The organism is Agrobacterium vitis, assembly GCF_013337045.2.
In the GTDB taxonomy this organism is placed as follows: domain Bacteria; phylum Pseudomonadota; class Alphaproteobacteria; order Rhizobiales; family Rhizobiaceae; genus Allorhizobium; species Allorhizobium vitis_B.
Window position 1 is genome coordinate 461,372 of the sequence record NZ_CP118261.1, and the last position, 115,343, is coordinate 576,714.

Genomic DNA, 115,343 nt, shown 5'->3' on the forward strand with positions numbered 1-115,343 from the left:
GCTGGATGACGAGCCTTTGGCCATCCTTGAGCTGATGGATTTTGCCAAAGCGGGTGGCAAGACCGTGGTAGAGCCAACCTGTCAGGGCATTGGCCGTAATCCTATGGCGCTGCGCCGTATTGCCAAGGCGTCCGGGCTGAATATTGTTATGGGCGCTGGCTATTATCTGGCTTCATCCCATCCCGCCAAGGTGGCAGAGATGACGGTGGAGGCCATTGCCGATGAAATTGTGCAGGAAGCGCTGGTTGGCGTTGATGGTACCGATGTCAAAATCGGCCTGATTGGGGAAATTGGCGTCTCCTCTGATTTCACCGCTGAGGAGGAAAAGTCACTGCGGGCCGCAGCCCAGGCGCAGTTACGCACCGGCCTGCCGCTGATGGTGCATCTGCCGGGCTGGTATCGGCTGGGTCACAAAGTGCTGGATATTGCCGCAGAAGAAGGGGCAGACCTGCGCCACACGGTGCTGTGCCACATGAACCCATCCCATGATGATCTGACCTATCAAGGCGAACTGGCCAGCCGGGGTGCGTTTATTGAATATGACATGATCGGCATGGATTTTTTCTACGCCGATCAGCAGGTGCAATGCCCCAGCGATGAGGATGCCGCCCGCGCCATCGTCAAGCTGGTGGAGATGGGCCATTTCGACCGCATCCTGCTCTCCCATGATGTGTTTTTGAAGATGATGCTCAGCCGCTATGGCGGCAATGGCTATGCCTATATTTTGCGGCATTTCTTGCCGCGCCTCCAGCGTCATGGCCTCGGTGCTGACGCTCTCACCACCCTCATGCGGGGCAATCCCCGTTCGGTCTTTCAGGCTGCCGCCTGAGACCTGTTGCATCAGATAAGGACAAAGAACATGACAAAGAAAATTCTTCTCGTGGGTGAAAGCTGGGTCAGCTCCGCCACGCATTACAAAGGTTTTGATCAGTTTGGCAGCGTCACCTTTCATCTGGGCGCGGAGCCGCTGGTGAAAGCATTGGAAGGCAGCGAATTTGAGCTGACCTATATGCCTGCCCATGAAGCAGTGGAAAAATTCCCCTTCGAGATGGCCGGTCTCGATGCCTATGATGCCATTATCCTCTCCGACATCGGGGCGAATTCCCTGCTGCTGCCACCTGCCGTGTGGCTGCATTCCAAAACCGTTCCCAACCGCCTGAAGCTGATCAAGGCCTGGGTGGAAAAGGGCGGCAACCTGCTGATGGTCGGTGGCTATTTCTCGTTCCAGGGCATTGATGGCAAGGCCCGCTGGCGTCGCACGCCGGTGGAAGACGTGCTGCCCGTCACCTGCCTGCCCTATGATGACCGGGTGGAAATCCCTGAAGGCTCAACCGCCGATGTGATCAAGCCCAACCACCCAACCGTTGCTGGCCTCACCGGTGAATGGCCTTTGCTGCTCGGCGTCAACGAGGTTGAGGTGCGCGAGGGTGATGATGTCGAGGTGATTGTACGTCTGCCCAAGGATCAGGGCAGCCATCCGCTGCTGGTCACCGGCACGTTTGGCAAGGGCCGTACCGTGGCCTGGACGTCTGATATCGGACCCCATTGGCTCTCGCCTGCGTTTTGCGAGTGGGAAGGCTATGGCAAGCTGTGGAAGAACATTCTGGGCTGGATGACGCAAGCGCGGTGATGTTCTCACGTGGCGAGGATAGCTGCCAACTCGGTCTGTGATGGAAACGCAGACCGGGTTCCCCGGCGACTGACGGTGATGCTGGCGGCCTGTGCTGCATGGCGCAGCGCCAGGCCATCGGGCATGACATGGCGCAAACTGCTGGACGCCAGCGCAACCGCCATGAACGTGTCGCCAGCACCAGTGGTGTCAACAGCAACGGATGGAACGGCTGGGATTGTGGTGGTGCCGGTGCGATCCGCCAAGATCGCTCCCTTGCCGCCAAGGGTGATGATGACGGTACCAACACCGGCATCACGCAAGCATTGGGTGGCGGCTTCGCCGCTTTCACCTGTCAGCTTATCGGCTTCGCCCTGGTTCAAAAAGGCAATGTCGATCAGCGACCAAAGGGCAGCAAAGCCGGGCCGCAACGGTGATGGGTTAAAGGCGGTGATCATACCACGGCGTTTGGCCTCGTGTAGGAGGGCAGCCGTGGTATCATCGGTGAGATTGCCTTGGAGAATGGCCAGATCGCCGGGTTTTGCCGCCTGTAAGACGCTGGTAACATGCTCGGGCCGGACGCTGGCGGCGCAGTCTGTTGTGGTGATGATGGCATTTTCGCCATCCGGTATGGTGAAGATCATCGAGACGTCGCTGGCTTTATCGACAAGTTCGATCAAGCGGGTATCGATCGGCTCCAGAGACAGGCTCTGCCGGATCATCGAGGCGCGAAAGTCGTTGCCGACAGCGGCAATCAGCGTGGTGCCCAAACCGGCGCGGCCCAGAACAATCGCCTGGTTGGCGCCTTTGCCACCCAGATCCGTGCTTTGCTGCTGGCCAAAAATCGACGCGCCAGCCTCTGGCATGGTCGGTACGGACATGATTTCATCGATTGCGACATTGCCGATTACCCAGGCACGCATCACAGACTTTCAACACGCATGGCAGGCTTTCAAAAGGAAATGAGAAATGCTGGATATATCCGACAACACATCAAGCGCCATACGGGAAATTTTCGGGCGCGACAAGGCGCTGATCGGCATGATCCATTGCCCGGCCTTTCCCGGTGCGCCGCGCTATCGCGGCGCGAGCATGACAGAGATTTACGATGCCTGCATGCTTGATGCCGAAGCGCTGATTGAGGGCGGCATGCATGGGCTGATGATTGAAAACCACGGCGACATTCCTTTTTCCAAGCCGGATGACATCGGGCCGGAAACATCCGCCTTCATGAGTGTGGTGACTGACCGCATTTGCCGTGCGGTTGGTGTGCCACTGGGTATCAATGTCCTGGCCAATGCGCCCATTCCGGCCTTTGCCATTGCCATGGCGGGCGGGGCAAAATTCGTGCGGGTCAACCAATGGGCCAATGCCTATGTCGCGAATGAAGGCTTCATGGAGGGACGGGCGGCGGAGGCCATGCGCTACCGTTCCATGCTACGGGCCGAACATATCAAGGTGTTTGCCGATAGCCATGTCAAGCACGGCGCCCACGCCATCACTGCCGACCGCACCATTCAGGAATTGACCCGTGACCTTGCGTTTTTCGATGCCGATGCGGTGATTGCCACCGGCCAACGCACCGGCAATTCCGCGACGATGGAGGAGATTGAAGAGATTGGAGCGGCGACGCATCTGCCTCTTTTGGTTGGTTCGGGTGTTTCCAAGGACAATATCGTCGAGATCCTGAAACGCACCAACGGGGTTATCGTTGCTTCATCACTCAAACATGGCGATGTCTGGTGGAATCCCGTGGATATTGAGCGCGTTAAGGCTTTTGTGGCGGCGGCCCAGCCGGGCTTGAAGGCGTAAATACCATGGCACAAGCGGGTAAAGGACTGTTAGAGGTCAATGGCGAGCGGCTTTTGGCCCGATTGGACCAATTTGCCGCGATTGGTGCTACGTCCAAAGGTGGTGTTAATCGGCAGGCCCTGACGGCGCTTGATCGTCAGGCGCGGCAATTGCTGGCCGATCTTGGTCGGGCGCGTGGATTTTCTGTCTATCAGGACCCGATCGCCAACCTGTTCCTGCGCCGCGAGGGACTAAATCCGGATTTACCGCCGCTGCTGATTGGCAGTCATCTCGACAGTCAGCCCTCTGGCGGGCGGTTTGATGGTGCGCTAGGCACACTCTGCGCGTTCGAAGTGCTCGAAACATTGGAAGATCACGGCATAGAGACAGAGCGCGCCGTGGAAGTCGTTGCCTTCACCAATGAAGAAGGCTGCCGTTTTGCCCCCGGATGCATGGGGTCCATGGCCTTTTCGAAGGGTGCCATTTCCCCCGCATGGCCTATGGCGCGGGCAACGGATGGCGCGCTGTTTTCCGATGATTTGGCAGCAACGCTTGCTGACTTGCAAGGCGCTGCCATGAGGCCGCTGGGCTTTCCGGTGTTTGCTTATCTTGAAGTGCATATCGAGCAAGGCCCATCCTTGGAAAAAGAGGGTCTGCCCATCGGCATCGTCACGGGGATTCAAGGCACCCGCTGGCTTCAGGTGACCATTTCGGGCCAGACTGCCCATGCAGGCACCACAGCACTGTCCTACCGCAAAGACCCCATGCGCGCCGCCGTCTCCGGCTTGAACGTGCTTTATCATGACATCATGCCGCAAGATGCCCAATCACGTCTGACAGTCGGCCGGTTTTCGCTGGAACCGGGGGCCATCAATGCCATTCCGGCAGCCGTGACGTTTTCGCTGGATATCCGCCACCCCAATTTTGAGCAACTGGATCTGATCGAAGCGAAGATACGCAAGGTCCTGCAGGATCATGCTGGCGAGAATGGATGTGATCTCGAAATTGAACTGCTCTTCGACATGGCTCCAGCGCGTTTCACGGATCATCTGGTTACCATACTGGAGAGCGCCGCGATTGATGCCGGTTTTGCCCATAAATCCATGGTGTCCGGTGCTTTTCACGATGCACTTTTCATCAATCGTGTCGCACCCTCTGCGATGATTTTTACTCCATGTCGAGATGGATTGAGCCATAACGAAGAAGAGTATGTCAAACCTGCGGATTCTGTCGCAGGGGCGCAAGTGCTGCTGACTGCAAGCTTGCAACTCCTGTCGAACTTGGCGACACCAGCATCTGTAGTTGTCGCTCACCTACGTTAGAGTGCCAGGAGACAGCCAATCAACTTAATCGAAACCATCAGCCGCTTGCGGATTCCCCATCAGGGATATCCTTTTGACTTTTTATGAAAGGCCTTTTGACAAGGTCCAGCAGGTCATCAACAAAGGTGAAAATGACGGGGATCACCAATAAGCTCAGGACGGTGGACGTGAGCAAGCCGCCAATCACAACGATAGCCATCGGTTGACGGAAACTCGTATCGCCGCCGCTGAGGCTGAGGGCAACAGGTGCCATGCCAGCGCCCATGGCGATTGTCGTCATCACGATTGGCCGGGCGCGTTTGTGGCAGGCATCAACCAGCGCCTCATAGCGGCTCATGCCATTGCGTCGCGCCATGATGGCATATTCCACCAGCAGGATTGAATTCTTGCTGACAATGCCCATCAGCATCAAAAGGCCGATGACTGCGGGCATCGAGAAACTCGTGCCCGTCACAATCAACGGAAAGAGCGCGCCGCCAAGCGAGAGCGGAAGTGCCATCAGGATCGTCGCCGGTTGCATGAAATCGTGGAACAACAAGACCAGCACCGCATAAATACAGAAGATGCCGATGCCCATCGCCAAGGCAAAACTGGTGAACAATTCCGACATGCGCTCAAGCTCGCCTTGCTGGACGATATGCACTCCTGGTGGGAGATGATTGAGGCCCGGTAACGCCATCGCTTCCTTGTTGACATCTCCCAAGGCACGACCGTTCAACTGGATGGTGAAGGTAATGTTGCGGGATCGGTCGATCCGATCAATCTCCGAGGGGCTGCCCCCGATTCGGATTCCGGCAATTGCGCCAAGTGACACTTTTCCGTTCGTCCCAGAAAGTTGCAGTTGCGAGATGGCATCAAGGTTGTGAATATATTTGGGATCGAGCCGGACACGGATATCGATCTGCCGCTGAGGAAGATTCAGTTTGGAACGGGATGTGGAATAGTCGCCGTCAGTTGCGACACGCACAACGTCCGCAATCGTATCCGAGGTGATGCCCAAAGCCGCCGCGCGGGCGAAATTCGGCGTGATTTGAATTTCGGGGGCCTGTCTGGCCGCGCTGGACGTGATGCCACCAATCCCTTTCAAGCCATGCAACTGCTCTCCAACGGCAGCGGCTGTCTGATCGAGAAGCGTCGGATCATCGCTTGCCAGCGTTAGCTGGAGCTCGGTGCCATTGCCCCCGTTGCCGACTTCGACACGAACGCCAGTAAGCTGCTGCAAGGCATCACGCATCTGCTGCTCGATTTCCGATTGCTTCAGCTTTCGATCATCGATTGGGGTAAGATCAACCACCAATGTCGCGGTTGTAACGTCACTGGTTGTGCTGCTATCAGCACCGGCCCCACTTGTGGAGGAGCCGACGACAGTGAACACGCGCTTTATATTCTCAAGTCCGGAAATCAGTTTCACGGCTTTAAGCGACATGGCTTCTGTGTCGGAAAGCTCTGTTCCAGGGGGCATTGTCAACGTCACCTGGGTCTGAGCGTTGTCAGAGGCCGGAAAGAAGCCGGTCTTCAGCAGAGACACTGCCGAAAGTGAGACGACAAGGAAAACGATAATGCCAAGACTGGTCAGAAAGCGGTGGCGCAGACATGCGCGCACAATGGAGAGATAGGTCTTCATGATGACCCCATCCACTTCCACTTTCGGCGTCGCCTTCATCATATACGCAGCCATCATCGGCGTCAGAAAACGGGCAACCATCAGTGACGCCAGCACGGCGACGGCGGCGGTCACACCGAATTGCTTGAAGATCAACCCGGGAATACCGGCCATAAACGCGGTGGGCAGGAAAACCGCAACCAGCGTGAATGTTGTTGCAATCACGGCAAGGCCGATCTCATCTGCCGCTTCCATGGCTGCATCATAGGTTTTTTTGCCCATGCGCAGATGTCGCTCGATATTTTCAACCTCGACGATTGCATCGTCAACGAGAATCCCCACCACCAGCGAAATCGACAGAAGAGAAATCGTATTGAGGCTGAAATTCGCGAGATAGATCACAAGGAATGTCGGAATAATCGAGAGTGGCAAAGCAACGGCAGAGAGGATGGTTGCTCGAAAATCGCGCAAGAAAAGAAAGACCACGACAATTGCCAGGGCCGCTCCCTCATACAGCATGTGCATCGAAGCGTCATAATTGTCGATTGTTGGCTGAACCGTTGTGTAGGCCTGCACAATTTCGACTTCGGGATGCTCGGCTGCAAATGTTGCCATCACCCGCGCCAGATCGGTGGCGACACCCGTATCGGAATAACCGTTGCTGCGCTTGACCTCAACGGCAATCACCGGCGTCTGCCCCAGATAAGCAAGGGAAGACCTTTGGGAATAGTTATCGCTCACCTTGGCGATCTGGTCGAGGCGCACGCTCTTGCCATTGGAGAACGGAATTGTAATTGCTGCAACCTCCTGTACGGAGTTGACAGCACCCAATGTCCGCACCGTCTGATGCAGTCCGTTCAAATCTCCACGCCCGCCGGACGCATTTTCCTGCACCAATTTGAGCTGCGACGACACATCTGCCGCTGTGACACCAAATGCTGTCAACAATGCCGGGTTGATATCGACATGAACTTCTCGATCCACACCGCCAAAACGATCAACCTCTCCGACACCTTGGGCTGTCAGCAAAGCCTTGGTCATGTCATTGTCAACGAACCAGGACAGTTCCGTTTCATTCAGCTTCTTTGATCGCACAGCATAGGTCTGCAACACGGACGATTGCACCGTGACCCGTGAGACGCTTGGTGTCTGCATCGCGGATGGCAGATCGGTAACGCTGTCCACAGCGTTGCGAACTTCGTTCAGCGCTTGCTCGCCGTCTTTTTCAAGGCTGAAGGAAACGCTGATCGACACCGAGCCGTCGGTAATTGTCGTGGTGATGTGATCCAGCTTGTTGAGGGTCGCGAGCTTGTCCTCAATCTTGCGAGCGACTTCGGTTTCAAGTTGCGATGGTGCCGCACCATCCAGCGTTGCGCTAATCTTGATCGTCGGCAGATCCATGTCGGGAAACTGCTGAACCCTGAGCTTCTCGAAGGCAATCAAGCCACACACGGTCATGAGTGCAAACAGGAGAATAGCTGGAACCGGATTGCGGATGGAAAAAGCTGAAATGTTCATTTGGTTGCAGCCTTCACAAGCACGAGATCATTGTCGGACAGGAAGGCTCCCCCTGCTTCCACAATTTGCGCCGAAGCATCAATCCCGGAAAGGATCTCGACCCGGCCGTCATTTCGTCGGCCAATGTCCACCCGCACACGCGAAACCCGGCTATCGGCGTTAACCTTGAAGACGTAATTGATGCCGTCACTGTAAACCAAAGCGGTTTCGGGCAAGGTGAGAGCTGGCGTGACGGCCAGCTCAATGGTGCCGGATTCGTAGAGACCAACCCGGATATCGGGATCATCAGGAAGGGTCACATAGATTGTGCCCCGTCCTGTGTCATCGCTCACAATCGGGCTTACAAGGCGGACGGTTCCCTCAAAACTCTTGCCCGATTGATCATGGCCCGATTGATCATGAATGGTGGCCTTGGCCCCGGGATGGATGCGCGGCAACTGGTAGGACGGAACTTCAGCCTGCCACTCAACGCGCCCTTGGCGCACGAGGCGAAACAGCTCCGTTCCGGCCGAGACGACATTGCCGAGATCGGCAGAACGCGTTGAGACGATTCCGCTGTCCGGTGCCGTTATCGTTGTCTGCGCAAGCGTTATTCTGCTTGATTCAAGCGAGGCTTCATCGGAAGCGAGGTCGGCGGCGTCTGTCTGTTCGGTGATGTAATAGCCAAGGGTGTCCTGATCGGACAGCGCACCGGAACCGGTGACCTTTTTTGCCCGCGCGCTATCTGCTTTTGCTTTGGCGAGAGTGGCCTTGGCAGATGCAACAGCCGCTTCCTGTTTGTGAACATCGGCGATGGCGCTCTCATCTGACAGCCTCGCCATCACATCGCCCTTCTTCACCACAGAGCCGACATCAACCAGGACATCCGTGATTTTTAAAGAGCCCGTTTCCGCAGCAACAATGGCTTCCTGCCAAGCAGCCAACCAGCCGCTGACTGCGATCGTGTCTGCCCATTGCAATGTTTGTGGTGTGGTAACTGAGACGGTCAGCGTCGCTGACTGTGTGGTTTGTGTTTGCTCGGTCTTGGAAAAGACCATGGATGGGACGCCAAGACACGCCACCGATACAACAACCAACCCCGTACGGCGGAAAACTGAAGTCACTGTTTTACTCCTTTGGCACTTACGTCGCTTGGCATCACGCCGCCGGAGGCATTCGGGGTCCATCCGCCGCCCATCGCCTTGTACAGAGTGATCCAATCGCGCACGGCATCCCGTTGATTTTCCACAAGGGTCAGTTCGGCAGCCTGCAATTCGCGACGTGCATCCTCGCGATCGAGCACACTTGCTCCGCCCGCCTTCCAATTTGTGTCTATCGCTTTGAAATACGTGCGGTAGTTCTTTGCCGCGACAACAGCGTCACCAATCTGACGCTCGGTGCTATTGACATTCACCATCGCGGTTTCCACCGCATTGATGGCGCTCAGGACACCTGACTTGTAACTGGCAACTGCCGCCTTGTAGGCCGCTTCCTTGTATTTGACGGTCGCGCGAAGCGATCCCCCGTCAAAAATCGGGATCGAAACCGACGGCCCAAAGGACCACGGCAAGCTCGTGCCGGTCGATGTCGAATGGCTCGCCGTCAGGGTCCCGCTGAGAGAAAAGCTCGGATAAAGATCGGCTTTGGCCGTCCCGATATCCGCGAGCGAGGCGGCCACTTCTTTTTCCAACGCATTCACATCCGGTCTTTGCCGGATAACGTTGGCCGGTATTGCATCAACTGAAAGCTTTGCGGGGCGCGGTATTCGTGACGAGCTTTTCTTGAGGATATCCCGCACCTTGCCTTCATCGACGGCAACAAGTTCGGTAATCGACTTGATCAGAACTTCGCAGTCCGCTTCCTGCGACTTCAGGGAAGACGATGTGCTCGCAGCACTTGCCCTGATCAGGGCAAGATCAGAGGTCGATTTCAGCCCGGATGCGGCAGAGGCCTCCGTCGCTTTGACCGTATCGCGTTGAGAAACAAGCTCGGCCGCGTAAATGCCCTGCAATTGCCGACATGCCCTGTATTGCACGTAGTCATCGGCCACCTCAGCCGCAAGCGTGACACGCGCATCATACCAATCCGCCGTTTCCTCGGCGACGCGCTGGCGGGCAGCCTCGACGGTGTTGCGTGTCTTGCCGAAGAAATCGAGCTCCCAGGATGCATCCAGCTCTCCGGTGCCCGTGGTGGAGGGTGACACGCGGTTGGCTCTCGATCCTCGCGTTCCAGAACGGTCATCGGATCCAGAACCCGTCAGGGATGGGAAATAGTCCGCCTTTGATGAGGCCATCGTGGCGCGGGCTTCTTCGATCTCGGCGACTGCGGATTCGAGGGTCGGGCTGTTGGCTTCGGCGGTGCGCAATAGCTCTGAGAGAGCAGGATCGTCAAAGCTGCTCCACCAATCGACAAGCTGAGCGGTACTGCCTGAATGTGGCAACGTCGCATGCCACCGGCTTGCCAATTTGGAAATGTCCACATTGGACTGGGTAGCCGCCACGCAGGCCGACAACGGTACGACAATCAGGCTTAGCCACCATCTGCCATGCCGTCGTCTATTGTCCGTTTGAAGTGCATTGTCATGTGCTGGCGTCATCAGATCCGGCCCTGGTTTCCCAATCGTCCGGACCGATCTTTAAAGATGTGAATGTTAAGTGCCGTCAGGGATGTGTAAAATTGGGTAAAATAACACTTGCTAACCGTGCGCCCGGTTTATCCTGTCCTTTATAAGTTCAATGGCAGACCAGATCGATGACCAATGTACTCTTGATTGACGACGATACGGAGTTGACCACGATTCTGAGTGAGTACCTGACGGAAGAAGGCTTCACGGTATTTTCAGCGATCAATGGCAAGCAGGGACTGGCCGAGATCGCAGCCCGCAAGATCGATATGGTCGTGCTTGATATTATGATGCCGCAAATGAACGGAATTGATGTTCTGCAACGGATACGCCGTGTCAGCGAGGTCCCCGTCCTCATGCTCACAGCCCGTGGCGATGACGTAGACCGCATTTCCGGCCTCAATCTGGGTGCCGATGATTATGTGGCGAAACCCTGCTCATCCGGTGAGCTTGTTGCCCGGCTGCGCGCCATCCTCAGACGCATTGGACCAGACAAGGATGTCGAGACAGAGCAATTACGATCCGGCGATCTGGTTTTGAACCCGGCCAACAGAACTGCGGAATGGCGAGGCCTGCCGTTTGAACTCACAGGCACGGAATTCATCCTGCTTGAAGTCCTGGTGCGCAATGCGGGACAGCTGCTGTCAAGGCAGTTTATCTCAAAGCAGGCATTTGGCCGTCCGCTCGTCGCCTTTGATCGGCGTATCGATGTCCACATCAGCAGCGTGCGGCAGAAACTGGGCCGACGGGAGGACGGGCAATCCTGGATCCAGTCCGTTCGCGGACAAGGCTATCAACTCATCCAGGATGTTTGATGACAAGGCTCTTCCGCAGGTTCTTCATTTTCGTCTGGCTGGCGATGACTGTATCCATCATGGGTATCGTTTCTCTGGATAGGGTCTTCCATCTGTTTCCGCTGAAAAGCCAAAGGCAGCAAGAACGCATCTCGCTTGCGGTTCAAACCATGGGGGAGGTTCTCGAGCAAAGAGGCTTGGTCGAGGCCGGTAAGCTTGCAGAGGTTTGGGCCAGTCTCGCAAATCCGGTGGTCGTTAACATTTCGCCTGTTGCGAACATTCAATGCGCAATGGGAACCGGAAACGACGAGGCCTTAAGTATCTACCGCCATCACGACGGCGCTTGTTTTCGCCTTTCCAGTCAACTCAAACACTATAATTTCATTGAGGAGGCACTTCCCGACTCTCTACCCTGGATCGCCACAGTTATTGCCAGTACGTTATCGGCCCTTTGGATCACACGCTATCTGGTCGGTCCTGTGGCCAAACTCAGAAACGGGCTCAGTGCCTTGGCGAAAGGCGATTTTCACACCAGAATCGGCGGCAATTTCGGAAAAGGCCAGGATGAAATCACGGCGCTGGCTATGGATTTCGATGTGACAGCCGCACGTTTGCAGGAATTGCAGGAAGCGCAACAGCGGCTCTTTCATGATGTCTCCCATGAACTCCGCTCGCCACTCTCGAGATTACAGGCCGTTTTGGGCGTGCTGGACAAGAATCCGAGGCGCGTCGATATGATCGCCTCGCGTATGGGGCGGGAAGTCATGCGGCTTGACGCCCTTGTCGACGAGATCCTAACGTTGGCCCGCATAAGCTCGCCCCAACATGCACCGCCAGAACGCCAGACCATTGATCTCATTGATCTGATAATCCGGATTGTCGAAGATGCCTGCTTTGAAGGGCAGGACCGCGGAATCAATGTGACCTATGCCGGATGTGACAGCTTTATCGCAACATTGAACGGAGAACTCATCTACCGGGCGATAGAGAACGTTGTTCGAAATGCGGTCAAGTTTACAACTAACAATTCGACCGTTACCGTGACGGCGCAGGCATTTCAGGATGTCTTGTCGATCAGTGTCTCTGACAATGGCCCCGGCGTTCCCGCTTGCGATCTAGACAGGATTTTCCTGCCATTCTCCCGATCCGAAATGGGCGAGACCGCGAAGGGTCACGGGCTTGGCCTTGCCATTACGCGCAAAGCCCTGGAACTACATCATGGCAGCGCCGTCGCCAGCCTTACGCCAGAAGGTCACCTTTTGATGACGCTGAAAGTGCCAGCTTCACCTGGCTCAAAATAGGGCGGCACGTCAGCAGGGATATCGAACTGTGAACTGCGCTAATATTGACAGATACGATTAGAACATTTAGTGAACGTCATATGAAAAAGTCACTCAAAGAACGCCTCGCCATCCTCTCGGATGCCGCAAAATACGATGCGTCTTGCGCCTCCAGCGGAACGACAAAGCGGAACGCAGCAGCCGCGGGCGGGCTGGGATCGACGGAGGGCTCCGGGATCTGCCACGCCTATGCGCCGGACGGGCGATGCATCTCTCTCCTTAAAATCCTGATGACGAATTTCTGTATTTACGACTGTGCGTATTGTATCAACCGATCGTCCAGCAATGTTGAGCGGGCGCGGTTTTCGGTCGAGGAGGTCATCTGGCTGACGCTCGAATTCTATCGCCGCAATTACATCGAGGGTCTCTTTCTGTCCTCTGGCATCATCCGCTCTTCCGATTACACAATGGAGGAGATGGTCCGCATCGCTCGCGAATTGCGCACGACACATAATTTCCATGGCTACATTCATCTCAAATCTATTCCCGAGGCGTCCGCGCAACTGATTGAGGAGGCCGGGCTCTACGCTGATCGCCTTTCGATCAATATCGAATTGCCTACCGATGCCGGCATCGGCAAATTCGCCCCGGAAAAGCGGCCCGACAACATTCGCCAGTCGATGGGCAATTTGCGCTTGAAGATCGAAGAAATGGCCGACCCGACCCTACAGACCAAACGGCGAAAGAGGTTCGCACCCGCCGGGCAGAGCACACAGATGATCGTCGGCGCCGACGCTGCCGACGATGCGACCATCCTTGGCACCAGTGCAAGGCTCTATGGGAGCTACGGCTTGAAGCGTGTCTACTATTCCGCCTTCAGCCCGATCCCGGATTCGTCAAAAAACCTTCCGCTGATCAAGCCGCCGCTGATGCGGGAGCATCGATTGTATCAGGCAGACTGGCTTTACCGTTTCTACGGGTTCGACATCGCAGAGATCACGGCGGCACGGCCAGACGGCATGCTCGATCTCGACCTCGATCCGAAACTGGCCTGGGCGCTTGGTCATCGCGATCGATTTCCTGTCGACATCAATCTCGCCGACAAGGAAGCGCTTCTGCGTGTGCCTGGCTTCGGCACAAAGACCGTTACATCCATTCTCTCAACACGGCGGTTCAAGCGGCTGCGGCTCGAGGATATCGGGCGTCTCAGCGTGTCACTCAAAAAAGTCCAGCCGTTCATCATTGCTGAGGGCTGGACGCCGCATCGCTTGATCGATCGCGCCGACTTGCGGGCGATGTTCATGCCAAAGCCGGAGCAATTATCGTTATTATGACTGAAACCTGCTTTCTCGAAGGTCGCGGTGATCTGTCTGAATGGCGCGAGGCCGCGCGACGGTGCCTACAGGCCGGGATCGAACCAAAAGCTATCGACTGGCGGCTTATCGGTGATGAACAGGGGCTGTTTGGTGCTGATGCAAGCCAATCCAAAGAAAGCAGCACGCCAAGCCCGGCAGAACACACAGGTGGAATGGCGCATATGTCCGTCCCGGCAGCCTTCCTTCAGCTTGGAGAAGCCGTTGTGTGTCATTCCGATCCCGGCCGCTTCGCCTTGCTGTATCGCCTTCTCTTTCGGTTGAGGCAGGAAAGGCACCTTCTTGAGGTGAAGACGGATGCCGATGTGGCGCTGGCGTACCGGATGCAGAAATCGGTGGGGCGCGATTATCATAAGATGACGGCCTTCTTGCGCTTCAAGGAAGTGCCATTGCCTGTTGGTGTTGCAGGCCGACGGCGCTTTGTCGCCTGGTTTGAGCCTGACCACTTTATCATCGCGCGCGTCGCGCCGTTTTTCCAACGTCGGTTCAATGACATGGATTGGATTATCCTGACGCCCCACGGGTCCGCGTCATGGGATGGCCAGACACTTATGACCTCGACAGACCCGGCGATAAAGCCCGATATACGCGATCAAACCGACGATCTCTGGCGCATATATTATGCATCCATCTTCAATCCCGCCCGCTTGAAGGTGAAGATGATGATGACGGAGATGCCGAAGAAATATTGGAAGAACCTGCCGGAGGCAGAGCTTATTCCTAGCTTGATCGCCGGGGCGGAAGCCAAGCTGATCGATATGGCCCGTCGACAAGCCAGTGAGCCGCTGCCTTTTCATCATCGCCTCCAGGAGGCTGCCGCGCGTGTGCCGGCAGCGCCAGCGGCCGAAGCGGACACGATAGACGCGCTACGCCAGGAAGCGCGACGCTGCAATCGATGTGATCTCTCCTGCCGGGCAACACAGACCGTGTTCGGCGAAGGGCCTGTCGATGCAATGATCATGATCGTTGGAGAGCAGCCGGGGGACCAGGAGGATCTCGCAGGCAGGCCGTTCGTCGGACCGGCGGGCCGAGTGTTCGACGAGGCTCTGGCGCAGGCCGGCCTGGACCGGCGTATGCTCTACGTCACCAACGCGGTGAAGCACTTCAAGTATGAACCACGGGGAAAGCGCCGTATCCATCAACGCCCGAATATCGCAGAGGTGCAGCAATGCAGGTGGTGGCTCACCCAAGAGATCGATATGGTGAAACCGAAGCTGATTGTCGCCATGGGCGCAATTGCGCTGTTTTCGCTCACCGATCGAAAGGACCGGTTGGAGGATGTCCGCAGCCGGCCAATTGTCATGGACGAAACGCGACATCTATTCGTCACCGTTCATCCGTCCTACCTGCTTCGTATTCCAGACGAGATCAAGAGAAACGAAGAACTCGCGCGCTTTCGAGACGACATAAGCCAGATCGGTAGACTTGTTGCGTAAGGAGAAAAGCTGGCGATTTGTCCATGCTTTGGCAAAGCGCGACCTCGATGCCTCCGGCGGGAAGCGGCGACTGCGGTCTTTAAGTGACGGGTGGGTGAAGCGGGCGCCTTGTTCTAGCAGAGTTGTGTAACAGATGCCTTAGTCAGCCGAAACCGAACAACGTTACTACGCCCATCCATGGCAGCATAACTTAAATCAAACAGTCTCCAGCAAAGCCGGAGCAGTTTACAGGCAGCCAGACAGCTTCGCTGGGCGGGGTTGGTTTGCAGATCATTCGAGACTAGGGCGAGCGTTTCAATCGGGACGGCCCAGACGGTCTGAGAGCCGGAAAGGCCAAGGGCCGTGAGCCGTGGGCTGAACGACAAGCAGCGCAAGGTGCTTGTCGCTGCGGTCGAGAAAGGTCCCGTTCCTTATCTCGGCGGTGTGGTACGTTGGAGGCTGGTTGGTCTGGTGCAATGGCTTTGGCAGGAGCATCGCATTTCACTGAGCCGCCAGCAGCTTGGGCGTGAACTGAATGCGATGAGCTATAGCAAACTCACCGCTTGCCCCAACCATCACGCGTAAGACCCTCAAACCATTGAGAATTTTTAAAAAAACTTCCCGGCCGCAGTAGCAGAGATCGCCGCCTGGGCCGCACGAGGAACGCGACCTTCAGCGCCTCGCGATCAACCCACCAGATCGGCCTACATCTTCGGTGCTATCGGTCCGGGACTTGGCAAGGCGGCAACTCTGATCATGCCTTGGTGCTATACCTATGCCATGACACAGCATCTGGCCGAAATCGCTCGTCATATTGCCGACGATGCACACGCCATTCTCATCATGGATCAGGCAGGATGGCATATGTCCAACAATCTCGTCGTGCCAGGAAACATAACGATCTAGCCGTGATTGCTCGACGGGAGAAAGCAATGTTTATACATTTTATGGCTGAATAATGGTGGTGCCTCTCACCCGCCCCGATCCGATCTTGCAGCTGGGATCAGCCGCTGAGACCGGGGCTGGCCGTGGTGCCGGATTGGATCCGCCGGACATTTCTACTTTGCGAACTGGCGCACATTCAACCTTGACGCCACAGACCGCTGCCGGAAAAAACATAATGCTGCTGATAAAAACCGAGGCGCCAGATGACGACCTTTGCGACTATCAATGATCCAATCACCGGCCTTCTGGAGGCTTTCAAATCCCACGATGTGGTTGCGCTTTGCGACGGCGGGCACGGTTGTGAGCAGGCATATGCGTTGAGACGTGCGCTCATCCGCGACCCAGGGTTTTCCGCCCTCGTGAACGACATAGTGGTGGAGAGCGGTAACTCTCTCTACCAAAGCATCATGGACCGTTTTATTTCAGGAGAAGATATCCCTGATAGAGAAATCTGCAAAGCTTGGCAGAATACGACGCAACCCCACGATGTGTGGGATTGCCCCGTCTTTGAGGGACTATTTCGAGACGTTCGCGATTTGAATGCAACGCTGCCCAAAGAGCGGCAGATTCGTGTTTTGTTGGGTGACCCGCCAATAGATTGGTCTAGGGTCAACAGCGCCGCTGAACTCCAAGAAACATGGAATACACTTGAAGACCGTGACAGCTGTGCGGCACGAATTATTCAAAGTGAAGTGCTGGCGAAGCAGCGCCGCGCTTTAGTCATCTACGGCGGTATGCACCTTCTACGCAAGAGACTCTTCTGGCAATCGGAAGAGGGACAGGCCATGGAATTAGAGTCCATCCCGCTACAAAATTCAATCGTGTCGTTGCTTGAGGCACAAGGAGCCAATGTCTATTCTGTCTGGACGCCCGTGTTTGTCGATCTAACGACTTTGCAGTCCGATATGTGCTCATGGCACACACCGAGTCTTGTTCCCATTCGAGGCACTCCGCTGGGAGAGGCAAGCTTTCGATCATATTACCCGCACGCTATGTTGACCAAGCAACGCGATGCGATTGTAAAGATTCATGTCGATCCCGAGCGCTCTCCTTTAATGGAGGAGCAGTTCGACGCTATCCTTTACCTCGGACCGCCATCGGATTTAAGTTGGAGTGAAGTCTCTCCCGCGTTAGCCGCTGATCCGGAATATATCAAGATGCGGTCAGAGAGATGTGCATGGGTCGGCATGCCTCTCTGATTGTCAACGGCGAAACGAACCAGCCCCTCCCCGCTGCGTTTAAGGGCGCGGGCATAGTGCTCGGCACCCTGCCGGAAAACGGAATCCCGATTGGCACCCTTTTGGCGCCGCAGGATCTGCGTATTTTCAAGCGGCACGGCAGCCGGCACAGGCCGGCCTTCACCGGCTTGCCATCTGCGGGCAACATCATCGATGCGAGGAATGTGTCATGGCGACGGTTGCGGCTGGCATTGGCACCAGCTTTGTGGCGACCCCATTGGGTCAAAAGCGGGAAGCTGGGTCCCCTGCTACCTGTCTTTGCAGTAGAGCGAGATAACATCACGGCACTCTGGCCTGTAAGCCGTCGCGCCAGCTCCGCGGTCACTATGAAGGAGCGGATACCCCTCGCTTTCAGGACTTGGCTTAATCCATTGGCTGACTGGAATGAGTGAGGGCGCGACGATGGGAAGCACACTTGAATTCATAAATCTTCGTGCTTGCGCAGCAGACGTTTGGTGCATAAATTAGCGTAATGTCTGATCATTCGTCTCAACGATTGTCGCCGTCAAATATCCCAATGGATGCGCTAAGCGAAGTTCTACAGGACTTTCGTTTGAGTGGAGTAAACTATGGGCGCTGCGAACTGCGGCATCCGTGGAGCATCGCTCTGCCGCACCAACAGCTGCTTCGTTTCCATTTTATCAGCCAAGGTCCATGCTGGATTCATACCGAAGCCCAGGGATGGCAGGAATTGCACGATGGGGATCTGGTCCTACTGCCGCAAGGTATCGCACATCGATTGGCCAGCGCGCCGGATGTTGAAGGCGACTCGCTCAAAAGCTGTCAGATAAAAAGGTTGAGCAGCAAGGTTTGCGAATTGGTGCGGGAAGGAACGGGGGCGACCAGCACGCTTTTTTGCGGCTCCATGGCGCTGAGCGCCTATGCCCTTGATCCTTTGATCGCCCTGATGCCGCCAATCATCAAGGGCTGCGATGTCGCTGGCAATGACCCGATCATTGGCCCTCTGCTGACGGCTATGACGACAGAGGCTTCACAACCCCAGATGGGCAGCGCAACGATCCTGACGCGTATGGCTGACTTGCTCGTCGCGCGGCTTATCCGCTGTTGGGTCAATTGCAGCGGAGCGGCAACCACCGGCTGGCTCGCCGCCATCCGCGACCCCCATCTTGGTCGTGTGTTGGCAGCCATGCACCGCGATCCCGGCCATAACTGGACGCTTGAAAGCCTTGCCGGTGTGGCAGGCCAGTCGCGCTCGATCTTTGCCGAACGCTTCAGTGCTGTTTTAGGGGAAGGCGCGGCACGCTATCTCGCTCGCCTGCGCATGCAGCTTGCCCGTGAGTTGTTGGGGCAAGGTGGCATGTCGGTTGCCGAGGTTGCATCTCGCCTGGGCTATGAATCCGAAGCGTCGTTCGCGCGCGCTTTCAAACGCATTACCACGGTCTCACCCGGCGTTGTGCGCCGCACAGTTTCCGGACGAACGGACATGGTTTTCGGATTTTAAGCTACATATAATCCCAAATCTTTCGTCTATGAAGTGCTTCCGGATTCAGGAGATACGTCAATGACGGACAGAACATCACAATTTAACAGCGCGGATATAGACCTCGATACCGCTGAGCCGGTCGCGTGGAGCTCTGCCACCTGGCTCGCCGTCCTTTCGATGGCGGCCACCAGTTTTGCGCTGGTCTCGGCTGAGTTCCTGCCGGCAGGCCTGCTGACGCCAATGGCTCGTGATCTTGGGATCAGTGAGGGAACAGCCGGGCAGGTTGTGACTGCCACCGCTTTCGTGGGCGCCATCACGGCCCTGTTGAGCAATGTCCTGATCGGCAGATTAAACCGCAAGACAGTGCTGGTCGGCCTCAGTGCGTTGGCAATCGGCTCCAATATTCTTGCGGCGGTGGCGACGGATTTTTGGCTATTGATGCTCGGTCGAGCAGGCCTCGGCATTGCCCTCAGCGGCTTCTGGGCACTTTCGGTTGCCGTCGTCTCCAGGTTGGTTGGGACCAACGCAACAGGACGGGGCATGGCGATCGTTACGCTCGGCGTTTCACTCGCGACGATCGCGGCGCCATCGATAGGCGCTTTGATCAGTGACTGGTTGGGCTGGCGCAGCGCCATGTCTATGACTGCGGGGCTAGCTGCACTTGCCATGCTGCTGCAGATAATCTGCTTGCCAACATTGCCTTCAAGCACAAGCAACAGTCTCTCTGATGTATTCCGGCTGACGCGGCGGCGTGGGGTTCAACTTGGAATGTTGGCCATCCTTTTGCTGATGACGGGGCATTTTGCCGGCTCGGTTTATGTGCGCCCTTTCCTGGAACAGGTGACGCTGCTTGAAACTGGCCCGATTGCCCTGGCACTTCTCGGATTTGGCGTCGCGTCGGTAATCGGTAACGTTGCGGGTGGCCGGATGGCTGACGCCAGTATTCATATGGCACTCGCTGTCACCGCCGTGTTGATGGCGTCTGCAGCGCTCGCCTTGGTGCTTTGGGGTAGCTATGTCGGCGTTGCCTTCAGCCTTGTTACGCTTTGGGGCTTTGCCTTCGGCATGGCACCCGTGGTGCTGCCGACCAACCTGTCACGCAGTGCACCTGACGCCCTGGAGGCAGCGGGCAGCCTGATGGTCGTCTCTTTCCAGGTCGCGATCACGATTGGCGCGGTTGTCGGCGGTTATGTCGTCGATCATTATGGCGCTGCGGGACCCTTGACCCTGACCGCCGCCCTGGCCGCGTTGACGGTCGCCTTGGCACTGACGCAACCGCGCACCTGATCTTCGCTTCGGGTCAGCCACCTTTGCCACTTTGAGCCTCAATGTGAACATCAACAACCTGTTGAGGCTCCACAACGAGAGCAGCGGAGCTGCTGCCTTATGGGGGCAGTCGTCAAAACGGCAGACAGCATGAACGTCAAGATATCCGAGCAACTGCGATAATCGTCAGATGGCTGAATCCGGGCAGTCGGTCAGTTCAGAGGTAAGGGTTGATTTCCGCCTCCACCTTTGCTTGTCCAGCGAATAACGGCGGCACCTCAATGAAGGTATTCTGTGATATTCCCGTGTCGATAATCTCAAAAACCGCCTTGAGCATGCCGTCCACATCCTGACGCACCATTTCGATGTCGCCACCCAAAAGCGCCACAAAGGGATCCCAGTCGAAACAGCCCATTGCTGGTAGCCGCTCCGCGACATAGCCGGAGGTCTTGAGCCACTGCATGACGCCTTCAAGAGAGATGGTGGAGTTTACAAACATTCCGCCTGGAATTTCGCCTTCAACCATCGCCAGTGTTTGTAAAGCTTTTTCCGCTTTTTCAGGGGCGTATCCGCAAGCCAGTATGTGGCGTTCATCGATCGGAACGCCCATATCCTGATGGGCTGCCCGAAAACCGCGCACCCGCTCCAAGGTGTTGTGATCAGTGGCGCGCCCGCCAACAAACAGCAACGGTGCGGCCTTGCCGGTTTTTCTGTGACAATTTTTTAGAATACGACGGGTCAATTCCCGCGCCCCTGCAAAATTATCCGAAATAACCGAAGGTGCTGCCGTTCCCGGCAGGTCGAGATTAATGCTGCGCGCCCCGGCAGACGTGCATATTTCGGTGATCCGGTCAGGGTTGGTCGCTCCGGTCGAAACCAGCCATTCCACTTGATAGGACAGCAGAGTGCGTGCAGCCTCCACTTCAAGCTCTGGGTCACGTCGCGTGCAGGTGATGATCGGGAAAAGGCCCCTCGCCCGCGCCATATCCTCGAAGGTTTCGACGATCGAGCCAAAATAACGGTTGTCATACTTAGGGACGATCATGCCGATGATCTGTGATTTTTCCCGGCGCAACAGACTGGCCTGCATGTTGAGCGCGTAGCCTTGCTCTTCAGCAATCCGTCTGATTTTTTCCGCCAATTGCGTGCTGATCCGGCGCTTCTTCCAATTGCCGTTCAAAACAGCACTCACAGCACTGGCCGATGTGCCAGCAAGCTCGGCCAGATCGTAGATCGTGGTCTTCTTGGCGGTTTTTTTCTGATTCACAAGCGCCTCCCGTTGAAACCCAACTTGACATCAAAGTCAGAAGATGGCAATTCTTGCGTCATCGATTGAGCAGTGTTGCTCAATCGATGAAGTTGGTTGGCTTTGGAGGGTTGACCGGGAGGCACTCAAGCAATTCAGGATTGTTGTCGCATCATCGTGCGCTCGTTGAGTCGTGATCACTGTCTTCTGTTGCATGCGTCTCTCACTGCTGGTTTTGGGTTCTAGAGGAGGAAGCTATGAAATTTCATTCCATGATGATGGTGTCGGTTGCTGCCGCTGCCATGTTTGCAGGCTCTGCCTTGGCGCAAGAGAAGGCAACCGTTGCGTTTCTGATGCCGGATCAGGCATCGACACGCTATGAAAACCACGATTATCCGGGCTTCAAGGCCGAGATGGCCAAGCTGTGCGCCGGATGCACGGTGATTTATCAAAACGCCAATGGCGATACCGCGCTTCAGCAGCAGCAATTCAACTCGGTGATTGCGCAAGGCGCAAAGGTGATTGTACTGGACCCGGTGGATTCGTCTGCTGCCGCAGCACTGGTCGAATTGGCGCAGTCGCAGGATGTGAAGGTCATTGCCTATGATCGTCCGATTCCAAAGAAAGCGGCGGATTATTATGTGTCCTTCGATAATGCTGGTATTGGCGAGGCCATTGCCAAGTCTTTGGTGCAGCACCTGAAGGCCAAGGGCGTGCCACAGGGTGCGGGTATTCTTGAAATCAACGGCTCGCCCACCGATGCCGCCGCTGGCCTGATCCGCGATGGTGTTCATAAAGGCCTGAAGGATTCAGGTTACAAGACGCTGGCCGAATTTGATACGCCAGAATGGGCGCCGCCAAAAGCGCAGGAATGGGCCGCTGGCCAAATCACCCGCTTTGGCGCAGACATCAAGGGCGTTGTTGCCGCCAATGACGGCACGGGCGGCGGTGCGATTGCAGCGTTTAAGGCGGCTGGTGTTAATCCGGTTCCACCTGTTACGGGCAATGATGCGACCATCGCAGCGCTTCAGCTGATCATTTCCGGCGACCAGTACAACACGATTTCCAAGCCATCGGAAATTGTTGCGGCGGCGGCTGCTAAAGTCACCGTCCAGTTTCTGAAGGGTGAAAAGCCGGAAGCCAAGACGACGCTTTATGACACCCCCTCGCAGCTGTTCATTCCGGCTGTGGTGACGGCAGAAAACATCAAGGCTGAAATCTTTGATAAGAAGATTCAGACGCCTGCCGAAGTCTGCACGGGTGAATATGCCGCTGGCTGCAAAAAGCTGGGCATCACCCAGTAATTGTTCTGATCTGTGTTCGGTCCGGCACTGCCGGATCGGACATGCCCCGAACCTGAAAAGAGCGTTTCGCCATGGTGCAAAATGACCAAGCGGCCCCGAAAACGGGTGGCCCTATTCTGAAATTGCGCAATATTTCGAAGAATTTTGGTGCTGTCTCGGCGCTTACGGATATTGATCTGGAAGTCTGGCCCGGCGAAGTGGTTGCCCTTGTGGGTGATAACGGCGCTGGCAAATCCACCTTGATCAAGGTGCTGGCAGGCGTGCATCAGCCAACCTCCGGCACCATTGAATTTTGCGGCGAAAACGTCTCGCTCGATAGCCCCAGCCGTGCGCTGGAACTGGGCATTGCCACGGTGTTTCAAGACCTCGCCCTATGCGAAAATCTGGATGTGGTGGCCAATCTTTTCCTTGGTCACGAGCTTGCGCCATGGAACCTCGATGAAGTGGCCATGGAAGTGCGTGCTTGGACGCTTTTGAAGGAGCTGGCAGCGCGGATTCCCTCCGTTCGAGAGCCGATTGCCTCGCTATCAGGTGGTCAACGCCAGACGGTTGCCATTGCAAGATCACTACTTCTGGACCCGAAAATCATCATGCTGGATGAGCCAACGGCGGCCCTTGGTGTTGCCCAGACAGCCGAAGTTTTGAACCTGATTGAGCGGGTGCGCGAACGCGGACTGGGCGTCATCATCATCAGCCACAATATGGAAGATGTGCGCGCCGTGGCCGATCGCATTGTGGTGCTGCGCCTGGGCAAGAACAACGGCGTCTTTACCCCTGACGCATCCAATCAGGAGCTGGTTGCCTCCATCACCGGGGCCACGGAAAATTCCGTGTCGCGCCGCCTGACCCGCAAGACAAATAGCCAAGAAACCAGCGCCCCAGACACGAGGGGGAGACCCGCATGAGCAACAATATGTCGAACCCTGAAACCAAGTCCTCCCAAGCCTTGGACCGCAGCGATGAACGCGTCACCCACGATGATGGTGTGCTGGGCATGTTGCGCAGTTTTATCAATCGGATCAAATCGGGCGATCTGGGCATGTTGCCAGTCGCCATTGGTCTGATTGTGATTTCCACCGTGTTCAGCATTCTCAACCCGATTTTTCTGGCCCCGAACAATCTGGTCAATCTGCTTTTTGATTGCGCAACCGTTGGTATCATTTCGCTGGGCATTGTTTGTGTGTTGTTGTTGGGTGAGATTGACCTCTCGGTTGGTTCCATGAGTGGTCTGGCCTCGGCCATCATTGGTGTCTTGTGGGTCAATTCCGGCCTTCCGGTGATTGTTGCCGTGTTTGCGGCTCTGGTCACCGGGGCGGCGGTGGGTGCGCTTTATGCGGTGCTGTATAACCGCATGGGCATGCCAAGCTTTGTCGCCACGCTGTCTGGCCTGCTGGCCTTGCTGGGCATGCAGCTCTACATTCTCGGCCCAACGGGCAGTATCAATTTGCCCTATGCCTCACCTTTGGTGCGTTTTGGCCAAATTCTGGTGATGCCGCATTGGCTGTCCTTCACGCTGGCTTTGGTGCCCGGTGTTGTGATGATTGTGTTTGGGCTGGCTGTTCGCAAGCGCCGCCAAGCGGTCAACCTGTCCTCAAAACCCTTGAGTGGGTTGTTGATCAAGGCCGCCATCCTCACGCTGGGCTTTGAATTTGCCGTCTACTATCTCAACCTCGGACGCGGCGTGCCTTGGATGTTTGCGCTATTTGTGGCGCTGGTGGTGGTGGTCAATTACCTCCTGACCAAGACACAATGGGGCCGCTCGATGTTTGCCGTAGGTGGCAATCGTGAAGCCGCCCGCCGGGCGGGCATCAATGTTCGCCGCATCTATATGAGCGCGTTTATGCTGTGCTCAACCCTTGCAGCCCTTGGCGGCGTACTGTCGGCATCGCGTCTTGCATCGTCCAGCCAGCAGGCAGGCACGGGTGATGTGAACTTGAACGCCATTGCCGCCGCCGTGATTGGTGGCACCAGCCTGTTTGGCGGGCGTGGCAGTGCCTATTCGGCGCTGCTTGGCATCATCGTCATTCAGGCGATTTCCAATGGTTTGACGCTCCTCAACCTCAGCTCATCGCTGCGTTACATGATCACCGGGGCCGTGCTTGCCATTGCCGTGATTGTGGATTCGCTTGCGCGCCGCTCCCGTGTCAGTCACGGCCGCGCCTAACAAGATTTACAAGGAGAATTGTATCATGACAGATATCATGAAAGGCAAAGTCGCCGCCATCACCGGCGCTGCATCGGGCATTGGTCTCGCTTGCGCCAAAATTCTGCTGGCGGAAGGCGCAACGGTGGTGTTGATCGACCGCGCCAAGGACAAACTGGATGCGCTTTGCGCAGAACTCGGTGAGCGTGCCAAGCCGCTGGTGGTGGATCTTTTGAATGGGCCAGAGGTTTCCGCCATGCTGCCGCGCATTCTGGAGGTCGCAGGTGGTCTCGATATTTTCCACGCCAACGCCGGAGCCTATATTGGCGGTGCCGTGGCAGAAGGCGACCCAGATGCTTGGGATCGGATGTTGAACCTCAATATCAACGCGGCCTTTCGCTCGGTGCATGCGGTTTTGCCGCATCTGATTGCGCAAAAATCCGGCGATATCCTGTTTACCAGCTCGATTGCAGGCGTGGTGCCTGTGGTGTGGGAGCCGATTTACACGGCCTCGAAATTTGCCGTTCAGGCCTTTGTGCATTCCACCCGCAGACAGGTTTCGCAACACGGGGTGCGTGTGGGCGCGGTGTTGCCCGGTCCAGTCGTCACTGCATTGCTCGATGATTGGCCAAAGGCCAAGATGGATGAAGCACTGGCCAATGGCAGCCTGATGCAGCCGCAGGAAGTGGCAGAGGCTGTGCTCTTCATGCTGTCGCGACCACGCAATGTCACCATCCGTGATCTGGTGATTGTGCCCAACAGCGTCGATCTTTAATCGGCGCCAACCTCATCATTGTCCCATCTATATTTGAAGAGCATTTGCCATGACCGAAGCAACTGACACCGTCGCGACCGGGCTTGAACGCTATATTATCGGCGTCGACGTCGGCACAGGCAGCGCCCGTGCCGGCCTGTTTGATCTGAGCGGTACGCTTGTGGCCGTTGCCAAACGCGATATTGCGCTGTTTCGCGAGGCCGGGGCAATTGCCGAGCAGTCCAGCACAGATATCTGGGATGCCGTCTGCACGGTTGTCCGGCAGGTTGCCGAAGGTGTGGACGATCCAGCTCATGTCATCGGCCTCGGCTTTGATGCCACGTGCTCGCTGGTGGTGCTGGGTGAAGGTGGAAAGCCATTGCCAGTGGGTTCGTCAGAGCTTGCGGAGCGGGACATCATCGTCTGGATGGATCAACGAGCCGTGACGCAAGCGGAGAAAATCAACGCCATCGGCCATGATGTGCTGCGCTATGTCGGTGGTAAGATTTCACCAGAGATGGAAACGCCCAAGATTCTCTGGTTGAAGGAAAATCGTCCCGAGACCTTCAAAAGTGCTTGGCAGTTTTTTGATCTTGCCGATTTTCTCACCTGGAAGGCAACGGGCGAGCTTGCCCGCTCCACCTGTACCGTGACCTGCAAATGGACCTATCTGGCCCATGAGCAGAGATGGGACGCCAGCTATTTCCATGCGATTGGGCTGGGAGAACTGGCGGACGAGGGCTTCAGCCGCATTGGCCAGCGCATTGTCGAACCCGGAACGCCGCTTGGGCAGGGTCTGACAGAAACCGCCGCTATCGCCATGGGCCTAACAACTGGCACGGCGGTGGCCGCAGGCATGATTGATGCCCACGCGGGCGGCATTGGTACAGTGGGCATTGGCAGCGGCCCTAAAGACAATATGGCCTATGTGTTTGGCACCTCCTCCTGCACCATGACCTCAACTGTTGAACCCGTGTTTGTACCCGGCGTCTGGGGGCCCTATTACTCGGCCATGGTGCCGGGCATGTGGTTGAATGAGGGCGGACAGAGTGCCGCCGGTGCGGCGATTGATCAATTGCTGGCCTTTCACCCGGCAGCACCAGAGACAGCCACAAAGGCGCGTGAACAGGGTGTTGCTCTGCCGGTTCTGTTGGCGCAGGCGGCAGCGGCCAAGGTCAGCACCCTGCCCGATGTCGTGCATTTGGCGAAAGGTTTGCACATCGTGCCGGAATTCCTCGGCAACCGCGCGCCGTTTGCCGATCCCCACGCACGCGCCATCATTGCCGGTCTGGGTATGGACCGGGATTTTGATAGTCTGGTTGCGCTCTATATCGCTGGCCTGTGCGGCATTGGTTATGGTCTGCGTCAAATCATTGAGACACAGGCCGCGTCGGGCGCGTTTATTGAGCGCGTTGTGATCAGCGGTGGCGCTGGCGAGAGTGATCTGGTGCGGCAAGTATTGGCCGATGCCTGTGGTAAGCCCGTGTTGGCACCGGCCATGGCGGAACCGGTTTTGCTGGGATCGGCGATTTTGGGTGCCGTGGCGGGAAAGGCCTTTTCAGGCGTTAGCCAGGCAATGGAAGCCTTGAGCGGCGTAACAAAGACCTATCATCCACAGGGCGGGGCGTTGGCCAATATCCACAGCCAAAGATATAGCCATTTTACAACGCTACAACACCAGGGTAGAGCGCTACGCGATGTGTAGGCGCATTGAATATCCTTGGGATTCTCTGACACCTGGACAAAACGACGAGCAGACAATCCGATCAAAATGCTGGCCTATTGAAATGCTGGTCAGCTTTGAAGTTGTAGGGTGTATCGCGTATGTCGCCGCTCTCCGGTGCGGGTGAATGCCCCGATCTCGACAAGGTGCTGGAGGTCACGCGTTGCCGTCGCACGTGATGTGGCTGTGATTGAAATGTAATTTTCTGCGCTCAACCCGCCTTTAAAACCAGCGATACCCTCTCGAAAAATACGGGCGATGACTTTTTCCTGGCGCTCATTAAACCGGTCCCGAAACCGATCATAGAATTTTGCCTTTTGAATGAAAAAGGCAATACGATCAATCGTCGCCTGTTGGGCCTTCAGGACCGTCTGCGAAAAATAGAGAAGCCATCCGTTGATATCGAGTTTTCGCTGATGGCTCTCAAGTTCGCAGTAATAGGCCTTTCGGTCACGCTCAATTGTAAAGGCAAGTGAAATCAGGCTTGGTTGCCCAATGTTCTGCGCTAGTGATTTTTCAGCAAGCGCACGTCCAATTCTACCGTTGCCGTCCTCAAAGGGATGGATGCTTTCGAAATAGAGGTGTCCGATGGCTGCGCGGGTCAGCGCAGATAATGGAGTTGCCCCGCCTGGACCCGACCGATTGAACCAGTCGATGAAAAGCGTCATTTCCGCAGCCACTTGGCGAGATGGCGGTGCCTCAAAGTGGATTATAGGCTTGTCCAGGCGACCTGAGACGATCTGCATTGCATCAGTGTGGCGACGGTAGGCGCCAATTGTTTCGATATATCGGTTTCCCGCCATCAGCATCGAGTGCCACTGGAAAAGGTCCTCATGCTGGAGCGGGCCGGACCAGTTTTTATAGACGTCAGCCATCATCTCTGCGATCCCGCGCTCTTGCGGTCGGACCGGACGATTGTCTGTGTTGAGACCAAATTGTCGGCGCAGCGATGACTGGACGCTTGCTCGATCAAGGAACTCACCTTCGATCTCTGACGTTTTGATGGCTTCGTCGCTCAGCAACTCAATCCGCAATTGGTTACTGTCGTCGTCACTGAAATGCCTGACAGCACCAATCACCTCACCGGATGACTGGAGAAACCTTTGCTCCAACAGGGCCATGTTCTCAATGTCATAGGAGAAGTTTGGCCAATCGGGCCGTTGCCAGTTCCATTGCATGAGTTATAGCCGCCTTTTCTATAACTCAAAATTATGCCCATTGATGAGCTATTGCAAGTCGTTCTATCGATCATCCGGATTTGAAATCTGCTGTGGGTCCTTTATCAAACACCGCTTTCATTACCGCTCGCCTCCGACATGAGGTCGATAGAATGGAATTCAAGCATTTCAAACCATGATCGTTCCTAACTTAGTCGGAACGTAGACCCTTTTAGTCTCTCTTTCGTAGCTTTGTCCGACGATCAAGAATGAGATGATCGACTTTCTCGGAGGGCACATGATCTGGATCGCTCTCAGCGGCCTCTTTCAGAAGTCGCGTCAGGCGCTTTAGCTCCTTTTCGTCCAGATGTTCGATGCCCATAAACCGGTTTTCGGCTGCACTGGTCAGGATTAACTCGTCAAGTTTTGCCTGAACGGCCTTGCCGTCTCGGTTCTGAGAGTTTTGCAGGACGAAGACCATCAGGAATGTGATGATTGTCGTTCCGGTATTGACCACGAGTTGCCAGGTTTCTGAAAAGCCGAAGAGCGGACCGCTGACCGCCCAGAGGATAATCCCGGCAACCGCGATGACGAATGTTGCTGGCTTGCCGGTAAGGTCAGCGATCATGCCGGAAAATTTTGAAAAAAGACTGGTTTTCTCGGACATGGTATTCCTCCAGATGGAATAAGCCTACCAATAATCCTTCGATGGCATGGAAGTTCCGGGGACCTGTCTTTTCGCTCAAGCGGAAGGCCTATCGCTTCATCAGATAATGTTCTTGAGCATCCGATTCTGGTTCATCAACTCTGCCATCATCAAATGAGGAAAATCGCGAAGGTTTGTAAATCCGATAAAAAATTTGCCATTCAATCCTTGAGGATTCCACTGAACGCTTTTGTCATTATAGCAAGGAAAATACCTAGTAGACCTTGGCTTCGCCGGCACCTTTGGAGGGCTGAGCCGCGTTAAAATCTGCCAGAAGCTTGCTCGTGGCATTGGCAAACAAGGTTACATCGTTGCCAATGGCGACAAAACTGGCCCCAAGATCGACATAGCGTCGTGCAAGGGCGAGATCACCGATCAGGATGCCAGCGGCTTTGCCATGGGACTGGATTTTCAAAAGTGCCTTCTCGACCTCGGCCTGCACCTCTGGCGCACCCGGTTTGCCGAGATAACCCATATCCGCAGCAAGATCTGCCGGGCCGATAAACACACCATCGACACCATCGACTGCGGCAATAGCATCAAGTGCGGCAAGACCCGCCCGGCTCTCAATTTGCAAAAGCAGACAGATTTCTTCGTTTGCAGTTTGAAGATAATCAGGAATGCGATTGAAGCGCGATGCCCGCGCCAAAGCTGCACCGACCCCCCGCACACCATGGGGCGGGTAACGGACGGCCTTCACCATGGTTTCGGCCTGTTCCTTGCTCTCGACCATGGGGATCAGCAGAGTCTGCGCACCGATGTCGAGCATTTGCTTGACCATCCATGTTTCACCAATCGGCGGACGGATCACCGCGTGGCTGGATGAGCCTTTCATCGCCTGCAATTGCGCCATCAGCAGCGGCACGTCATTGGGTGCGTGCTCTCCATCCAGCAGCAACCAATCATAGCCGGCATCGGCCGAAATCTCGACCGTATAAGGGTTGGCAAGCGCCTGCCAAAAGCCGATCTGGGTGCGCTTATCCTTGAGGGCCTGCTTGAAGGTGTTTTTAGGTGCGGGCATGGAATCCGTCTCTGTTATTCGAAATAGAGGCTCACGGTACCATAAGGTCCGAAATCACCGACGATAGTATCGCCATGTCGTGCCTCAACAGGGCGAATGAATGAACCTGCCAGAACCACCTGCCCGGCCTCGATTCCATCCCCATATTGGGCCAGACGATTGGCAAGCCAGGCAATGCCCCGCGCGGGCTGATTCAAGACGCCAGCACCCAGGCCGGTTTCCTCAACCTCTGCATTGCGCGATACGATCGCCCCCATCCACCGCATGTCAAGCTGATCGGGACGCACGGCCCGCCCACCTGTCACAATGCCCGCATTGGCAGCATTGTCAGAAATGGTGTCAAAAACAGTGCGAGTCTTCTTCGTCTCCGGGTCAACCCGCAGGATGCGCGTATCGAGAATTTCCAGCGCAGGCGTCACATAATCCGTGGCGTTCAGCACGTCGAACACGGTCACATCAGGACCTTTCAGAGGTGCTTTCATCACAAAAGCAATTTCCGCCTCAATCCGCGGCTGGATGAAGCGGTCTTTGGGCACCGTTGCGCCATCCTCAAACACCATATCGTCAAACAGCACGCCGGAATCAGGGATGTTGATGTTAAGCGCGTATTGCATGGCTTTGGAGGTGAGGCCAATCTTCCAGCCAATCACCTTTCGCCCGCTGGCGATTTTCCGCTTCACCCATGCGCCTTGAATGGCGTAGGCGTCATCCATCACCATATCCGGGTGATTCAAGGACAAAAGCCCTGTCTGCACACGGGTTTTTTCGGCCTCATCAAGGCTTAGGGCTGCGGCTTCAATTTGATCTCGTGTCAGCATCCTAGAGCTCCTCATCAGCAATGGTGTTGCGCAACAGGCCAATGCCCTCGGCTTCCACCTCCACCACATCACCCGGCTTCAACCAGATGGGTGGATCAAAACGGGCCCCCGCCCCGGTCGGCGTGCCGCAGACAATCACGTCGCCGGGAACCAGCGTGGTGAAGGTCGAGATGTAATTGATGATCTTGGCGAACGAAAAGATCATCCGGCTGGTGCGGTCGCTCTGGCGCACTTCACCATTCACGCGGGTTTCCAGCTTGATGTCCGCCAATTGGCTTTCATCGGTAAACGGCACAAGCCATGGTCCGATGGAGCCGGAGGCATCGAAATTCTTGCCCTGGGTGACGTTAAACTTGGCGTGGCGCACCCAGTCACGCAATGTGCCTTCATTGCAAAGTGTGAGCGCCGCAATGTGCGACAGGGCATCCGCTTCGGCAATGCGACGACCGCCCTTGCCGATAACGATGGTGACTTCACCTTCATAATCCAGCTGGTGGCTTTCCGGCGGGCGGATCAGCGGCTGGTCATGGCCGATGAACGAGCGCGGAAAGCGGATGAACAGCGACGGATTGGTCGGAGCCGCCTGCCCATCCTTATATTCCTCATTGCGATCAGGGAAGTTCACGCCAACGCAGATCAGCTTTTCCGGGGTGGCAATCGGAATATCGTAAGTGATGTCACTCACCGGAAAATCAGGCTTCTGACCGGATACGGCATCCAGCAGTTCCTGAAACGCATTGGCCACGACCACGTCCTTGAGGGTCGGGTAGCGCGAGCCGAAACGCGAGGAAAGATCAATCACACCATCGTCAACAATCAGGCCATACGCCTGTCGCTGCCCGGCGGTGAAGCTGGCGAATTTAGGATGCTGGGTCATGATTGAACTCCCATTATGCAATGCCGCCAAGGCAGACATATTTAATTTCAATAAAATCATCGATCCCGTATCTGGACCCTTCACGGCCCAGGCCGGAGGATTTGACACCGCCGAACGGTGCTTCGGCAGTCGAGATCAGGCCGGTATTGACGCCAACCATGCCATATTCCAGCGCTTCAGCCACCCGGAAGACCCTGGCGAGATCCTTGGCAAAGAAATAGGAGGCCAGACCGAATTCGGTGTCATTGGCCTTGGCAATCACATCGGCTTCATCGTGAAAGCGAAACAACGGCGCGACCGGTCCAAAGGTTTCTTCAGTGGCAATCGCCATGGCCTGAGTGACATTGGTGAGCACGGTCGCCTCATAAAACGTGCCACCCAAAGCATGTGGCTTACCGCCTTGAAGGATCGTGGCCCCCTTGGAAACAGCATCCGCGACGTGTTCGCTAACCTTTTTCAAGGCCGCTTCATCGATCAACGGTCCAAGTATGACGCCTTCGTCGAAACCATTGCCGGTCTTGAGTTTGGCGACCGCCTTGCCAAGCTTTTCAGCAAAGGTATCATAAACACCATCTTGAACATACAGCCGATTGGCGCAGACGCATGTCTGGCCATTGTTGCGGAATTTGGCAATCAAAGCCCCTTCAACGGCGGCATCGAGATCGGCATCGTCAAACACGATGAAAGGTGCATTGCCACCCAGTTCAAGGCCAAGCTTTTTGATCGTCGGGGCCGATTGACGATAAAGCTCCGCGCCAACCTCTGTGGAACCCGTAAACGTCAATTTGCGTACGACAGGATTTGCGGTCATTTCCGCGCCGATGTCGCGGGCAGAACCGGTGATAACACTGAAAATGCCAGCGGGCAGGCCTGCCCGTTCGCCCAGCACCGCAAGAGCAATAGCTGAAAAGGGCGTCTGGGCTGCGGGCTTGAGCACCATGGCGCAACCGGCCGCAAAAGCTGGCCCGGCCTTGCGGGTGATCATGGCATTGGGGAAATTCCATGGGGTGATGGCAGCCACAACGCCGATGGGTTGCTTCATCACCAGAATGCGCTTGTCTTTCTGGTGGCCGGGAATGATATCGCCATAAACGCGGCGGGCTTCCTCGGCAAACCACTCGATAAAACTTGCACCATAGGCAATTTCGCCCTTGGCTTCCGGAAATGGCTTGCCCTGCTCCAGCGTGAGGATGCGGCCAAGATCGTCCTGATTGGCCATCATCAACTCGAACCATTTTCGCAGAATGACGGCGCGTTCCTTAGCGGTGCGCGCCGCCCAATCCTTCTGTGCAACGTCTGCTGCCGCGATCGCTTTTCTTGTCTCCGCCGCCCCAAGTTTCGGCACATGGCCGATGACTTCGCCCGTCGCCGGATTGGTCACTTTGATGGCATTGGCAGGATCGGCTTCAATCCACTCACCACCCACCAGTGCCGCTTGTCGAAACAGCGTCGGGTCTTTCAATTGCATAGGATTTACCCTCTCGTTGCTCTTCTCGCCGAAAGGGAACGCGCTGTTTCCAGCGGGTGCGTTCCCTCCTCGTCAGACCGCGCTCAGGGCGCGATGATAGGCTGTGCCTTGAGGTCGGAGTCGCGCATGTCTGTGCCAGAAAACACGCTGCCATGCTCAAACCAGGACCGTGGTGCAGGCGCACCCCACAGGGTCTGGCGCTGCGGGTCCTTCAAATCCCATTTGATCGGCTCCAGATCAGGGTCAACCGTCTGGTAATCGGAGCAATAGATCTCGATGCGATGGCCATCCGGGTCGAGAATATACAGGAAGAAGGCATTGGAAATGCCATGACGGCCCGGGCCGCGCTCGATATTGCTGATCCAGCCGGTGGTCGCCATCAGGTCCAGCAGATCGATGATGTTGAGCGGGGTCGGCACCCAGAAGGCAGTGTGATGCAAACGTGGCCCTGTGCCATTGGTAAAGGCGATATCATGCACGCCACCTTTGCGGTGGGTCCACGCCGCCCAGAGACGACCGGTTTCTTCATCAGCGGTATATTCTGTGACGCGGAAACCAATCTCGTTGTAGAAGGCAACAGACTCATCGACATTGGATGAGAAGCAGTTGAAGTGATCGATGCGCAGCGGCTTGACGCCCCGGTAAAGGGCATATTGCTGGTGGATCGGCGGCAAACGGTCCATCCGGGCGTAAAATTCCAGCGGAATCCCATGGGGATCACGGGTGCGGAAGGTGCGGGCCTGATAGGGCCGCTCGACCCATTCCACCGGCAGGCCCTTGCCCGTGAAGAAATGCGCCGCCTTGTCCAGTTCCTCTTCATCGTACACCTTGAAGCCAAGGTCACGTGCTTCGGAAACCTCCGATTTGCGCAACACGATGCAGTGGTGCCCGCGCTCTTCCATTGCCCGCAGATAGATCACCTCGGATGTTTCATCCGTCACTTGCAGGCCGAGCGTATCGACATAAAACGCGCGGGATTTAGCCAGGTCCTTGACGCCAAATTCAACATGGCTCAAACGCACAATGTTGAAGGGTGGGTAAAGATTGGGTGTGGGTAATGCCATGGTATTCTCCTCCGTCCATCTGTTGTTTAAAACAGACACTCATGCTTGTTCTTGATTGATGATCAGCCGCCCAGTTTCTGGATTGCATGCGGCGTGGTGGCGAAGGCCACATTCTTGGTTTCCATATAGAAATCGAACGACCAGTCGCCGCCGTCACGGCCAATGCCGGAATTTTTAACGCCACCGAAGGGCGTTGGCAGATGGCGCACATTCTCGGAATTCACCCAGATCATCCCGGCTTCGAGCTGATCGGTGAAACGGAAGGCGCGGGTCACATCAGATGTCCAGAGATAGCCCGTCAGGCCGTATTGAACGTCATTGGCAATCGCAAGCGCTTCGGCCTCATCCGTGAACGGGATCGCCGTCAGCACAGGGCCAAAGATTTCTTCCTGCGCAATCCGCATCTGGTTGTTGGCACCGGTAAACAGGGTTGGCGACACATAGCAACCACCGCCGGGACCATCAAATTTCGCACCGCCCGCCGCCACTGTCGCGCCTTCGGATTTGCCAATGGCGATATATTCGAGAACCTTTTTCTCATGCACGGGGTGAACCAACGGCCCGATCACCGTTTCAGGGTCAAGCGGATGGCCAACCTTGATGCGCTTGGCCTTTTCAGCCACCATGGCGGTAAACCTGTCATAGACACTGGCCTCGACCAAAAGGCGCGAAGATGAGGTGCAGCGTTCGCCGTTCAGCGAGTAGATCATGAACACGGCGGCGTCCGCTGCCCGTTCCAGATCAGCATCGGCAAACACGATCACCGGGTTTTTGCCCCCCAGCTCGAAATGCACGCGCTTTAGCGTATCAGCCCCCTGTTTCATGATCATCGATCCGGTGCGGCTTTCGCCGACAAAACCGATGGCCTTGATCAGTGGGTGCTCTGTCAACGCCTTGCCCGCATCTTCGCCCAAGCCATTGACGAGGTTCCAGACACCCTTTGGCAGGCCTGCCTCTTCGGCAATCTCCACCAGAAGACGGGCTGTCAGCGGTGAAAATTCCGCTGGTTTGTGAACAATGGTGCAGCCGGCGGCCAAGGCAGGCGCAATCTTCCACGTGGACAGCATGAACGGCGTGTTCCAGGGCGTGATAATGCCCACTGGGCCAATGGGGGTGCGGGTGGTGACATTCACCTGACCGGGTGCGCGAATGCTCTTGCCATCCCGTGCTTCTGGGGCGCGATCAGCGAAGAAGCGGAAGTTTTCTGCACCACGCAGCGCGGCTTTCGCCATGAATTTCAGCGATTGTCCGGTATCCATCGCCTCAACAAAGGCAATTTCCTCAGCGCGGGCCTCAATGGCATCGGCGATTCGGTGCAGCAGCTTTTTGCGCGCATCGCCGCCCAAGGCGGCCCATGCAGGAAACGCAGCGCGGGCCGCCTTGGCAGCCAGATCAATATCGGCAGCCTTGCCGTGAGCAACTCGCCCCAGCGGCTTCAAATCAACCGGAGAGATCGTCTCAAAGGTTGCGCCATCAAGGGCCGCAACGGCCTCACCATTGATGTGGTTCAGAACGCCATCTTGCGCAAAGCGGGCAAGGTAATTCTTCGCCTTTTGAATATTGTCTTCAAGCTTGGACATAATCTCTCCGTCGTCTCGTTCAGGCAGCGGACGTGCAGGCGTGCTGCGGCCCTGTTGCGCATTAATCTCTGTTGGATTTGGGGGCCGAAAGTGAGCCGTCAGCCGGTCTTTTGTCGTAGCCGTGGATGGATGGCGTTCTTTTTCCAGCTCAGGTCGGGATCGATCTCGCGGATCTCCAGCGTCAGCGCGAAATGAGGCGTCTCAAAGAGGGTGGCGAGTTCTTCCGTCACCACGGCAAAAATGCGCTCACCCACTCGCTTTTTATCCTCGGCACTGCGACCGACACCCACCCGGAACGACATGTCGATGAAGGCGTTTTCTGGCAATCTGTCGGCAATGGCATAAGCCTCTGCACGAAACGCTCGAACCCGCACCGCGCCAATTTCAAACAATCCCGTTGCCAGCAGCTCATCCAGAATTCGGCCGCACAGAGCATCAAAATCAACCCGACCATCAAGGTTGGATGAGTATTCAATATTGAAATGCGGCATAGTTCCTCCACCGCTGACCAGTTGGCTCCCCGCCAATGTAGTTATCATGTTAAATATATTGGCGAGGGTGTCAAGCGGTCCGCATCATAATTATCGCGGCAGTGCCATTGCTGGTGAGGCGACGTTGACAAAGCTCCGATCGAAATACAGCAGCGCGTCCCCATCGCTGCGGGTGCGAATGTCAACAACTTCACCGATCATGATATTGTGCGTGCCCACCAGACGGGCTTCTTTCAGGTAGCAATCAAATGAGACTATGGCTCCCGCCAGCGCATGATTGCCGGAGGCAAACTCGACCCAATCCGCAGCGGCAAAGCGCGACGCCATATCCTGCTCCCGGCCAGCAAAAAAGCCTGCCAAATCCTTGTGATCGGCTGTCAGGACATTCACGCAAAAACGGCGGTTCTCCATAAAAAGTCCGGTCTGGGCCGAGCGACTGTTCATGCACACCAGCAAGGTTGGCGGCTCATCCGTTACCGAGCACATGGCGGTGGCGGTGAACCCGCCGCGTCCGGCGGGTCCATTGGTGGTGATGACATTGACTGGCGCGCAAACCCGCGCCATAGCGTCTCGAAATTCGGCTTGCGATACAGGTGTAGGGAGCATGACCGCCGTCCTTATTCAGCGGCATCGCGCAGAGCATCCGCGCGGCCGTCAAGCGGTTGCAGCCAGGTGTCGCCGGTCCAGCCGTGCTCGTCGTAATCGCCCATGCAGGTATCCACCAACGCTTCCATATCGCGCAGCACCCTGCCCTTTTCGGCACCCTTCAACACCTGAAGACGGACATCTTCGGGCGTTCCGGCATAGTTCAGCTCATAGAGCGCATGGCGGCCGCCAAATTCGGTGCCCGTCGCATCCCAGAGCAATTTCATGATCTTGATGCGCTCCTTGTGGCCCATATCGTTGGAGCCACGCACATATTGCGCCAGATAGCGATCAATCTCGGGATTGGCGAAATCTTTGGCCGATGATGGCAGGTAAATCAGCCCGGAGGCCACAGAGCGGCGGATCAGGTCGATAATGCGCGGATAGGCATCCGACATGAAGGCGCGGTAGCAAAGCGCCGCTTCGAGGTTCGGCAATTTGGCACCGCCCACCCACTCCTGCGGATTGCGCGCCATGGCATCGTAAAACGCCTTGAACTTGTGGCGCAGGGCAATCACCTCGCCCAGCATGGCCTGATTGCCACGGAACGCATCGCCGCCAGTGGCGCGGAGTGCCTTGGCCAGCAGGCCCGCCAGAAACTCCAGCTTGACGATAAAACGACCGCAGCCCTGGAAGCAGAAGCCCTGCATGAAGCCGGACATCACCGTGAACGACAGGATACGCTTGGCATCCTTGTAAATCAGAATGTCTTCCCAAGGCACAAACACGTTGTCGAGCACGAGAATGGCGTCATTTTCATCAAACCGCGATGACAGTGGATAGTCAAACGGCTGGCCCAAGCGGTTTGAGGCTTCCTCATAAGAGGTGCGGCAGAACATCTTGATGCCGGGCGCATTCATCGGAGCAATGAATGTCAGCGACAGGGATGGGTCTTCGGTGACGGTGGCAGACGCCTGCGCCAGAAGATTGTAATGGGTCAGCGCCGACGATGTGGCCACAACCTTGGCCCCGGAGACATAAACCCCCGCATCGGTTTCCTTGGTCACATGGACAAAAACGTCCTTCACATGCTCGGCGGGCTTGTGCCGATCAATCGGTGGATTGACGATGGCATGGTTGAGAAACAGCGCCGATTCCTGCGTGCGCTTGTGCCACGCGCGGGCATTGTCGGCATAATCGCCATACCATTCGGCGTTGACGTTCAGCGTGTTCATCAACGACGCTTTATAATCGGCGGTGCGGCCCATCCAACCATAGGTCATGCGCGCCCATTCGGTAATCGCGCCCTGCTGGGCAACAAGATCCTCAACCGAGCTGGCATGCTTGAAAAATTTATGGGTATAGCCGCCATTGCCAGTATCGGTTGGCGTGGTCAAAATATCCTTCTTGGCCGGATCGTGCAGGGCATCATACAGCCGGGCCAGAGAGCGCACGGAATTGCGCATGGACGGGTGGGTGGTAACATCGTCTACCCGCTCACCATTGATATAGACTTCGCGTCCATCGCGCAGCGATGCGATATATTCAGCACCGGTGAATGGACGTGTTTTTTCACTGCGGAAATCTTCGGCTTTCATCTCAGTTCCTCCCTTGACGATGATCAAACCGTAGCCCTTGCCATTCGTGTCAACCATGGACAGAATGGCAAAATCAATTGTACTTTTTTCGGCGGATGCCTTCTCATGACTGTTCCCAGCTTTTTCATTTACGGCGAGCCGGACAAGCAATTGGACATTGGTTTTCTGCATGTCGAAACCGTGATGGAGCGCAGACACATGCATTATGGCCGTGTCGATGCCCATAAACATGATCGAATGGCGCAAATAACCCTCTGGACCAGCGGTCACGGCAGCTATTTCATCGAAGATCAGCAATTGGATTTTATTGCACCGGCTGTGTCTTTTGTACCAAGCGGCGTGGTGCACGGATTTACAGTGGCAGCCGATGTTGCCGATGCGATTGTTGCCTCTATTGCTGACAGCGCCCTTCCCCAAATTGCAGCGTTTTCATCTCTCGATTTCGATCAACCCATCATGGCCCGTGGGCAGAGCGACCATCCCGCGTGGAGCAAGCTTCTCGTCATCATGCAGCGCCTGCATGATGACTATCGGCAAGGCCATGCGGCATCGCTTGCGGCGCTGGTGGCTGTTGCCACCAATGACCTCGCCAGCCTTGACCATGCCCCGGCAAAAGGCGGCAATGGGCTGGCGCAGGCCTTCCGACGTCTGGTCGATGCGCATTTTCGTGAAAACTGGCCCGTTGAACACTATGTTTCAGCGCTTGGCACCACGCCGCATTTGCTCGGCAAATCCTGTCGGCAGGCCTATGGTCTCTCGGTCAAGGCTTTCATTGATGAGCGCCGCCTGCTGGAAGCAAAGCGGCTTCTTTTGTTTACAGTGCGCTCGGTTGAAGATGTGGCCTATGAAATCGGCTTTCACGATCCGGCCTATTTCTCCCGCTTTTTCAACAATCGCACCGGCCTGCCGCCGGGCGAATGGCGCAATGGACAAAAAAACCGACCCGCCTGATACTGCCAAGTCTTGCGATCCGGGCCGGAATGGAACAATGAACGTGTTAAGATAATATAAGAGTTGGAAGAAAATGGCTGACGGACCCCTGAAACCGCATGAAAACGCAGAGGCGCTGGAAGGTGTAACCGCACCGCGCGCCACGCGCCGTTCCCTTCCCATTACCCTGTTGCGCGCCCGTGAGGCGGTGATGAGCCATTTTCGGCCCATGCTGGCGCAGCATGATGTGACCGAACAGCAATGGCGCGTCATCCGTGTTCTGCACGAGGCTGGCACGCTGGACGCTTCAGAAGTGGCCGAACGCGCCTTTATTCTGGCCCCCAGCCTGACGCGAATGATCCGCTCGCTGGAAGAACGCGGCTTTATTTCCAAGCACAAGGACAGCGCCGACGGGCGCCGCGTGCTGCTCAAAATCGCCCCTGCTGGAGACATGATCATTCGCGAGGTCATGCCCGACAGCCGCAAGATCTATCAGGACCTCGAAAATCGCTTCAGCCGCGAGCGGATGGAGATTTTGCTAGAGCTTCTGGACGAACTTGCCTCCTATCGCAACGAAGCTGGCGGATCACCGCAAGAAGATTGATCGTCAACTGGGTCCGCCAGTGGGAAGCATCGCAGTTTTGCGCTTGCGCTCGGCCACCATTAGCATATCGATAAAGGATCTCACCTTGGCGGGTCGAAATCTGGCCGGTGGAAACACGGCATAAATGCCGCCCTGCGGCAGCGTCCACTCCGGCAAGAGGCGCACCAGTTTCCCGGCCCGCACATCGGCCTCAACCATATAATCGGGAAACACGGCAACGCCGACACCAGCCGCCATGCAGGCATAGGCCGTCGGTGTTTTATCCGTGGTCACAGTAGGTTGGGCTTCTACTGTCACCGTCTCCTCCTTGCCACGAGAGAAGGTCCAGCGAAGGGCATTTCTCAAAGCTCTGTTGGCAATCCAGGGAAGGTGTGCGACATCCGCAGGCGCAAGATTCGCAGCAATACCGCTGGCAACGGCGGGTGTTGCGACGAGAATTTGTTCAAATGTGCCAAGCCGCCGGGCCTGATGGCTGGAATCCGACAACCACCCGACCCGAATGGACAGATCGATTTTTTCAGCAATCAAATCACTGACGCTGTCATCAAAGATGACATCAACATGCATTTGAGGATTGGCTTTTCGATACTCGGCAATTGTCGGAGCCACAACGGCTGCCCCATAGTCGAGCGGGGCGGTCAGTGTCAGCGTTCCCGATGGCTCTGCATTGCGCAGCGACATTTCTCCATAGGCGGCTTCGGCCTCGCGCAAAATCAGCACGCAGCGCTGATAAAACAGCTTGCCATCCTCTGTGGCATGCAGCCTGCGGGTCGTGCGCATCAGCAACGTCACGCCCAGTTCTTCCTCAAGCCGGGCGATCTGGTGGCTGACAACGGCCTTGGCCACACCCATGCGATCCGCCGCTGCGGTAAAAGACCCCGCCTCGACAACAGCTGTAAAGAAGATCAGCCGATTGAGATTCAGCAGGTCACTCATTATTGTCTCATTCAATCATACAGTCTGTATGATTGAATGATATTTATTGACGATTCAAGACCTGAGATAGTGATGCACAGTAATTCACCATCGAGGGACTTTCCAATGATCACGCGCCGCGAAACCTTCAAACTTGCCGCCGCTGCTGGCGTTGCCGCCGCTCTGCCCCTGACCTTGGCCCGTGCGGCTGGCAGCCCGCTGGCATGGACATTCTTTCAGGCCAATGAAGCAGGCTTTCGCCGCACACCTGTGCTGCTCACGGGCAAGAAAGATGCAATCCTTGTCGATGGCGGCTTTACCCTTGCCGATGGCAAAACGGTTGCTGACGCCATCAAGGCAACCGGCAAGCGCCTGACCACGATCTATATCAGCTGCAACGATCCCGACTATTATTTCAGCCTGCGCCCGATTGTTACAGCCTTTCCCGATGCGAAGGTCATTGCCAAGCCAGCCACCGTTGAGGCCATCAAGGCCAATGTCGAGGCAAAATTGAAGGTTTGGGGACCGCAGCTCAAGGAGAATGGCCCGCAGACGCTGGCCGACGTGGTAATCCCACAAGCCTCCGACGCCACCTCGCTTGATCTCGAAGGCAATGCAATCGACATCATTGAAGTGCCGGATATGCATGACCGTCGCTATCTCTCTGTGCCATCGCTTGAAGCCGTGTTCGGCGGCGTTTTGGTCGATTCCGGCAACCACGTCTGGGTCGCCGATACGGCAACCGTTGCGCTTCGTGCGGCGTGGATCAAGGCGCTTGACGGCATCATTGCCCGCGCACCCAAAATCGTCGTTCCCGGCCATCAGGTTGAAGGTGCGCCACAAGGTCTCGATGCCGTCAAGTTTACCCGCGACTATCTGGTTGCTTTCGAAGAAGAAATGGGCCGCACCAAGGACAGCGCCGAGCTGATCGCAGCCATGACCAAGCGGTATCCGAATCTGGCAGACGCATCGTCGCTTGAACTGGGTGCAAAGGTGGCAAAAGGTGAAATGAAGTGGGGTTGATACCCACGTCTCCATCAAGCGTGATGCAAGCGTTGCACACCAACCATTGAGAGGATCATCTTATGGCTAAAATTGCTCTTATCGGTGCCTCCGGCAATGCCGGAGCCCGTATTTTGAAGGAGCTGGTTGATCGCGGTCACACGGTGACGGCGATTGCCCGCAATCTTGAAAAGATTGCATCCTTGCCATCCGTCACTGCGGTCAAGGGCGATGTCTACGACAAGGACGGGCTTGCGCTCATCCTCAAGGGACATGATGCCGTTATCAGCTCCGTACACTTTACCGCCAGCGACCCGGATCTGCTGATCGAGACCGTTCGGGCATCGGGCGTTCGCCGCTATCTGGTGGTCGGCGGCGCTGGCAGCCTTGAGGTTGCTCCCGGTGTGACACTGTTGAGCACGCCGCAATTCCCCGAGGCCTACAAACCAGAAGCAACCAAAGGCGGCGAGTTTCTCGACACGCTGAAGACCGTTGACGATCTTGATTGGACCTTCCTGTCTCCATCGGCAATGTTCGAACCGGGCGAGCGCACCGGCACGTTCCGTCTCGGCAAGGATACATTGCTGGCCAACGACGAAGGCAGCCGGATTTCCTTCGAAGACTATGCCATCGCGCTTGTCGATGAAATTGAAACACCGAAGCACATCAAGCAGAGATTTACGGTCGGTTATTAAAATTACCGCGCAGAGCGTTTCCGTTCGAAACGGAAACGCTCTGCGTTTTTGTCATGACGGCAAAAGGGTCTCTGCGTCGCTCGCCAACGCCAGTGTATCCGTCACCTCATTTCCCTCCCGCTGCACTTAATCCGGCATCAAGCGCTGTCAGGATGCGATTGACATCTTCAGCGGTGATCACCAGCGATGGCGAAAGGATGACATTGGAGCCAGAGGTGCGCACCATCACGCCTGCGTCATAGGCGACATCCTGCACCTTTTGCACGACATCTTTCGGCGCTCCGGTTTTCAGCTCACGGTCGCTCACCAGTTCCAACGCGCACATCAATCCTTTGCCGCGCACATCGCCAATCAATGCGTGGCGTGTCTGCAATTCCTTGAGGCCCGCCAAAAGCTCATCGCCCCGCGCGCCAGCATTGGCGGCAACGTCCAGACGTCTGGTTTCCTTCAGCGTCGCCAGTGCGGCGGCAGCGCCAACGGGATGGCCGGAATAGGTATAGCCGTGGCCAATCGAGCCAATGCTGTTCTTGTTGGCTTCAAACACTTCCGCAATCTTGTCGGAAATCATCACCACCCCAAAGGGGAAATAGCCGTTGGTGATGGCTTTGGCGGTGGACATCATATCCGGTTTGACGCCCCACAAACGTGATCCGGTCCATGCTCCGGTTCGGCCAAACGCGGTAATCACCTCATCGGCAATCAGCAAAATACCATGCTTGTCGCAGATGGCGCGCATCATCGGCATGAAGGTTTCATGCGGCACAATGATGCCGCCAGCCCCCAGAACCGGCTCCATAATCAAGGCCGCGATGGTGTCGGCTCCCTGAAAGGCAATCTCATCTTCGAATTGACGGGCAATGGCGGCGGCGATCTCTGCCGGATCATTCAGGCCAAACGGATTGCGATAGGCATAGGGTGCCGCCAGATGGAAAACACCGGGCAAAAGCGGTTCATAATTGCGGCGGAAATTGCTATTGCCGTTGACCGAAGCACCACCGAAATGGGTGCCGTGATAGCCTTTTTTGAGCGCGAAGAACTTGGTGCGTTCCGGCTGACCATTGACCTTGTGATATTGGCGGGCAAGCCGCAGGCAGGTTTCCACCGAATCCGAGCCGCCTGACGTGAAGAAGGAGCGGCTGAGACCATCTTCCTTGAACCACTCTGCAAGCTCGAAGGACAGTTCGATCAACGGCGGATTGGTCGTGCCGCGAAAGGCGGAATAATAGGGCAGCACATCCAGCTGTTCGCTGATGGCCTTTTTGATCGGATCACAGGAATAACCAAGATTGACATTCCAAAGTCCGCCAACCCCATCCAGCACCGTTTTGCCATCAATATCGGTGATTTCAACACCGGATGCCGATGCAATGATGCGCGGCGGGTTCGCCAGCATTTCGGCCGGATGAGCCATCGGATGCCAGACATGGCGGGCATTGTTTTCAGTCAGGAAATTTGTCTCGCGCATGGCGATATCCTCTTCTCTCAAAGTCCAAGCATGGAAAGGGCGCGGGCGTAACCGTCCGCAGGGCGTGTAACGTCAAAATGGACACAAGGAAGATTGACCGCTTGCGCGCCTTCAATGTTCTTCAACTGATCGTCAACGAAAACGCAGGCGTCGCGCGGCAGGCCGATCTCGCTGATCACCTGCTCATAAGCGCGTGGATCAGGCTTCAGGATCTTCGTATAAGTCGCATCCACGATCACATCGAAGAGATCAATCAGCGGGAAACGTTTGCGGAATTCGACCCCGTAAAACAGATCAAGCTCGTTCGACAGGATGGCGAGTTTCAGCCCCGCCGCTTTGGCGCGGGTGATGGCGTCGCGCGCTTCCGGGCGCAGCACCAATTCGGCCTCTGCTCCACGTGCCCGCTGCACGAAGGTCTGCATGTCGGTCCAGTCTTCACCAACAAGCTTGCCGACTTCACGGGTCCGCTGCATCCAGTAATCGCGCTCGGTGATCTCGCGCTTTTGCATTGATGCCCAAAGGACATCATTATCAGCATCGAACGGGCCGCGCCAATTGAGCGTGCCGGGTTCAAGCCCCAAAGCCCGCTCGGTAATGTCGTGGGTTTCGAACAAGGTGCGGGTTACAACCCCGCCGAAATCAAGGATCAGTGCACGATTGCCTGTCATGGTTTGCCTTCCGGAATAATGCCTTGCGCGACCCAGTCGTCAAAGACGGCGAGAGCGTGAGCGGAAAATGTGGGGGAATTGATATGGGCTTCGACCTCGTGAAGCGTCACGGAATCGGGGATGGCGCGGCGCATGGCCTGCGTGAAGGCCTCAAGCCCTTCCGGGTCATGCAATGCCTCGCCCACCTCATCCCATGCCTGCACACCGTGCAAGGGCAGCAAAAACGCAACAGGCGCGGTGGAACGGGAGAGCTTTTCACCAATCAGCGCCGCCGTTTCCCGTCGCCCAATATGCGACGTTGTCACAGACCCAAGCAACCGATTGTGCGCATGGTAAGGGCGATCCGCCAAAGCGGCGGGCACAGGTTGCCAGGCCGGGAGATCAACCATATCCATGGCGCCGGGTGCCACCAGCTGCGGAATGCCGCACCGACCCGCGTTTTCCAGACGATCCGCGCCTGACGTGACGACCGTGCCGTTTTGGTGATTGACAACTTCCTGAACACAGAAATCGAAAACGGCAGAGAAGCCATTTTGCGCCGCAATCGCCTCAAACGCACGACCACCCATGCCTGTCGAGTGGAAGATCGCCACGTCATAGCCGCGCTTTTCAAGCTCGGGGCGCAGATGTTTCATATATTTGAGGCAGGACGAGCCAAGCGAGGTGATGCCAATCAGCGGCTTGTCTGCCGCAGGCTTCACGCTTGCACGCGCAGCCCCCACCACCGCACCACAGGCCTGTGACAGCACAGCGCGGCAAATGCCGTTCAGTCCATAAAGGCCACCGGCCCATAAAATCATCATCAAATCCGGCGCAATCCGCTCCGGCGGCAAAAGATGGGAATAGGCAATGGTTGACACCACAAATTTTGGCAGGCCCAGAGGCATTGCCAGCGCAACATCAAGCGCAAGGTCGGTGCCCATGGAGCCGCCCAGAACGATCATGCCGTCCACCTTGCCTGCTGCGCAGAGGTTGCGGGTCAGCGCAACAGCCCCTTCCGACATCAGCGCCATCGCCGAATGTTCATCACCGCTGTCAATAATATCCTGAATGGACACGCCTGCGGCTGCGGCAATGTCGTGTCTGGAATAGTCTGGCTGATAGGGCGGGTCCGCTAGTACGCTGACATCGACCATGACGGGTACGCCGCCTGCCGTGCGAATAATATCTGCCATAAACTGAAGCTCGGCGGATTTGGTATCGCCCGTGCCAATGACGAGAATATTCGGCACGAGACTATTTGGATTTTTTTCAATCGCTGATGACGCTCGAAGACTCATTCAAGCTGTTCCCTTTGTTGTTTTTACTGTTCCCCAAGGTCGTTAGGACCCGTAATATTTTTCTGAAATGCGTTTGGCGGCCTCGGCCACCGATGCTCCTAAACTGTTGAGCGTGTTGATATTGGCACGCACCAGAGGTGCGGCGATGGCAATGGTACCAACCGGCTGGCCGCTTGGTGTACGAATGGGTGCCGCGGTGCTGACCACACCGCTTTCAAGCCCCTGTTTGCAGATCGAAAATCCGCGCTCGACCGTTTCAGCCAGCATTTTTCGGACCTCAGACGCATCCGTGACCGTATGCTCGGTGAAGGATTCCAGCGGGTTTGATAAAGCGGCATCAATCCGGTGCGCATCAGAAAAAGCGAGATAGGCCAAGCCCGAAGCCGTGGCATGAAAGGGCAGATAGCTGCCAATTTCGACAATGACGCGATGAGCACGGGTTGAATCTTCAACGTGAATTGTCGCCAGACGACCACCCGTGAATTCCGACAGATGCACTGTCTCTTGCGACGCTTCCGCAAGCTCTTTGACAAAGGGAATAGCCGTGCGCAGAAACGGATAACGCGCTTCGCGAATGCGGGCCAATCGCACGGGGGCCGATCCAATCCGGTATTTCCGGCTCTCCTGATCCTGCTCGACAAAGCCGTGTTTTTCCAGCTCCACAAGCAAACGCCGTGTGGTTGCCTTATCGAGTTCGCTAAGGCGGGCAATATCCGTAAGCCCCGCGTCTTTGTTCAGCAGCGACAGGCTCTCCAGCAGTGACAAGGCTTTCCCGACGGTGCTCACACGGTTTCTCCCTCGTTGCGTCAGCAGATTCTCTGAAAGGCTCAAATCTACTTAACATGCGAATTAAGTTGACAGGTATGGATATTATTTGCAAGTCTATATTTGAAGTTACGGTTCATTATTTGAACCAATACTCCGATTGGCGCAGAACAAGATAAAAATCACCCGCCCTTCGATCCGGATTGACACTGGGAAGCTGCTCGCCGCGACAAAAATGTCCTGAGCAAAATCGGATAATCCAAAAGGGGAACGTTAAAACAATGGATCATCAACTCTCGAAAAGTGCAGAGGAAAATCAGCTGCGCAAGAACAGTCTCGGCGTCGGAGCCGTGACCTTTCTGGTGGTGTCGGCAGCGGCACCTCTGACGGCGGTGGCAGGCGGTGTTCCGCTGTCGATGTTGCTTGGCAATGGCGCTGGCATTCCGCTGACATTTCTGCTGGTCACCGCCATTCTGGTGCTGTTTGCCGTTGGTTATGTTGCCATGGCGCGCCATATCCGCAATGCCGGGGCCTTTTATGCCTATACGGCGCAAGGCCTTGGCGGCATGATGGGCGGGGCTGCGGCGCTCATCGCCATTCTGGCTTACAATGCCATGCAAATTGGCATCTTCGGCATGTTTGGTGCCGCAACCTCCGGCCTGTTTGCGGGTTTCGGCCTTGCCCTGCCCTGGTGGGTCTGGACCTATCTCGGCGTGGCCATCGTTGCGATTTTTGGCTATCGGCGAGTGGATTTTTCGGCCAAAGTGCTGACGGTTCTCGTCATTCTTGAATATCTCGTGGTGCTGGTCATTGATGCTGCGATTTTCATCAAGGGTGGAGACAGTGGCCTGTCTGCCGTTCCGTTTACGCCGGGCGCCCTGATGAGCGGCTCGCCAGCCATCGGCATCCTGTTTTGTTTTGCCTCCTTCATCGGTTTTGAGGCCACCACAATCTACAGCGAAGAAGCGCGCGAACCCCACAAGACCGTTCCGCGTGCGACCTATATTTCGGTGCTGATCATTGGCCTGTTCTACATGCTGACCTCATGGCTGATGGTCAATGGTGCGGGCGTGGACAAGCTGGTGCCGGAGCTGCAAGGCCTTGCCGATCCCACCACGTTCCTGTTTGTTCTCGCCGAGCGCTATGTCGGCACATGGATCACGCTGGTCATGCAAATCCTGTTCGTCACCAGCCTGTTTGCGGGCGTTCTGGCGTTCCACAATGGCGTTGCCCGTTACATGTACGTTGCCGGGCGTGAAGGCCTCCTGCCCAAATCCGTCGGCACCACGCACCCGATTTTCCAGAGCCCGCACGTTGGCTCGGTGATTCAGACGGTGATTACCGTGCTGGTCGTGGCGGTGTTTGCCCTCACCGGACAAGACCCGGTGCTGGCGATGTTCTCATGGCTCACCAATGTTGGCACGCTGGCCATTATTCTGCTGATGGCTTTCACCGCCTTTTCGATTGTCGCCTTCTTCAGCCGCAATCCCGGGCTTGAAAACAATCTGCTGGTCACCAAGGTTCTGCCCATCATCACCGGCGTCATTCTGGCGTGGCTGGTCTTCTATATTTCCACCAATTTCGGCAGCATTGCTGGTGCAAGCGGTGTGCTGGCGGTGGTCCTGCCGGGCCTTGTGCTGATTGCTGCCATCATTGGGTTGATCTGCGCCGCACGGTTGAAATCGACTGATCCGGCCCGATTTGCCCGTTTGGGTGCTGGACAGGATGTGTAGCGGATTAAAACGCGCCCAATGGCAGGCACCACGCCTGCCATTGGGGTTTGCAAAACAGTGATTTGCGAGGAATGACATGCAGGATAAAATCAATCAGCTTCGGACGCTTCAAATTCCACCTCAGTCGCTGTTTATCAATGGCGCTTGGCACGCTCCCCTGAGCGATGCCTCAATGGACGTGATCTCGCCCATCGACGGCAGCAAGCTGACGACCATCGCCGATGCGGGCGCACAAGATGTTGATCGCGCCGTCAAGGCAGCCCGCGCCGCCTTTGACAAGGGACATTGGTCAAAAGCAGCGCCCGCCGAGCGCAAAAAAGTGCTGCTGCGCATTGCCGAGCTGATCGAGCGCGATGCACTGGAACTGGCTGTTCTGGGCGTGCGCGACAACGGTACGGAAATCAGCATGGCACTGAAAGCCGAACCGGGCAGCGCCAGCGGCACGTTTCGCTATTACGCCGAAGCGATCGATAAAATATATGGCGAAATTGCCCCCACAGCCGAGGGCGTGTTGGGCCTGATTCACCGCGAACCTGTTGGCGTTGTGGCGGCCATTGTGCCGTGGAATTTCCCGATGATGATTGGTGCATGGAAGATCGCACCCGCCTTGGCAGCAGGCAATTCCGTGGTGTTGAAACCGGCGGAGGGTGCATCGCTGAATCTTCTGAAACTCGCCAGCCTCTGTGCGGAAGCAGGCTTGCCGGAGGGTGTGCTGAATGTCGTAACCGGACGCGGCGCAATCACCGGTGAAGCCATTGGCATGCACGGGGATATCGACGTGCTGGTCTTCACCGGCTCCGGCGGTGTGGGCCGTCGCCTGCTGGAATATTCGGCACGCTCCAACCTGAAACGGGTCTATCTTGAGCTTGGCGGCAAATCTCCCAATATCGTGTTTGCTGATGCACCAGACCTCGACAAGGCCGCCAAAACATCGGCTTTCGGCATTTTCAGAAATTCGGGACAGGTCTGTGTGGCGGGTTCGCGCCTGCTGGTGGAAAAATCCATTCATGAAGAATTTGCGGAAAAACTCGCCCGGATTGCCACATCGATTAAAGTGGGTGACCCCCTGTTGTTGAGCACAGAATCCGGTGCCATCTCCAGTGAAATTCAGCTTGAGAAGGATCTCGGTTTTGCAAAACAGGCCCTTGCGGAAGGGGCGCAACTGAGAGCGGGTGGCGGACGGATTTTGGAAAAAACCGGCGGGTTTTACATGCAGCCAACCGTGCTGGATGTGACGCCGGACATGACCCTTGCGCGAGAAGAGGTTTTTGGCCCCCTTCTCGCCATCATCCCGTTTGAGACCGAAGCAGAGGCCCTGCACATCGCCAATGCAACAGATTATGGCCTTGCCTCTGCCGTGTGGACATCCAACCTTTCGCGCGCCCATAAAATGGTGCGCGGCATCAAGGCTGGTGTCGTGCATGTCAACACCTATGGCGGGGCCGACAACACAGTGCCTCTGGGTGGCGTCAAGCAATCGGGCAATGGCCACGATAAATCACTGCATGCGCTGGACAAATATTTAGACCTGAAAACCGCCTGGTTTCAGCTCTGAGCGCGGAAAATCTCAAGCGAGATAGGCCTTGTGCAAAATCTCCGGGTCCCGCTCCAGAATGGCGGGATCACCACTGTAGACCAGACGCCCGCGTGACATGACATGGGCCACATCGGCAAGCTTGAGCGCAACAGCCGTGAATTGCTCAATCAACAAAACGCCTGTTCCCTCCTGCGCCAGCCGTGTCACCACGCCCATCAGGCGTTTGACAATCAACGGTGCCAGTCCAAGCGACATTTCGTCGGCCAGAATGAATTTGGGTCTGCAAATCAGCGCTTGTCCAAGCGCCAGCATCTGTTGCTGGCCGCCGGACATTGAGCCAGCCCGTTGGGATTTCCGCTCTGCAAGTTCTCCAAAAATCGCGTAGATTTCATCAAGAGCGCGGGCAAGCTCGACCTTCGAATGGACGTGGCCCGCCGCCCGCAGATTGTCGTCTACTGAGAGGCCCGCCAGAACCCGATGCCCTTCCGGGACAGCGGCAATACCGGCGGCCCGCACCAGATTGGGCGATGCGCCAACCAATGGGCGACCGTCGATTTCGATATGCCCGCCCTCCACTGGCAAAAAACCCGCCAGCGCCAGGACAAGCGAGCTTTTGCCTGCCCCATTGGGGCCAAGAAGGGCCGTAACCTTGCCCGGCTCCAGCGACAGCGAGAGATCATCGACAGCGAGTTTTACCCCACGACGGATTTTAAGATTGCGAATATGGAGCAGACTCATGCGGCATCCTCCACACCCAGATAAACCGCCCGGACACGATCATCTTTCAGCACCGCAGCCGTCTCCCCATACATCACCAGTGCACCAAAATCGAGAACCATGGTTTTGGTGCAGGTTGCTTGAATGAGGTCAACGTCATGGTCGATCAGCAGTGTCATTGCGCCAGTGTGGTCTGCAATGCCCGTGATCACATCGCGCAGCTTGGCGACCTCGTTCTGGGCAAAACCTGCACCGGGCTCATCCAGCAGCAGGAGGCGCGGTTTTCCGGCCACGCAACGCGCAAGCTCAACCATGCGCCGCTCGAAAGCATTCAGGCTTTCAGCCCGCACGTGTCGCTGCGCCAGAATACCGGTATAATCCAGTGCCGCCGATACCGCCTGCTCGGTTTGGGCACGGCTGAGGCGGAGCGGGTCAAGCACCACCCGCACGTTCTCTTCAACCGTCAGGTCATCCACCACCTGCTCCTTCTGGAACGATCGCCGCAGCCCCCATTGGGCGCGCTGATGCGGCAAAAGCGGTGTTATCGACTGACCAAAGGCCATGATCGTGCCCTGTATGGGACGAACGATGCCGGAGAGAACATTGAGAAACGTGGTTTTGCCCGCACCATTCGGCCCGATAATGCCAACCACGGGAGCGTCCAACTCCACCGTGACGTGGTTGAGGGCAGTCACACCACCAAATTTGACCGTCAGGTCATCGATTTTAATCATGCGCGTCCCCTCATTCTGGAGGCCAGTGCAGCACTCAGATCCTGCAACTGCCCAGCGAGACCACGCGGTGCGGTCATCAAGGCATGGATCAACGCCGCACCAAAGATGATATAGGCGGCATCACCATTGACGCCGAGATCATTGAGAATGGCAGGCACGAAGCGATAGAGAGCGGCGGCGAGAATGGCACCAAACCAGCTCCACGACCCGCCAACGATGGTGAGCGCGAACATCATGATGGACTCTGCTGCCGGAAAAGAACGCGCATCAAGGAGTTGCAGATTGCCAGCCAGCAACACGCCAGCAACTCCGGCCAGAAAGCCCGACAAGGCAAAGCCCCAGATCTTGTAAAACGTGACATTGACGCCAACCGACATGGCAACCGCCTCGGACCGGCGGATCATCGCCCAGGCCCGCCCCGGCTTCGACCGCTCATGCCAGCGGATCAACAAAAAGCCGAGCACCACAACCAGCACACAATAGCTGAAATAGGCGCTGTCAGACTGAGCAAGCATCGGGCGTGGCATGTATTTGACCGATTGGACCGCAAAACCCGAAAACCCGGAGCCGCCATTGGGAAATTGCACCACATTGATCACAATGGCAAAGCCACCAGCCACCATCAATGTAACCAGAGCCAGATAAAGCCCGCGCATGCGCAGTGCCGGATAAGCGAAGATCATCCCGATCAGCGCCGTTGCGACACCACCCAGCACCATATTGATTTCAAACAGCAGGCCCGTGCCATGCGCCAGCCGTAGACCAACCCAGCCCCCGCACCCCATCAGCGCCACTTGGGCCAGAGACACAAGGCCCAGACGGCGATAGAGCAGTGCAATGCTGGCCGAGGTGAGGGTGAAAACAGCAACCGAGGTCAACACTTTCAGCCACAAGGCACCGATCAACAGCGGCAGGCCAAAGGCGACAATGGCCACAAGCAGCCCAAGGGCAAGTGCTGTGCGATTGACGTTTGATCCCGCCGCAACACCGGGCGTGGACATGGATGTTTGCACCATTGTCATCAATCCTCTCCTGAGAACGTCAACTGGCGTCCGCGCTGGAGCCACATGAGGGCGAGAATTGCGATCACAAACGGGGCCGCGACCCGCAACGGTGCCAGTGGTTTGACAAGCGTGAGCATGCTTTCGATCACGCCGATGATCAGGCCTGCGCAAAAGGTCACTGGGATGGATTGCAACCGTCCGACCACGGTGGTGGCAATCATTGGAATGACCAGAAAGGTCAAAACGGCGGGATCAAGGCGCACCAGATCGCCAAACATCAGGCCTGTGAAACCTGCCAGCAGGCCCGACAGCCCCCATGCAACCGCTTCAACACGCTGTATCGGTATGCCCAAGACACTTGCCACTTCCCGATTGTCGGCCAGAGAGCGCATCAACAGGCCCATGCGGGTGCGTGCCAGATAGATCCCCATTCCAAGAGTGACGACCAGCCCTGTCACCAGCGCGATCAGGCGGGTGCCATTGACCCTCATGCCCAACAGATCAACGCTCAACATATCCGAAAACAGGGAGAGCTTTCTGGGTGTGACAACCCACAGCAGGTTCATCACCCCCAAAAGGCAAAGCGCAAAACCAAGTGTCGCAACAGCCTTGACCACTGGCTCGCGCTTGGAAAGTCCCGGTGCAACCAACAGGCCAAACCCCAGCGACAGCAGCAGGCTGACCGCGAGGCAGCCGCCCCAAGCCAGCGGCTCCGGTAGTTTCCACGCCAGAAGCTGCCAAGCGCTCATGGCTCCCACGGCACCAATGGCACCGTAGGCAAAATTCAGCACGCCCGTGGCGCGGTTGAGAATAACAAGTCCAACCCCGCCCAGCGCGTAAAGAGCGCCCACGGCAAGACCGGAAACCAGGAACATTCCGTAGGCACCCATGATCTGCCATCCACTCAGTTGGTGATGCCGAGCGCTTTTTCCTGAGCCCGATAAGGCTCAAGATAGGCGCTATCGACATCAGTACAGGGGCCGACAACCTTGTAACCACCATTGACAAACTGCACCATCATATTGGCGTGGTTGGGCATATGGCGATCCCCATCGCCGACATAATAGGGTCCGCACAGAAGATCCGATTTTTCGTTCTTGATGGCCCGGATCGCGTCCGTCACGGTGGCGCGATTGATCTTGCCGGGATCAAGCTTCAATATGGCATCGGTGAAAAACCGTGCCGAGAGATAGCCCGCCTGACTAAACGTATCGCGTGGATCGCTCTTGGCACCATATTGATCAAGGATTGCCCGCCAATTGTTGGCATCTGGCCCAGTGCCATCAATCGGTGTCAGCTCGGTATTGACATACATCACCCCGGACCATGCATCTCCGAGAAGAGCTGGCACATCCCGATCATAAAGCGGCGTTGAGGAGATCCATTTGAAGGAATCCCGCTGGCCGGATTGCAATGCGACCGACAGAAACGCCGCTGCCATGCCCGCTGGCAGATTGACCAGAATGGTGTCAGGACTATTGGCCACCGCTTCCAGAAAGGCGGAATTCATATCCGCCGTACTGGGATCGATCAGAACGCTGGAGCCTTTGAGTCCCTTGGACGTCATGTATTTTTCCGTCCAGCCGCAAGAATATTGACCAACGGTTGGAATGGTCAGACCAATGCAGGTGACATGTTTGGATTGCAGATTGGCAACCGCCCATTGCGCGGCTCCGACACTGGAGGGCATAGGCCCTTCATTGGTCGAAACGATATTTTTCGATTCAAAGCATTCGGCAACAGCACAGCCGGATGCCATCGACATCACGCCTTCCTGCTCATACAATTTGGCGTTCACACCCATTTCCACAAAGGATGCGGAGCCCACCAGAGCGACGACCTTTTCATCCTTCACCAGTTTGGTGGCGACTTGCGCTGCGGTTTCGGGGTTCCACTGATCATCCTTGACGAGATAATTGATGGGTCGCCCGTTGATGCCGCCATTTTCGTTGACGCAGTTAAAATAGGCCTGAGCAGCCTTGGATGCGGACGAAAAATCATCCGGTCCCGTCTGGCCGATCACAGCGCCAACCTTGATCGGCTCGCCCGTGGCTTTTTTGCCATTGTTGAGACCGCAGGTTGCTGCCGCCGATGCGGTTCCTGCCATGAAAAACAGCGCACCGATAACGGCGGCTCCGGTGAGATAATGCTTGCTCATGCTTTCCTCCCAAAAAGCTGTACGATGATTGCCTCAGGCGGCGTGGTCCTTGCCCAGAATGAAGCGACTGACTCTTTCGCCAATCATGATGGTCGGCGCATTGGTGTTGCCCGAAACCAGCGTTGGCATGATGGATGCGTCTGCCACCCTTAGCTTATCGACCCCGCGCACCTTCAGGTCTTCACTCACCACCGCCATTCGGTCATCTGCTGCGCCCATTTTGCAGGTGCAGGACGGGTGGAAGACGGTTTTGGAGACCGTCCGGATATAGTCGCGCAGCGCCGCCGGGTCCTTTTCAATGCCGGGGGCTGGCAAGACCCGGCGCTTGATCAGCTTGGCAAGCGAGGGCGCTTCAGTGATCTTGATGGCCAGTTCAACCCCGCGCACCAGCGTTTCGAGATCCGCCGGATTGGAAAAGGAATTGGCATTGAACAGCGCCGAATCCTTGGGATTGGCCGAGCGCAGCTTGACCGTGCCGCGCGACTGCGGGCGCAAGAAGCAAGGCCCGATCGAAATACCATGGCCGGGCACGGTTTCACGCTCGGCGAAACCGTTGAACGATGGCAGAACGTGGAATTGAACGTCCGGCTGACCCGTGCCGCTGGTATCCACGAAGCCACCCGATTCCACCACGGTGGAGGTCAGCAAGCCGGTCTTCGTCAGCAGATATTGCAGCATGTGTGAGGCAGCGGCCAAGCCCTTGTCCTGACCGAACATCGAAATCGGGTCTTTAACCTCGGCCTGCACCGTGGCTTCCAGATGGTCCTGATAGTTCTCGCCCACACCCGGCAAATCCACAAGAACCTCAATGCCGTGCGACTTCAAATGAGACGCCTCACCAATGCCGGAAAGCTGCAAAATCTTGGGAGAGGCAATGGCACCGGCGGACAGCACAATCTCGCCCTTGGCAAGAATTGTTTCGCCCGTGGACAGCAAAACACCCTTGGCGGTTCGCCCGTCAAACAGGATCTTATCGACCTTGGTTTTGGTCATAATGGTAAGATTGGCGCGGTTTTCGGCATCGCGCAAAAACGCCTGGGCAGCGCTCCAGCGGCGGCCGTTATAGGTTGTCGCCTGATAAAAACCGACGCCGTCCTGATCTTCACCATTGAAGTCTTCGTTGTATTTCAGCCCCACTTCCTGAGCGGCGCGAATGAACGCCCAGGAAAGCGGATGGCCAAAGCGACGATCCGAGACCTTCAACGGGCCATCCGCTCCATGATAGTCACCGGACAGCCGTTGATTGCCTTCCAGATCGCGGAAAACCGGCAGAACGTGATCATAAGACCATGAACGGCACCCCATCTGCGCCCAGCTATCATAATCCTGCTTTTGGCCGCGCACATAAATCATGGCATTCAGTGAGCTGCTGCCACCAATTACATTGCCTTGCGGCACAACATTGACACGGCCATTCAAGCCCTTGTCCGGCTCGGACGTATAGAAATTCACATCCCGGCCCTTCTCCAGCACCTTGAAGAAGGTGGCTGGAATGTGAATGAATTTTTCCGTGTCCTGCTGACCGCCTTCGATCAGCAGCACCCTGTTTTTGGGGTTTTCCGACAGTCTGGCAGCGGCCACACAGCCCGCCGAGCCACCGCCAATGACAATATAGTCAAATTCGCGCATAATCACCTCCCGCACGGCAGTTTTCAGCCGTCGCGCACACCGTCAAATTCTTGTGAAATCAGCAGAAAACCGATTGAATCGTGGTCAGTTCCTTGAGGCCATCCGCCCCGAACTCCACGCCAATACCCGATTGCTTGACGCCGCCAAACGGCGCATTCGGCTGAATGGCTCCATGCTTGTTGATCCACACCGAGCCACATTCCAACCGTGCCGCCACCGCCTTGGCGGCCACGGGATCACTCGACCAGACAGAGCCTCCCAACCCGGCTGGATTATCGTTGGCCTTGGCAATGACCTGATCAAGATCCGTGTAGCGAATGATGGGCAATGCCGGGCCGAACTGCTCATGGTCAACCAGCTTGGCACCGTGATCGATATCAGCCACCAGAGTGATAGGATAGAAATAGCCCTTGCCATCCTTTGGCGCACCGCCGATCAGCACACGGCCACCTCTATCAACGGCATCCTGCACATAGGAGGATACGATGTCATATTGCATCTTGTTCTGGACCGGCCCCAGAATGCTGTCTTCGGCCAGTCCGTCGCCCAGCTTGACGCTGGCGGCATAGGCAGACAAGGCGTCGCACACCTGATCATAAAGGCTGTCATGCACATACAGGCGCTTCAGGCAGGCACAGGTCTGGCCGCTGTTGATGAACGCGCCCCAGAAGAGACCCTCGGCAATGGCGTTCGGATCGGCATCGGGCAGGACAATCCCGGCATCATTGCCGCCAAGCTCAAGGGTCAGACGCTTCAATGTATCGGCAGCCGAAGCCATGACCTTGCGGCCCGTGGCTGTTGATCCGGTGAAGGTAATCTTGGCGATGTCCTGATGGGTTGTCAGCAGCGCACCAAGTTCATTGCCGCCGGTTACCACATTCAGCACACCCGCAGGCAAGACTTCGTTGATGAGTTGGACCATGCGAATGGTTGACAGAGGCGTATAGGGCGATGGCTTGATGATCACCGTATTGCCCACGCGGATTGCCGGAATGATATGCCAGATGGCAATCATCACAGGCCAGTTCCAAGGCGTGATTGAAGCGACCACGCCGATTGGCTTGCGGTGCAATTCCACCCGCCCTTCCGGGCCATTCTGAAGAACTTCCACTGGCAGATCCAGCGATGCCGTATGACGGGCCCACGCGACGGCTCCACCGATTTCAAAGCGCGAACCCAGACCATTCAGCGGCTTGCCCTGCTCCAGCGTCAAGAGATGGGCAAGCTCATCCGCATGGGCTTCCAGCGTGTCGGCAATCGCCACACAGGCTTGCGCGCGCTCATCCGATGTCTTGGCAGACCACAGCGGAAATGCAGCCTTGGCGGCGGCAATGGCCTGTTCAAGCTGCTCGGGTGAAGCAAGCGGCATAAGACCGGCCACGTCGCCGGTCGATGGATTGGTAACTTCGGCATAGCCTGCCGTCTCGACGGCCTTGCCGCCAATGATCAGCGAATAATGCGACATGACTTCCTCCCATGCACGTTTTCTGTCTCCAGAGTAATCAGCAGAGAGGTTCACGTCTTGGATGCGGGCGCAGCGTGAATTGGACAAAAACGCGGAAATATACGCCCCAGTGCTGTCAGCTTCTGGAGATTACATCCTTTGGAGAGCAATCGAAAAGCTTGCGAAAGCAGCGGTTGAAATAGGAGATATCATTGAAACCCACGGAGTAGGCAATACCGGCAATGGTGTTGTTATCTTCGTTCCCTTTCAGCCGTTGCAATCGCGCACGCGCCAGATTCAGCCGTCTGAGCTTGATCATGCCAGTCACCGTCATGCCTTGCGCGTTCAGATCATCTTGCAGGGTTCGCAATGACACGCCAACGCGATCAGCCAACCATTGCGGCGACAGCCATTCCTCGGTCAGGTGTTCATCGATCAGCACCTGAACAACCTCAAGGCGGCCCATGGTGCTATCCGCCTGAATGAACAGCGCTTCATCCGTATTGCAGGAAAAGGCTTGCCGGGTGGCATTGAAGAACAGCTCCCGCAGATGCGGTGCGCGGGCATCATTGTGGTCGGTTTTCATCATCTTGGCCACGAGGGCCGCCAGCATCACCGACATCGGATCATCCGAGCCAATTTTGCGGGTCACGGACATTCGGCTGGACTTGTCCGACAGAAGCAGTTGGCGTGGCAAATGCACGGACAGATGATTGGAAAACAAACCGCCGAAATAAAAGGTGGATGGCCGGGCGGAATCCACCAAAACACAATCACCTGGGTCCAGCCGCTCCTGCCGCCCCGCTTGTGCTATTCCGCAAGAGCCTTCGAGCTGTAGCAACAGAAAAAGATTGTCGCCACTATCGGCCCGGATATCATCGGGATCACGGTGGATCAGGTCGAGATCATTGGCAACCTGCGCCAGTTCAAGCCCAGCCACGTCACAGACCGTGGCCCCTCCCCTCACCCTGTCGCCGTTCTGCACTGGACGCGGATTGAAACTACCGCATATGGACTTCAGCTTGGCCGACCAGTCCTCAAAATCAAGTGCAGGCCATTGATGTGGAATAAACCCGGATAGGTTTGCCGTTTGCATGTCCGTCTCCTCCCAAAGCCGGTCGTATTTTTAGTATACATGTTAATAATCTGGCAAATCTGGAAAATGTCAATTCTAACTTTCTGGCGTCAGTTCCGATGTTGGACCAGTGGGCAAATCCAGACCGAACCATGGGACGCGCTTCCTCTCCGGTGTCTGCCTGCGATCAGTGTGAGGTTTTGCCCGCCGGAAATACACCGTCGGAACCAGATAGGCTCAAATCTTTTTGTTGCCATTTGTCTTTTCGGAAAAACCGGGCTCTGCGGTTCCCTGATAAACTCTAGGCGCGCTCAGCCTCCGGTGTCGCAACCAGTTTTGCGGCCTCAATATTTGCCAGTGAAAGTGCATCGCGCATCGATTTTCCCGTGGCCAGGGCTGCGGCCATCACGCCGATGAACATATCGCCGGCTCCGTGCGTGCTTTCCACTTTCACCTTCACGGCAGGCAGGACAATTTCGTCTCCGCCTCGGCTTGCATATGCGACACCCGCGCCGCCTGCGGTGACCACAACGTCCGGGAAGTTCGCCAACAGCCTCCTTGCCGCTTCCAATGCACCATCGAGCGTTTCGACAACCGGGACACCCGCCAGTATTTCAGCCTCGATGGCGTTGACGACGATGATGTCGACCAGGTTTTGAAGGTCGGCTGATAAGGCGCGTGCTGGGGCGGCATTGATCAGGACGCGGCCCCCAGCCTGCCGGACGGCCTTTGCCGCGGCGACATTGGCGGCGTCGGGGATCTCGTTCTGAAGCACAAGAACCGTTGTCCGGCTCAGCAGTTCGGCTGCGGCTGCAACATCCTGATTGCCAAGTGTCAGGTTGGCGCCAGATACAATAACGGCACCGTAATCGCCCTGCGCATCGAAAATCGCCACGCTCATGCCGGTGGCGTGGCCGGTAGACGCCGTGGCATTGCGCCTCACGAAGCGATCATCCACCTGTCGGCGCTTGAGATTTGCCAACAGAAACTGTCCGAAGTCGTCGTCTGCAACTGCGCCGATCATGAAGGTCGAGACGCCGGCCTGTGCTGCCGAGACAGCCTGATTGCCTCCTTTGCCGCCGCTTTTGGGGTGCCAGGACGTGCCTGTAACCGTTTCTCCCTGACGTGGACGGTCTGGTCCGAAGACCGCGATATCATAATGCAGGCTGCCAAAAACGGTGACGATAGGCGAGGATGTCATGGAAGGCGATCTTTCCGTTTGGAGGTGACGGCGGACATGGTGCGATCGAGATTGCGCTCGGCGGCCTGATAGTCGCGCTGGGCGACGGCAACGAAAATGGCGTCGAGAATATTGAGCTGTGCGATGCGTGCCGCGGCATTTTCCCCCATCAGAGGTGAGCCTTGTGCGGTGGAACACAGGACCACGTCGGCGGATTGGGCGAGCGCGGAGGAACCGTAATTGGTCACGGCAATGGTGCGGGCGCCGTTCTTGCGGGCAAGTTGCAGGGCCTCGATCACGGCAATCGTATTGCCTGAATGCGAAAAGCCGATGGCGACATCGGTATCGGCAAGAAGCGCCGCCGACATCAGCATCATGTGTGAATCATCGAAGACGCTGGCGCGCACGCCAATTCTCAAAAACTTGTGGGCCACGTCCCGGGCGATCTGCGCCGAACCGCCGACGCCGTAGAAATCCCGGTGTCGAGCCTTGTGCAGCATGTCCGCCGCCTGGTCGAAGGCTGCCATGTCCAGAATGGCGAGTGTTTCCTCAAGGGCGTGGATCGAGGTGCGAAAGACTTTCTGGACGATTTCCAGCGAGGTATCGTCAACCGACAATTCCTGATGCATTTCGGTTGTCGGCTGGCGGTTATACTGGCTGACGGAAGAGCGGAAATCCCGAAAGCCGGAAAAACCAAGCTTCTTGGTGATCTTCACCACCATGGCTTCCGAAACACCGGCATTTTCGGCGATCTGCTTCAGCGAGGTCTCCTCGCTGAAATCTCGCATGCCGAAAACCGTATCCACGACCTTTGCTTCCAGCGGCGTCAGCATTGGCATCATCATGCGAATGCGCGGCCCTACCGCCTTCATATCAAAGCCATCAGCGTTCATTCCCGTCCCCTTGTCGCGCGATCAATCATCATTGCGACGAGGATTATAAGGCCGGTGGCGAGCAGTTGATAGAAGGCCTGGACATTCATCAGCGTCAATCCATTGCGCATGGCGCCAAGGATGATGGCACCGAGAATGGTGCCGACAATACTGCCCTTGCCACCCATCAGCGATGCACCGCCAATCGCGGCTGCCGCAATTGCATCCAGTTCCCAGAGATTGCCGAGAATGGGTTCGGCAGCCCCAAGACGGCCAATCAGGATGAGAGAGGCGAGTGCGGCCAGGCCGCCGGAAATCACATAGGCGGTAATCTTGGTGCGGGCGATTGGAACACCTGCCACGTAAGCGGCCTCTTCATTGCCGCCGACGGCCATCAGGTATTCGCCAATTGGTGTCTTCTTGAGCAGCACCCAGGCGGCGACAGACACACCGGCAACGATCAACACCGGGATTGGCAGGCCGATCAGCGTACCATTGAACAGCGCCCGAAAGCCGGGCGGAATGCCCAGCACCGGATTGCCACCGGTGAAAATCAGCGCAATGGCTCGGTAGGTGCTGAGTGTCCCCAGCGTGACGATAAAGGGTTGCAGGCCGACATAGGCAACGAGCACGCCATTGATAAAGCCACATACCGCGCCGACACCAAGTCCGGCGAGGATAGCCAGCGGGATGGGCGTACCACCCAGCAGCAGCGTCGCGGTCATCACGGCTGCGATGGCGGCGGTCGGCCCGACCGACAGATCGATGCCGCCCGAAATGATCACCAGCGTCATGCCCAGCGCCAGGCAAGCGTTGATGCTGGATTGCTGGAGGATGTTTGTCAGGTTGCGCTCCGACAGGAAGCCGGGAACGAGCGTTGCAAATACCGCCATGATGACGATGAGGCCGATCAGCGTTCCGGCGTCACGCAGCGAGACGGAAAAGCGGCGAAAGGCCGGGGTGGCCGGGGCCGATTGGCTGGTGGCGGATGAAGAGGCGGTCATGGAGAAAAATCCTCTCTGTTTAAGCAGGATGTGCGGCGGCAGATGCGACACCGGCAATCGCTCCTGGAATGGCATGGGCGACAATGGCGCTTTCCGTCAGCTGGTCGCGCCCGATCTCAGCGGCAATCTGCCCTTCCCGCATCACCAGCACCCGGTCGGAGAGCCGGATGACCTCGGGAAGCTCGGAGGACACGACGATGATCGAATGGCCTTCTTGGGCCAGGGTTTCGATCAATTGGTAAATTTCGGATTTTGCCCCGACATCGATACCGCGCGTCGGTTCATCGAACAGCAGGATTTGCGATTTGGCTGCCAGCCAGCGGGCAATAATAGCCTTTTGCTGGTTGCCACCGCTGAACAGGCGGATAGGACGATCCAGCTGAAACGGTCGCAGATTGACCCGCTTCAGCAAATCCTGCGCGCTGGCACGCAGTTTTCCGGCGCGGATCAGACCGGCAGAGGAAAAGCTGGGAAGCGAGGCGAGCGCCATGTTCAGACTGACCGGACGTAGGGGGATGATGCCTTCGCGCTTGCGCTCTTCCGGTACAAGGCCAATACCTGCGGCAATCGCGTCACGAGGATTGCGCAGGCGCACAGTCTTGCCATCGATGGCCATCGACCCCTCGCTCAGACGATCGACCCCGGCGATCAGCCGCAGCAATTCCGTGCGTCCGGAACCGACCAGTCCAGCAATGCCCAGCACTTCACCTTTCTTCAGCGTGAAGGAGACATTTTTAATCTTGGTGCCTGAAGACAGGTTACTGGCTTTCAGCCTGACCTGATCAGTTACGAAGGAATGATGGGTTTCCTGCATCAGTTCACGCCCGACCATCATGGCAATGACCTGTTTTTCCGATGTGGCTTTCATGTCGACGATGCCAACGAGCTTGCCATCCCGCATGACGCTGGCGCGCTGGCAGATACGGAAAACCTCGTCCATCTTATGTGAAACATAGATGATCGACACGCCGCTAGCCGAAAGATCGGCAATCACTTCAGCCAGCCGGTCGAACTCACTCGGCGTCAAGCTGGAGGTCGGCTCGTCCATGGCGATGACCTTGGCCTTATCAAGCAGGGCGCGGCCGATCTCGACAATCTGCCGCTGCGCGACTTTAAGGCTGGAGATGGGTGCTGAGACGTCAATGCTGCGGTCGATCATTGACAGCGCTTCGGCGGCGCGCTGTTCCTGCTCCCGGCGCGAAACGAAAAGCCCGCCCATATGGGTCAATGAATGGCCGAGAAACATGTTCTGGGCAACACTCAGATGCGGCACCTGTTGAAGTTCCTGATGGATCATCGCAATACCGGCCTGTCTTGCATCAAGCGGCTTGCGAAATGCCACAGCGTCGCCATCGACGAAAACGCTGCCGGAGGTTGGCCGGAAGACACCGGATAGAATGCGCAGAAGGGTTGATTTTCCGGCGCCGTTTTCCCCGAGTAGCCCGTGAATTTCTCCGGGAGCAACGTCAAAGCTCACATCCGTCAGCGCGTTGACGCCCGGAAAGCTCTTGGAGATTGTTTCAAATCCCAGTCTCGGCACCATATCTCACCCTCCTCCTGCTAGACACACGATGCCGACCCTGAAAGCCGGCATCGCTCTACGTTTTTGTTGTGCATCGGATTTATCCAAAAGCCGGTTCTTAACTTTCGGTCTGATGCTCTAGCCTCGATTATTTGGCCGCCTTGGCATCTTCCATCAGCACAGCGCGTAGATCGACGCCCTTGCCCTGGTAGCGGGCGAGGTTGTCGGCGGTGATCAGCGCCTGAGGTGTTGCGACAACGCGCGGCAGCTTCTGGCCTGCAACGAGCCGAAGGGCTGTTTCCATGGCCACCTCACCTGTTAGAACCGGAAAGCTGTCGACGGTCCCGGTCAGTTCACCAGCCTTGATCGAGGTATAGGCATCCGAAATACCGTCGGTGCCGAAAACAGCGACCTTGCCCGCAAGCCCTGCCGCCTTGACGGCTTCGACTACACCCAGCGCCATGCCGTCATTGTTGGCATAGAAGCCGATAAGGTCTGGATGCTGGTTGAGGATGTTGGTTGCTGCATCGTAAGACGTCTGGCGGTCCCAATTGCCGGGAACGCTGGCGACGACCTTAAACTTGCTGTTTTCGCCGATGGTGGATTTGAAGCCGTCGGTACGCTGAACAGCGGCATAAACGCCGGCCTGGCCCTCAATAATCGCCACCTTGCCGCCCTGCGGACGATTGGTGATGAACCACTTGGCGACGCGCACGCCGTTGTCGCGCTGAACATTGCCGACATAGTGCTCGGCTTGCGGGATTACGGCATCATTGACGTCAACAACAGGAATATTGGCCGCCTTGGCCTGTTCGATCACCGGCTGAAGATTGGAATCCGTCTGTGGCGACACCAGCAGGACGTTATAGCCCTGGGTGATCATCCCCTCGGCAATCGTCAGCTGGCCAAGCTGGTCGCCTTCGCTTTGCGCCGCCTGATAGGCGACCGGAACATTCTTCGCCTTGCCGAACGCCGCATAGCCCTCACCGAGTGACCGCCAGTATTCGTTGGTCAATGTCTTTGAAACAGCGCCCGCCTTGGTGCCGTCGGGAAGCTTCGGAAAGGGGCCGAATTTTGCTTCCAGCTGCGACCAGTCCATGCGGTCTTTTTCAGTGTCGGAATTGAGCGGGGCAAGCTGCTGCGCAAAGGCTGCGCTGAACAGGAAGCTGGCAGCAAGGCCTGTGGCAAGCGACATTTTTATCATGGTCTTCATTGGTTCCTCCCAGGTGGTATCATCAGGCACGCCTCTGGCGTGCCTTTGGTTACAAAGGCTTGAAATCTTCTGGTATTTGGAGTGTCGGGTCTTAGCCCAGCATCAGTTCCTGCACGATGGCCTGCGCGGACACGGCATCCTGACGGTCGATGGCACCCAACAAACGATTGTCTTGATCGAGGCGATCGACAATCCGCAACATGCGCTTGACGGTCTGGATATTGACCTCGCATTCATGGACGGGATCTAGACCCGTCATGTCCGGGAACGTGTCGAAGTAGATGGCGCCGTCATAGCCGTCCTTGCGGATCTGGCGCAGAAGCTCAATGGTCTGCTGGGTATGGACCGCGCCTACCATCAGGCCATCGTCGCGCTTGGCATAGCCGTCGTTGAGATGAACGCCGAGAACACGGCTATGGCGGGCAATCAAGGCAGCGGCAAAGGCTGGCTGCTCATCGGCGTAGAGCACGTGGGCAAAGTCCAGCGTCACGCCGAGATTGGGCATATCGACGTCCCTGATGGCCAGCAAGGTGGTTGCTGCATCCGGCATCAGGCTGTAGGAGCGAGGCTCATTCGGCTTGTACTCAATGCTGATTTGGCAATCCGGATCATGGGCGCAAACTTCACGGATTCCGTCAATTTCGTGTTGCCACAGCCTGTGATAGTCGGCCTGGAAGGCATAGTCGAACCCGTCCTGACCAAGCCAGAGCGTCATCAATTGGCTGCCTGCGGCGCGGGCCGCATCGATCCCGGCCTTGGTGAGATCGATGGCTTCCCGCCGGACAGCCGGGTCCGGATTGGTGAATGCGCCGATCTTAAAGGCGGGGTTGGTGTAATAGCGCATGGCGAACCCGTTGATTGCCAGTCCCATATCACCAATTTGTCGGGCCAGGACAGCCGGATCTTCGCCAACATGATCGGGATAATTAAGGTCGAGGTCTGTCAGCCCATCGACTTTTGCGGCACGCTTTGCCATTTGCAGCATGGTCGGCTTGCCGGACAGGTCCGGCCATTCTGCCTTCGGGCAGGAGGCAAAGGAATTCAGTCGGGTTGCAAATTTTAGCTTGGTCACGGCTCTGGCTCACTTTGATCACTACACTTCATACTTCACAAAATAATTGTGATTTGTAAAGTAAAAAATGCCACAAACCCCAGCGAATTGCCTGGAGCCGATCTCAGCGGCGCAGCAATGCCTCGATTTCGCTGCGCTCCGGCATGGCGGGCGCGGTTCCCCGGCGGGTCACGGCGATGCCGGCTGTCGCACATCCAAACCGGACCGCGTCGAGCGGAGTAAACCCATCGGCAAGGGCTGCCGCAAAACCGCCAACGAAGGCGTCCCCTGCCCCGGTCGTATCGATGACAGGCCCGGCTGCAATGGCCGGAACCGCGACCGAACAATCGGGGCTATGAAACAACACGCCTCTGCTGCCCAGCGTGATGATAGCAGTACCGACACCGCGCTCCAGAAGCACATCCCCAGCCCGCTTCGCATCATCGATCGTATCGAGCGGAAAACCAACCAATGCGGCGGCTTCGGTTTCGTTGGGAATGATATAGTCGCACAGCGGATAGATCGCCTCTGGAAACGGCTCGGCGGGCGCAGGGTTGAAAATGGTGGTGACGCCAGCCTTACGGGCGATCATCAGCCCGTGGTGGGCCGCCTCGGCGGGCTGCTCCAGTTGCGTCACGAAAATCGCGCTGGTCTCGATGGTTTGCCGCGCCGCCTCGACATCCTCAATGGTAATGGTTCCAGCAGCACCGGGATAGACAATGATGGCATTGTCGCCGGTCTTGTCGTTGACATAGATGAAGGCAGCACCGGTCGGCTGGTTGTCCATAACTGTCAGTTTCGGCAGGACACCGGCATGCGCATAGGTCTTCAACGCCAGATCACCGAACGTGTCTCGGCCGATCTTTGAGATGAAGGAGACGTTCGCGGCCTCCCCGGCTCCTGCCCCGGCCCTTGCTGCCGCCACCGCCTGGTTGGAGCCCTTGCCGCCTGGACCGACGGAAAAGCCGCTGCCGGTGATCGTCTCACCAACGACCGGCAGCCGTGCTGCAAGATAAGCGGTATCGGCGACAAAGATTCCGAGTATCGAAACGCCCTTGCCCATGCTGGTCTCCTTATACCGTGGCGGGTGGGATCACGCCCTTGGTGAACAGGAAGCAGCCGTAGAAGCGGGTTTCCCCGGTCGAAATCACACAATAGGCCTTCTTTGCAAGATCGTAGAATGCAAACCGCTCAATGCCGTACATCGGCGACGGCTTGCCCTCAGCGCGGTCGATTTCCACTTGCACCTCGCGTTGCACCGGCTGGATGTCGTCCGGCGCACCCATGACTTCCATGCGGCCTGCCGAATTTTGCAAGGGTGTATCGAGCGGCAAAACCGACAGCAGGACACGCACGGCCTCGGCCGATGAAAGATTGGCCATGGACAGCGGACGACCCAGCACGGTCTGGCGCGCCACGCTATCGCTGGGGAAATTGGTGTCGGAAATCACAAGCGTATCGCCATGTCCCATGGATCGCAGCGCATGCAGCACGTCAGCATTCAGGGCGGGATGAAGATTTTTCAGCATGGGACATTCCTTGTTTTAACCGATGTTACTGCGATGGATGGCCTATTTGACTGCACCGGCGGTCAGGCCCTTGACGATATAGCGCTCCAGGAAAATCCCGACCAGAACGAGCGGCATGATGGCGGCGGTGGCGATAGCGGCCATGGACCACCAATTGATCCCTTGCGAGCCGGTCTGGCTGGCCACCATGACGGGCAGCGTCTTGGCGTTCGAACTGGTCAGCAGCGCTGCGAAGAAATATTCGTTCCAGCAGAGAATGACCGAAAGGATGAAGGCGGCCACCATTCCCGGCAGGGCGATAGGCAGGACGATCCGCATAAACGCGCCCCAGATCGAACAGCCATCGACCAGTGCTGCCTGCTCAAGTTCGACGGGGATCGTGTCGAACTGGTCCCGCATGATCCAGATGACGATGGGCAGAACCATCAGCGTGTAGACCAGGACGAGACCGGTCAGGGTATCCAGCAGCATCAGGTGTTTATAGAGCACCAGAAACGGCATGGCGAGAACGACGGGCGGCAGGATCAACTGGGAGAGGAAGAAGAACGAGATGTCCTTGTTGCGCAACCAGAGGAATTTGTAGGAAAACCGGCTGAGGCCATAGGCCGCCAGCGATCCGATCACCACAGCCAGAAACGAGGCTCCGGCTGAGGCGACGACGCTGTTGAAGAACCGCCGCATGAATTCGTCGCGCACCGTCGAGGCCACGAATATCGTATCCGGCGAAAGTCCAAGCGATCGCCAGCCCTTCCAGTCCGGCGTAAAATCCACGAAGGGAATGAGGTGGCCCTGGGTGACATTGACCGCGGTCTTGAACGAGGTGGTGATGGTCCAGTAGATCGGAAACAGCGAGATAAAGGCCCAGAACACCAGCGCCGCATAAATCAGCAGGCTGCCCGTCATGAAGTGAGGGCGGCGAAACCTGGTTTCAGGGCCGCTCTGGCGGGTGAGATTGGTTGCCATGGTCTAACCCTCAGTTGGAACGTTGCAGCCAGCGGCTCGTCACCTTCAGGATGAGCGAGACGAAGATGATGATGATGACGAGATAAAACTCGGCCAGCATGGTGCCGTAGCCGACATTCGAGCGGTCGCGATATTCCCGGAAGATGAAGCTGGAGACCGTATCTGTCGCGCCGCCCGGTCCGCCTGCTGTGACATTGATGACGATATCGGCAAGTTTCAGCTGGAAAATGATCCTCAGGATAATCACGGTGACGCTGACGGGCAGCATCAGCGGAAAGGTGATTTCCTTGAAGCTTTGCCAGCCGGAAGCGCCATCGACTTTTGCTGCCTCCTTGATCTCCGTTGGCAAGGCCTGTAACCCGGCCAGAAGCAGGATCATCATGAAGGGGATCGACACCCAGGCATCCATGGCCATCAGCGAGAGACGGGCGAGCCACGGGGTCGAGAAAAAGGCGGGGTTGTCCCATCCGAGATGTCGGGCGAGTGTTGCCGCCGGGCCGAAGCGATATTCCATCAGGGATTTGCCAATCATCCAGCTGACGGCAACCGGGCTCAACATCAGCGGCAGCAGGAAGGCAACCCGAAAGAATTTCCGCGCCTTGATCTCGGCGTTCAAAAGCAGCGCGAGGCCAAAGGCAATGGCATATTGCACCAGAACCGCCAGAACATAATAGACCATGTTCAACAGCGCATTCCAGAAATAAAAATCGGCAAACAGCGCGCGCAGGTTATCGATGCCGTTGAAGCGCCGCCCTGCGGCAGCGCTGAGGTTCCAGTCGGTGAAGGCAATGTAGAGGCCGAACACCGTGGGAAACACCACCATGGCGACCGTAAACAGCACCGCCGGTAGAACGAACACGGCCCGCTGGCCGCCCTCGCCACGGATCATGATCTGCGCGGCGCACAGAGCCACAGCCCAGACGATATAGGCATAGAGCAAGGGACGCCAGCTGACGAGACCAAGCGATGTCACCCCCGCTACATCGAGAATTTGCAGAACGAGCACGCCAAGCAGCAGCACGGTGGCCGCCGCCAGCAGCAGGCGGCCACGCCGGGCGCCGGTTTGCCGCAGTGATACCCTTTCGGTCGGACGAATGACAGGCATGGTCGTGTCGGACATAAGCAAACCCTTGGGCATAATGCCCTGCATAAACCGTGGCCAAAAGTGGCTTTAGGCGGTCAAAAAAGGTCAGGCGACATTGGAAAGCCGCCTGACGCCGTATAGAAATACCAGCGGCAGTTTCCCGCCACTTGTATGGCTCAAACGCCGAGCGAGGCCTTGTAGAGCGATATTTGCTTGTCGCGGCCAAGCTGATCGGTGAGTTTTTCCCAGGCCGCCGCAATGGCGTCGGCGCCTTCCTGGGGCTTCACCCTGCCCGCAAACACCTTTGCCAATTCGTCTTCCGCCACGCTGTAATATTGGAAAATACCGGGAATACGCGGTTCGATGGCAGCGTTCGGATGGTTGTAGGACTTCGACTGGGAGGCGAGATAATTGCTGATGAACGCTTCCTCATAGCCCGCGGCCACCCATTCCTTGATATCGAACTGGCTCTTGCGATAGCACTGGAAGCCGGAGGGATAGGCCGCCGTCCACAAGGCGAGATCCTTGCCACCGAGATGGGCCGCCGCACTCCAGGCTGCCTTCTTTTTCTTCTCGTCCTTGTCGACACGGGCCATGACGTAAACGCCCCAGCCCAGATAGGCCATGTTGGGCGCATAGTTCGGCCCGCTCGCCAGCGTTTCCCACTTTCCGGTCTTGGCATTATAGACATCGTCAGAGCCGGGAAGAATGTCGAAGGCGATGGTATCGCCGACCACCGAACTGTCGCTGGTCTGGGCGCTCTGCCCGACATCACCCCACCAGGAGACCATGGAGCCGGTTCCAGCCAGAAACTGCTGGAACGCCGTGGTGCCCGGATCGGCGTTCAGCTGGTCACCGGCTTCTGAAGGCAGTGCATCGACCACGTCCTGTATAGCGCGCACCCAGGCCGGATTATTGATGCGCGGCTTCATTGTATCGATGTCGAAAAGCCAGGCCTTGTCAGCCGGGTGCTTGGCATAGGCCGTCGCGCGGCTGCCGAGGAAATAGAACCCAAAGCCGCCCCAGGCCTTTGGCGCGTCGAGATAGCCAATGGCATCGGCGCCGGCGATTTTCTTGCCCTTAAGGAACTTGGTGGCTTCCTGCACCTGCTGCCAGGTTTTCGGCACGCCCCATTCGCCCGCATGGCCTTCGGCTTTCCAGGCCTTGGCGAGATCGGCGTCGGTGAAATAATCCTTGCGATAGTTGAAGTTGTGGCAATCGCCATCCACCGAGACGCGGTAGACCTTGCCACCCCAGGTGCCGACCGGGGCCTTAAGGTAATCGACGTAATCATCCATATCGATCTGGGCCTTCACCCAGTCCGGCATTTCCGAGGCAAGACCCTTGCCGCAGACATCACCCTCAAACGGCGCGCCCATTTCCAGAAGGTCGAAATCCACCGTGCCGGTGGCAATCGCCTGTTGAAGACGAGGGTTGTAATCAGCCTGGGCCAGGTCGATCCAGGTGATCTTGGCGCCGGTATAGTCCTCCCAGGGCTTTAGGAAGCCGCGAAACAGCACATTGTGCAGATTCTGATTGTTGAGGCCCATGAAGGACAGTTCGACGCCAGCGAACTCTCCCTTCTTGACGGTCTTCTTTGTGGCCTCCAGGCACAGCTCGCCGACCTTCTGCCAATCGGCATCGGTGGGAGAGCCCTTTCCAACGCCGGGTATTTGCAGAATCTGGGTGCGCAGGGACGCCTCATCGGCAAGTGCCGTTCCGGCATTGCCCAGCAACCCGCCAGCCGCCGCCACAGCCCCAAGACTTGCACCGGTCTTCAGGATGGCGCGACGGCTCAGGCCTATCGCCATCATTCTCTCGTATTCGCTGACTTTCATGTCTGTCTCCTCCCTTGTTCGCCTATGTCAAATAACTGCTTCCACATGTCCCCTCCCATGGACGGGCGAAAGCAGATTCTCGCGTTTCCCTCACAAACTCTATTCCAACCGCAGCCCCGTTTCACCGTCGAACAGATGGACCATGGCCGGGTTCGGGGTCATGGCGATCACTTGGCCGGATGGCTCTGTCAAACGCTCGCGAAACACGCCGATAACCTTTTGCTGGCCAAGCCGGGCGAAGACCTGGGTCTCCGTTCCGGTCGATTCCAGCACGGTGACGTTGGCGGTGACATCGCCACCAAGCACAAAATGTTCAGGCCGAATGCCGTAGAAAGCCGCTCGCCCGTCAGACCCTGCGGGAGCTGAATTCAAGGGAAGCCGGATGCCCTCTTCGGTCTCGAAAAATGGTGTTGTTGATGCCCGGATATGCCCCTTGATCAGGTTCATCGACGGCGAACCGATAAAACCGGCCACGAACATGTTGGCTGGCGCATCGTAAAGCGTTAGCGGGGAGCCGATCTGCTCGACGCGACCATCCCGCAACACGACGATACGGTCCGCCATGGTCATGGCTTCGACCTGATCATGGGTCACATAAATCATCGTCGTCGCCAGACGGCGTTGCAATTCCTTGATTTCGGCCCGCATCTGGACCCGCAATTTGGCGTCGAGATTGGACAAAGGTTCGTCGAACAGGAAAACCTTCGGATCCCGGACAATCGCCCGGCCCATCGCCACCCGTTGCCGCTGCCCGCCGGAAAGCTGACGGGGATAGCGGGCCAGATAGGGGACCAGATCGAGAATTTCCGCTGCCTTGCGAACGCGCTCGTCAATGAAGGACTTGGTCTCACCACGCATCTTCAGCGCAAAGCCCATATTCTCCGCCACGGTCTTGTGCGGATAAAGCGCATAGCTCTGAAAGACCATGGCGATATCGCGATCCTTCGGCGGCAGGTCGTTGACGACCTTTCCGTCGATGACGACATCGCCAAAGGTGATCGGCTCCAACCCGGCAACCATGCGCAACAACGTGGACTTGCCGCATCCCGATGGGCCGACAAGAACAACGAATTCACCATCAGGGATTTCGACGGAAACGCCATGGATAACCGTCAAGCTACCGTAGGCCTTGCCGACATTGACGATATTCATCGATGCCAAAAGCAGTTCTCCTCCCAGGACAGCGTGCATTGCGCACGCCGTTTAAGCGGTTTTCCGGAAAACCGTAACGGTTGGAGACCTCCCTCTCACCGCCACAGTCCTTACGTCCGGAAAGACGCCGTCTGCGCCGAGAACTTCACACAATCTTTTATTTTGGTAAAGTCCGTTATTGCGTTTCACTCAAATATTTTCGATGCTCACCAAAGTGCAGTCGAAACGGGAGTTTTGGCGACGTTGAACTATGAATTGCGGTGAATACGCCCCTCGTGTTGCCCTGTTTAAGCATCGCCGCATCGGGAAACATCACAAAAAAATGTCAAATCGTGAAGAAATTCACGACAACAAAGGGAAGGCAGGTCAATGCTGAAGGGAATAGATCCGGTTTTGAACGCTGAATTGCTGCATGCCTTGATGCTGATGGGCCACGGCGACCAATTGGTGCTCTGCGATATCAACCATCCGGCAGAGACGATTGCCAAGCACACGACCTATGGCAAGCTCATCAATCTGTCGGGTTGCGGCCTGGAGGTTGCCACGGCGGCGATCCTGACGCTTTTCCCCCTCGATACCTTTGTGGACGCGCCGGTGAAGAGAATGCAGGTGGTTGGCGATCCCGGTGGGCAGATGCCAATCTTTTCAACCATCCAACGTGTGGTGGACCAATCGGAAGGACGGCCGGTCAAGATCGACGCCCTGGAACGTTTCGCATTTTACGCTGAGGCAAAGGCATCCTTTGCGATCGTCAGAACCTCCGATCCCGGTCCCTATGGATGTTTTATCTTCAGTAAGGGCGTCGTTTGATATAAAGGCGCCAAGGCAGAATGACCTATCAGAGGCGTGAATCGATCAGGCTGGATCGATTCAGATAACTCGTTGGACGCTTGCATAGAACCACGCCAGACTCTGGCCATGGAGAAAGAGAACAACAGCCCGGTCCAGCTTCGCCGTATTGATCCGTCGCAGAACATGCGCCGCTTTTACACGCTCGCACTGCAACCGACCCTGTTCGGCGGCGCGTCGGTGATCCGCAACTGGGGTAGGATTGGTACAACAGGCCAGACCCTGATCGAGACTTTTGATCGAAAGGAGGATGCCCAACGGGTGCTTTCGCGCCTGGAGCGGACGAAAAGAAAACGAGGTTACCAGGACGCGGGTCATCTATCTTGAAGACATCAGACATCTTCATGCTTTTTTACAGAGCAGTTGAATTTGAGTACGATTCATCATACATATTCCTCCTAGAGAGACGAAAAGAGCTCTGCCTTCAGCGGTAGGGCATGGAAGTGGTGGATGGTGTGACCGGACAAGTGAAAACACGCGCCAAGGGCGCTGGCTCCCTGGTCGCACAGGTCAGCGAAAGCCTTCGCAAGGCTATCCTTGGCGGGGACTATGCGCCGGGCGATCGGCTTCCCAGCGAGATGGAACTGACCGAGGCCCATGGCGTCAGCCGAACCGTCATCCGTGAGGCAGTCACCGGCCTGCGGTATGATGGGCTGGTGGAGGTGCGCCAAGGGGCTGGCATTTTTGTCCTCAATCATCATCAATCACGCGCCAACCCGTCAAAGCTGGATCGCGCCCGGCTGTCCTCAGATCTTGAGGTTTTGGAGATCCGCACGCCGCTGGAGATTGAGGCTGCCGGGCTTGCCGCACTGCGTCGTTCGCCAGCGCAGGAGGAAGCGATTTTCGACTGCCATGCAAAATTGCTGGCCTGTATCGAGGCCGACCGTTCCATTCGAGAGGCCGACCTGGCCCTGCATATGGCGATTGCTGCTGCCACCAATAATCCGCTGTTTACGCAATTTCTTGAGATGCATGGAGCATCCGCCATCCCTCAGTCCAAAGTGGTCGCGGAAAACCGGGCGGCTGAGCAAACGGCCTATCGCCGCCTCATTCACAGGGAACATCAGGCTGTGGTCGTGGCGATTTCCGACGGCGACGAAAAAGCCGCCCGCGCCGCCATGCAGGATCATCTGCGCGGCAGCCAGTTGCGCTACCGTGATCTGCTCCGTGATCTGCGCGGCATCGGCAGCGAGGCCTGAACTTTCAGGCCTCCGTCCCCCACGCCTCGATCTGGGTCAGCGCCGGAAACGGCGATGGATCGTCGGCTTTCACCAGACTGTGCAGCCGAACCCATTCGGTGCGCGTTTCGGGCAGGTTAAAACACTGGGCGGCAGAGGATTTGACCAGCGCCAACCGCGTTTCTTCTCCACCCGAAAAGCTCAGGACTGCGCTTTCCCACCAGGCATCGTGCGGGAAATCAGCCCGCAGAGTGAGAACCACTTCACAGAGCGTGACCGGGCGGCCAAAAAACAGGGTCAGGGCAGCCTGCGGGTCCCTGTTGATCCCCCAACTGGTGAACGGCCAGAAGCCGTGATTGCTATTGGCTCGCTCACCGTCGATGACATTGCGAACTGCGAAGGCCGCCTCCCCGCGTGTTTCGACATTGGCCTCCACATGCGGAAAAGCTTGAGAATTGGCGTTGTCGTCCAGGGGATTGAAGGCAAGGTTTCTCTGTGCCGCCATCTCTTCCGGCCTCGCCTTCGCAGCGTAAAGCCGGTGCAAATTTCCGCAAAAGGCATGGGGCGGATAAGCGATCTTTCTGGCGCCGAACGGGATGGAAAAACTGAAACGGCCCTGCGGCAAATAGAGGATGGCCGGGGTCATGGCGGCATCGAGCGCCAGACGGATATGACCGGGCTCTGACACGTCAACCAATAGCTGGTCGCCGTCACGGTAGGGCTGGCGATAGACCAGAAAGGCGTCTTGGTCTGCACTGCTCTGCGCCAGATTTCGGCCCGCAGCATCCATCACCGTGAGTGTCACTCTCATCCTCACCTCCTCAAGTAATCGTCAGCGATAAGCGCGATGTCTCAAACGGCAGCAGCGTGCGGAAAACTTTTGCTGGCCATGCCTGCCGTAGCCGGGGATCTTCAATGTCGATGACCTCGATGATAGGCTCTGCCGCACCGCTCACACTGATTTCACCGAGACCATTCAGGATCAGCTTCCCTGCTTCCATATGTGGCGCAATGCAGGTCATCAGTGACAGAACGGCAGGCTTGTCGCCGTCATGCTCATCGATAACCTCGATATGGCTGCCGCGAATGAGTCGGACGCTGCGGCGATAAGAGCGCAGTGCTGCTTCCTTCGGGTAAGCTGCGGCCAGTTCCAGCGAAATGCGTGCCTCCGCTACCTCGAAAGCGGTCTTTACATCGCGTGCGGCACATTCCGGCCCCTCCTGCTGCATCACGCCTGCAAAAGCTGGAAGATTGTGGTAGGCCGACTGCATCGTCCAGATCTCATACCGCTGCGGGGAGAAGGTTTTGGCCGTATAGGTTTCGACGCCGACATCGATGAGAAATGGTTGTCCGTTCTTATAAAGCGTCAGGCTGCCGACATCGTTATGATTATGGCTTTCGCCGTTGTGTCCGCCCTTCACCGCCAGATCGAAACGGCTGTCGCGGGCAATGAAAAGCCCGGTGCCGGGGTAGAAAATATCACCTTTTGCCGCCGGCTTTGCGGGCGCGGGTATAACATCCGGCAACCGTGTCGCTGCCGTCAGCCGGTACCAGAGGTTCCACTCCTTCGACAGCAGCGGATCGGCGGATTGCCGGATATCGGCAGCAGCAAAACCCATCAGCCTTTTCGATCCGACCGCGTCGCCGAACAGATATTCCCGGATGCTACAGGGCTCCAGAACTGCGGATGAATCGGCAAAATTGAAATAATGCCGTCCAGACACATGCATGTTGAGGATGTATTCCGCCATGTTGCGGATCTTGGCTGTTTGCCAAAGCGGACGGCACAGGTCCGGCACGACCTGATCCAGCACGGTCATGGCGCCAAACAAACAGAGAGCGGCATGGCGATAATAGAGCACGCCTTCCTCGCAGGCCCCGTCCTCGGCATAGTCCTTGAGAAAGGCATCGAGACTGCCCAGCGCCTTGACCAGCACTGCGCGGCGGATCTCCTGGCTGGTGGGCAGGGAAAAGGTGGCGATCAGGACGTTCTGGGTGATCCAGGCGGTCCAGTTGTTCATCCGCTCGTTTCCCTGCCCCATCCACCAGAAATGCCGGGTAAGATAAGGGGTGATGATACGGCGGAGGATCTCCTGCTCTATGCGGGCAGGCAGGCGCGGATCGCGTTGCGCAAGGGTCGGTCTCAGCAGCCAAACCAGGGTTGCCAGGTTCGCCGCCGTTTCGGCTGCGAAGAGATCGACCACAGGGTCATCAGGATCGGGCAAGGGCTGGCGCGGACCGCCTCGTCCATAAGCGTTATGCGCTGGCAATTGCCATCCGCTTTCCTCACAGATCAGGATCACACCATCGATAATGGCGTCGATGAAGTCGCCTCCGCCCTCGCCTGTATCCTCGGCGCATTCCGCCAGAACCAGATCGTTCAGCCTCAGGCGGCGGCGAAAATACAGGTCTTCGAAGCGCGAGCGGTTTCCTGTCTGGGTATAGTCACGGTAATGAGAGGCAAGGATTTGCGGCCATTCAGCCTCCAGCGCGGTGCGGCCTGCGGCTTGCAGCGCGGTGAGATGTTCGGCGCCCAATCGTTGCAGCAGTGCATGGACGTCGACACCTGCGACCGGTTGGAAATCGGCAAGGTGGGACGGCAAGCTGCCGATTTGCTCGCTGAACATGGTGTCCACCTTCCCTTCCTCGCCGTCTAACGATCCCCTGCTATCATACCTATTTTCACCTTTCCAGTAAATTTGTCTGATGTTATTGGAAGTTGTTTGACCAATAACCGATCTATGCTATGCAGTGATCGGGAGACGGGTGCAGCCGACAGGCAGACCCGCATGGAACGCTTGAGCATGGCACGATAAGGCTTCGTGCGGGAGGAAAGCTGATGACGGTCATCAGTCCGGTTCTATCTGGCGGCAGCGCCGAGAACGGCAAAGGTGCGAGTTCGAAGCGCCGGGTGCGGATCGTGTCCAGACACCGGCGGCGGATCGAAAATGCGTTGATTGCCTATTCTTTCATTGCCCCAAATTTCCTAGGCTTTGCCGTCTTTACGCTCGGCCCCATCCTCTTTGCCTTTGCGCTGGCTTTCATGCATTGGGACGGCTCAAACCCGATCACTTTTGCTGGGCTCGATAATTTCTGGCGGCTGTTTGACGACAAGGCCTTTATCTCCGCGTTTTGGAACACGGTCATCTATACTGTTGTCTCGGTGCCTGCGACGCTTGCCTGCGCGCTTGGTCTCGCCATCCTGCTCAACCAGAAAATCCGTGGTCGCGATTTCTTCCGCACCGCGATGTTCTTTCCCTATGTTGCGTCACTGGTCGCGGTCGCCGTTGTCTGGAACATGCTGTTCAACCCCGAAATGGGGCCGGTCAACATGCTGCTCTACACGCTCGGCCTCGATCCCAACGACATGCCGGGCTGGGCCGCCGACCGGCATTGGGCGATGGTCACCGTCATCCTGTTCGGTATCTGGAAGAGCATGGGCTATTACATGGTCATCTATCTGGCCGGGCTACAGGGCATCAATGCCGAATTATACGAGGCAGCCGGTCTCGATGGCGCCAATGGCTGGCAGAAATTCCGGCATGTCACCCTGCCGCAGCTGGCCCCGACGACGTTTTTCGTCACGGTCATGCTGACGATCCAGTCCTTCAAGGTGTTCGATCAGGTCTATATGATTACCCAGGGCGGGCCTGGAACCTCGACCCTCGTGCTGGTCTATCATATCTATAACGAAGCCTTCATTTCCTGGGATCTCGGCTATTCCAGCATGATTGCCCTGGTGCTGTTCTTCCTGGTTCTGGCGGTCACCGTCATCCAGTTCCGCCGCCAGAGGGAGGATTGAGCCATGCGGATTGCCGGACGCAGGATCAGGGTTTCGACACTTGCCATTTACGCAACGGTCATCGCCGTCACCATCATCATGTTGCTGCCGTTTGCCTGGATGCTGTCGGCCTCGCTGAAGCTCGACCGCGACGTCTTCGTCTTCCCGATCGAATGGATACCGGCCCATCCGCGCTGGCAGAACTATGTCGATATCTGGACGAAGATTCCGCTGGCGCTGTTCATCTACAACACCTCGAAGCTGACGATCATCGTCACGCTTTTGCAATTGTTGACGTCGAGTTTTGCGGCCTATGCCTTCGCCAAACTGCATTTTCCTTTCAAGAACACGATGTTTCTCGGCTATATCGCCACCATCGCTATGCCTTGGCAGGTCTATATGGTGCCGCAATTCCTGCTGATGCGCGAATTCGGGCTGAACAACACCCATCTGGCGCTGATCTGCCTTCAAGCCTTTACAGCCTTCGGCGTCTTCCTGATGCGGCAGTTCTATATGTCGATCCCGACGGAACTCTGCGAAGCCGCCCGGATTGACGGCATGAACGAGTACCAGATCTGGGCGAAGATCATGCTGCCGCTGTCGAAACCAGCGCTATCGACGCTGACGATCTTCACCTTCGTCACCACCTGGAACGATTTTCTGGGGCCGATGATCTATCTCACCAAGACCGAACTGAAGACCATCCAGATCGGGCTTCGGATGTTCATATCGCAATATTCCGCCGAATACGGGCTGATCATGGCGGCGTCCGTCGTCGCGCTCATCCCCGTGCTCGTCGTCTTTCTCGCTTTGCAGCGCTTCTTCGTCGAAGGCGTCGCATCGACCGGGCTGAAGGGGTGATGTCATGAATGCCATGTTTTCCAACGCGCCACAGCCAATCACCGATCAACAGGTGACCATGGCGCTCGACATCGCGGTCGCCCAGGTGCGACGCAATCTGCCTGACTTCACCTATGCGGCGCAGAACCATTCCAGCGTCTGCAACCGGTATCCGGCGGTGGCCAACGACCAATGGACGGCGGGCTTCTGGCCCGGCGAAATCTGGCTTGCTTATGAGCATAGCGGCGACAAACTGTTTCGCTATGCGGCCCAGATCCAGGTGCAAAGCTTTCTGCATCGTATCGAAAACCGCATTGCCACTGACCATCACGATATGGGGTTTCTCTATTCGCCCTCCTGCATTGCCGCCTGGAAACTGGTGGGCGACGAGGATGGACGCAAGGCGGCACTCCTGGCCGCCGACCAGTTAATCGAGCGCTACCAGCCCATTGGGCAATTCATCCAGGCCTGGGGCGCCAAGGGCAACCCAAACGAATACCGCTATATTATCGACTGCCTGTTGAACCTGCCGCTGCTCTATTGGGCGACTGGCGAAACAGGGGATGAAAAATACCGCGAGATTGCGCTCTCCCATGCGCGCACCACGCTTGCCCATTCGGTGCGGGAGGACTGCTCCACCTATCACACCTTCTACATGGACCCGGTAACGGGTGCTCCGGTACGCGGCGTAACCAAGCAAGGCTATAGCGACGACAGTTTCTGGGCACGCGGACAGGCCTGGGGCATCGCGGGCATGGCCCTGTCCTATCGCTACGAGCGCATTGCCGAATACCGCGACGCTTTTGAGCGGTTGCTGGGCTTTTATCTGCAACGGCTTCCGGACGATCTCGTGCCGGTCTGGGACCTGATCTTTTCGGCAGGGGATGGTGAGCCGCGTGACAGTTCGTCCGCCTCCATCGTCGCTTGCGGCCTTCTGGAAATGGCCGATCTCGTGGAAGACGTGGACGCCGCACGCTACCGCGATCTGGCCCGGCGGATGATGAAAAGTCTGGCCGATCGCTATGCCGTTAAGGACCCGTCCGTTTCCAACGGGCTTGTCCTGCATGGCACCTACTCGAAAAAGACTCCCCACAACACCTGCCGCGGCGAAGGTGTTGATGAGTGCGTGTCCTGGGGTGACTACTATTACATGGAAGCTTTGACGCGCCTGTCGCGCAACTGGTCTTCCTATTGGTGATGCGTGAGGGGTAAATGGCAAGCATTTCGCTAAAAAAGCTCAATAAGTCCTTCGGCGCACTGAAAGTAGTGCACGATATCGACCTTGAGATCGCCGACAAGGAATTCATCATCCTCGTCGGGCCGTCCGGCTGCGGCAAATCCACCACGCTCAGAATGATCGCGGGGCTGGAGGAAATCTCCGGCGGGCAATTGCTGATCGGCGAGGACCTGATGAATGACGTGCCGTCGAAGGATCGCGACATTGCCATGGTCTTCCAGAATTACGCGCTCTACCCGCATATGACTGTCTACAAGAACATGGCGTTCGGGCTTGAGTTGCGGAAAGCGCCGCGCGATGTGATCGAGACAAAAGTGCAGGAAGCGGCAAAGATCCTCGACATCACCCATCTGTTGAACCGCAAGCCCAAGGCGCTGTCGGGTGGCCAACGCCAGCGTGTGGCTCTGGGCCGTGCTATGGTGCGCAATCCGGAAGTGTTTCTGCTAGACGAGCCGCTGTCCAACCTCGATGCCAAGCTGCGCGGCACGATGCGCGCCGAAATATCCAAGCTGCACAAGCGGCTGAACGCCACCTTCATCTATGTCACCCATGACCAGGTGGAAGCCATGACCATGGCCGACCGCATCGTTGTCATGAAGGATGGCCATATCCAGCAGGTCGATACGCCGCAGCGGCTCTATGACCATCCGATAAACATGTTCGTGGCGGGCTTTATCGGTGCGCCGCAGATGAACATGCTCCCCTCGACCATCCGGCGCCAGGGGGATGGTTTCGTCGCCGTTTTCAACGATCATGCCCTGCCCTTGCCGATGACATTCGATCAGAGCCGCATCGCGCCCTATCTGGACCGCGACATCGTTCTGGGCATACGGCCTGAAAATTTTCATGAGCTGGCACCGGGCGATATCGACCCTGCCAATACGGCATCCTTTGAGGCTGTCGTTGAACTGGCAGAACCGATGGGCTCGGAAGTGCATCTCAATCTCGTCGTCGCCGGACGCTCGATCGTCGCTCGCGTGTCGCCGCGCTTCAAGGCCAAACTCGGTGAGCAGGTGCGCCTCACCGCCGACATGACCAATGCGCAATTGTTTGACCCGCAAACCGAGCGGTCGATCCTCTATTGACAGGACAATACCATGCAATGGTTGGAGGCCATCTGGACAAAAGAGGGAAAGGGCATCGCCAAGGATGCGCCGAAGCGCACCGGCCTTGCGTTGTTTTGCGAGATCATCGGGCGCGAATGGTGGGAACTGGTCAAGCTCAACCTTCTGTTTCTGGTCGCCGCGCTGCCCATCGTCACCCTGCCCGCGGCCCTCTTCGCCACCACCAGTATTTGTCGCTCCATGGTGGAGGACCGCAATGTCTACCTGTTTCGTGATTTTGCCGAAGCCTTTCGTCGCTATGTCGCCGTGGCAACGGGATGGGGCCTGGCAACAGTTCTCGCGCTCTGGATCGGCTTTTGCGCAATTACAACCTATGGCGCTCAAGCGCCTGACAGCCTGATCTACGCGGGTCCCCTGGCTGTCAGCCTTGTCTCTACCGGTTTTGTTGGCGTGTGGTCGGCGCATTTCATTGTGCTTACGGTGATGAGCAAGCGCGCCACCCTGGAGATCCTGCGGCTATCGGCGCTGGCAACGCTTCTGCGGCCCTTGCCGACGGTGGCGGCGCTGGTGTTTGTTGCGGCCCTCTGGCTCGTGCATGTGCTGCTCTACCCGGTTTCCGTCTTCATGCCGGCAATGATCAATTTTTCACTTGGAATGTTCGCCATTTCATTCGCCGCGCATCGGGCAGCCGCGCTGGTTCTGGCTGAGCAAGATACTTCGTATCGAACGACAGAAATTTCATAGAAAGCCGCTGGGAGGCGCTTTCAACAAGACACTCAGGGAGGAGAACAGAATGTACAGGCAGACATTTGGGATATCGCTGACCATTGCCACTGCGGCACTGGGAATGGCCACCGCCATGGCAGGAGGGGCGTTCGCACAATCGGCAGCCCCCATCACCCTGAAATGGGCGCTGTGGGACTGGGACAAGGTGGCCTATTACAAGCCGCTGATCGAAGCTTATCAGGCCAAGCATCCGAATGTGAAATTCGAGCCGGTGGATCTCGGTTCGCAAGACTACACGCAGATGATCGCTACCCAACTGACCGGTGGCGCCAAGGATATCGATGTCGTCACCATCAAGGACGTGCCGGGTTACGCAACCCTGGTGCGGGCCAACTCTATCGGCGATCTCTCCGGCTTCATGACCGAGCAGAAGATCGACAAAGCTGGATATGGCGGGCTTATCGAGGAGCTGAGCATCGACGGCAAGGTCTATGCCCTGCCCTTCCGCTCCGACTTCTGGGTGGTCTATTACAACAAGGACATCTTCGACAAGGCAGGCGTTTCCTACCCGACCAATGACATGACCTGGGCGCAATTCGATGAGATCGCGGGCAAGCTGAAGGGCGGCATGGGGGTCAATAAGACCTATGGCGCATTGCTGCACACATGGCGTTCCACCGTCCAGCTTCCAGGCATCATGGATGGTCAGCACACGCTGGTCGGTGGCGATTACGCCTTTCTGAAGCCCTGGTACGCGCGGGCGCTGAAGCTTCAAAAGGAAGGGGCAATCCCGTCCTATGCATCGCTCAAAACCTCCAATACCCACTATTCGGCACTGTTCTTCAACGGGACGGTCGGCATGCTGCCGATGGGTACCTGGTTTATCGGCACCCAGATCGCCAAGGTAAAGTCCGGCGAATCCAAGAGCAAGAACTGGGGCATCGTCAAGTTCCCGCACCCGGATGGCGTTGCCGCCGGCACAACGGCGGCGCAGATTGCGGCCCTTTCGGTCAATAACAACTCAGCCCACAAGGACGTGGCGCTCGACTTCATCAAGTTCGTGACGGGACCTGAAGGTGCGGCAATCATTGCCGACACGGGAACTTTGCCCGCAGTGCGCACCGACGATGTCAGCACCAAGATCACCTCGCTGCCCGGCTTCCCACAGGACGAAAACAGCAAGGCGGCGCTGAAAGCCGGCAAATCCTATCTGGAAATGGCGGTCAGTCCCAATGCGGCAAAGATCGAGGTTGTGCTGAACCGTGTGCATGACGCGATCATGACCGACAACACATCTATCGATGATGGCCTGAAGGAGATGAACGACGGCGTCAAGGCGATCAAATAGTCCACAACAAGTCTGGCCGCAGGTTCACACCTTCCTGCGGCCAATTCATTTGAATCAATTCATGGATATCGATTGTGGTTTACGATCCAGCCCAGGCCAACCCGCTCTACGGCAACCCGTTGCGCAGCCGCGATGATATGGCGAAAGCGCTGCTCGACTTGTTCACGCCGCTCCTGCCCTATTTTTCGCAAGGTGGTGGACGGGTAAGGCTTGGCGCATCCGGCGCGATCTTCGATCATGCGGCAGCTGATCTCGAATGCTTTGCCCGGCCGCTTTGGGGCATCGCTCCCTTTGTGGCGGGCGGCGGCGATTTTCCGCATTGGGATCTTTACCGGCGTGGCCTGGCCCATGGCACCGATCCGCAGCACGAAGACTATTGGGGCGATGTCTCTGATCGCAATCAACGGCTTGTGGAGCTTGCTGCCATCGGCTTTGCGCTCGCCATGGTGCCGCAGCATATCTGGGAGCCTCTGGACGATGCCGCGAAGGCCAGCGTCTCGGCCTATCTGCTCAAGGCCAGAGACCGCGAATACGTCGATAACAATTGGAAATTCTTCCGGGTTCTGGTCGATCTGGGACTGGAGCGGGTCGGAGTAGAATTCGACCACACCAAGACCATTGCCTATCTCGATGAGCTGGAAGGATTCGATATTGGTGATGGCTGGTACCGCGATGGGCCGGTGCGTCGGGTGGACCACTACATTCCTTTTGCCATGCATTTTTACGGGCTGATTTATGCCGTCCTTGCCAGCAAAGACGAGGCCCGCAAAATCCGTCTTCGTGAGCGCGCAACGATCTTTGCCAGGGATATCCGTCACTGGTTCGGCCCAGATGGTGCTGCACTCGCTTTTGGGCGCAGCCAGACCTACCGTTTTGCCGCTGGTGGTTTCTGGGGCGCGCTTGCCTTTGCAGATCTTGACGCCCTGCCATGGGTTGAGATCAAGGGCTATTACATGCGCCATATCCGCTGGTGGTCGGCATTGCCGATTGCCGACCGCGACGGTGTGCTGTCTGTCGGCTACGGCTATCCCAATTTGCTGATGAGTGAGAGCTATAATTCGCCCGGCTCGCCCTATTGGGCGCTGAAATTCTTTCTCCCGCTGGCCCTGCCCGCCGATCACCCGTTCTGGCTGGCGCAGGAAGCCGATGCGCCGTCCTTCAATGCGCCTGTGCCGCTCGAAAAGCCGGGCATGGTGGCCATGCACACGCCGGGCAATGTCGTCATTCTCGCCTCCGGCCAGGAACATGACAAGATGCGCGGCTCCAACGAGAAATACGCCAAATTCGTCTATTCGACCCGCTATACCTTTAATATCGAGGCCAATGATCGCCATTTCGATGCGGCCAGTTTTGATGGCATGCTGGGGCTGTCGGATGATGGCGTGCATTTTAGGATGCGCGAGACGCTTGAAGAGGCGATGATTGCCGATGACAGACTCTATTCCCGGTGGAAGCCCTGGGCGGATGTGACTGTCGAAACCTGGCTCGTGCCACGAAATCCCTGGCATATCCGCATCCATCGGATCGCAACGCCGCGCCGCCTGATGACCAGCGAAGGCGGTTTTGCCATTCCCCGCGCCGACTTCAGCCGCGACCGTATGGAAGAAAGCGCTGGCCGCGCGGTCTGGTTCGGGCAAACGGACATCAGCGCCATTGTCGATCTATCCGACCACCACCGCATCGGCCGCGCCCATGTGTCGATTGCCAATACCAATCTTTTATGGGCGAAAACCAACCTGCCGCAATTGCGTGGCACACTCGAACCGGGCCGAACCGTGCTGGTGACGGCAGCCTTCGCCCTGCCGCTGGGACATGACGCAGACGAGGCGCTTGCCACTCCGCCTACTTGCCCTGATCTCGAGGTGTTGGAGCAGCAGTTTCGAGACGCTGGACGCCGTGTCGCGGCCTTCGATATTGGCTAAGCGTCATGAGCAGGGATAACCACGCCAACGAGGAAGCGGCATCCTTGCGCCGCCAGCGGCTCAATATCCTCACCTGGGAACGGAACGGGCAGGATATCGAGAGCGTGGCCCATCAGGCCCGGCTTCGCCAGCTCCAGACCTATGCCGGCGCAACATTTTCGCCGGGTGTTTATGTGGCGGAAAAGGCTGAAATCCATACCGACAGGCTGGTGATGGGTGCGGGCTCCTGGATTGCCGGTCACGCGCTGGTGCGGGGCGATATCGAGCTTGGTGAAAACGTTTCGATCAATGCCTATGCCTGCATCTCTGGCCGGGTGCGGGTGGGAGATGATGTGCGAATTGCCTCTCATGTCAGCATTGTCGGCTTCAATCATGGCTTCGACGATCTCGAAACGCCGATCTATCGCCAGCCGTTGACATCGCTTGGCATCGAGATCGGCGATGATGTCTGGATCGGCGCCAATGCAGTCATTCTGGATGGCGCCCGGATCGGCAGCGGCGCCATTATCGCTGCTGGTGCCGTGGTCTCGAAAGACATCACACCACAGGCCATCGCTGGCGGCGTACCGGCCCGCGTGCTGCGGATGCGTGGCAAAGACACGACATCTCCCCGCAAAACGGTGGTGGTCGAAGCCGCGCTTGCCGCGATCAATGCTGCCGCTTCGGCTGATTGGCGAGCGGTGGTGGAGCGATATCGTATCGGAGATGATTACAGCGCGCCGGATGCAAGCGGCAAACCCGTTACCAGCGTCCGCCATCTCTGCGACGCCATCGAAATTGCCGCAGCCTTCGGTGATATCGGCTCGATGTTCGATGTCGATGCCACCATAGCCCGCCTGCAAGCCATTCAGGACCCAGAAACTGGGCTTTTCCCGGACCCTTATCGTGCAGCACAACAGCCTCTGCATCACGATCCGATTGCCTTGTACAATGTTTTGGCCGTTGGATACGGTCTTGAGTGCCTGGGATCAGCGCCACCTCACCTCTTCCGGTTCATCGAACGCATGAGTGCAGGTGATCTCGTGCAATGGCTGGATGAGCTGCCCTGGCAAACACGCGCCTGGCATTGCGGCGCGACCGTCGATGCCATTGCAACCGCCTTGCATTTCAACGGTCGCTATTTTGACGCAGGAGCCAACCGGCACAGTTTGTTTGGCTGGCTAAGCCTCAACTGCAATCCAGCATCCGGCCTTTGGGGTACTGAGACACCGGAGGAAGGACTGTTGCAGCCGGTCAATGGTTTTTACCGGCTGACGCGCGGCGCTCATGCGCAATTTGGCATACCGGTTCCTTATCCGGATGCCGCCATCGATTCCGTGATCGCCAATTACCGGGCTCATGACGGATTTCGTGGACAAGGCTTCAATGCCTGCAATCTGCTCGACACGATCCACCCGCTGCTCCTTTGCCTGAAGCAGACACCTCATCGCCGCGACGAGGCGATGGAAATCGCAACCGGCATCATTCTGCAACTGTCTACACGGTGGCAAAGCGGGCAAGGCTTTCCGTTCGCAGACGGTCATCGGCCCGGGTTGCAGGGAACTGAAATGTGGCTCACGACCTGTTGGCTTTCAGCCGAACTCCTGAACCTCTCCAGCAGTCTGTCATTCAAGCCACGAGGTATTCATCGGTATCAAGGGTGAGACAGCATTTTCAAACGCTACTCCCCTCGCCAACCTCTTTGCTGCGAGATGTCGATTATGTCATTTTCTACGTAATTTGAAGTGGCCTCCCGGGGCGTATGATCTCGAAAGGCCTGCCATATTCGGGTAACCGCGCAAAGTGTCGCGATAAGGCCTCTATGTTTTCCTTCTATATTGACCTTCCCGCCTCATCGAACCGGTGAAGGCATCCGTCCATCGGCTTAGCGCTGATGGTTTCACCGATCCTTGGCTCGTAGCTGCCGCTGGTGCGTATGAGCAGCTTTCCATACAGGGCAGAGTCGATGGTGATAAAGGTATCGCTTCCAAGGCATTCCGCAGCCACAACTGCACCGCTCCAGGCGTCCTGGTCCTCTGACAACACGAAATGCTCTGGACGGATGCCAATGGTTGTTGCTCCGTCTCGTTGGGCTGCCTCCCCCGACACGAGGTTCATTTGTGGCGAACCAATGAAGGCAGCAACAAACAGATTGGCTGGCCTGTGATAAAGCTCCAGCGGCGTGCCCAATTGCTCAAGGACGCCCTTGTTGAACACCGCAATTTTGTCGGCCATGGTCATGGCTTCCACCTGATCATGGGTGACGTAAACGGTTGTTGCTTTTAATCTTTTCTGTAATTCCCGTATTTCCGAGCGCATTTGCACCCGCAGTTTGGCATCGAGATTGGAGAGAGGTTCATCGAACAGAAAAACCTTGGGGTCGCGGACAATGGCCCTGCCCATAGCAACGCGCTGACGCTGCCCGCCTGAAAGAGCTGCGGGCTTGCGTTTAAGATATGGTTCAAGACCCAGGACCTCGGACGCCTTTGCCACGCGGGTGTTGATGTCTGCCGCAGAATGCCCTGCGAGCTTGAGGGCAAAACCCATGTTCTCGGCTACGGTCATATGCGGATAGAGCGCATAATTTTGAAACACCATGGCAATGTCGCGCTCGCGTGGGCTCAAGTCATTGATGCGAGTACCATCAATAAAAATATCGCCGCCGGATACCTCTTCCAAACCTGCAATCATCCGTAGGAATGTTGATTTTCCGCAACCGGATGGTCCAACCAGCGCCAGGAACTCCCCGTTCCCGACTTCGAGATCCACACCGTGGATGACCTCCAAGGCCCCGTAATGCTTGCGTAAATTTTCAATCCGCACCACAGCCATGATTTCCTCCCAGACAAATCGCTTGACGCAAAACAAAAGTGATTTAATCTATTTATTGCGTTCAGGGAAGATGCCTGTTGAAGGAGACAGCAGGCATCGGAGGACGAAGCGGGGCGGAGACTTGCCCGCGATTGAGGGTTTAACGCATGGCACTCAGCGGCATGCGACTTTGGGAGGAGCACACATGAAGAAGAACAGGCATGCGTTGACGCTTGTCGCGCTGTTGGTTGCCCCCGTGGGCGGGAATGCCAGTGACATGATCACCGGCGACACGGTTGGCCCGGCTGACGCGCCCAATAAAATGACATTTCGCATGACGACCGATGGTCCGCGCAACAATGATCCGGTTGTCGCTGAAGGCTATGGCAAGCTGTTCAATCAGTTTATTGCCAAGCATCCCGGCTGGCGCATTGAATTGCAGATGATGACGGGGGACATCAGCCAGGAGCAGGCCCGCATGGTGGAGCAGGCCAAATCCGGCAATGCACCTGATTGCGCTGCCGTGGACTCTTTCGTGCTGCCTGTTTTCAAAAAAGCTGGCGTGCTGAAGTCTTTCTCACCGTACTTTACTAAGGAAGAGATCGACCAGCTTTTCCCCTTCATTCGCGAGGGCGTTACCGGAGCTGACGGCCAGATTTATGCCTGGTGGTGGTCGACCGATCTGCGTGTTCTCTATCGCAACAAAGAAATCGTTCCAGACGCGCCGCAGACATGGGACGAGACCAAAAAGGCTGCGCTGCACTCCGTGGAAGAGGGCATGGAAGGCATTCTGTTCAACGGCTCACGCTATGAAGGCACCACCTTTGACTGGCTGGCCAATTTCTGGGCCGAAGGTGGCAAGTTGGTCGATGAGAACGGCAAGCCGATCTTTGGCGAAGGTGCTGAGCGGGAAAAATTCGTCAAGGCGGTGAATTACTACCGCGACCTGGTGGAATCTGGTGCTGCCCCCAAGCGGGTGGCCACCATTGGCAATTATGATGATTTCAATGCCGCCGCTGCCGCTGGCACCACGGCGCTGTTTGTCGGTGGAAATTGGCAATATGGCCAGTTGCAAGCCGCCCTTGAGCCGGAAGAACTGGCCAAATGGACCTTCTCACCCCTGCCCGGTCCCACCAAAGATCAGCGCTCGACCGGCACAGGTGGCTGGACTGTTGCTTCTTTTGCCTCCGATCCGGCGAAAGTGAAAATGTGTGCTGATCTTGCCCGCGATGTCTATATGGGACCTGCCAATGAGGTTCAGGGGCAATTGCCAACCCGCGCGGACCTCTATGAGAAATACAAGATTTTCTCCTCCGACATCAACAAGGCTTTCTCGGAGGCCCTCAAAGTCGGCCAAGCCCGGCCCGGCGCGCCGGTCTATCCCGAAATCTCCAATCAGATTCAGATCATGATGGGCAAGGTATTGACGGGAACGCAAGCCACGGATGCGGCTGTCGATGAAGCCTTCAAAGCTTCGCTTGCGGCATTTGACAGCCATTAACCGCTTGTTGAGACTGCGGAGCCAAAGGGCTCCGCAGCGCTTTGTGGTCTGAATCCAATAGGTGCACTCCATGGCAACACTCAGCTTTCAGGCAGGCAAACAGACGGGTGCCGCCCAAAGTCGGCACCGACCGAAGGCAGCGCCCTGGCTTATGCCGCTGATTTTGGTGCTCGGCATTTTCTACCTTTATCCAGTGCTGGATGTGCTGCGCCTTGCCTTCACCAGAGCAACACTGCTCGGGGATGACGGTGGCTACACCATCACAACATTGATCAACACGTTGACCCGTGCGGAAATTCCGCAGATCCTGTGGGTCACGCTCACCTTCACGGCGGGGTCGGTGGTTGCGCAGCAACTGTTTGGCCTTGTGATCGCATTGGTGGTGGTGCGGGCCGAAAAACGGGGCTTGTTTGGTGCCACAATCCTGCGCACCACGGCGCTGATTGCCTGGGTGGTGCCGGGCATTGCTGGCGGCATTATCTGGAAAATGCTGTTTAACGAGGCTCCGTTTGGCGGGCTGAACAGCCTGCTCCGGCTTGTAGGGGCTGGCCCCGTGCAATGGCTCTCCGATCCCAACCTCGTGATGTGGTCGGTGGTGTTGTCGAATGTTTGGCGCGGCACCGCCTTTTCCATGGTGGTGATGTATGCCGCCATCAAGGCGATTGATCCGGTGCTTTACGAGGCTGCGGCTGTGGATGGGGCGCGGGCCGATCAGCGACTGCGCTATGTCACCCTGCCACAGTTAACATCGGCCATTCTGGTCAATCTGATTTTGATCACCATCCAGACCCTCAACACCTTTGATGCGATCATCTCACTCACCGGCGGTGGACCGGGACGGGCAACCGAAGTGCTGTCGCTCTATACGTTCAATGTGGTGTTTCGCAATTATGATCTGGCGGCAGGCGCTGCGCTCTCCATCCTCATGCTGGTGATCTCGCTGACGCTCGCCTTGATCTATGCCGCCTTCCTGCCAAAGGGAGATGACCAATGAAAGCCCGCACAAGTGAGCGCCTCGGTGATGCGTTGAGCTATCTTTTCATGGCCATTACCTTCGCCTTCTTCGCATGGCCGCTGCTGTGGCTTTTGTCTTTGGCGCTCAGAACCCGCAAGGAAGTGTTTCTGGGCGTCAGCCGCTTCATTCCCAAAGCACCGACGCTGGATAATTTTGCGATGATCCTGTCCTCGGACAAGTTCATCTCCTACCTGTGGAATGCGCTGAAGCTTTCATGCTTGTCGGCGGCAGGCTGCCTGATCGTGGCCCTGCCTGCGGCCTATGCCTTTTCGCGCTTTCAGTTCAAGGGCAAGGGCGCGTGGATGATGGCGCTGTTGTCGGTGCAGATGATCTCCCCGCTGGTGATCATGGTGCCACTCTACCGCTACATGGCGGCGATGGGCCTGCTGGACAGCCATTTCGGCACCACCATGGTCTATGTGGCCCTTGCCGTTCCGGTCTCGACCTGGATTTTGAAAGGCTCGATCGACGGCATTCCCAAAACCCTGGATGAAGCGGCAATGATGGATGGCTGCACCCGGTTTGGCGTGTTTATCCGTGTCATCCTGCCGCTGTCTACGCCCGGCATTGCTTCGGCCTTCATCATCGCCGTGATCAGCGGCTGGTCGCAATTTCTGGTGCCGTTCCTGCTGATCACCAAGGAATCCCTCACCCCGATTGGCGTCGGCATTTTCCAATATGCCGGCACACAAAATGACTCCTCCATCCAACTCCTCGCGGCGGCCTGCCTTGTCTCGGTGGTGCCAGCCATCATCGCCTTCCTCTCGCTCCAGCGCCTTATTCTTGGCGCGATGACCGCCGGAGCCGTGAAGGGCTGAACCCATCTTGTTGAAAGATTTTAGGAAATTATCATGAGCTTAACCTACACCCAACGCCTTGAACGGATCGAAGTTCGCAACGCAGAATTCCAGTTCTGGCGCGCCCGCAAAACAGTCGAACTGATCGGCTGGAATTTCAATGACCAACCCATTGCCGTTGGCGAGGCCTGGCCACACAAGACCCCACCCATTGGCTTCACGGCAGATGTGACCGTGCCGGAAGGCTGGCCGCTGGCAGACACCTATCTTTATCTCAACCTCGGCGGCGAAAGCCTGTTGAGCATCACAGCGCAAGATGGCTCTATCAAGCGCTATGGGCTGGATCCTTACCACCGCGAATTTGCAGCCCCTTCGCAGAGCTTTTCGCTCCATGCGCAATCCGTTCCGCGCCTGCCGTTTGGTGAGCCGGTACGCGCACCCAAGCTTGAACGGGCGGAGCTGTTCTGGATCGATCGTTCCGTGGACCGCATGGGACTGCTGATGCGCCAGATTGCCGAAGCACTCAGGGTCTTGCAAGGCCATGATGTGGTGCCTTATCTGCTGGATGCCGCAGAACAGGCCTTCTACGCCATCGATTGGCCATCAGCGACGGCAGACTATGTGGCGCGCACCGCCCCTGCGGTGATGCAGCAAAAGATCTGGCAACTGCCAGAGCTGAAACCCGACCCGGAAGGTCTGACCGACGCCCAGCGCGCCACACTGGATCAGGCCTATGAGGCGCTGATGGCGCGTCTTGGCGAACTTCGTGAACGCTTCCCTCCGCAGGGCAAGGTGGCATTGACCGGCCATGCCCATATCGATCTGTGCTGGCTGTGGCCCTATGATGAGACCCGCCGCAAAATGCGCCGGACCTTCCACACGGCACTGTCGATCATGGAAACATCGAAGGATTTCCGCTTCAACCAGTCCACCGCGCATTATTACTGGCAGCTTGAGGAGGATGATCCTCACCTGCTCGACAAAATCGTTGAGCGCGCCAAAGACGGCCAGTGGGAAACGCTGGGCGGCATGTGGATTGAGCCGGATACCAATATGCCCACAGGCGAAAGCCTGACCCGGCAAATCCTCTACGGTCAGCGCTATTTCGAAAAACGTTTTGGCACGCGCCACAGTGTTTGCTGGCTGCCGGATTGCTTTGGTTTTGCCGGAGCACTGCCGCAGCTTCTCAAACAGGGCGGAATGAAAAGCTTCTTTACCATCAAGGTCAATTGGTCCGAAAGCAACCACATCCCCGCCGATCTGTTCTGGTGGGAAGGGCTGGACGGCAGCCGAGTGCTGGCCCACTCGTTCGACAATCCCATGGAAGGCTATAACGGCTTTGTGCGCCCGGATTGCATCACGCCGACATGGAAAAATTATCGCCAGAAAGACCGGCACGACACGACGCTGCTGTGCGTCGGCTATGGCGACGGCGGCGGCGGCCCTAGCCCGGAAATGGTGGTGCGGGAAGAACAGCTTCGTGTGTTTCCTGCGATCCCGGAAGCCCGCTGGACCCGCGTGCACGACTTTTTTGAAGATGCCCATGCAATGGCGAAAACCACGCCCGTTTCCGTGTGGAAAGGTGAGATCTATCTGGAGCTGCACCGCGCCACGCTGACCACGCAAAGCGCCATCAAAAAGCTCCACCGCAAGGCCGAGCGCAGCCTGATTACAGCGGAAACGCTGGCATCCCTTGGCCATCTTCTGGGGGCCGCCAAGCCACGTTCGCTGGAGCCGGAATGGCGGGTGGTGTTGAAAAACGAGTTTCATGACATTTTGCCAGGCTCGTCGATTGCCGAGGTTTATGTGGATGCGAAAGCCGAGCTTGAGCAGGTGCTGATTGATGGTGCGGCTGCGCAAAAGGCGGCTGTTGAAGCCATCCTCAAACAAGTGCCTGAAGGCAATGATGGCGCGGTGCTGGTGATCAATCCCACACTGAGCGCCCGACCAATCCGGCTGACGCTGAATGATAAAAGCATAGCAACTGACGGCATGGTACCTGCCCTTGGTGTGAGCGTTTTGCCCGCCGGCGCTCTTGGCCCCAAACCGGGCCTGAAGGCCACGCAAAACACGTTGGAAAATGACATCATCAAGGTGACGCTGGCCGATGATGGTTCCATCGCCTCTATCCTGCACAAAACATCTGGCCGCGAAGCGGTCGAGGGTGGGGCCAACCGGTTGTTTGCCTATACGGCGGATAAGCCGCGCAATTGGGACGCGTGGGATGTGGAAGAGGATTACGGCCAAAAATCCGAGGAGTTGAGCGGATACGAATCCATCGAACTTGTCGAAAACACCGCCCACCGCGCGGCCATCCGTATCAAACGCCGTTGGCGTGATTCCACTATTGTGCAGACCTTGAGCCTTGCTGCCAACGCTCGCCGTCTCGATATTTTCACCGAAATCGATTGGCATGAACGCCGCGTCATGTTGCGCACGGAAAATGGCGTGGCTGTCAGCGCCGCCCGCGCTACCTGCGAAGTGGCCTACGGCGTGGTGGAACGCCCCACCCATTCCAACACCTCGTGGGATGAGGCGATGTTTGAGGCACCTGCGCATCGGTTTATTGATCTGTCCGAGCCGGGGTTTGGCATGGCGCTGCTGAATGATGCCAAATATGGTCACTCGGCCCGTGGCAATGTGCTGGGCCTTTCCCTGCTGCGCTCGCCGATCTATCCTGATCCGTTGGCAGATGAAGGCTATCAATCCTTCACCTATGCCCTGATGCCCCATGAAGGCACATGGTATGAGGGGCAGGTGCGCGAAGAGGCCGATGATCTGAACCAGCCGCTGATTGCCATTCCTGTGTCAGATAAAGCAGCGGGCGAATGGTGCCCTTTGCAAGCGGCAGGGCTGGAGGTTGCTCTCTCGGCCATCAAACCTGCCGAGGATGGCGATGGCCTGATCGTGCGGGTGTATGAGCCAGCTGGTCGCCGGGGCGGCTTCCAGCTTACACCACCTGAAGGTTGGGCGGTAAGCGGCGCACTCAGCATTTTGGAAGAACCAATGGAAGCGGTGGACGCGCACGCGCTAAAACCCTTTGAGGTGAAGAGTTGGCGTCTGTCGAAAACCGCTTGAAAAGGCTTTCGTCCCGCACGTCTATGGTGCATGGTTTCCCCGCCGCCGCAGTCCGGCGGCGAGGAGATTGACGATTACGATGAGTTATTCCGGAGCCAATGGCGAGCAGGCCGCAGCCCTGAACAGGGCCATCATCCTGAACGCCATTCACCGTGGTGGGCCAATTTCGCGCACCGAAATTGCCAAGCTCTCGCGCCTCACAAAGCAGGCTGTCACCCGGATTGTCGATAAACTGCTGGATGAAGGCCTGGTGATGGAGGCGCGCCGCCGGCAAGGCTTGCGCGGCCAACCGGCCATCGAGCTGGAGATTGACCCGGAGGGGGCTTTTGCCATCGGAGCCAATATTGACCGCGATCACCTGACAATTGTGGCGGTGGATGCGGTGGGTAATGTGCGCGGGCGGATTCATCATGAGGCGCGGTTTTTGCTGCCAGATGCCTTTGTAAAGCTGATGGAAGATGCCGTATCGTCCTTCCTGCGCCGCAAGGTTATTACAGAATCACGGCTTGCGGGCATTGGCCTTGCCATTCCCGACTGGCTGGGAGAGGTGCAGGTGATTGGCCTGCCAAACGCGTACAGCCATTGGAGCGGCTTTGACGTGCGTACCGCTCTGTCGCATATCACCGACCACCCCATCTATATCGACAATGACGCCAATGCGGCGGCTTTGGGCGAGATTGAATATGGGCTGGGCACCGAGATGCGCAGCTTTTTCTATATTCTGATATCCGCCTGTCTTGGTGGCAGTCTGGTGATTGACGGTATGCGCCACAAGGGCGCAGGCGGACTGGGTGGCGAAATCGGCTGGCTGCCCACGGCGGTCACAACCGGTCCCTTTGCCGGGGAAACCAGACCGTTGGGCGATATGCTGTCCATGTTCGTGCTGCTCGACTACCTTGCCGACAATGGGGTGGATGTTGCGACACCTGCGGATCTGTTGACGCTGGATGGACGGGGACGCGCCCTTCTCAGCGGTTGGCTGAAGAAAATGGCCATCAACCTTGCCGAAGCCGTCAGCGACATCGGCATGGTGGTGGACCCCGATGGCATTATTCTGGGCGGACGCCTACCTGTGCGGCTGATTGATGAATTGCTGCTCTACGTGCATGAGGAAATCAGTCGTCGAGGAGCCTTGGCCCCAAGCTTACACCGTGCGGCCGCCTCCGAGGATGCCGCAGCCCTTGGCGCTGCCGCCATGGCGCTCGCAGACCGGCTCTGTCTTCCCTCTGCCGATCCAGCGCATCTCAGTCGCTCACCGTTGGCGACAGCGATCCGGCCTTCATCGATCAATTCGGTTTTGGCAGCAGCAGTTCGATAAACGGTGCTATGGCAGCACCGTAAGCGGCGTCACGGTCTGGAAAGCTTAAAGGGCGTACGGGCGGTATCCAGGCTGCGGGCACAAAATATCGCTCTTTGCCCAGCCGAGCTTCAGCGATTTTGTCAATCAGCCGATCAATCACATCGGCGGGCAATTGTCCGCCCAGTAGCATGGCTCCCGGTGATATAAAACCTGCAATGGTGACAACACCGTCCAGAAGCCGGCTGGCGGCTTGTTCAATCCAGCGATCAACCTCGCTTTCACCCTGTGCGGCAATGAAAGCCCTGTAAGACGCAGCACTCGCCATCATATCCAGCGTTCCTTCCGCCAGGCCGGGACGCATGGCACCAATTGCGCCCGCTCTGCCATGGGTGCCGCGATAAAAGCGGCCATTGATGATCAGACCCGCCTGCACCTGATCATCAATCAGGACCACAACTAGCCCACCTTCCGGCTCGCCAATGCCAAACAATCTCTCCCCTGCCAGCACCGCTTCGGGTTTGGACAAGGTAAAGCTTGGCAATTCGCCAAAAATAGCGCTCAACCCGTCATCCCTGCCCGCGTTCATTACCACCCCGACACCGATGGGGGCGGGAAAGCCTATCTCTGCCTGCACAATTTGCCTGATAGCCGCAAGCAAGGCTTCATCACACTCAAAGCGTTGATAAAGCACCATATCACCGGCGAGATTGCACAGCGCAAGAGAACCACCATTCTGGCAATGCTCGACACCAAGACCGTACGCGCCAGATGACACAAGCGAAAATTCCGCCGCTTTATAGCGTGCGGTAGTCTGGCGATTGCCTTTGCAGACAAGGCCCGCCGACAGCAGCCGTTGAAGAATGCCGGTAATGGCAGGCTCGGTGAGCTTAAGCCTTGCCGCAAGCTCCTGACGCGTCATCGGCCCTTCGCGTAGCAAAAGCGCCGAAACGGTGCGTCCGTTATGATCTGCGATATCTTCAGGACTGAGGCCCTGAGCATCGCGATCCTCCAAGGGCCGAACCGTCTGATGCCTTACAAGTCGTCGTCCCACACTCAAATTTCCATCGGCGATTTCATTGCAATCTTTGCTATCAGCAAAAAAGAAAGCAAACAGGCTTTGCTGCGTGCAGTCAATCACTCCCGTTCAAGTACCGACAGGCCCTACCTCAGTTTTTTACAATTCTAGGAAATCGCTGGTACAAAATGTGTGGAGCGAACCCGTCAAGCGAAGATAACTGAGCTCGAATGATGCATTCTCTGACCCTTTCTCATCTAAACGATCTGCGATAACCACTATGCTGCGGCTAATAATAACCGATCTACCGTTGAACATTTCGAGGCATTGATGAGCAACACCCAGCGAAATCCCATGGCCCTGGCCATCCATGGCGGCTGCGGCGTGATGAACAAGGCAGACATGCCGGAAAGTGAATGGCAAGCAGCACGCGCCGATCTCAAGCGTTCCTTGCAGGCCGGATGGGCGCTGTTGCAGCGAGGGGCATCCGCGCTGGACGCTGTCGAGGCTGCCGTGATGGTGATGGAAGATTCTGAGCATTTCAATGCGGGCCATGGTGCCGCCTTGAACACGCAGGGCGATCACGAGCTGGATGCCTCGATTATGGATGGCAACACCCTTGAGGCCGGGGCCATTGCCATGGCACGCAGCATTCGCAACCCGATCTGTGCCGCGCGCAGGCTGATGCACAGCGGTGAGACCGTGATGCTGGGGGCAAGTGCGGCCGATGCCTTTGCCAGACAATCTGGCTTGCCCATGGTAGATCAAAGCTATTTCACGACAGACCGCCGGGTAAAAGCACTGGTATCGTTAAAGGCCCATGCGAAAGCCGGAACCGCCGCCCAAGCAAGCGAAGCCGAAAAGCATGGAACAGTCGGTGCTGTGGCACTCGACAGCCACGGCCATCTGGCTGCCGCAACCTCCACCGGGGGCTTCAACAACAAGCCAGCCGGCCGCATTGGCGATACTGCTGTGATTGGAGCTGGAACCTATGCCCGGGATGGGGTCGTGGCAGTCTCTGGCACCGGCAAGGGCGAATTCTTCATTCGCCATGCCGTGGGTCACGAGATTGCCAGCCGCATGCGCTATCTCGGCGAAAATCTGGACGATGCCTGCCAGCACGTTATCTTCACCGATCTTGCCCCGCATCAGATCGGAGCCGGATTGGTGGCAGTTGGCGCAGATGGCTCCGTTACCGCACCATACAACACAGCGGGCATGTTTCGCGGCTGGATCGGCCCGGATGGGCGCATGGTTGTGGCTAGCCATGACACGCTATTTGAAATGCATGTCTAATGACTTTGAACCCAAGGCAGGATTAGCTTCACTCGGTGTCTGAAAACCGGCAGCAGGCCAGGCTTCCTGAGCTGACCGCGATTTATGCCCGGCGCACGAGCCTGAGGAGCAGCAGAAGGACGATCGCCCCGACCGTAGCGTTGACAATCGCTCTGACGATGCCCGTACCCAAGCTGAAACCGAGGCGGGGAAAGAGCCATCCGGCGATGAACGCACCGATGATACCGACAAGGATATCTCCGATCAGACCAAAACCGCCACCACGTACCACCAGGCCGGCAAGCCATCCAGCAAGGGCGCCAACAAGAAGAAATACAAGCAGGCTCTCATTCGACATCATAGGATATTTCCTTGGCTGGTGAGATTAGGCAATGCTTTGCATTGGCAGGATCGCCTTTCCTAATTTCTATAATGCCTATCGTGATCCTGCCCTTGCGTCAAACAGCCAAATAGCCCGACCGTGCTCTTGCTTGGCGGCGAGAGAACGGTTTGGATCGAGGGTACTCAGAGACGTTACCTTCTGATCCACTTTATGGCCGCCATCCCTTTCTCAGTTTTTGATCGAAATGCCGGCCAGCTTCTTGCTGGAATCCACGACATAATTGAGCGGTCACGGACGCCCACCACATTATCGTTCAGTGGTTATGCCCTTTCTTGAAAGTCGGAATCCTCAGCATCAGGCCCACCCATCGACATGTCGAGCACCCAGCCTTTTACGCGAGCCTGCTGGCCTGCAACGGAGTGGCCGGGTTTGGACATCTGGGCCATGGCTGCTGGTTTTGTTGGGATATTGCTCTTGGGCCGGGCCTTCGCCGGGTGGTTGCGTGACGCTTGCACTTTAACGTCAGCAGCATTGTCGACCTTAAAGAAGGCGATGGAGGTTTGAAGCTCCTCGGCTTGCGCTGCGAGTTCTTCTGAGGTGGCCGACATTTCTTCAGAGGCTCCAGCATTCTGCTGTGTCACCTTGTCGAGTTGCTGGATTGCCTCGTTGATCTGCGAAGCACCGATATCCTGTTCACGGCAAGCCGCGGAGATTTCCGAGACCAATTCGGCAGTCTTGCGGATGTCGGGAACCAGACGTGAGAGCATTCCACCCGCTTCCGTGGCAACCTGCACCGTCTGTCCTGACAGGCCACTGATTTCAGCGGCGGCTGATTGGCTGCGTTCGGCAAGCTTTCGCACTTCAGAGGCGACAACGGCAAAGCCCTTGCCATGTTCTCCCGCGCGGGCTGCTTCCACGGCGGCATTCAGAGCGAGAAGGTCGGTCTGTCGAGCAATTTCCTGCACGATGGAAATTTTCTCGGCAATCGTTCGCATCGCAGCCACAGCCCGATTGACGGCCTCACCGGACGCTTCGGCATCCTTTGATGATTGACGGGCAATCTTTTCGGTTTGAGCAGCATTATCAGCGTTTTGCTTGATATTGGCCGCCATTTCCTCCATGGATGCAGAGGCTTCTTCTGCCGCCGCCGCCTGTTCGGTCGCACCTTGCGAAAGCTGCTCTGCACCGGCGGAGAGCTGCTGCGAACCCGCTGAAACATTTTGACTTGCGGATAATGCATCGGCAACAACGCCGCGGAGGCGCTCAACCATGGACACAAGAGCAATTCCCAGCGTGTCCTTGTCTGAAAGCGGCTCCGGCTCGACCGTCAAGTCGCCACTGGCAATCTGGTCGGCGATGGCTGCTGTGTTGCGCAGGTTGTCTACCATAGTGTTGATCGCATTCTTCATGCGCTCATGATCGCCTTCGCATTCGATGTCCACATGCTGCGTGAGATCACCGAAACTCACCTGACGAAGGACGCGATTGCCCTCAGAGATCGGGAGAATGATGGCATCCAACATGCCGTTGATTCCGGAGACCAGTTTGGCGAAATCACCGACGAAATGATCGGCGGCGCCACGCTCAGAGAGCTTGCCGGCTGTAGACGCCCCAATCAAGCGCTGAAGTTCAGTGGTAATCGCCCGTAAATTTCCACGCAACGTCTCGATGGTCTGATTGATGAAAGCCTTCTTGCCGGGGAACTGCTCGAGCGGTGCTTCAAAATTGCCCTCGCCCAGTTCTTTGATGCAGGCCATGGCCTTCTTTTTGACGGTGATGTGGCTGATGACCATATCGTTGACGCCCTTGGCCATTGCGGCAAAGTCGCCCTTGAATTTCTCAACCGGCACAAAGACGTCGATGTCGCCCTTATCGTGCTCGATCGACATCGTATTCATTTCGGAAATCAGGCCTTTGAGATTGGCGCGCAATGTTTCGATTGTCTCATTGATGAAAGCCTTCTTGCCGGGGAACTGCTCGAGCGATGCTGCGAAATTGCCCTCGCCGAGTTCCTTGATGCAGGCCATAGCCTTCTTTTTAACCGCGATGTGGCCTGCGACCATATCGTTGACGCCCTTGGCCATCACGGCAAAATCGCCGTTGAATTTCTCAACCGGCACGAAGACATCAATATCGCCCTTATCGTGCTCGATCGACATCCTATTCATTTCAGAGATCAGGCCTTTGAGATTGGCACGCAATGTTTCGATTGTCTCATTGATGAAAACCTTCTTGCCGGGGAATTGCTCGAGCGGCGCTTCAAAATTGCCTAACCCAAGTTCCTTGACGCAAGCCATGGCCTTTTTCTTGACCGCGATATGGCCATCGACCATGTCGTTAATGCCTTTGGCCATCACAGCGAAGTCGCCCTTGAAGACTTCTGAGGGTAATCTGACATCGATGTCACCCTTGTCATGCTCACCTGACATGCCTGCGATAGATGCTCCGAGCTTCTGCATCGGCTGCATACTGGCCTCAAGTAATTCATTGACAGCAATCAGCATCTCTCTGGCCTCGCCAGTGACGGCATCGAGATTTGCACGCTCGGCTAGTTTTCCGTCTGCGATACTAACTTTGATGCGCTGTATCTCAGCCACAGCCGCATGAGATTTGGAAGATTTCTTCATTTGAGTGTAGAAAGACATTGTATATCCTCTATCCGAAGCTGTTTAGGATTTGCTGTAGCTGATAAGTCGTGGGCGCCCTGCGGCGACCGTCCTGTAAACAACAGACCGGCTAGGTATCTGCTGAAGCCCAAGTAAGTCATCAAAGCCACCAGGGTCGCGCACTTCATCCCTGCGACCAAGCCCGCTTCTTTTTTGATGGACCGCTTCATAAATGCGATAGCCAGTACACTGTTAGCAATGACGAAACCGCGCGCGAATTCCTCTCACAGCTCGAAGCTTAAGAGAGTGTCTAGTCAACTCGGTCTCAAAACGTGATTTTGTGTCGCGTCATGCGAAGGAACATCGCAACTCGATGCTGTGCGATCTCAATTCTAAGATGTAATTGTTAATCATGCCCTAAAGTACCCCTTTTTTTAGTGGGAACTCATGTGGCGCTGATGATTCTGTCTCAGTTTTTTTAAGGGCTTCATAAATGTCTCTCGCTCTACGCATTTATGGGACAATATTGTGAGTTGGCTGGAGCCGCCTATTATTGCCCGATCATCTGCCCTGACGTTTGAGATCCTGGGCGAGGTGTGAAACAACTTCAGTGAAAGCGTTGGGACAGAGACCAAAAACGGGTTCAACGGTCCGGGTTTCTCCGCGGATGTCGCCGATCAGATTGAAAATTGCAGCTTCGCCCATGGATAAAGCTGGTATGAACTCGACGCCCTTGATCACGGCACAGGCCATATTCAACAGTGAACTGCATTTCCACTTGGTGGCGATCCGGTCTGCCTTCAGTCGTGACTTGAAGCGGTTGAACGCCTCAACGTGGGCGAGGATTACGGCGGCCAGCGCATCATAGAGCGGTTGCGAACCGCGACCGAGCTTGAAGCTGCCGAGTGCATGGCGGGTGAGGAAAGTCGCCTTGGTGGCCAGCAGGCATTCAACGCCAATGATCTTCGGCAGGTTATTCAGCACCTGCTGCGCTTTGCGGCACGAGCATGTGACCATGGAGGTATGGTCTTCCTGACTGCTCTTGGTGCGGATGGTGTGGACGACCGAAGGAACGGCTAATATCTTGTTTTGTGAAGCCATGGCGGTGGCAGTTGGGGAGATAATGCCGTAACCGTAGTTAAGCCCGATGGGCTTTCCGGCGAGGTTGGGCGACAGGCCATAATTCAGCGTGGTGTCGCACAGCGCAAACAAACGCCGCTTGGAAATATTGCTGATTTCAATCAGGGCATTGGCCAGAAGATCCATGGCAAAGCGTCGGTTCTATCTCGTCGAGATAAAGCGTCCGTTCGGCACCAAACAATTGATTAAGTCTCTGACACATTTGAGATATTTTCAATTTTTTTAAGTCGAGAATGCGTCAGCATCTTCGAGATTTGGTATGAGAGGGTTCAAGACATTGAAAACGGCCTATGTGACGATCAATGGGTTCGAGGCCATGCGAGCACGACGCAAAGGCCACGCTACGATTTTCAACCTGACAAAATGCATCCGTGGGCGGGTCCACATCGTTGAGTGCTCCTTCGCCCTTCAAAAGGTTTGCAACAGAGCTGGATCGGTATCCGTATTGTCAACCGGATAACAGAGCCAGAAATTGTGGTGCCGCGGCTGACCAAATCTGACGGTTTCTGCATGGGGTATTCGGGAACGTGTCCGACGTCTCCCCTTGCGAAGATCTGAGCGGCTTTATACGAACATCGGCAGAAAATTGCATCGATCACCTGCTGCAAACACTGAAAGCTGCCAGAAATGTCTCTTGGATGTTACGATATCGAGATGCGCAAGCGGAACGCCGCCGTTCTCGTGGTGCTGTTCTCCCATTCAACCAAGCATCATTTCAAGTCTGTCGATTTTCCGGCGGATGTTTTGAGCATTGCGGATAAGGAAGACACCTATTTCACAAACACGCCAGACATTCTGGCGAATTTCATAGAAAATGTCAGTGCCCCCTACGATCTGGTGATGACGATTGGTGGAAGCAAAGGGGGGCATGGGGCGCTGTATCACGGCACTCTTCTCGCACGCAGGATCGAAAAACCTGTTCGTGTTCTCGCCTTCAGCCCGGTTGTCATGCTCTCGGATAATCCGAATGACATACCATATGTGTCCTACCAAAAGCTGATGGAGCGCGCGCAGACGACACCAGAACTGGCAGAAAACCTGCGCCAGTCAACCCAGGTGATAACAGCAGACCCGCCGCCCAATCTCACGGCCTTCTGCATCGTCGGGGCCGACAATCAATGCGACTGTATCGAGGCCAGCCGACTGATTGGCGCACATATCTTGACGCTGCCTATGCATCACCATGAAACGGTCATCCCGTTCCTTTGCGATACCAGCGATGCCAGAGCAGTGACGAAAACCGTGCTGGTGCTGTACGATAGAGCCGCAGAGGAGGCCGACGTTGCGCATCTGCTTGAAAAAGGCAGTGTTGACAAAATGATCGCGGACCTTTCCCGCGTTCCCAAACAGCCTCGCCTCGATGACCTGACGAATCTTGTCATAAAGGGTGATGCCAGTATTGTGAGGCAGGCTGTGACAACGGCAAGCGCCGGATCGTCCCCATCTGAATCCTGATAGGACGCTCTTCACACCTGATCGAATCGACCGAAAGCCTGCGCTTGCATCAATCGCTACCGTCACAGGCATCTCACAAGGACCGAAGCCTTGTCTTGAACGACAAAGCTCCCACGCGGTCGAAAAAAATCTTACGCTATAGTCCCAAACCGAACCGGTTACACGTCTATCTCTCAGCAACCGGACGTGGTGACCCCTTGGGATGCACGTTTGTTATGCTGCATAATTTCTCAAGCCAGAGTTGGTTCATGGAGAAATTATGAAGCAAATATAAGGCGTTACGGCTTATATTGTGCGTTTTCACAGGACGTGCGTCGCGTAAGCAATGTGTTGGGGAGAGAGGGATGATGCATTTCACACGCGAAACCATGACCGTCCTTGCGGTCCTCACGGCCTGTGCGTGCAGACCCGGCCGTAAGCTTGCCTTCCGGGAACTGACCGATTTGCACAATGGCCCCACCGGAGAGGTCGTCAAAAGCATCTTGCTGTTGCTCCGGCATGAACTGTTGCACCGCGAGCCAGACGGCCGCGTGATGCTCGCCATCAATCCAGCCAGCGTCACACTGGGTGGCATTCTGCGGCTCACCCAACCCGATCTTCTCCAATGGGATAAACAACAAAGCCATAGGCAGCGGAATGTATTCTCGCTCGCCGTTGAAGCCGCCTCAGTGAATTTCGTGCGGATGGCTGACCAGTTCACGCTCGCCGATCTCATCGCGGACCACCCATCCGGGACATGCCACGCGGCATGAACGCCGTATTCGCGTCTTGAATCCTACGGTATCGGGTCTGTTCACGGATATCCATCCGTTGCCTCAGGTCGATCAGGCGTCGGTTTCCAGACTGTCGTCTGCGGGGGACAACTGGGGCACGGGCAACCGCATCAAACGCTCGCGAGCCGGGCGGGCGGTCACGAGGCTACACTCGAGACAAGCGATAGCGGAGCTATCGGGCGAGGCCACGAGGTCCGCGACAGTGAAACGGTCGAGCAGCCTGACAAGAAAGGACGAGGCCGCTGCAACGATGCCGTCAAGCAAGGGCTGCCCTTTGAGAGTCCCGGGTTCAGGCTCTTGCGCGTTGCTGTCGAGGTCCGGCTGGGTGATCCGCAGCACGTCGGCGAGCTTGATGTCCTTGGGATCACGCGCAAGGCGAAGGCCACCGCCCGGCCCGCGATCGCTGGTGAGAAACCCGTTGCGGACCAGAAGAGCGACGACTTGATAGGCATGATCCCTCGTCGCGCCGACCTCTTGCGCCAGATGCTGGGCAGGGTGCTTCGTCAATGGACTTTGCGCGCAGGCTGTCAATATACCGATCGCAATTTCGGATTGCCGCTTCAGGCGCATGGATGGCACTATCAGGTGAGTTACTCGTTGAACCATAGTCGCATATTTGGATGATGGTGACCATGGGCTTCATTGTGCAAAACAATATCAGGCAATGGCATTGCGCATCCATCCGCGCCCGTGCCAGCGCGAAAGCATGAAACCGGCCTTGAGTGTCTCCTCAATAATCAGCGCGTACCAGACACCTTCGACCCCATAGCCCGCCTCCACGCAAAACAGCCAGGCCAGTGGCAGACCGAGCCCCCAAGTCAACCCGATACTGACGAGGACCGGGACCCGTGCGTCGCCGACAGCCCTGAGCGAATGCAGCAGCACTGTATTGAAGGCGAAGCCGGGCTGGATGAAAATCGTCAGCAACAAAAGGTAGGTGGAAAGTTCCAGAACCTCACCGCCCTGTCCGAACAATCCGAGATATTGATCGGACAAGAGCCAGAACAGAAGCGCGATTGCCATCGTGACCACGGTTGCGGCAAGGCTGGAGCGCAGCGCCTGACGATAGGCGTCCTGCCGTCGGCCTTCGCCCCAGCGATAGCCGACGAGCACCTCGTTTCCTTGGCTCACAGCCATGACGACAAGGATGAGGAACGTCATGGCCAGCATGACATAGGTGCGGCTCAAGACACTTGAGACGCCGAAGCCCGCAACAAAGCCGAGCAGGACAAGCTGGTAAAAACCGTAGCCGATATAGTCCGAAACACTGGGAAAGGCGAGGACGAGCATCCGCCGCACGAGCAAGAGCCGCGCCCTGATCGGCCCAGCCACGAAACGAAGACCGAGAGTGTAATAGACGGCAAGGCCGAACATCAGCGCCATTGCAATCCTTGAGCCGAGTGTTGCATAGGCCGCACCTGTCACTCCGAGCGGGGGAACCGGCCCGGCACCAAGCACAAGAACATAGGTCGCCCCAATGTAAATCACCGACAGGAGCAAGCCGGTCATCACAATCACCCGGCTGCTGCCGAAAGCCCTCAGGCTGGCAATCGCAGCCGTGGCAAGCGCATTGAAGGCCATGGCAGCGGCGGCGACGGAAAGATAAAGACTTGCATCGTGAACGATTGATGCCGGGACATCGAGAATCCGCAAGATCACCGGTCCACCCAGAAACAGCAGACCGCCTACCAAAAGGCCAAGGAGCGTATTGGTGAAGACCGCAAGCGCTGCGATCTGCCGCGCGCCCTCCTCGTCACCGCGCCCGAGACTGTGCGATATCAGGATGACCGCGCCGATCCCGACCATGCTCGAAATCTCGAAAACAACCTGAAGCACTTGCCGCACAATCGCCACCGCCGCTGCCGCATTGGCGGAATAGGCACTGACGATCAGCATTTCCGACAGCATGACCAGAAAGGTCAGCAGCGAATGCACGAACATCGGCAGGCTAAGCCGGAAAAGCGACTTTGTCGTTCGCGCGGATGGCGGGCGGCGCGGCAGGTCCGCATCGCCAAGGGTTTCAACTGTCTGCATGCGTCAGGCACCTGTGCGTTCGGCCCGCAGGCCACGGCGACCTGCAAGGCGATCGCGACCCGTCTGGCGCAAGAGGGTTCGATCACCTCCAGACCATTCGCCTTCACGACCGGCTTGGAGCTGCGCGATATGGGCGGCCATTGTTTCCAGCGTCGGAAACTGGAAAAAGGCCGTAATATCAATCGATACTCCAAAACGCTTGTCGATCACACCCTGCAAAGAGACAACAAGCAGCGAATGGCCGCCGCATTCGAAGAAATTGTCCCCCGGATTGACGTGGTCGAGTTTAAGCGCCTCTCGCCAGATTGCGGCAAGCGTTGCCGCGGGTTCGCCGGAGATCGGCAGGTGCGTTTGCCGCTGTGCCGGTTTTGGTCGGCAGGCCGGAAGTGCGCGGCGATCAACCTTGCCGTTTGGCGTCAGCGGGAAGGCATCAAGCGCGACATAGGCCGATGGCAGCATGTAGAGCGGCAGGCTGTCGGCCATATGGGGTCCAAGCTCCGCGCTCGCCTCCCCGGCAAATGGCTCTCGCCAACGCAGATAGGCGACAAGCTGCTTGCCAGCACCGCCATCTTCGACAAGCACTGCCGCTTCGGCAACGCGAGGATGGGCCGCAAGCCTTGCCTCGACCTCCCCGAGTTCGATGCGATAGCCACGCAGCTTCACCTGATTGTCGATCCGTCCGAGAAAATCGAGCGCGCCATTCTCCGCCAAGCGCACAAGGTCGCCAGTGCGGTACAGATGGTAGCCGTCCTGCGGACCACGCCGGAAAGGGTTGGGGATGAACCTGTCTGCCGTCAGGCCGGGTTTGCCCCAGTAGCCCGGGCTCAATCCCGCACCGCCGATGTGCAATTCTCCCGGCGTGCCCGGTGGCACGGGTTCCCCGCGCCGGTCGAGAACATAGAGTTGGGTGTTCTGAATGGGGCCAGCAACCGTGACACTGTGGCCATTGAGGTCTTCACGCCGCACCTCAGTGGCCGCAGACCAGATGGTTGTCTCGGTTGGACCGTAAAGATTCCACAGGCAATTGCCCCGATCCAGTAACTCGACTGCCAGACGGCTGTCCAGCGCCTCGCCGCCGCACAGCATGCGAAGCCCCCTCGCTCCGCGCCACCCCGTCTCGATCAGCATGCGCCACCCGGCGGGCGTTGCCTGCATGACACTCGGCTGCACACGATCGATCAGCGCGGCAAGACGCCGACCATCGCGGGCAATGGCGCTCTCAGTAAGCAGCACTGTTGCGCCTTGCGAAAGAGGGGCGAACAATTCCAGCCCCGCAATGTCGAAGCCAATCGTGGTCAGCGCCAGCAGGCGGTCGCTCGCATCGATCCCGGGCCTGTCGGCCATGGACGCGATGAAATTGGCAAGGGCACCATGGGTAATTGCCACGCCCTTGGGCTGGCCGGTGCTGCCGCTGGTATAAAGAATGTAGGCGAGATCATCGGCCTGAACCGCAGCAGGTTTGAAGGATGCCGACGCACCGCCGAATATCTGGGTCGGGTCCATCACCGGAACATCTTGCGGCATCTCCGCCCGCTCACTGTCCGCAAGATCCGTTAGCACCAGCGCTGCACCGGAATCGGCCAGCATGTAGGCAATGCGCTCTGCCGGATAGTCGGGATCAACAGGCAGATAGGCAGCACCCGACCGCATGACGGCCAGCAGTGAGGGCAGCAATGCGCTTCCACGCCGCTGATAGACCGCAACGACCGCGCCCCGGCCAATGCCTTGCTGGTAAATGTGATGGGCAAGAGCATCCGCGTGAAGGACGAGATCGCCATAGGACATGGCGCTGTCGCGGCCCTCACCCACCTGAACGACGGCGGCTTTGCCCGGTTTGCTTTGCGCCCGCGCGATGATCTGGTCGTGAACCGCCACACTTGGCTGCGTCTGCGGACCTCGGCCCGTCTGGAGCAGGATGTCTCGCTCATCGGGATGAAGCATCTCGATTGTGCCAAGGCAGGCTTGCGGATCATCAGCGATGGATGAGAGCAAAGTCTCGTAATGGCGCAGCAGACGATCCGCTCTTGTGGATGACAGACGGGATGGGTCCGCGGCAAGCGCAATCTCAATCTCGGTCCCGGGAAAGACCCGGAGCGACAGCGGATAATGCGTACGCTCATAGCTGCCGGGATCGGTGAGGGTGAGCGTGTGTGTTCCTTCCGCGAAAGCAGCCTGCATCGAAAGCGGTAGATTCTCGATGATAAGCAACGTGTCAAAAAGCGGCTGATCGGCGGTCTTGCCAGCCCAGCGCTGAATATCGGCAAGCGCTGCATGCCCGTGCTTTTCCCGCTGGCGATGCGCAGACTGGAGGCCTTGAAGCCATTCGGCCACCCTCTCATCCGGTCGCGTGCGGGCGCGGAACGGCACCGTGTTCAGGAACAGGCCAATCATTCGGTCTGCATCTGGCAGGTCCGGCGGGCGGCCCGACAAAACCGTTCCGAAGATCACATCGTCCTCGGCCCCATAGCGCGATAGAAGCAGCGCCCAGGCCCCCTGTAACACGGTCGCCAGCGTCAGCCGCTCCCGCCGCGCCATCACGGTCAGCCGCGTTGCGAGGCTGGCATCAAGGCTGCGCCGGATCTCGACAATGGCCTCCTGTGCCGCCTCGCCCGTTTTCGTCTCCCCGAACAGGCCGCCTTGCGGCAGATCGGCAAGAGCGTGCGACCAATAGGCCTGCGCAGAAGAGATATCCTGCCGGTCGCGCCACGCGACGTATTGCCGATAAGACGGGGGAGGCGCTGGCAGGCTTTCGCCGGCATAAGCCTTCAACATTTCGCCGACAAGCAGCGAGCCGCACCAGCCATCCATCAACAGGTGGTGGAAAGTCCAGACGAAGCGATGGCGGCCAGTTCCGAGCCGTATCAGCGCAAACCGCAAAAGGGGTGCCGCATCCAGCGTAAAGCCACGGCGGCGATCCGCCTCCAGCCATGCCGCAAAGGCTGTCTCCTGCCCTGCCGCGTCTTCGCCCGACCAATCCGCTTCGCGCCATTCGGGCACAACATCTTCCGCAATGACCATGACTGGCCGCTCGACATCCAACCAGCGGCAGGCACCACGCAAAACCTCATGGCGGGCGATCACCCTCCCCCACGCCGATTTGAAAGCATCGGTATCCAGCGGGCCTTCCAGCACGCACCAGCATTGCTCGATATAGGTGCCTGAGGCTGGGGCCATCAGACTGTGGAACAGCATGCCCGCCTGCACGGGCGTCATCTCGAAGCTAGGTCCGCTTTCGGCAACCTCACTTATCTGAACCTCAATTGCCTGAACCGCGTTTTCGGCAACGGCAACTGCGGCCTGTGCTGCAATTGTCTGCAACTCGAAAATCTGGGTCGGTTCGAGCTTCAGCCCCTTGGCTTGTGCCTTCGCGACGATCTGGACGCCGATAATGGAGTCACCACCGAGATCGAAGAAATTATCCTCGATGCCAAAATCCTCGCGCCGCAGCACGGCCTTCCATATTTCCAGCAGCGTCGCCTCAATGGCATTGCGGGCTGGAACCGGCTCCGTACGCGTTGTGGAAAGTTGGGGGATCGGAAGCTGTTTGCGATCCACCTTACCGTTCGGGTTGAGAGGAAATTCATCCATCAGCACGAAGGCCGTCGGCACCATATAGCGCGGCAATTGCGCAGACAACGACTGGCGTAGCTTACGCTCAATCTCACCATCGTTCGTCGTCGGCCAATCGCGAACGAGCACATAGGCAATCAGCCGCTCGTTTTCCGCGTCGAGCGTGACGATGGCCTGCTCAACGACGCTTTCGCGCAGCAATTTGTCTTCGATCTCGCCGATCTCGATGCGGTAGCCGCGCAGCTTGACCTGAAAATCCGTGCGTCCGATAAATTCGATCTCACTATTTGCCAGACGAACAACCGCATCGCCGGTGCGATAGAGCCTAAGCGCAGGGCTGTTTTCATCGTAGAACGGGTTCGGCACGAAGCGCGCGGCTGTGAGAGCCGGGCGGTTCCAGTAACCGGGGCTGAGGCACGGCCCACCGATATAGAGTTCGCCGCCAATGCCGCGCGGCAAGGGCTGCATATAGGCGTCGAGAACGTGGAGGTGGGTATTGTCGAGAAGGCCACCAACGGGCACTTTGCCGCTTTCCGCGTGGGCGTGGGTGACCTTCAGCGCGCTTGCCCAGATTGTCGCCTCCGTTGGCCCATAAACGTTCCACAACTCTTTCGTGCGGTCGATCAGCTTGCGGGCAAGCGGCGCATCCAGCGCCTCGCCGCCGCAAAGGGCGATGAGATGCGGCAATCCCTCCCAGCCACTGTCGATCAACATGCGCCAATAGGCGGGCGTTGCCTGCAAATGCGAGATACGATCCGTGACAAGCACGTCGGCAAGCCGCTGTGGCGCAAGCAGCAGGTCTTGGCCGTAAAGCACGGTGGTCGCGCCGACGCTGAGCGGCAGAAGCATTTCCAGAATGGAAATGTCGAAGGTGGGCGTGGTGATTGCCAAAAGCCGATCACCGGGCGCAAGCCCCGGCGAGACGGCCATGGAGCGCAGATGATTGAGCAGGCTTGCATGGCCAATCGGCACGCCGTTCGGTCGGCCCGTACTGCCGCTGGTGTAGAGAAGATAGGCGATGCGCGCGGGATCAGAGGGCGGCAGCGCGGCAGGGGTGTCGCTCACCGGCATTGGGCGGGTCGGATCAAGGGAGCGATGGGCCGGATAGAGGTCTGCCCTGTCCGTCAAAACCAGACTGACACCGGAATCCTCAAGCACATAGGCAACCCGATCCGCCGGATGATCGGGATCGAGCGGAACATAGACCGCACCCGCTTTCAGAATGGCAAGGAAGGCGATGACGGATTGCCCCCTGCCCGGCAGCGAAACGGCGACCCTATCGCCGGGGTGAACCGAAAGGCTGACAAGCGTGTCAGTAAGTGCGTCCACATCTGTCTGTAGTTCGCCATAGGTCCAACTGCGGCCCTGACTTTCAAGTGCAATCGCATCGGGTTGGTGCCGGGCCACGTGTGCGATTGCGTCGTGCATGGTGATGTCAGGCACGGGCCGCGCGGTTGGCGTTCCAAGCGCAACCACGGCGGCATGCTCTTCCTTTGATAGATAGGCGAGCGTTGGCAGCAAAGCATTAGGAGCTTGCAGGATGGAGCCGAGCAAAACCTCGAAATGGGCGGCCATGCGCTCGATCCGCCATGAATCAAAGATCGCCATGCGATATTCGATGTTCAGCAGATAGCCGGATTCCCGCTCCATCACATACCAACTGAGATCGACCTTTGTTTCACTCAGCCTTGCTGGCTGTTGGCGAACCTTGAGACCGTCGATGCCGAAATCGATCTGCTCGGCATTCTGTGCGCGGTAATCTTGCGACTGCAACTGGAACATAACCTGCGAGAGCGGGTTCTGCCGTTGGTCGCGGCTCATGCCAAGTGCCTCAGCAATCAGCGGAAAGGGAAATGCCTGATGGTCGAGCGCATCCGAGAACCGCTCCTGAACCGCCCCGACCCACTGCGAAAACGTCATCCGCGGATCAAGTTGCGCGCGCAGCACCAGCGTGTTGGTAAACAGACCAATCAGCCCTGCGGCATCCGGATCGTCCCGCCCGGCGACGGGCACGCAGACCGACAGGTCCCGCTCGCCACTGTAGCGATGAAGCAGCAGCGAGAAGGCCGCAGCCATCACCACAAAAGGTGTGGTTCCAAGCTGGCTGGCAAGCGAGGCGACCTGCGACGACACCGAGACGGGAATAACCCGTGTCACGGTGGCCGCCGTCATCTCAACGCTGCTGCTGCGGGATCGGTCGCTTGGCAATTCCAGCGGCTTGAGATCGGCGAGGGTTTGTTTCCAGTAGTCGCGAGCGCGTTCGCAATCCGGGCGCTGAAGCCATGCGTGTTGATCAAGAACCAGATCACCAAAATCACGGTTGATGGGCGAAAGCGCGGGCGCGGCACCCATACGATAGGCGCGGTAGCAGGCCGTCAGCTCGCGCATCAGCACGCCGCGTGACCAGCCATCCGCGACAATGTGATGAAGGGTGATCGCCAGCAGATGGTCGCTCTCATTCTGCCGGAAGAGATGCGCCCGGATCAGCGGTGCCTTTGAGAGATCGAAAGGGTCAGTCGCAACAGCCAGCGCCAGCGCCTCACCATCCTCGCCTGTCGCCTCCAGATCGGTAAAGCCCAGAGCAAAAGCGTGGTTCGGATCAACCTCCTGCCAAGGCTCACCTGCCTCCACGGGAAAGGCGGTTCTGAGCGGCGCATGCCGGGAGACAATTGTTGCAAGGCTGCGCTCAAGGGCTGCGCGATCAAGCGGCCCCTCAAACCGCCAGCGATAGGCAACGTGATACGCAGAACTCTCGGGATAGAGGCTCTGCTGGAGCCAGAAATGCTTCTGGCCGGGTGTCAACGGCAGGCGCCCGGTGCGCGTTGACACCCTTGGCGTCTCTTGTGGCGTCTCTTCCGGGGCCACCCGTTCCCAGGCGATCCCACGGGCTTCGAGCTGGCGGCGGAAGGCCTCGCGTTCCGCAAGACTGAGCGCCGCAACGCGGGCGCGCAGCGCCACAATAGGATCGACAGAGTTCACGGGCAGTCTCCCTATACGGCTTCGGCGATGGTCGGCTGCGGCGCATGCTGGCGCGCAAGCCGCGCGAGATGCGGCAGACCGCCCATGACGAGATCGTAATCCTGCACGAAGTCGATCAGGCATGCGATTTCATCGATCCCCGCCGCAGCCAGCGCCTGCACTGTCTCTGCGGTGCTTTCCGGCGTGCCGATGAGCGAGCGGCCCTTGATGAAGCCCTCAACCCCGAACTCGATCAGGCTGTCGAGATCGTCCCGGCTGAAATTCTCGAGCGCGATATCAAGACCCATGCTGCGGGCCAGCCCTTCGAGCAGATGATAATGGGTTCTGAGATAATCGCTGAAGGGGCCTTTGACATTGGCTTTCACGGTTTCGACATCACCGCCGAGATAGGTGTGCACCATAATGCTCACGGTGCCCGCAGCCGGATCAAAACCGTTCTTTTCCAGCGACCGGCGGTAGGCGGCGATCTTGGGTGTCAGGCTTTCCAATGTCTCACCGAGCAGCGCCGTCAGCACGTTGATGCCGCGACGGCCCGCTTCCACAAAGGTTTCCATGGACTGGCACGCCACCCAGAAAGGCACGCGCGGTTGCACCGGGCGCGGCAGTGTCTTTGCCTCAACGGCATTGCCTTCCGCATCCTCAAAGGTCAGCGTCTCGCCAGCAAGCAGCTTGGTGACCTGATCATAGCTCCGCCACATCAGGCTGCGGCGGCTGCCATGCGGCTCACGCGACAGCACGAATTCGTTGCGCGTCCAGCCCGACGCAATCGCCACACCCACACGGCCTTGCGAGAGATTGTCCACGACGGCAATTTCTTCTGCCACGCGCACGGGATGATGGAGCGGCAGAACAATGCTGCCGGAGCGCAATTGCACCTTCTTCGTCACCATGGCCAGTGCGGCATGGATCATCGACGGATTGGGATAGAGGCCGCCGAAGGCATGGAAATGGCGCTCCGGCACCCAGAGTGCGCTCAGGCCATTGTCATCGGCAAACCGTGCGCTGTCCATCAGCAGCCGATAGCTGTCACCGTTCGTAGCGGAGCCATCGCCATCGAAATAGAAGAGGCTGAATTTCATCGTCGTCGTTCCTTTACGTATTACTGATGGAAGGCAGGTGACAATCAGGCTTCCTTGCGGAGCGCCTCTGCCTCAATGTCGTCCAGGAGGGCGGCAAGCTCTGCCTGTTCTTTCCGTGCGGCCTCGAGGCGCTCACGGATAACGGCCGCGATGCCCCCTACGGTCGGTGCATCAAACAGCAGGGCGCGCATGGGCAGCTCGATTGAGAATTGCTTGCGCAACCGTGTCACGACCTGCACGGCAAGCAGGGAATGCCCACCAAGCTCGAAGAAATTGTCATCGATTCCGACACGCGAAATGCCAAGAAGTTCCCCGATAACAGCCGCCACATCGGTCTCAATGGGATCGCGCGGGGCGATGAACGCTGCCTGCACACGCTCGCGCCCGGTGTTTTCCTTCTGATCCACGGCCACACCGGCCCTTGGTTCCTGCCGTGCTGCGGCCATGCGATGCCGCAGATCAACCGGCGTCACGGCGAGCTGGGAGACTTGGCGGTGGGCGAGAACCGCTCGGGTTGCCCGCCAGACCTCGTCGACGTCAATCGCGTCGTTAAGAAAGCCTGTTGCCTCCTCTCGCGTGGTGCCAAAAGGAAGGCATGTATCCCAGGCGATTGCCTGCCAGACCGGACGCTGTGCGCCGCGCCGCGCATCAACGAAGGCATCAAGAAAGCTGTTGGCCCCCGCATAGGCGGCAAGGCCCGCGCCGCCGACCAGCGTTGAGAGGGAGGACTGGACGAGGACGAAGTCGGGGGTGTGATCGGCAAGCGCCGCTGATAGAGCGTTCAGGCCGTCAACCTTGGTTGCGAACAATGCAGCATTGCGCTCCGCTGTGGCCTCCGTGAGCGGGCAGTGGTAAACCTCGCCCATGCCCGCTGTCTGGAAAACCCCACGGATCGGGCCAAACGGTGCGCCAAGCGAATTGAGGCATGCAGCAAGCCAAGCGGGGTCAGCGAGATCACCGCTGAACAGAATATAATCCTCGCCCGGAGTGCCAATGCCGCGCAAAGCCCGGATCAACGCACTAACCGGATGCTTCGGCCCATGCGATGCAAGCCAGTGTTCCCAATCCGCAGCATTCGGAAGCCCGCTTGGTCCAACAAGGACGACCTTCGCGCCCAATGTTTGAACGAGCGCCCGGGCATAGACGAGGG

97 protein-coding genes and 1 pseudogene (2 of these 98 running past the window's edge) are annotated in these 115,343 nt (G+C 57.2%); 44 read left to right on the forward strand and 54 right to left on the reverse strand.

Annotation, left to right across the window (positions count from 1 at the left end; genetic code table 11):
• Together G6L01_RS25065 and G6L01_RS25070 are read left to right on the forward strand one after the other, a co-directional pair.
• Positions 1-829, forward strand: partial view of a phosphotriesterase family protein gene (locus G6L01_RS25065; RefSeq protein WP_060716945.1) — the 3' portion only. Its footprint begins 239 nt before the window's first position; only the last 829 of its 1,068 coding nucleotides appear in the window; its start codon lies beyond the left edge, outside the window; it ends in the stop codon at positions 827-829.
• Positions 830-859: 30 nt separating this feature from the next.
• The gene (locus tag G6L01_RS25070) at positions 860-1,630 is read left to right on the forward strand and encodes a glutamine amidotransferase (RefSeq protein WP_060716946.1); all 771 of its coding nucleotides are present in this window, start codon (positions 860-862) and stop codon (positions 1,628-1,630) included.
• Positions 1,631-1,635: 5 nt separating this feature from the next.
• Here the strand turns inward: G6L01_RS25070 and G6L01_RS25075 are convergent, their stop codons facing one another.
• Positions 1,636-2,532 (reverse strand): ribokinase, encoded by an 897-nt coding sequence (locus tag G6L01_RS25075; protein ID WP_070166102.1) that lies wholly within the window; start codon positions 2,530-2,532, stop codon positions 1,636-1,638.
• Positions 2,533-2,578: 46 nt separating this feature from the next.
• Between G6L01_RS25075 and G6L01_RS25080 the strand changes: the two genes are divergently transcribed.
• Both G6L01_RS25080 and G6L01_RS25085 read left to right on the forward strand, forming a co-directional pair.
• Entirely contained in the window at positions 2,579-3,421 is an 843-nt protein-coding gene (locus tag G6L01_RS25080) for a BtpA/SgcQ family protein (protein WP_060716948.1), read from the forward strand.
• Positions 3,422-3,426: 5 nt separating this feature from the next.
• Positions 3,427-4,722, forward strand: a complete 1,296-nt coding sequence (locus tag G6L01_RS25085; protein ID WP_139190180.1) for a Zn-dependent hydrolase — start codon at positions 3,427-3,429, stop codon at positions 4,720-4,722.
• A gap of 37 nt (positions 4,723-4,759) precedes the next feature.
• Here the strand turns inward: G6L01_RS25085 and G6L01_RS25090 are convergent, their stop codons facing one another.
• The 3 genes from G6L01_RS25090 to G6L01_RS25100 form a co-directional block, all read right to left on the reverse strand.
• Complete coding sequence (locus G6L01_RS25090; RefSeq protein WP_070166104.1) at positions 4,760-7,843, reverse strand: efflux RND transporter permease subunit; 3,084 nt, start codon at positions 7,841-7,843, stop codon at positions 4,760-4,762.
• Positions 7,840-8,880: an efflux RND transporter periplasmic adaptor subunit gene (locus G6L01_RS25095; RefSeq protein ID WP_060716950.1), complete on the reverse strand. Its 1,041-nt coding sequence runs from the start codon at positions 8,878-8,880 to the stop codon at positions 7,840-7,842. Before G6L01_RS25095 ends, G6L01_RS25090 begins: the two co-directional genes overlap by 4 nt.
• A 62-nt stretch (positions 8,881-8,942) precedes the next feature.
• Complete coding sequence (locus tag G6L01_RS25100; RefSeq protein WP_060716951.1) at positions 8,943-10,418, reverse strand: efflux transporter outer membrane subunit; 1,476 nt, start codon at positions 10,416-10,418, stop codon at positions 8,943-8,945.
• Between the two features lie 155 nt (positions 10,419-10,573).
• Here G6L01_RS25100 and G6L01_RS25105 point away from each other — a divergent pair, with 155 nt between their 5' ends.
• The 7 genes from G6L01_RS25105 to G6L01_RS25135 all read left to right on the forward strand — a co-directional run bounded on the left by G6L01_RS25105 (position 10,574) and on the right by G6L01_RS25135 (position 17,451).
• Positions 10,574-11,260, forward strand: a complete 687-nt coding sequence (locus tag G6L01_RS25105) for a response regulator transcription factor (RefSeq protein ID WP_060716952.1) — start codon at positions 10,574-10,576, stop codon at positions 11,258-11,260.
• Entirely contained in the window at positions 11,260-12,540 is a 1,281-nt protein-coding gene (locus G6L01_RS25110) for an ATP-binding protein (RefSeq protein WP_060716953.1), read from the forward strand. Before G6L01_RS25105 ends, G6L01_RS25110 begins: the two co-directional genes overlap by 1 nt.
• Before the next feature lie 80 nt (positions 12,541-12,620).
• Positions 12,621-13,853 (forward strand): putative DNA modification/repair radical SAM protein, encoded by a 1,233-nt coding sequence (locus G6L01_RS25115; RefSeq protein WP_060716954.1) that lies wholly within the window; start codon positions 12,621-12,623, stop codon positions 13,851-13,853.
• Complete coding sequence (locus G6L01_RS25120) at positions 13,850-15,328, forward strand: UdgX family uracil-DNA binding protein (protein ID WP_060716955.1); 1,479 nt, start codon at positions 13,850-13,852, stop codon at positions 15,326-15,328. The genes G6L01_RS25115 and G6L01_RS25120 overlap by 4 nt, the downstream gene beginning before the upstream one ends.
• A 342-nt stretch (positions 15,329-15,670) precedes the next feature.
• The gene (locus G6L01_RS25125; protein ID WP_060716956.1) at positions 15,671-15,892 is read left to right on the forward strand and encodes a winged helix-turn-helix domain-containing protein; all 222 of its coding nucleotides are present in this window, start codon (positions 15,671-15,673) and stop codon (positions 15,890-15,892) included.
• A gap of 171 nt (positions 15,893-16,063) precedes the next feature.
• Positions 16,064-16,213 (forward strand): hypothetical protein, encoded by a 150-nt coding sequence (locus G6L01_RS25130; RefSeq protein ID WP_156591179.1) that lies wholly within the window; start codon positions 16,064-16,066, stop codon positions 16,211-16,213.
• 242 nt (positions 16,214-16,455) lie between these two features.
• Positions 16,456-17,451, forward strand: coding sequence for a TraB/GumN family protein (locus G6L01_RS25135; RefSeq protein WP_070166112.1), 996 nt, complete (start codon positions 16,456-16,458; stop codon positions 17,449-17,451).
• Here the strand turns inward: G6L01_RS25135 and G6L01_RS25140 are convergent.
• Entirely contained in the window at positions 17,334-17,600 is a 267-nt protein-coding gene (locus G6L01_RS25140) for a DUF6118 family protein (protein WP_139190179.1), read from the reverse strand. The two genes, G6L01_RS25135 and G6L01_RS25140, sit on opposite strands and share 118 nt — an antisense overlap.
• Positions 17,601-17,962: 362 nt before the next feature.
• Here G6L01_RS25140 and G6L01_RS25145 point away from each other — a divergent pair, with 362 nt between their 5' ends.
• Positions 17,963-18,952 carry an AraC family transcriptional regulator gene (locus G6L01_RS25145; RefSeq protein ID WP_060716959.1) on the forward strand — a complete coding sequence of 330 codons (990 nt, stop codon included), beginning with the start codon at positions 17,963-17,965 and terminating at the stop codon, positions 18,950-18,952.
• Between the two features lie 60 nt (positions 18,953-19,012).
• Positions 19,013-20,221 (forward strand): MFS transporter, encoded by a 1,209-nt coding sequence (locus tag G6L01_RS25150; protein ID WP_060716960.1) that lies wholly within the window; start codon positions 19,013-19,015, stop codon positions 20,219-20,221.
• A 196-nt stretch (positions 20,222-20,417) separates the two neighbouring features.
• Here the strand turns inward: G6L01_RS25150 and G6L01_RS25155 are convergent, their stop codons facing one another.
• Entirely contained in the window at positions 20,418-21,467 is a 1,050-nt protein-coding gene (locus G6L01_RS25155) for a LacI family DNA-binding transcriptional regulator (RefSeq protein WP_070166116.1), read from the reverse strand.
• A gap of 236 nt (positions 21,468-21,703) precedes the next feature.
• On the opposite strand from G6L01_RS25155, the gene G6L01_RS25160 reads away from it, so the two are divergent.
• From G6L01_RS25160 to G6L01_RS25180, 5 genes are all read left to right on the forward strand, one after another.
• The gene (locus tag G6L01_RS25160) at positions 21,704-22,750 is read left to right on the forward strand and encodes an ABC transporter substrate-binding protein (protein WP_060716962.1); all 1,047 of its coding nucleotides are present in this window, start codon (positions 21,704-21,706) and stop codon (positions 22,748-22,750) included.
• Between the two features lie 71 nt (positions 22,751-22,821).
• The gene (locus G6L01_RS25165) at positions 22,822-23,655 is read left to right on the forward strand and encodes an ATP-binding cassette domain-containing protein (RefSeq protein ID WP_015918479.1); all 834 of its coding nucleotides are present in this window, start codon (positions 22,822-22,824) and stop codon (positions 23,653-23,655) included.
• Positions 23,652-24,914 carry a sugar ABC transporter permease gene (locus G6L01_RS25170; protein WP_060716963.1) on the forward strand — a complete coding sequence of 421 codons (1,263 nt, stop codon included), beginning with the start codon at positions 23,652-23,654 and terminating at the stop codon, positions 24,912-24,914. The genes G6L01_RS25165 and G6L01_RS25170 overlap by 4 nt, the downstream gene beginning before the upstream one ends.
• A gap of 25 nt (positions 24,915-24,939) precedes the next feature.
• Complete coding sequence (locus G6L01_RS25175) at positions 24,940-25,668, forward strand: SDR family oxidoreductase (RefSeq protein WP_060716964.1); 729 nt, start codon at positions 24,940-24,942, stop codon at positions 25,666-25,668.
• A gap of 49 nt (positions 25,669-25,717) precedes the next feature.
• On the forward strand, positions 25,718-27,352 hold the full coding sequence (locus G6L01_RS25180) for an FGGY-family carbohydrate kinase (protein ID WP_070166118.1): 1,635 nt from the start codon (positions 25,718-25,720) through the stop codon (positions 27,350-27,352).
• Positions 27,353-27,441: 89 nt separating this feature from the next.
• On the opposite strand, the gene G6L01_RS25185 is transcribed toward G6L01_RS25180, so the two are convergent.
• The 11 genes from G6L01_RS25185 to G6L01_RS25235 form a co-directional block, all read right to left on the reverse strand.
• Complete coding sequence (locus tag G6L01_RS25185) at positions 27,442-28,548, reverse strand: Fic family protein (RefSeq protein WP_070166120.1); 1,107 nt, start codon at positions 28,546-28,548, stop codon at positions 27,442-27,444.
• 211 nt (positions 28,549-28,759) lie between these two features.
• A complete protein-coding gene (locus G6L01_RS25190; protein ID WP_060716966.1) occupies positions 28,760-29,194 on the reverse strand; it encodes a low affinity iron permease family protein in 435 nt (144 codons plus the stop codon).
• A gap of 253 nt (positions 29,195-29,447) precedes the next feature.
• Positions 29,448-30,254, reverse strand: a complete 807-nt coding sequence (hpaI, locus tag G6L01_RS25195) for a 4-hydroxy-2-oxoheptanedioate aldolase (RefSeq protein WP_060716967.1) — start codon at positions 30,252-30,254, stop codon at positions 29,448-29,450.
• Between the two features lie 14 nt (positions 30,255-30,268).
• Positions 30,269-31,072 (reverse strand): 2-oxo-hept-4-ene-1,7-dioate hydratase, encoded by an 804-nt coding sequence (hpaH, locus tag G6L01_RS25200; protein WP_060716968.1) that lies wholly within the window; start codon positions 31,070-31,072, stop codon positions 30,269-30,271.
• Position 31,073: 1 nt separating this feature from the next.
• Positions 31,074-31,949, reverse strand: coding sequence for a fumarylacetoacetate hydrolase family protein (locus G6L01_RS25205; RefSeq protein WP_060716983.1), 876 nt, complete (start codon positions 31,947-31,949; stop codon positions 31,074-31,076).
• Positions 31,950-31,962: 13 nt separating this feature from the next.
• Positions 31,963-33,417 (reverse strand): NADP-dependent succinate-semialdehyde dehydrogenase, encoded by a 1,455-nt coding sequence (gene gabD, locus G6L01_RS25210; protein ID WP_060716969.1) that lies wholly within the window; start codon positions 33,415-33,417, stop codon positions 31,963-31,965.
• An 83-nt stretch (positions 33,418-33,500) separates the two neighbouring features.
• The gene (hpaD, locus tag G6L01_RS25215; RefSeq protein ID WP_060716970.1) at positions 33,501-34,481 is read right to left on the reverse strand and encodes a 3,4-dihydroxyphenylacetate 2,3-dioxygenase; all 981 of its coding nucleotides are present in this window, start codon (positions 34,479-34,481) and stop codon (positions 33,501-33,503) included.
• Between the two features lie 62 nt (positions 34,482-34,543).
• Positions 34,544-36,061: a 5-carboxymethyl-2-hydroxymuconate semialdehyde dehydrogenase gene (gene hpaE / locus G6L01_RS25220; protein WP_060716971.1), complete on the reverse strand. Its 1,518-nt coding sequence runs from the start codon at positions 36,059-36,061 to the stop codon at positions 34,544-34,546.
• Between the two features lie 98 nt (positions 36,062-36,159).
• Positions 36,160-36,552 (reverse strand): 5-carboxymethyl-2-hydroxymuconate Delta-isomerase, encoded by a 393-nt coding sequence (locus G6L01_RS25225; protein ID WP_060716972.1) that lies wholly within the window; start codon positions 36,550-36,552, stop codon positions 36,160-36,162.
• Positions 36,553-36,642: 90 nt separating this feature from the next.
• Positions 36,643-37,158 (reverse strand): flavin reductase, encoded by a 516-nt coding sequence (locus G6L01_RS25230; RefSeq protein ID WP_060716973.1) that lies wholly within the window; start codon positions 37,156-37,158, stop codon positions 36,643-36,645.
• Between the two features lie 11 nt (positions 37,159-37,169).
• The gene (locus G6L01_RS25235) at positions 37,170-38,735 is read right to left on the reverse strand and encodes a 4-hydroxyphenylacetate 3-hydroxylase N-terminal domain-containing protein (protein ID WP_060716984.1); all 1,566 of its coding nucleotides are present in this window, start codon (positions 38,733-38,735) and stop codon (positions 37,170-37,172) included.
• Positions 38,736-38,840: 105 nt separating this feature from the next.
• On the opposite strand from G6L01_RS25235, the gene G6L01_RS25240 reads away from it, so the two are divergent.
• Together G6L01_RS25240 and hpaR are read left to right on the forward strand one after the other, a co-directional pair.
• Entirely contained in the window at positions 38,841-39,686 is an 846-nt protein-coding gene (locus G6L01_RS25240) for a helix-turn-helix domain-containing protein (protein WP_060716974.1), read from the forward strand.
• 73 nt (positions 39,687-39,759) lie between these two features.
• Positions 39,760-40,269 (forward strand): homoprotocatechuate degradation operon regulator HpaR, encoded by a 510-nt coding sequence (hpaR, locus tag G6L01_RS25245; RefSeq protein WP_060716975.1) that lies wholly within the window; start codon positions 39,760-39,762, stop codon positions 40,267-40,269.
• Positions 40,270-40,272: 3 nt separating this feature from the next.
• Here the strand turns inward: hpaR and G6L01_RS25250 are convergent, their stop codons facing one another.
• Entirely contained in the window at positions 40,273-41,205 is a 933-nt protein-coding gene (locus tag G6L01_RS25250) for a LysR family transcriptional regulator (RefSeq protein WP_070166122.1), read from the reverse strand.
• Positions 41,206-41,310: 105 nt separating this feature from the next.
• On the opposite strand from G6L01_RS25250, the gene G6L01_RS25255 reads away from it, so the two are divergent.
• Both G6L01_RS25255 and G6L01_RS25260 read left to right on the forward strand, forming a co-directional pair.
• Positions 41,311-42,207, forward strand: a complete 897-nt coding sequence (locus G6L01_RS25255) for an MBL fold metallo-hydrolase (RefSeq protein ID WP_060720069.1) — start codon at positions 41,311-41,313, stop codon at positions 42,205-42,207.
• A gap of 62 nt (positions 42,208-42,269) precedes the next feature.
• Positions 42,270-42,881 (forward strand): NAD(P)-dependent oxidoreductase, encoded by a 612-nt coding sequence (locus G6L01_RS25260; protein ID WP_060720068.1) that lies wholly within the window; start codon positions 42,270-42,272, stop codon positions 42,879-42,881.
• 106 nt (positions 42,882-42,987) lie between these two features.
• Here G6L01_RS25260 and G6L01_RS25265 read toward each other — a convergent pair whose 3' ends face one another.
• The 4 genes from G6L01_RS25265 to G6L01_RS25280 are packed head-to-tail and all read right to left on the reverse strand — an operon-like array spanning position 42,988 to position 47,080.
• Positions 42,988-44,346, reverse strand: coding sequence for an aspartate aminotransferase family protein (locus G6L01_RS25265; protein WP_060720067.1), 1,359 nt, complete (start codon positions 44,344-44,346; stop codon positions 42,988-42,990).
• A 17-nt stretch (positions 44,347-44,363) separates the two neighbouring features.
• On the reverse strand, positions 44,364-45,014 hold the full coding sequence (locus G6L01_RS25270) for an HAD family hydrolase (protein WP_060720066.1): 651 nt from the start codon (positions 45,012-45,014) through the stop codon (positions 44,364-44,366).
• Positions 45,011-46,294 (reverse strand): Tm-1-like ATP-binding domain-containing protein, encoded by a 1,284-nt coding sequence (locus G6L01_RS25275; protein WP_070166124.1) that lies wholly within the window; start codon positions 46,292-46,294, stop codon positions 45,011-45,013. Before G6L01_RS25275 ends, G6L01_RS25270 begins: the two co-directional genes overlap by 4 nt.
• A 42-nt stretch (positions 46,295-46,336) precedes the next feature.
• Positions 46,337-47,080, reverse strand: coding sequence for an IclR family transcriptional regulator (locus tag G6L01_RS25280; RefSeq protein WP_060720064.1), 744 nt, complete (start codon positions 47,078-47,080; stop codon positions 46,337-46,339).
• Between the two features lie 260 nt (positions 47,081-47,340).
• Here G6L01_RS25280 and G6L01_RS25285 point away from each other — a divergent pair, with 260 nt between their 5' ends.
• Positions 47,341-48,792: an APC family permease gene (locus tag G6L01_RS25285; RefSeq protein ID WP_060720063.1), complete on the forward strand. Its 1,452-nt coding sequence runs from the start codon at positions 47,341-47,343 to the stop codon at positions 48,790-48,792.
• Positions 48,793-48,868: 76 nt separating this feature from the next.
• The gene (locus G6L01_RS25290; protein ID WP_060720062.1) at positions 48,869-50,347 is read left to right on the forward strand and encodes an aldehyde dehydrogenase; all 1,479 of its coding nucleotides are present in this window, start codon (positions 48,869-48,871) and stop codon (positions 50,345-50,347) included.
• Positions 50,348-50,359: 12 nt separating this feature from the next.
• Here G6L01_RS25290 and G6L01_RS25295 read toward each other — a convergent pair whose 3' ends face one another.
• The 20 genes from G6L01_RS25295 to G6L01_RS25390 all read right to left on the reverse strand — a co-directional run bounded on the left by G6L01_RS25295 (position 50,360) and on the right by G6L01_RS25390 (position 72,507).
• Entirely contained in the window at positions 50,360-51,067 is a 708-nt protein-coding gene (locus G6L01_RS25295; protein WP_070166125.1) for an ABC transporter ATP-binding protein, read from the reverse strand.
• Positions 51,064-51,780, reverse strand: a complete 717-nt coding sequence (locus tag G6L01_RS25300; protein WP_060720060.1) for an ABC transporter ATP-binding protein — start codon at positions 51,778-51,780, stop codon at positions 51,064-51,066. The genes G6L01_RS25295 and G6L01_RS25300 overlap by 4 nt, the downstream gene beginning before the upstream one ends.
• Positions 51,777-52,802 (reverse strand): branched-chain amino acid ABC transporter permease, encoded by a 1,026-nt coding sequence (locus G6L01_RS25305; RefSeq protein WP_060720059.1) that lies wholly within the window; start codon positions 52,800-52,802, stop codon positions 51,777-51,779. The genes G6L01_RS25300 and G6L01_RS25305 overlap by 4 nt, the downstream gene beginning before the upstream one ends.
• A complete protein-coding gene (locus G6L01_RS25310; protein ID WP_060720058.1) occupies positions 52,802-53,674 on the reverse strand; it encodes a branched-chain amino acid ABC transporter permease in 873 nt (290 codons plus the stop codon). Before G6L01_RS25310 ends, G6L01_RS25305 begins: the two co-directional genes overlap by 1 nt.
• 14 nt (positions 53,675-53,688) lie before the next feature.
• Positions 53,689-54,942 (reverse strand): ABC transporter substrate-binding protein, encoded by a 1,254-nt coding sequence (locus G6L01_RS25315; RefSeq protein ID WP_060720057.1) that lies wholly within the window; start codon positions 54,940-54,942, stop codon positions 53,689-53,691.
• Positions 54,943-54,975: 33 nt separating this feature from the next.
• Positions 54,976-56,571, reverse strand: coding sequence for a GMC family oxidoreductase (locus G6L01_RS25320; RefSeq protein WP_060720056.1), 1,596 nt, complete (start codon positions 56,569-56,571; stop codon positions 54,976-54,978).
• Between the two features lie 58 nt (positions 56,572-56,629).
• Positions 56,630-58,036 carry an aldehyde dehydrogenase family protein gene (locus G6L01_RS25325; RefSeq protein WP_070166127.1) on the reverse strand — a complete coding sequence of 469 codons (1,407 nt, stop codon included), beginning with the start codon at positions 58,034-58,036 and terminating at the stop codon, positions 56,630-56,632.
• 115 nt (positions 58,037-58,151) lie between these two features.
• Positions 58,152-59,111, reverse strand: a complete 960-nt coding sequence (locus tag G6L01_RS25330; RefSeq protein ID WP_060720054.1) for a helix-turn-helix domain-containing protein — start codon at positions 59,109-59,111, stop codon at positions 58,152-58,154.
• Between the two features lie 280 nt (positions 59,112-59,391).
• Positions 59,392-60,291, reverse strand: a complete 900-nt coding sequence (locus tag G6L01_RS25335) for a ribokinase (protein ID WP_060720053.1) — start codon at positions 60,289-60,291, stop codon at positions 59,392-59,394.
• The gene (locus tag G6L01_RS25340; RefSeq protein ID WP_060720052.1) at positions 60,288-61,163 is read right to left on the reverse strand and encodes a MurR/RpiR family transcriptional regulator; all 876 of its coding nucleotides are present in this window, start codon (positions 61,161-61,163) and stop codon (positions 60,288-60,290) included. Before G6L01_RS25340 ends, G6L01_RS25335 begins: the two co-directional genes overlap by 4 nt.
• The gene (locus tag G6L01_RS25345) at positions 61,160-62,146 is read right to left on the reverse strand and encodes an ABC transporter permease (protein WP_060720112.1); all 987 of its coding nucleotides are present in this window, start codon (positions 62,144-62,146) and stop codon (positions 61,160-61,162) included. Before G6L01_RS25345 ends, G6L01_RS25340 begins: the two co-directional genes overlap by 4 nt.
• Positions 62,147-62,165: 19 nt before the next feature.
• The gene (locus G6L01_RS25350; protein WP_060720051.1) at positions 62,166-63,689 is read right to left on the reverse strand and encodes a sugar ABC transporter ATP-binding protein; all 1,524 of its coding nucleotides are present in this window, start codon (positions 63,687-63,689) and stop codon (positions 62,166-62,168) included.
• A 127-nt stretch (positions 63,690-63,816) separates the two neighbouring features.
• Complete coding sequence (locus tag G6L01_RS25355) at positions 63,817-64,872, reverse strand: sugar ABC transporter substrate-binding protein (protein WP_411910112.1); 1,056 nt, start codon at positions 64,870-64,872, stop codon at positions 63,817-63,819.
• 100 nt (positions 64,873-64,972) lie between these two features.
• The gene (locus tag G6L01_RS25360; protein ID WP_070166128.1) at positions 64,973-65,953 is read right to left on the reverse strand and encodes a sugar phosphate isomerase/epimerase family protein; all 981 of its coding nucleotides are present in this window, start codon (positions 65,951-65,953) and stop codon (positions 64,973-64,975) included.
• Between the two features lie 103 nt (positions 65,954-66,056).
• Positions 66,057-66,995: a ribokinase gene (locus tag G6L01_RS25365; protein ID WP_070166129.1), complete on the reverse strand. Its 939-nt coding sequence runs from the start codon at positions 66,993-66,995 to the stop codon at positions 66,057-66,059.
• A gap of 10 nt (positions 66,996-67,005) precedes the next feature.
• Entirely contained in the window at positions 67,006-67,461 is a 456-nt protein-coding gene (locus G6L01_RS25370) for an RbsD/FucU family protein (protein ID WP_060720047.1), read from the reverse strand.
• Between the two features lie 42 nt (positions 67,462-67,503).
• Positions 67,504-68,364, reverse strand: coding sequence for a carbohydrate ABC transporter permease (locus G6L01_RS25375; protein WP_234613951.1), 861 nt, complete (start codon positions 68,362-68,364; stop codon positions 67,504-67,506).
• Between the two features lie 70 nt (positions 68,365-68,434).
• Positions 68,435-69,544 carry a carbohydrate ABC transporter permease gene (locus tag G6L01_RS25380; RefSeq protein WP_060720111.1) on the reverse strand — a complete coding sequence of 370 codons (1,110 nt, stop codon included), beginning with the start codon at positions 69,542-69,544 and terminating at the stop codon, positions 68,435-68,437.
• A gap of 140 nt (positions 69,545-69,684) precedes the next feature.
• Positions 69,685-71,346: an ABC transporter substrate-binding protein gene (locus G6L01_RS25385; RefSeq protein WP_060720045.1), complete on the reverse strand. Its 1,662-nt coding sequence runs from the start codon at positions 71,344-71,346 to the stop codon at positions 69,685-69,687.
• A 99-nt stretch (positions 71,347-71,445) separates the two neighbouring features.
• On the reverse strand, positions 71,446-72,507 hold the full coding sequence (locus tag G6L01_RS25390; protein ID WP_060720110.1) for an ABC transporter ATP-binding protein: 1,062 nt from the start codon (positions 72,505-72,507) through the stop codon (positions 71,446-71,448).
• Between the two features lie 360 nt (positions 72,508-72,867).
• On the opposite strand from G6L01_RS25390, the gene G6L01_RS25395 reads away from it, so the two are divergent.
• The 3 genes from G6L01_RS25395 to G6L01_RS25405 all read left to right on the forward strand — a co-directional run bounded on the left by G6L01_RS25395 (position 72,868) and on the right by G6L01_RS25405 (position 74,546).
• Positions 72,868-73,308, forward strand: coding sequence for an RbsD/FucU family protein (locus tag G6L01_RS25395; RefSeq protein ID WP_060720044.1), 441 nt, complete (start codon positions 72,868-72,870; stop codon positions 73,306-73,308).
• Between the two features lie 108 nt (positions 73,309-73,416).
• Positions 73,417-73,674: a WGR domain-containing protein gene (locus G6L01_RS25400; protein ID WP_060720043.1), complete on the forward strand. Its 258-nt coding sequence runs from the start codon at positions 73,417-73,419 to the stop codon at positions 73,672-73,674.
• A gap of 110 nt (positions 73,675-73,784) precedes the next feature.
• Positions 73,785-74,546, forward strand: coding sequence for a FadR/GntR family transcriptional regulator (locus G6L01_RS25405; RefSeq protein ID WP_060720042.1), 762 nt, complete (start codon positions 73,785-73,787; stop codon positions 74,544-74,546).
• Between the two features lie 4 nt (positions 74,547-74,550).
• On the opposite strand, the gene G6L01_RS25410 is transcribed toward G6L01_RS25405, so the two are convergent.
• Positions 74,551-75,336: a hypothetical protein gene (locus tag G6L01_RS25410; RefSeq protein ID WP_060720041.1), complete on the reverse strand. Its 786-nt coding sequence runs from the start codon at positions 75,334-75,336 to the stop codon at positions 74,551-74,553.
• A gap of 10 nt (positions 75,337-75,346) precedes the next feature.
• The gene (locus G6L01_RS25415; RefSeq protein ID WP_060720040.1) at positions 75,347-77,152 is read right to left on the reverse strand and encodes a heparinase II/III domain-containing protein; all 1,806 of its coding nucleotides are present in this window, start codon (positions 77,150-77,152) and stop codon (positions 75,347-75,349) included.
• 212 nt (positions 77,153-77,364) lie between these two features.
• Here G6L01_RS25415 and G6L01_RS25420 point away from each other — a divergent pair, with 212 nt between their 5' ends.
• From G6L01_RS25420 to G6L01_RS25455, 8 genes are all read left to right on the forward strand, one after another.
• Positions 77,365-78,327: a carbohydrate ABC transporter permease gene (locus tag G6L01_RS25420; RefSeq protein WP_060720039.1), complete on the forward strand. Its 963-nt coding sequence runs from the start codon at positions 77,365-77,367 to the stop codon at positions 78,325-78,327.
• Between the two features lie 3 nt (positions 78,328-78,330).
• Positions 78,331-79,167 carry a carbohydrate ABC transporter permease gene (locus G6L01_RS25425; protein WP_060720038.1) on the forward strand — a complete coding sequence of 279 codons (837 nt, stop codon included), beginning with the start codon at positions 78,331-78,333 and terminating at the stop codon, positions 79,165-79,167.
• A 4-nt stretch (positions 79,168-79,171) separates the two neighbouring features.
• Positions 79,172-80,344, forward strand: a complete 1,173-nt coding sequence (locus G6L01_RS25430; protein WP_060720037.1) for a glycoside hydrolase family 88 protein — start codon at positions 79,172-79,174, stop codon at positions 80,342-80,344.
• Positions 80,345-80,358: 14 nt separating this feature from the next.
• Positions 80,359-81,468, forward strand: coding sequence for an ABC transporter ATP-binding protein (locus G6L01_RS25435; RefSeq protein ID WP_060720036.1), 1,110 nt, complete (start codon positions 80,359-80,361; stop codon positions 81,466-81,468).
• Positions 81,469-81,480: 12 nt separating this feature from the next.
• On the forward strand, positions 81,481-82,191 hold the full coding sequence (locus tag G6L01_RS25440) for a DUF624 domain-containing protein (protein ID WP_060720035.1): 711 nt from the start codon (positions 81,481-81,483) through the stop codon (positions 82,189-82,191).
• Positions 82,192-82,294: 103 nt separating this feature from the next.
• Positions 82,295-83,521, forward strand: coding sequence for an ABC transporter substrate-binding protein (locus G6L01_RS25445; RefSeq protein ID WP_411910113.1), 1,227 nt, complete (start codon positions 82,295-82,297; stop codon positions 83,519-83,521).
• A 74-nt stretch (positions 83,522-83,595) separates the two neighbouring features.
• Positions 83,596-85,443: a DUF2264 domain-containing protein gene (locus G6L01_RS25450; protein WP_060720033.1), complete on the forward strand. Its 1,848-nt coding sequence runs from the start codon at positions 83,596-83,598 to the stop codon at positions 85,441-85,443.
• Between the two features lie 5 nt (positions 85,444-85,448).
• Entirely contained in the window at positions 85,449-87,086 is a 1,638-nt protein-coding gene (locus G6L01_RS25455; protein WP_060720032.1) for an acyltransferase, read from the forward strand.
• Between the two features lie 169 nt (positions 87,087-87,255).
• Here G6L01_RS25455 and G6L01_RS25460 read toward each other — a convergent pair whose 3' ends face one another.
• Positions 87,256-88,254 carry an ABC transporter ATP-binding protein gene (locus G6L01_RS25460; protein WP_060720031.1) on the reverse strand — a complete coding sequence of 333 codons (999 nt, stop codon included), beginning with the start codon at positions 88,252-88,254 and terminating at the stop codon, positions 87,256-87,258.
• Between the two features lie 184 nt (positions 88,255-88,438).
• On the opposite strand from G6L01_RS25460, the gene G6L01_RS25465 reads away from it, so the two are divergent.
• The 5 genes from G6L01_RS25465 (at position 88,439) to G6L01_RS25485 (ending at position 95,942) form a co-directional block, all read left to right on the forward strand.
• Complete coding sequence (locus G6L01_RS25465; protein ID WP_060720030.1) at positions 88,439-89,734, forward strand: extracellular solute-binding protein; 1,296 nt, start codon at positions 88,439-88,441, stop codon at positions 89,732-89,734.
• A gap of 151 nt (positions 89,735-89,885) precedes the next feature.
• Complete coding sequence (locus G6L01_RS25470; RefSeq protein ID WP_114386907.1) at positions 89,886-90,728, forward strand: carbohydrate ABC transporter permease; 843 nt, start codon at positions 89,886-89,888, stop codon at positions 90,726-90,728.
• A complete protein-coding gene (locus tag G6L01_RS25475; protein WP_060720028.1) occupies positions 90,725-91,567 on the forward strand; it encodes a carbohydrate ABC transporter permease in 843 nt (280 codons plus the stop codon). Before G6L01_RS25470 ends, G6L01_RS25475 begins: the two co-directional genes overlap by 4 nt.
• A gap of 33 nt (positions 91,568-91,600) precedes the next feature.
• On the forward strand, positions 91,601-94,624 hold the full coding sequence (locus G6L01_RS25480) for an alpha-mannosidase (RefSeq protein ID WP_060720027.1): 3,024 nt from the start codon (positions 91,601-91,603) through the stop codon (positions 94,622-94,624).
• Positions 94,625-94,703: 79 nt separating this feature from the next.
• Entirely contained in the window at positions 94,704-95,942 is a 1,239-nt protein-coding gene (locus tag G6L01_RS25485; RefSeq protein WP_070166131.1) for an ROK family transcriptional regulator, read from the forward strand.
• Here G6L01_RS25485 and G6L01_RS25490 read toward each other — a convergent pair.
• Complete coding sequence (locus G6L01_RS25490) at positions 95,911-96,975, reverse strand: ROK family transcriptional regulator (RefSeq protein ID WP_081089206.1); 1,065 nt, start codon at positions 96,973-96,975, stop codon at positions 95,911-95,913. The genes G6L01_RS25485 and G6L01_RS25490 overlap by 32 nt on opposite strands.
• A 294-nt stretch (positions 96,976-97,269) precedes the next feature.
• Between G6L01_RS25490 and G6L01_RS25495 the strand changes: the two genes are divergently transcribed.
• A complete protein-coding gene (locus G6L01_RS25495) occupies positions 97,270-98,235 on the forward strand; it encodes an isoaspartyl peptidase/L-asparaginase family protein (protein ID WP_081089197.1) in 966 nt (321 codons plus the stop codon).
• An 82-nt stretch (positions 98,236-98,317) separates the two neighbouring features.
• On the opposite strand, the gene G6L01_RS25500 is transcribed toward G6L01_RS25495, so the two are convergent.
• From G6L01_RS25500 to G6L01_RS25510, 3 genes are all read right to left on the reverse strand, one after another.
• Positions 98,318-98,572: a GlsB/YeaQ/YmgE family stress response membrane protein gene (locus tag G6L01_RS25500; protein ID WP_060720108.1), complete on the reverse strand. Its 255-nt coding sequence runs from the start codon at positions 98,570-98,572 to the stop codon at positions 98,318-98,320.
• Positions 98,573-98,877: 305 nt separating this feature from the next.
• Positions 98,878-101,202: a methyl-accepting chemotaxis protein gene (locus G6L01_RS25505; protein WP_060720024.1), complete on the reverse strand. Its 2,325-nt coding sequence runs from the start codon at positions 101,200-101,202 to the stop codon at positions 98,878-98,880.
• Positions 101,203-101,724: 522 nt separating this feature from the next.
• Positions 101,725-102,429: an aromatic amino acid lyase gene (locus G6L01_RS25510; RefSeq protein WP_060720023.1), complete on the reverse strand. Its 705-nt coding sequence runs from the start codon at positions 102,427-102,429 to the stop codon at positions 101,725-101,727.
• Between the two features lie 133 nt (positions 102,430-102,562).
• On the opposite strand from G6L01_RS25510, the pseudogene G6L01_RS25515 reads away from it, so the two are divergent.
• The 3 genes and pseudogenes from G6L01_RS25515 to G6L01_RS25525 all read left to right on the forward strand — a co-directional run.
• A pseudogene (locus G6L01_RS25515) lies at positions 102,563-102,640 on the forward strand (IS6 family transposase); the annotation flags it as partial.
• Between the two features lie 317 nt (positions 102,641-102,957).
• Positions 102,958-103,758 (forward strand): hypothetical protein, encoded by an 801-nt coding sequence (locus G6L01_RS25520; protein ID WP_234613915.1) that lies wholly within the window; start codon positions 102,958-102,960, stop codon positions 103,756-103,758.
• A gap of 344 nt (positions 103,759-104,102) precedes the next feature.
• On the forward strand, positions 104,103-104,510 hold the full coding sequence (locus G6L01_RS25525; RefSeq protein WP_060720021.1) for a hypothetical protein: 408 nt from the start codon (positions 104,103-104,105) through the stop codon (positions 104,508-104,510).
• A 72-nt stretch (positions 104,511-104,582) separates the two neighbouring features.
• On the opposite strand, the gene G6L01_RS25530 is transcribed toward G6L01_RS25525, so the two are convergent.
• The 5 genes from G6L01_RS25530 to G6L01_RS25550 all read right to left on the reverse strand — a co-directional run.
• Positions 104,583-105,038, reverse strand: a complete 456-nt coding sequence (locus tag G6L01_RS25530) for an Rrf2 family transcriptional regulator (protein ID WP_233741828.1) — start codon at positions 105,036-105,038, stop codon at positions 104,583-104,585.
• A gap of 150 nt (positions 105,039-105,188) precedes the next feature.
• On the reverse strand, positions 105,189-106,565 hold the full coding sequence (locus tag G6L01_RS25535; RefSeq protein WP_060720019.1) for an MATE family efflux transporter: 1,377 nt from the start codon (positions 106,563-106,565) through the stop codon (positions 105,189-105,191).
• Between the two features lie 3 nt (positions 106,566-106,568).
• On the reverse strand, positions 106,569-113,114 hold the full coding sequence (locus G6L01_RS25540; protein WP_337732955.1) for an amino acid adenylation domain-containing protein: 6,546 nt from the start codon (positions 113,112-113,114) through the stop codon (positions 106,569-106,571).
• Positions 113,115-113,125: 11 nt separating this feature from the next.
• On the reverse strand, positions 113,126-114,193 hold the full coding sequence (locus G6L01_RS25545) for an LLM class flavin-dependent oxidoreductase (RefSeq protein ID WP_060720017.1): 1,068 nt from the start codon (positions 114,191-114,193) through the stop codon (positions 113,126-113,128).
• Between the two features lie 44 nt (positions 114,194-114,237).
• On the reverse strand, positions 114,238-115,343 hold the final stretch of the coding sequence (locus tag G6L01_RS25550; RefSeq protein WP_070166134.1) for a type I polyketide synthase. The gene runs 3,484 nt beyond the window's last position; only the last 1,106 of its 4,590 coding nucleotides appear in the window; its start codon lies off the right edge, out of view; the stop codon is at positions 114,238-114,240.

Coding starts and splice junctions, on each gene's coding strand:
- gabD (WP_060716969.1), bottom strand. CDS start 33,417: ATGCAATTGAAAGACCCGACGCTGTTTCGACAAGCGGCACTGGTGGGT.
- G6L01_RS25120 (WP_060716955.1), top strand. CDS start 13,850: ATGACTGAAACCTGCTTTCTCGAAGGTCGCGGTGATCTGTCTGAATGG.
- G6L01_RS25340 (WP_060720052.1), bottom strand. CDS start 61,163: ATGAACGCTGATGGCTTTGATATGAAGGCGGTAGGGCCGCGCATTCGC.
- G6L01_RS25115 (WP_060716954.1), top strand. CDS start 12,621: ATGAAAAAGTCACTCAAAGAACGCCTCGCCATCCTCTCGGATGCCGCA.
- G6L01_RS25290 (WP_060720062.1), top strand. CDS start 48,869: ATGCAGGATAAAATCAATCAGCTTCGGACGCTTCAAATTCCACCTCAG.
- G6L01_RS25415 (WP_060720040.1), bottom strand. CDS start 77,152: ATGTTCAGCGAGCAAATCGGCAGCTTGCCGTCCCACCTTGCCGATTTC.
- G6L01_RS25260 (WP_060720068.1), top strand. CDS start 42,270: ATGGCTAAAATTGCTCTTATCGGTGCCTCCGGCAATGCCGGAGCCCGT.
- G6L01_RS25385 (WP_060720045.1), bottom strand. CDS start 71,346: ATGAAAGTCAGCGAATACGAGAGAATGATGGCGATAGGCCTGAGCCGT.
- G6L01_RS25470 (WP_114386907.1), top strand. CDS start 89,886: ATGCCGCTGATTTTGGTGCTCGGCATTTTCTACCTTTATCCAGTGCTG.
- G6L01_RS25250 (WP_070166122.1), bottom strand. CDS start 41,205: ATGAGTGACCTGCTGAATCTCAATCGGCTGATCTTCTTTACAGCTGTT.
- G6L01_RS25145 (WP_060716959.1), top strand. CDS start 17,963: ATGTCTGATCATTCGTCTCAACGATTGTCGCCGTCAAATATCCCAATG.
- G6L01_RS25235 (WP_060716984.1), bottom strand. CDS start 38,735: ATGAAAGCCGAAGATTTCCGCAGTGAAAAAACACGTCCATTCACCGGT.
- G6L01_RS25135 (WP_070166112.1), top strand. CDS start 16,456: ATGACGACCTTTGCGACTATCAATGATCCAATCACCGGCCTTCTGGAG.
- G6L01_RS25475 (WP_060720028.1), top strand. CDS start 90,725: ATGAAAGCCCGCACAAGTGAGCGCCTCGGTGATGCGTTGAGCTATCTT.
- G6L01_RS25105 (WP_060716952.1), top strand. CDS start 10,574: ATGACCAATGTACTCTTGATTGACGACGATACGGAGTTGACCACGATT.
- G6L01_RS25440 (WP_060720035.1), top strand. CDS start 81,481: ATGCAATGGTTGGAGGCCATCTGGACAAAAGAGGGAAAGGGCATCGCC.
- G6L01_RS25205 (WP_060716983.1), bottom strand. CDS start 31,949: ATGACCCAGCATCCTAAATTCGCCAGCTTCACCGCCGGGCAGCGACAG.
- G6L01_RS25445 (WP_411910113.1), top strand. CDS start 82,295: ATGGCCACCGCCATGGCAGGAGGGGCGTTCGCACAATCGGCAGCCCCC.
- G6L01_RS25175 (WP_060716964.1), top strand. CDS start 24,940: ATGACAGATATCATGAAAGGCAAAGTCGCCGCCATCACCGGCGCTGCA.
- G6L01_RS25130 (WP_156591179.1), top strand. CDS start 16,064: ATGCCTTGGTGCTATACCTATGCCATGACACAGCATCTGGCCGAAATC.
- G6L01_RS25295 (WP_070166125.1), bottom strand. CDS start 51,067: ATGAGTCTGCTCCATATTCGCAATCTTAAAATCCGTCGTGGGGTAAAA.
- G6L01_RS25160 (WP_060716962.1), top strand. CDS start 21,704: ATGAAATTTCATTCCATGATGATGGTGTCGGTTGCTGCCGCTGCCATG.
- G6L01_RS25275 (WP_070166124.1), bottom strand. CDS start 46,294: ATGAGTCTTCGAGCGTCATCAGCGATTGAAAAAAATCCAAATAGTCTC.
- G6L01_RS25545 (WP_060720017.1), bottom strand. CDS start 114,193: ATGAAATTCAGCCTCTTCTATTTCGATGGCGATGGCTCCGCTACGAAC.
- G6L01_RS25150 (WP_060716960.1), top strand. CDS start 19,013: ATGACGGACAGAACATCACAATTTAACAGCGCGGATATAGACCTCGAT.
- G6L01_RS25255 (WP_060720069.1), top strand. CDS start 41,311: ATGATCACGCGCCGCGAAACCTTCAAACTTGCCGCCGCTGCTGGCGTT.
- G6L01_RS25165 (WP_015918479.1), top strand. CDS start 22,822: ATGGTGCAAAATGACCAAGCGGCCCCGAAAACGGGTGGCCCTATTCTG.
- G6L01_RS25510 (WP_060720023.1), bottom strand. CDS start 102,429: ATGGATCTTCTGGCCAATGCCCTGATTGAAATCAGCAATATTTCCAAG.
- G6L01_RS25310 (WP_060720058.1), bottom strand. CDS start 53,674: ATGGGTGCCTACGGAATGTTCCTGGTTTCCGGTCTTGCCGTGGGCGCT.
- G6L01_RS25335 (WP_060720053.1), bottom strand. CDS start 60,291: ATGACATCCTCGCCTATCGTCACCGTTTTTGGCAGCCTGCATTATGAT.
- G6L01_RS25190 (WP_060716966.1), bottom strand. CDS start 29,194: ATGTCCGAGAAAACCAGTCTTTTTTCAAAATTTTCCGGCATGATCGCT.
- G6L01_RS25495 (WP_081089197.1), top strand. CDS start 97,270: ATGAGCAACACCCAGCGAAATCCCATGGCCCTGGCCATCCATGGCGGC.
- G6L01_RS25265 (WP_060720067.1), bottom strand. CDS start 44,346: ATGCGCGAGACAAATTTCCTGACTGAAAACAATGCCCGCCATGTCTGG.
- G6L01_RS25420 (WP_060720039.1), top strand. CDS start 77,365: ATGACGGTCATCAGTCCGGTTCTATCTGGCGGCAGCGCCGAGAACGGC.
- G6L01_RS25230 (WP_060716973.1), bottom strand. CDS start 37,158: ATGCTCCCTACACCTGTATCGCAAGCCGAATTTCGAGACGCTATGGCG.
- G6L01_RS25405 (WP_060720042.1), top strand. CDS start 73,785: ATGGAAGTGGTGGATGGTGTGACCGGACAAGTGAAAACACGCGCCAAG.
- G6L01_RS25330 (WP_060720054.1), bottom strand. CDS start 59,111: ATGCAAACGGCAAACCTATCCGGGTTTATTCCACATCAATGGCCTGCA.
- G6L01_RS25375 (WP_234613951.1), bottom strand. CDS start 68,364: ATGACGGGCAGCCTGCTGATTTATGCGGCGCTGGTGTTCTGGGCCTTT.
- G6L01_RS25485 (WP_070166131.1), top strand. CDS start 94,704: ATGAGTTATTCCGGAGCCAATGGCGAGCAGGCCGCAGCCCTGAACAGG.
- G6L01_RS25395 (WP_060720044.1), top strand. CDS start 72,868: ATGCTGAAGGGAATAGATCCGGTTTTGAACGCTGAATTGCTGCATGCC.
- G6L01_RS25460 (WP_060720031.1), bottom strand. CDS start 88,254: ATGGCTGTGGTGCGGATTGAAAATTTACGCAAGCATTACGGGGCCTTG.
- hpaR (WP_060716975.1), top strand. CDS start 39,760: ATGGCTGACGGACCCCTGAAACCGCATGAAAACGCAGAGGCGCTGGAA.
- G6L01_RS25070 (WP_060716946.1), top strand. CDS start 860: ATGACAAAGAAAATTCTTCTCGTGGGTGAAAGCTGGGTCAGCTCCGCC.
- G6L01_RS25505 (WP_060720024.1), bottom strand. CDS start 101,202: ATGTCTTTCTACACTCAAATGAAGAAATCTTCCAAATCTCATGCGGCT.
- hpaE (WP_060716971.1), bottom strand. CDS start 36,061: ATGTCCAAGCTTGAAGACAATATTCAAAAGGCGAAGAATTACCTTGCC.
- G6L01_RS25525 (WP_060720021.1), top strand. CDS start 104,103: ATGATGCATTTCACACGCGAAACCATGACCGTCCTTGCGGTCCTCACG.
- hpaH (WP_060716968.1), bottom strand. CDS start 31,072: ATGCTGACACGAGATCAAATTGAAGCCGCAGCCCTAAGCCTTGATGAG.
- hpaI (WP_060716967.1), bottom strand. CDS start 30,254: ATGCCCGCACCTAAAAACACCTTCAAGCAGGCCCTCAAGGATAAGCGC.
- G6L01_RS25355 (WP_411910112.1), bottom strand. CDS start 64,872: ATGATAAAAATGTCGCTTGCCACAGGCCTTGCTGCCAGCTTCCTGTTC.
- G6L01_RS25240 (WP_060716974.1), top strand. CDS start 38,841: ATGACTGTTCCCAGCTTTTTCATTTACGGCGAGCCGGACAAGCAATTG.
- G6L01_RS25370 (WP_060720047.1), bottom strand. CDS start 67,461: ATGCTGAAAAATCTTCATCCCGCCCTGAATGCTGACGTGCTGCATGCG.
- G6L01_RS25305 (WP_060720059.1), bottom strand. CDS start 52,802: ATGACAATGGTGCAAACATCCATGTCCACGCCCGGTGTTGCGGCGGGA.
- G6L01_RS25325 (WP_070166127.1), bottom strand. CDS start 58,036: ATGTCGCATTATTCGCTGATCATTGGCGGCAAGGCCGTCGAGACGGCA.
- G6L01_RS25270 (WP_060720066.1), bottom strand. CDS start 45,014: ATGACAGGCAATCGTGCACTGATCCTTGATTTCGGCGGGGTTGTAACC.
- G6L01_RS25425 (WP_060720038.1), top strand. CDS start 78,331: ATGCGGATTGCCGGACGCAGGATCAGGGTTTCGACACTTGCCATTTAC.
- G6L01_RS25455 (WP_060720032.1), top strand. CDS start 85,449: ATGAGCAGGGATAACCACGCCAACGAGGAAGCGGCATCCTTGCGCCGC.
- G6L01_RS25285 (WP_060720063.1), top strand. CDS start 47,341: ATGGATCATCAACTCTCGAAAAGTGCAGAGGAAAATCAGCTGCGCAAG.
- G6L01_RS25410 (WP_060720041.1), bottom strand. CDS start 75,336: ATGAGAGTGACACTCACGGTGATGGATGCTGCGGGCCGAAATCTGGCG.
- G6L01_RS25095 (WP_060716950.1), bottom strand. CDS start 8,880: ATGGTCTTTTCCAAGACCGAGCAAACACAAACCACACAGTCAGCGACG.
- G6L01_RS25345 (WP_060720112.1), bottom strand. CDS start 62,146: ATGACCGCCTCTTCATCCGCCACCAGCCAATCGGCCCCGGCCACCCCG.
- G6L01_RS25435 (WP_060720036.1), top strand. CDS start 80,359: ATGGCAAGCATTTCGCTAAAAAAGCTCAATAAGTCCTTCGGCGCACTG.
- G6L01_RS25185 (WP_070166120.1), bottom strand. CDS start 28,548: ATGCAATGGAACTGGCAACGGCCCGATTGGCCAAACTTCTCCTATGAC.
- G6L01_RS25075 (WP_070166102.1), bottom strand. CDS start 2,532: ATGCGTGCCTGGGTAATCGGCAATGTCGCAATCGATGAAATCATGTCC.
- G6L01_RS25315 (WP_060720057.1), bottom strand. CDS start 54,942: ATGAGCAAGCATTATCTCACCGGAGCCGCCGTTATCGGTGCGCTGTTT.
- G6L01_RS25320 (WP_060720056.1), bottom strand. CDS start 56,571: ATGCGCGAATTTGACTATATTGTCATTGGCGGTGGCTCGGCGGGCTGT.
- G6L01_RS25465 (WP_060720030.1), top strand. CDS start 88,439: ATGAAGAAGAACAGGCATGCGTTGACGCTTGTCGCGCTGTTGGTTGCC.
- G6L01_RS25500 (WP_060720108.1), bottom strand. CDS start 98,572: ATGTCGAATGAGAGCCTGCTTGTATTTCTTCTTGTTGGCGCCCTTGCT.
- G6L01_RS25380 (WP_060720111.1), bottom strand. CDS start 69,544: ATGTCCGACACGACCATGCCTGTCATTCGTCCGACCGAAAGGGTATCA.
- G6L01_RS25365 (WP_070166129.1), bottom strand. CDS start 66,995: ATGGGCAAGGGCGTTTCGATACTCGGAATCTTTGTCGCCGATACCGCT.
- G6L01_RS25180 (WP_070166118.1), top strand. CDS start 25,718: ATGACCGAAGCAACTGACACCGTCGCGACCGGGCTTGAACGCTATATT.
- hpaD (WP_060716970.1), bottom strand. CDS start 34,481: ATGGCATTACCCACACCCAATCTTTACCCACCCTTCAACATTGTGCGT.
- G6L01_RS25080 (WP_060716948.1), top strand. CDS start 2,579: ATGCTGGATATATCCGACAACACATCAAGCGCCATACGGGAAATTTTC.
- G6L01_RS25090 (WP_070166104.1), bottom strand. CDS start 7,843: ATGAACATTTCAGCTTTTTCCATCCGCAATCCGGTTCCAGCTATTCTC.
- G6L01_RS25400 (WP_060720043.1), top strand. CDS start 73,417: ATGGAGAAAGAGAACAACAGCCCGGTCCAGCTTCGCCGTATTGATCCG.
- G6L01_RS25350 (WP_060720051.1), bottom strand. CDS start 63,689: ATGGTGCCGAGACTGGGATTTGAAACAATCTCCAAGAGCTTTCCGGGC.
- G6L01_RS25085 (WP_139190180.1), top strand. CDS start 3,427: ATGGCACAAGCGGGTAAAGGACTGTTAGAGGTCAATGGCGAGCGGCTT.
- G6L01_RS25520 (WP_234613915.1), top strand. CDS start 102,958: ATGCGCAAGCGGAACGCCGCCGTTCTCGTGGTGCTGTTCTCCCATTCA.
- G6L01_RS25100 (WP_060716951.1), bottom strand. CDS start 10,418: ATGACGCCAGCACATGACAATGCACTTCAAACGGACAATAGACGACGG.
- G6L01_RS25300 (WP_060720060.1), bottom strand. CDS start 51,780: ATGATTAAAATCGATGACCTGACGGTCAAATTTGGTGGTGTGACTGCC.
- G6L01_RS25170 (WP_060716963.1), top strand. CDS start 23,652: ATGAGCAACAATATGTCGAACCCTGAAACCAAGTCCTCCCAAGCCTTG.
- G6L01_RS25430 (WP_060720037.1), top strand. CDS start 79,172: ATGAATGCCATGTTTTCCAACGCGCCACAGCCAATCACCGATCAACAG.
- G6L01_RS25480 (WP_060720027.1), top strand. CDS start 91,601: ATGAGCTTAACCTACACCCAACGCCTTGAACGGATCGAAGTTCGCAAC.
- G6L01_RS25110 (WP_060716953.1), top strand. CDS start 11,260: ATGACAAGGCTCTTCCGCAGGTTCTTCATTTTCGTCTGGCTGGCGATG.
- G6L01_RS25535 (WP_060720019.1), bottom strand. CDS start 106,565: ATGCAGACAGTTGAAACCCTTGGCGATGCGGACCTGCCGCGCCGCCCG.
- G6L01_RS25225 (WP_060716972.1), bottom strand. CDS start 36,552: ATGCCGCATTTCAATATTGAATACTCATCCAACCTTGATGGTCGGGTT.